General features: G+C 61.8%; 110 protein-coding genes, 2 tRNA genes and 1 riboswitch. Of the genes, 103 read left to right on the top strand and 9 right to left on the bottom strand.

All coding sequences use genetic code 11. The features are described from left to right. The 46 genes from tuf (NCS58_RS13550) to dsbD form a co-directional block, all read left to right on the top strand. Positions 1-1,185: elongation factor Tu (gene tuf / locus NCS58_RS13550; protein WP_250477167.1), on the top strand; the 1,185-nt coding region annotated here is incomplete at its 5' end. Between the two features lie 67 nt (positions 1,186-1,252). Continuing rightward, positions 1,253-1,328, top strand: a tRNA-Trp gene (locus NCS58_RS13545). Positions 1,329-1,362: 34 nt separating this feature from the next. Next, positions 1,363-1,743: a preprotein translocase subunit SecE gene (gene secE / locus NCS58_RS13540; RefSeq protein WP_008343790.1), complete on the top strand. Its 381-nt coding sequence runs from the start codon at positions 1,363-1,365 to the stop codon at positions 1,741-1,743. A gap of 1 nt (position 1,744) precedes the next feature. Next, positions 1,745-2,302, top strand: a complete 558-nt coding sequence (gene nusG, locus NCS58_RS13535) for a transcription termination/antitermination protein NusG (RefSeq protein WP_061120232.1) — start codon at positions 1,745-1,747, stop codon at positions 2,300-2,302. 146 nt (positions 2,303-2,448) lie between these two features. Further along, positions 2,449-2,880, top strand: a complete 432-nt coding sequence (rplK, locus tag NCS58_RS13530) for a 50S ribosomal protein L11 (protein ID WP_008343796.1) — start codon at positions 2,449-2,451, stop codon at positions 2,878-2,880. After that, positions 2,881-3,579: a 50S ribosomal protein L1 gene (gene rplA, locus NCS58_RS13525; RefSeq protein WP_061120231.1), complete on the top strand. Its 699-nt coding sequence runs from the start codon at positions 2,881-2,883 to the stop codon at positions 3,577-3,579. Positions 3,580-3,881: 302 nt separating this feature from the next. Next, on the top strand, positions 3,882-4,379 hold the full coding sequence (gene rplJ, locus NCS58_RS13520) for a 50S ribosomal protein L10 (RefSeq protein ID WP_061120230.1): 498 nt from the start codon (positions 3,882-3,884) through the stop codon (positions 4,377-4,379). Between the two features lie 83 nt (positions 4,380-4,462). Continuing rightward, positions 4,463-4,837, top strand: coding sequence for a 50S ribosomal protein L7/L12 (gene rplL, locus NCS58_RS13515; protein WP_014192486.1), 375 nt, complete (start codon positions 4,463-4,465; stop codon positions 4,835-4,837). A 367-nt stretch (positions 4,838-5,204) separates the two neighbouring features. After that, positions 5,205-9,311 (top strand): DNA-directed RNA polymerase subunit beta, encoded by a 4,107-nt coding sequence (gene rpoB, locus NCS58_RS13510; protein WP_061120229.1) that lies wholly within the window; start codon positions 5,205-5,207, stop codon positions 9,309-9,311. Between the two features lie 21 nt (positions 9,312-9,332). Continuing rightward, complete coding sequence (gene rpoC / locus NCS58_RS13505; RefSeq protein WP_061120228.1) at positions 9,333-13,574, top strand: DNA-directed RNA polymerase subunit beta'; 4,242 nt, start codon at positions 9,333-9,335, stop codon at positions 13,572-13,574. 159 nt (positions 13,575-13,733) lie between these two features. Next, positions 13,734-15,581 carry a DNA helicase RecQ gene (recQ, locus tag NCS58_RS13500; protein WP_250538575.1) on the top strand — a complete coding sequence of 616 codons (1,848 nt, stop codon included), beginning with the start codon at positions 13,734-13,736 and terminating at the stop codon, positions 15,579-15,581. 218 nt (positions 15,582-15,799) lie between these two features. Beyond that, positions 15,800-16,180: a 30S ribosomal protein S12 gene (gene rpsL, locus NCS58_RS13495; RefSeq protein WP_006998493.1), complete on the top strand. Its 381-nt coding sequence runs from the start codon at positions 15,800-15,802 to the stop codon at positions 16,178-16,180. A gap of 188 nt (positions 16,181-16,368) precedes the next feature. Beyond that, on the top strand, positions 16,369-16,839 hold the full coding sequence (gene rpsG / locus NCS58_RS13490) for a 30S ribosomal protein S7 (protein ID WP_006053291.1): 471 nt from the start codon (positions 16,369-16,371) through the stop codon (positions 16,837-16,839). Positions 16,840-16,957: 118 nt separating this feature from the next. Further along, complete coding sequence (fusA, locus tag NCS58_RS13485) at positions 16,958-19,060, top strand: elongation factor G (RefSeq protein ID WP_250538574.1); 2,103 nt, start codon at positions 16,958-16,960, stop codon at positions 19,058-19,060. 67 nt (positions 19,061-19,127) lie between these two features. Continuing rightward, positions 19,128-20,318, top strand: coding sequence for an elongation factor Tu (tuf, locus tag NCS58_RS13480; RefSeq protein WP_061120225.1), 1,191 nt, complete (start codon positions 19,128-19,130; stop codon positions 20,316-20,318). Positions 20,319-20,459: 141 nt separating this feature from the next. After that, positions 20,460-20,771, top strand: coding sequence for a 30S ribosomal protein S10 (gene rpsJ, locus NCS58_RS13475; RefSeq protein ID WP_006998489.1), 312 nt, complete (start codon positions 20,460-20,462; stop codon positions 20,769-20,771). Positions 20,772-20,981: 210 nt separating this feature from the next. After that, the gene (rplC, locus tag NCS58_RS13470; RefSeq protein WP_061120237.1) at positions 20,982-21,641 is read left to right on the top strand and encodes a 50S ribosomal protein L3; all 660 of its coding nucleotides are present in this window, start codon (positions 20,982-20,984) and stop codon (positions 21,639-21,641) included. Beyond that, positions 21,641-22,261, top strand: coding sequence for a 50S ribosomal protein L4 (gene rplD, locus NCS58_RS13465; protein WP_061120224.1), 621 nt, complete (start codon positions 21,641-21,643; stop codon positions 22,259-22,261). Before rplC ends, rplD begins: the two co-directional genes overlap by 1 nt. Further along, positions 22,258-22,572: a 50S ribosomal protein L23 gene (gene rplW, locus NCS58_RS13460; protein ID WP_035967599.1), complete on the top strand. Its 315-nt coding sequence runs from the start codon at positions 22,258-22,260 to the stop codon at positions 22,570-22,572. Before rplD ends, rplW begins: the two co-directional genes overlap by 4 nt. Positions 22,573-22,574: 2 nt before the next feature. Next, entirely contained in the window at positions 22,575-23,402 is an 828-nt protein-coding gene (gene rplB / locus NCS58_RS13455; RefSeq protein WP_061120223.1) for a 50S ribosomal protein L2, read from the top strand. 10 nt (positions 23,403-23,412) lie between these two features. Next, positions 23,413-23,688, top strand: coding sequence for a 30S ribosomal protein S19 (gene rpsS / locus NCS58_RS13450; RefSeq protein ID WP_008343850.1), 276 nt, complete (start codon positions 23,413-23,415; stop codon positions 23,686-23,688). 12 nt (positions 23,689-23,700) lie between these two features. After that, positions 23,701-24,030: a 50S ribosomal protein L22 gene (rplV, locus tag NCS58_RS13445; protein WP_007730533.1), complete on the top strand. Its 330-nt coding sequence runs from the start codon at positions 23,701-23,703 to the stop codon at positions 24,028-24,030. A gap of 11 nt (positions 24,031-24,041) precedes the next feature. After that, positions 24,042-24,836 carry a 30S ribosomal protein S3 gene (gene rpsC / locus NCS58_RS13440; protein ID WP_035506762.1) on the top strand — a complete coding sequence of 265 codons (795 nt, stop codon included), beginning with the start codon at positions 24,042-24,044 and terminating at the stop codon, positions 24,834-24,836. A gap of 2 nt (positions 24,837-24,838) precedes the next feature. Further along, positions 24,839-25,255 carry a 50S ribosomal protein L16 gene (gene rplP / locus NCS58_RS13435; protein WP_008343852.1) on the top strand — a complete coding sequence of 139 codons (417 nt, stop codon included), beginning with the start codon at positions 24,839-24,841 and terminating at the stop codon, positions 25,253-25,255. 10 nt (positions 25,256-25,265) lie between these two features. Further along, a complete protein-coding gene (rpmC, locus tag NCS58_RS13430) occupies positions 25,266-25,460 on the top strand; it encodes a 50S ribosomal protein L29 (RefSeq protein ID WP_007180130.1) in 195 nt (64 codons plus the stop codon). Continuing rightward, a complete protein-coding gene (gene rpsQ / locus NCS58_RS13425; protein WP_008343854.1) occupies positions 25,457-25,729 on the top strand; it encodes a 30S ribosomal protein S17 in 273 nt (90 codons plus the stop codon). Before rpmC ends, rpsQ begins: the two co-directional genes overlap by 4 nt. A 302-nt stretch (positions 25,730-26,031) precedes the next feature. Further along, positions 26,032-26,400 carry a 50S ribosomal protein L14 gene (gene rplN, locus NCS58_RS13420; protein WP_006998478.1) on the top strand — a complete coding sequence of 123 codons (369 nt, stop codon included), beginning with the start codon at positions 26,032-26,034 and terminating at the stop codon, positions 26,398-26,400. A gap of 9 nt (positions 26,401-26,409) precedes the next feature. Continuing rightward, positions 26,410-26,718 carry a 50S ribosomal protein L24 gene (rplX, locus tag NCS58_RS13415; RefSeq protein WP_061120222.1) on the top strand — a complete coding sequence of 103 codons (309 nt, stop codon included), beginning with the start codon at positions 26,410-26,412 and terminating at the stop codon, positions 26,716-26,718. Positions 26,719-26,732: 14 nt separating this feature from the next. Then, positions 26,733-27,272 (top strand): 50S ribosomal protein L5, encoded by a 540-nt coding sequence (rplE, locus tag NCS58_RS13410; RefSeq protein WP_016346472.1) that lies wholly within the window; start codon positions 26,733-26,735, stop codon positions 27,270-27,272. Between the two features lie 7 nt (positions 27,273-27,279). Continuing rightward, on the top strand, positions 27,280-27,585 hold the full coding sequence (gene rpsN / locus NCS58_RS13405; RefSeq protein WP_016346471.1) for a 30S ribosomal protein S14: 306 nt from the start codon (positions 27,280-27,282) through the stop codon (positions 27,583-27,585). Positions 27,586-27,599: 14 nt separating this feature from the next. Further along, a complete protein-coding gene (rpsH, locus tag NCS58_RS13400) occupies positions 27,600-27,995 on the top strand; it encodes a 30S ribosomal protein S8 (protein WP_035506756.1) in 396 nt (131 codons plus the stop codon). An 18-nt stretch (positions 27,996-28,013) separates the two neighbouring features. Then, a complete protein-coding gene (gene rplF, locus NCS58_RS13395) occupies positions 28,014-28,547 on the top strand; it encodes a 50S ribosomal protein L6 (RefSeq protein WP_061120221.1) in 534 nt (177 codons plus the stop codon). A gap of 12 nt (positions 28,548-28,559) precedes the next feature. Continuing rightward, the gene (rplR, locus tag NCS58_RS13390; protein WP_008343872.1) at positions 28,560-28,925 is read left to right on the top strand and encodes a 50S ribosomal protein L18; all 366 of its coding nucleotides are present in this window, start codon (positions 28,560-28,562) and stop codon (positions 28,923-28,925) included. A gap of 14 nt (positions 28,926-28,939) precedes the next feature. Then, positions 28,940-29,458, top strand: a complete 519-nt coding sequence (gene rpsE / locus NCS58_RS13385) for a 30S ribosomal protein S5 (RefSeq protein WP_008343875.1) — start codon at positions 28,940-28,942, stop codon at positions 29,456-29,458. 10 nt (positions 29,459-29,468) lie between these two features. Beyond that, entirely contained in the window at positions 29,469-29,651 is a 183-nt protein-coding gene (gene rpmD, locus NCS58_RS13380) for a 50S ribosomal protein L30 (protein WP_006052220.1), read from the top strand. Positions 29,652-29,682: 31 nt separating this feature from the next. Beyond that, positions 29,683-30,117, top strand: a complete 435-nt coding sequence (gene rplO / locus NCS58_RS13375; RefSeq protein ID WP_035506750.1) for a 50S ribosomal protein L15 — start codon at positions 29,683-29,685, stop codon at positions 30,115-30,117. A 41-nt stretch (positions 30,118-30,158) separates the two neighbouring features. Further along, positions 30,159-31,505: a preprotein translocase subunit SecY gene (gene secY, locus NCS58_RS13370; protein ID WP_008343935.1), complete on the top strand. Its 1,347-nt coding sequence runs from the start codon at positions 30,159-30,161 to the stop codon at positions 31,503-31,505. Between the two features lie 8 nt (positions 31,506-31,513). Then, on the top strand, positions 31,514-31,732 hold the full coding sequence (gene infA, locus NCS58_RS13365; protein WP_004521905.1) for a translation initiation factor IF-1: 219 nt from the start codon (positions 31,514-31,516) through the stop codon (positions 31,730-31,732). Between the two features lie 20 nt (positions 31,733-31,752). After that, the gene (gene rpmJ, locus NCS58_RS13360) at positions 31,753-31,869 is read left to right on the top strand and encodes a 50S ribosomal protein L36 (RefSeq protein WP_004199844.1); all 117 of its coding nucleotides are present in this window, start codon (positions 31,753-31,755) and stop codon (positions 31,867-31,869) included. Positions 31,870-31,910: 41 nt separating this feature from the next. Continuing rightward, positions 31,911-32,276, top strand: coding sequence for a 30S ribosomal protein S13 (rpsM, locus tag NCS58_RS13355; RefSeq protein WP_008344037.1), 366 nt, complete (start codon positions 31,911-31,913; stop codon positions 32,274-32,276). Positions 32,277-32,304: 28 nt separating this feature from the next. Continuing rightward, positions 32,305-32,709, top strand: a complete 405-nt coding sequence (gene rpsK / locus NCS58_RS13350; RefSeq protein WP_035506748.1) for a 30S ribosomal protein S11 — start codon at positions 32,305-32,307, stop codon at positions 32,707-32,709. Positions 32,710-32,861: 152 nt separating this feature from the next. Continuing rightward, positions 32,862-33,485 (top strand): 30S ribosomal protein S4, encoded by a 624-nt coding sequence (gene rpsD / locus NCS58_RS13345; protein WP_061120219.1) that lies wholly within the window; start codon positions 32,862-32,864, stop codon positions 33,483-33,485. Between the two features lie 134 nt (positions 33,486-33,619). Continuing rightward, positions 33,620-34,597, top strand: a complete 978-nt coding sequence (locus tag NCS58_RS13340; protein ID WP_014192467.1) for a DNA-directed RNA polymerase subunit alpha — start codon at positions 33,620-33,622, stop codon at positions 34,595-34,597. 139 nt (positions 34,598-34,736) lie between these two features. Continuing rightward, complete coding sequence (gene rplQ, locus NCS58_RS13335; RefSeq protein WP_008344047.1) at positions 34,737-35,132, top strand: 50S ribosomal protein L17; 396 nt, start codon at positions 34,737-34,739, stop codon at positions 35,130-35,132. A 152-nt stretch (positions 35,133-35,284) separates the two neighbouring features. Continuing rightward, positions 35,285-35,617 (top strand): divalent-cation tolerance protein CutA, encoded by a 333-nt coding sequence (gene cutA, locus NCS58_RS13330; RefSeq protein WP_061120236.1) that lies wholly within the window; start codon positions 35,285-35,287, stop codon positions 35,615-35,617. Then, positions 35,610-37,442: a protein-disulfide reductase DsbD gene (gene dsbD, locus NCS58_RS13325; protein ID WP_250538573.1), complete on the top strand. Its 1,833-nt coding sequence runs from the start codon at positions 35,610-35,612 to the stop codon at positions 37,440-37,442. The genes cutA and dsbD overlap by 8 nt, the downstream gene beginning before the upstream one ends. 53 nt (positions 37,443-37,495) lie before the next feature. On the opposite strand, the gene hemB is transcribed toward dsbD, so the two are convergent. Then, positions 37,496-38,494, bottom strand: a complete 999-nt coding sequence (gene hemB / locus NCS58_RS13320; protein WP_061120216.1) for a porphobilinogen synthase — start codon at positions 38,492-38,494, stop codon at positions 37,496-37,498. Between the two features lie 256 nt (positions 38,495-38,750). Beyond that, positions 38,751-39,413 (bottom strand): ribosome biogenesis GTP-binding protein YihA/YsxC, encoded by a 663-nt coding sequence (gene yihA, locus NCS58_RS13315; RefSeq protein WP_061120215.1) that lies wholly within the window; start codon positions 39,411-39,413, stop codon positions 38,751-38,753. A 302-nt stretch (positions 39,414-39,715) separates the two neighbouring features. On the opposite strand from yihA, the gene NCS58_RS13310 reads away from it, so the two are divergent. The 5 genes from NCS58_RS13310 (at position 39,716) to msrQ (ending at position 45,790) form a co-directional block, all read left to right on the top strand. Beyond that, positions 39,716-40,384, top strand: coding sequence for a cytochrome c (locus NCS58_RS13310; RefSeq protein ID WP_250538572.1), 669 nt, complete (start codon positions 39,716-39,718; stop codon positions 40,382-40,384). Positions 40,385-40,560: 176 nt separating this feature from the next. Then, positions 40,561-42,792, top strand: coding sequence for a cytochrome c biogenesis protein ResB (locus tag NCS58_RS13305; protein ID WP_250538571.1), 2,232 nt, complete (start codon positions 40,561-40,563; stop codon positions 42,790-42,792). 4 nt (positions 42,793-42,796) lie between these two features. Beyond that, positions 42,797-43,999 (top strand): c-type cytochrome biogenesis protein CcsB, encoded by a 1,203-nt coding sequence (gene ccsB, locus NCS58_RS13300; protein ID WP_061120212.1) that lies wholly within the window; start codon positions 42,797-42,799, stop codon positions 43,997-43,999. A gap of 147 nt (positions 44,000-44,146) precedes the next feature. Beyond that, positions 44,147-45,136 carry a protein-methionine-sulfoxide reductase catalytic subunit MsrP gene (gene msrP, locus NCS58_RS13295; protein ID WP_250538570.1) on the top strand — a complete coding sequence of 330 codons (990 nt, stop codon included), beginning with the start codon at positions 44,147-44,149 and terminating at the stop codon, positions 45,134-45,136. A gap of 3 nt (positions 45,137-45,139) precedes the next feature. Continuing rightward, entirely contained in the window at positions 45,140-45,790 is a 651-nt protein-coding gene (msrQ, locus tag NCS58_RS13290; protein ID WP_250538569.1) for a protein-methionine-sulfoxide reductase heme-binding subunit MsrQ, read from the top strand. Between the two features lie 45 nt (positions 45,791-45,835). On the opposite strand, the gene lysA is transcribed toward msrQ, so the two are convergent. Next, on the bottom strand, positions 45,836-47,098 hold the full coding sequence (gene lysA / locus NCS58_RS13285; protein WP_250538568.1) for a diaminopimelate decarboxylase: 1,263 nt from the start codon (positions 47,096-47,098) through the stop codon (positions 45,836-45,838). A 45-nt stretch (positions 47,099-47,143) separates the two neighbouring features. Continuing rightward, a complete protein-coding gene (lptM, locus tag NCS58_RS13280) occupies positions 47,144-47,428 on the bottom strand; it encodes an LPS translocon maturation chaperone LptM (RefSeq protein ID WP_061120208.1) in 285 nt (94 codons plus the stop codon). Between the two features lie 35 nt (positions 47,429-47,463). Between lptM and cyaY the strand changes: the two genes are divergently transcribed. Beyond that, positions 47,464-47,781: an iron donor protein CyaY gene (gene cyaY, locus NCS58_RS13275; RefSeq protein ID WP_061120207.1), complete on the top strand. Its 318-nt coding sequence runs from the start codon at positions 47,464-47,466 to the stop codon at positions 47,779-47,781. Positions 47,782-47,835: 54 nt separating this feature from the next. Here the strand turns inward: cyaY and NCS58_RS13270 are convergent, their stop codons facing one another. Then, complete coding sequence (locus NCS58_RS13270; protein ID WP_250538567.1) at positions 47,836-50,250, bottom strand: penicillin-binding protein 1A; 2,415 nt, start codon at positions 50,248-50,250, stop codon at positions 47,836-47,838. Positions 50,251-50,496: 246 nt separating this feature from the next. On the opposite strand from NCS58_RS13270, the gene pilM reads away from it, so the two are divergent. The 12 genes from pilM (at position 50,497) to ugpQ (ending at position 62,574) form a co-directional block, all read left to right on the top strand. Beyond that, a complete protein-coding gene (gene pilM / locus NCS58_RS13265; RefSeq protein ID WP_250538566.1) occupies positions 50,497-51,498 on the top strand; it encodes a type IV pilus biogenesis protein PilM in 1,002 nt (333 codons plus the stop codon). Beyond that, entirely contained in the window at positions 51,495-52,178 is a 684-nt protein-coding gene (locus NCS58_RS13260; RefSeq protein WP_061120204.1) for a PilN domain-containing protein, read from the top strand. Before pilM ends, NCS58_RS13260 begins: the two co-directional genes overlap by 4 nt. Beyond that, positions 52,175-53,044, top strand: a complete 870-nt coding sequence (gene pilO / locus NCS58_RS13255; protein WP_250538565.1) for a type 4a pilus biogenesis protein PilO — start codon at positions 52,175-52,177, stop codon at positions 53,042-53,044. Before NCS58_RS13260 ends, pilO begins: the two co-directional genes overlap by 4 nt. Before the next feature lie 50 nt (positions 53,045-53,094). Continuing rightward, positions 53,095-54,549, top strand: a complete 1,455-nt coding sequence (locus NCS58_RS13250; RefSeq protein WP_250490385.1) for a type IV pilus secretin PilQ — start codon at positions 53,095-53,097, stop codon at positions 54,547-54,549. A 92-nt stretch (positions 54,550-54,641) separates the two neighbouring features. Further along, on the top strand, positions 54,642-55,193 hold the full coding sequence (locus NCS58_RS13245) for a shikimate kinase (RefSeq protein WP_061120203.1): 552 nt from the start codon (positions 54,642-54,644) through the stop codon (positions 55,191-55,193). Continuing rightward, complete coding sequence (gene aroB, locus NCS58_RS13240; RefSeq protein WP_250477158.1) at positions 55,193-56,290, top strand: 3-dehydroquinate synthase; 1,098 nt, start codon at positions 55,193-55,195, stop codon at positions 56,288-56,290. The genes NCS58_RS13245 and aroB overlap by 1 nt, the downstream gene beginning before the upstream one ends. 44 nt (positions 56,291-56,334) lie before the next feature. Then, positions 56,335-57,555 carry a deoxyguanosinetriphosphate triphosphohydrolase gene (locus NCS58_RS13235; RefSeq protein ID WP_061120201.1) on the top strand — a complete coding sequence of 407 codons (1,221 nt, stop codon included), beginning with the start codon at positions 56,335-56,337 and terminating at the stop codon, positions 57,553-57,555. Positions 57,556-57,598: 43 nt separating this feature from the next. Further along, positions 57,599-58,924, top strand: a complete 1,326-nt coding sequence (ugpB, locus tag NCS58_RS13230; protein WP_061120200.1) for a sn-glycerol-3-phosphate ABC transporter substrate-binding protein UgpB — start codon at positions 57,599-57,601, stop codon at positions 58,922-58,924. A 51-nt stretch (positions 58,925-58,975) separates the two neighbouring features. Further along, positions 58,976-59,860: a sn-glycerol-3-phosphate ABC transporter permease UgpA gene (gene ugpA / locus NCS58_RS13225; RefSeq protein WP_061120199.1), complete on the top strand. Its 885-nt coding sequence runs from the start codon at positions 58,976-58,978 to the stop codon at positions 59,858-59,860. Beyond that, the gene (gene ugpE / locus NCS58_RS13220) at positions 59,857-60,702 is read left to right on the top strand and encodes a sn-glycerol-3-phosphate ABC transporter permease UgpE (protein ID WP_250538564.1); all 846 of its coding nucleotides are present in this window, start codon (positions 59,857-59,859) and stop codon (positions 60,700-60,702) included. Before ugpA ends, ugpE begins: the two co-directional genes overlap by 4 nt. A gap of 16 nt (positions 60,703-60,718) precedes the next feature. Continuing rightward, positions 60,719-61,804, top strand: a complete 1,086-nt coding sequence (locus tag NCS58_RS13215; RefSeq protein ID WP_061120197.1) for a sn-glycerol-3-phosphate import ATP-binding protein UgpC — start codon at positions 60,719-60,721, stop codon at positions 61,802-61,804. A gap of 14 nt (positions 61,805-61,818) precedes the next feature. Beyond that, on the top strand, positions 61,819-62,574 hold the full coding sequence (gene ugpQ, locus NCS58_RS13210; protein WP_250538563.1) for a glycerophosphodiester phosphodiesterase: 756 nt from the start codon (positions 61,819-61,821) through the stop codon (positions 62,572-62,574). Positions 62,575-62,578: 4 nt separating this feature from the next. Here the strand turns inward: ugpQ and NCS58_RS13205 are convergent, their stop codons facing one another. Both NCS58_RS13205 and NCS58_RS13200 read right to left on the bottom strand, forming a co-directional pair. Further along, entirely contained in the window at positions 62,579-62,956 is a 378-nt protein-coding gene (locus NCS58_RS13205) for a YqjD family protein (RefSeq protein WP_061120195.1), read from the bottom strand. Between the two features lie 294 nt (positions 62,957-63,250). Next, positions 63,251-63,976: an OmpW family protein gene (locus NCS58_RS13200; RefSeq protein ID WP_061120194.1), complete on the bottom strand. Its 726-nt coding sequence runs from the start codon at positions 63,974-63,976 to the stop codon at positions 63,251-63,253. Positions 63,977-64,181: 205 nt separating this feature from the next. Here NCS58_RS13200 and NCS58_RS13195 point away from each other — a divergent pair, with 205 nt between their 5' ends. The 3 genes from NCS58_RS13195 to NCS58_RS13185 all read left to right on the top strand — a co-directional run bounded on the left by NCS58_RS13195 (position 64,182) and on the right by NCS58_RS13185 (position 71,461). Further along, positions 64,182-64,889, top strand: coding sequence for a transposase (locus NCS58_RS13195; RefSeq protein ID WP_061120193.1), 708 nt, complete (start codon positions 64,182-64,184; stop codon positions 64,887-64,889). A 324-nt stretch (positions 64,890-65,213) separates the two neighbouring features. After that, positions 65,214-69,917, top strand: a complete 4,704-nt coding sequence (locus tag NCS58_RS13190) for a glutamate synthase-related protein (RefSeq protein ID WP_250477156.1) — start codon at positions 65,214-65,216, stop codon at positions 69,915-69,917. Positions 69,918-69,994: 77 nt separating this feature from the next. After that, positions 69,995-71,461: a glutamate synthase subunit beta gene (locus tag NCS58_RS13185; protein WP_250538562.1), complete on the top strand. Its 1,467-nt coding sequence runs from the start codon at positions 69,995-69,997 to the stop codon at positions 71,459-71,461. A gap of 65 nt (positions 71,462-71,526) precedes the next feature. Here NCS58_RS13185 and NCS58_RS13180 read toward each other — a convergent pair whose 3' ends face one another. Then, on the bottom strand, positions 71,527-73,269 hold the full coding sequence (locus NCS58_RS13180) for an ABC transporter ATP-binding protein/permease (protein ID WP_250538561.1): 1,743 nt from the start codon (positions 73,267-73,269) through the stop codon (positions 71,527-71,529). Between the two features lie 230 nt (positions 73,270-73,499). Beyond that, positions 73,500-73,624, top strand: a riboswitch (TPP riboswitch). Positions 73,625-73,806: 182 nt separating this feature from the next. Here NCS58_RS13180 and NCS58_RS13175 point away from each other — a divergent pair. From NCS58_RS13175 to tatC, 29 genes are all read left to right on the top strand, one after another. Next, positions 73,807-74,955 (top strand): FAD-dependent oxidoreductase, encoded by a 1,149-nt coding sequence (locus tag NCS58_RS13175; protein WP_250538560.1) that lies wholly within the window; start codon positions 73,807-73,809, stop codon positions 74,953-74,955. 16 nt (positions 74,956-74,971) lie between these two features. Next, the gene (thiS, locus tag NCS58_RS13170; protein WP_061120188.1) at positions 74,972-75,169 is read left to right on the top strand and encodes a sulfur carrier protein ThiS; all 198 of its coding nucleotides are present in this window, start codon (positions 74,972-74,974) and stop codon (positions 75,167-75,169) included. A 23-nt stretch (positions 75,170-75,192) separates the two neighbouring features. Continuing rightward, the gene (locus tag NCS58_RS13165) at positions 75,193-75,999 is read left to right on the top strand and encodes a thiazole synthase (protein ID WP_250477153.1); all 807 of its coding nucleotides are present in this window, start codon (positions 75,193-75,195) and stop codon (positions 75,997-75,999) included. After that, positions 75,996-77,078 carry a thiamine phosphate synthase gene (thiE, locus tag NCS58_RS13160; RefSeq protein WP_250538559.1) on the top strand — a complete coding sequence of 361 codons (1,083 nt, stop codon included), beginning with the start codon at positions 75,996-75,998 and terminating at the stop codon, positions 77,076-77,078. Before NCS58_RS13165 ends, thiE begins: the two co-directional genes overlap by 4 nt. 97 nt (positions 77,079-77,175) lie before the next feature. Then, on the top strand, positions 77,176-77,991 hold the full coding sequence (locus NCS58_RS13155; RefSeq protein ID WP_061120186.1) for an ABC transporter ATP-binding protein: 816 nt from the start codon (positions 77,176-77,178) through the stop codon (positions 77,989-77,991). Further along, on the top strand, positions 77,988-78,755 hold the full coding sequence (gene mlaE, locus NCS58_RS13150) for a lipid asymmetry maintenance ABC transporter permease subunit MlaE (RefSeq protein WP_061120185.1): 768 nt from the start codon (positions 77,988-77,990) through the stop codon (positions 78,753-78,755). The genes NCS58_RS13155 and mlaE overlap by 4 nt, the downstream gene beginning before the upstream one ends. 93 nt (positions 78,756-78,848) lie before the next feature. After that, entirely contained in the window at positions 78,849-79,430 is a 582-nt protein-coding gene (gene mlaD / locus NCS58_RS13145; protein ID WP_061120184.1) for an outer membrane lipid asymmetry maintenance protein MlaD, read from the top strand. A 10-nt stretch (positions 79,431-79,440) separates the two neighbouring features. After that, complete coding sequence (locus NCS58_RS13140) at positions 79,441-80,340, top strand: VacJ family lipoprotein (protein ID WP_250477151.1); 900 nt, start codon at positions 79,441-79,443, stop codon at positions 80,338-80,340. A 124-nt stretch (positions 80,341-80,464) separates the two neighbouring features. Beyond that, positions 80,465-81,094, top strand: coding sequence for a phospholipid-binding protein MlaC (locus NCS58_RS13135; RefSeq protein ID WP_061120182.1), 630 nt, complete (start codon positions 80,465-80,467; stop codon positions 81,092-81,094). Further along, positions 81,091-81,378, top strand: coding sequence for an STAS domain-containing protein (locus tag NCS58_RS13130; protein ID WP_250538558.1), 288 nt, complete (start codon positions 81,091-81,093; stop codon positions 81,376-81,378). The genes NCS58_RS13135 and NCS58_RS13130 overlap by 4 nt, the downstream gene beginning before the upstream one ends. Before the next feature lie 205 nt (positions 81,379-81,583). Then, positions 81,584-82,510, top strand: coding sequence for an ABC transporter ATP-binding protein (locus tag NCS58_RS13125; RefSeq protein ID WP_061120180.1), 927 nt, complete (start codon positions 81,584-81,586; stop codon positions 82,508-82,510). Next, the gene (locus NCS58_RS13120; protein WP_035506654.1) at positions 82,507-83,262 is read left to right on the top strand and encodes an ABC transporter permease; all 756 of its coding nucleotides are present in this window, start codon (positions 82,507-82,509) and stop codon (positions 83,260-83,262) included. The genes NCS58_RS13125 and NCS58_RS13120 overlap by 4 nt, the downstream gene beginning before the upstream one ends. A gap of 15 nt (positions 83,263-83,277) precedes the next feature. Next, positions 83,278-83,517, top strand: coding sequence for a BolA family protein (locus tag NCS58_RS13115; RefSeq protein WP_035506651.1), 240 nt, complete (start codon positions 83,278-83,280; stop codon positions 83,515-83,517). A 152-nt stretch (positions 83,518-83,669) separates the two neighbouring features. Beyond that, the gene (gene murA / locus NCS58_RS13110; protein ID WP_061120233.1) at positions 83,670-84,941 is read left to right on the top strand and encodes a UDP-N-acetylglucosamine 1-carboxyvinyltransferase; all 1,272 of its coding nucleotides are present in this window, start codon (positions 83,670-83,672) and stop codon (positions 84,939-84,941) included. Beyond that, on the top strand, positions 84,938-85,630 hold the full coding sequence (gene hisG / locus NCS58_RS13105) for an ATP phosphoribosyltransferase (protein ID WP_061120179.1): 693 nt from the start codon (positions 84,938-84,940) through the stop codon (positions 85,628-85,630). The genes murA and hisG overlap by 4 nt, the downstream gene beginning before the upstream one ends. Before the next feature lie 46 nt (positions 85,631-85,676). Next, complete coding sequence (hisD, locus tag NCS58_RS13100; protein WP_250477148.1) at positions 85,677-86,999, top strand: histidinol dehydrogenase; 1,323 nt, start codon at positions 85,677-85,679, stop codon at positions 86,997-86,999. Between the two features lie 74 nt (positions 87,000-87,073). Beyond that, entirely contained in the window at positions 87,074-88,147 is a 1,074-nt protein-coding gene (gene hisC / locus NCS58_RS13095) for a histidinol-phosphate transaminase (protein WP_250538557.1), read from the top strand. A 32-nt stretch (positions 88,148-88,179) separates the two neighbouring features. Next, on the top strand, positions 88,180-88,767 hold the full coding sequence (gene hisB, locus NCS58_RS13090; RefSeq protein ID WP_035506636.1) for an imidazoleglycerol-phosphate dehydratase HisB: 588 nt from the start codon (positions 88,180-88,182) through the stop codon (positions 88,765-88,767). Between the two features lie 38 nt (positions 88,768-88,805). Continuing rightward, positions 88,806-89,426: a MarC family protein gene (locus NCS58_RS13085; RefSeq protein ID WP_250477146.1), complete on the top strand. Its 621-nt coding sequence runs from the start codon at positions 88,806-88,808 to the stop codon at positions 89,424-89,426. Next, complete coding sequence (gene hisH / locus NCS58_RS13080; protein WP_086961391.1) at positions 89,423-90,064, top strand: imidazole glycerol phosphate synthase subunit HisH; 642 nt, start codon at positions 89,423-89,425, stop codon at positions 90,062-90,064. Before NCS58_RS13085 ends, hisH begins: the two co-directional genes overlap by 4 nt. 152 nt (positions 90,065-90,216) lie before the next feature. Continuing rightward, complete coding sequence (gene hisA / locus NCS58_RS13075) at positions 90,217-90,969, top strand: 1-(5-phosphoribosyl)-5-[(5-phosphoribosylamino)methylideneamino]imidazole-4-carboxamide isomerase (protein ID WP_061120174.1); 753 nt, start codon at positions 90,217-90,219, stop codon at positions 90,967-90,969. 78 nt (positions 90,970-91,047) lie between these two features. Beyond that, entirely contained in the window at positions 91,048-91,821 is a 774-nt protein-coding gene (hisF, locus tag NCS58_RS13070; RefSeq protein WP_061120173.1) for an imidazole glycerol phosphate synthase subunit HisF, read from the top strand. 15 nt (positions 91,822-91,836) lie between these two features. After that, complete coding sequence (hisI, locus tag NCS58_RS13065) at positions 91,837-92,229, top strand: phosphoribosyl-AMP cyclohydrolase (protein WP_238217247.1); 393 nt, start codon at positions 91,837-91,839, stop codon at positions 92,227-92,229. After that, on the top strand, positions 92,226-92,594 hold the full coding sequence (locus tag NCS58_RS13060; protein WP_061120172.1) for a phosphoribosyl-ATP diphosphatase: 369 nt from the start codon (positions 92,226-92,228) through the stop codon (positions 92,592-92,594). The genes hisI and NCS58_RS13060 overlap by 4 nt, the downstream gene beginning before the upstream one ends. Before the next feature lie 32 nt (positions 92,595-92,626). Then, on the top strand, positions 92,627-93,019 hold the full coding sequence (locus tag NCS58_RS13055; RefSeq protein WP_061120171.1) for a hypothetical protein: 393 nt from the start codon (positions 92,627-92,629) through the stop codon (positions 93,017-93,019). A 49-nt stretch (positions 93,020-93,068) separates the two neighbouring features. Further along, positions 93,069-93,431 (top strand): histidine triad nucleotide-binding protein, encoded by a 363-nt coding sequence (locus NCS58_RS13050; protein ID WP_061120170.1) that lies wholly within the window; start codon positions 93,069-93,071, stop codon positions 93,429-93,431. 156 nt (positions 93,432-93,587) lie between these two features. After that, positions 93,588-93,824, top strand: coding sequence for a Sec-independent protein translocase subunit TatA (gene tatA / locus NCS58_RS13045; protein WP_061120169.1), 237 nt, complete (start codon positions 93,588-93,590; stop codon positions 93,822-93,824). A gap of 36 nt (positions 93,825-93,860) precedes the next feature. After that, positions 93,861-94,391, top strand: a complete 531-nt coding sequence (gene tatB / locus NCS58_RS13040; RefSeq protein ID WP_061120168.1) for a Sec-independent protein translocase protein TatB — start codon at positions 93,861-93,863, stop codon at positions 94,389-94,391. 44 nt (positions 94,392-94,435) lie between these two features. Further along, the gene (gene tatC, locus NCS58_RS13035) at positions 94,436-95,212 is read left to right on the top strand and encodes a twin-arginine translocase subunit TatC (RefSeq protein WP_061120167.1); all 777 of its coding nucleotides are present in this window, start codon (positions 94,436-94,438) and stop codon (positions 95,210-95,212) included. Between the two features lie 96 nt (positions 95,213-95,308). Here tatC and NCS58_RS13030 read toward each other — a convergent pair whose 3' ends face one another. Beyond that, positions 95,309-96,535 (bottom strand): S1C family serine protease, encoded by a 1,227-nt coding sequence (locus NCS58_RS13030; protein ID WP_061120166.1) that lies wholly within the window; start codon positions 96,533-96,535, stop codon positions 95,309-95,311. A 20-nt stretch (positions 96,536-96,555) separates the two neighbouring features. Between NCS58_RS13030 and NCS58_RS13025 the strand changes: the two genes are divergently transcribed. The 7 genes from NCS58_RS13025 to NCS58_RS12995 all read left to right on the top strand — a co-directional run bounded on the left by NCS58_RS13025 (position 96,556) and on the right by NCS58_RS12995 (position 101,662). Beyond that, complete coding sequence (locus NCS58_RS13025; protein WP_061120165.1) at positions 96,556-97,302, top strand: Nif3-like dinuclear metal center hexameric protein; 747 nt, start codon at positions 96,556-96,558, stop codon at positions 97,300-97,302. A 217-nt stretch (positions 97,303-97,519) separates the two neighbouring features. Further along, positions 97,520-98,140, top strand: a complete 621-nt coding sequence (gene petA / locus NCS58_RS13020; protein WP_061120164.1) for a ubiquinol-cytochrome c reductase iron-sulfur subunit — start codon at positions 97,520-97,522, stop codon at positions 98,138-98,140. Beyond that, the gene (locus NCS58_RS13015) at positions 98,141-99,523 is read left to right on the top strand and encodes a cytochrome bc complex cytochrome b subunit (protein ID WP_061120163.1); all 1,383 of its coding nucleotides are present in this window, start codon (positions 98,141-98,143) and stop codon (positions 99,521-99,523) included. 23 nt (positions 99,524-99,546) lie between these two features. Further along, the gene (locus NCS58_RS13010) at positions 99,547-100,302 is read left to right on the top strand and encodes a cytochrome c1 (RefSeq protein WP_250538556.1); all 756 of its coding nucleotides are present in this window, start codon (positions 99,547-99,549) and stop codon (positions 100,300-100,302) included. 93 nt (positions 100,303-100,395) lie between these two features. Next, positions 100,396-101,007: a glutathione S-transferase N-terminal domain-containing protein gene (locus tag NCS58_RS13005; RefSeq protein WP_008344155.1), complete on the top strand. Its 612-nt coding sequence runs from the start codon at positions 100,396-100,398 to the stop codon at positions 101,005-101,007. A 63-nt stretch (positions 101,008-101,070) separates the two neighbouring features. Further along, positions 101,071-101,568: a ClpXP protease specificity-enhancing factor gene (locus NCS58_RS13000; RefSeq protein ID WP_061120161.1), complete on the top strand. Its 498-nt coding sequence runs from the start codon at positions 101,071-101,073 to the stop codon at positions 101,566-101,568. Between the two features lie 18 nt (positions 101,569-101,586). Next, positions 101,587-101,662: transfer RNA gene (locus NCS58_RS12995), tRNA-Thr, on the top strand. Positions 101,663-102,001: the final 339 nt, after the last annotated feature.

Below are 102,001 nucleotides of genomic sequence, written 5' to 3'. Positions count from 1 at the left end.
AAAGGTAAATTCGAGCGGACCAAGCCGCACGTGAACGTGGGCACGATCGGTCACGTTGACCACGGCAAGACCACGCTGACGGCAGCGATCACGACGGTTCTCACGCAGAAGTTCGGCGGCGAGGCGAAGGCGTACGACCAGATCGACGCGGCGCCGGAAGAAAAGGCGCGTGGTATCACGATCAACACCGCGCACGTCGAGTACGAAACGGCTAACCGCCACTACGCACACGTCGACTGCCCGGGCCACGCTGACTATGTGAAGAACATGATCACGGGCGCGGCGCAGATGGACGGCGCCATCCTGGTGTGCTCGGCCGCTGACGGCCCGATGCCGCAAACGCGTGAGCACATCCTGCTGGCCCGTCAGGTTGGCGTGCCGTACATCATCGTGTTCCTGAACAAGTGCGACATGGTGGACGACGCCGAGCTGCTCGAACTCGTCGAAATGGAAGTGCGTGAGCTTCTGTCGAAGTACGACTTCCCGGGCGACGACACCCCGATCATCAAGGGTTCGGCCAAGCTGGCGCTGGAAGGCGACAAGGGCGAGCTGGGCGAAGTGGCGATCATGAACCTGGCCGACGCGCTGGATTCGTACATCCCGACGCCGGAGCGCGCAGTTGACGGTTCGTTCCTGATGCCGGTGGAAGACGTGTTCTCGATCTCGGGTCGCGGCACGGTGGTGACGGGCCGCGTCGAGCGCGGTGTGGTCAAGGTCGGCGAGGAAATCGAAATCGTCGGTATCAAGCCGACGGTGAAGACGACCTGCACGGGCGTGGAAATGTTCCGCAAGCTGCTCGACCAAGGTCAGGCGGGCGACAACGTCGGTATCCTGCTGCGCGGCACGAAGCGTGAAGACGTGGAGCGTGGTCAGGTTCTGGCCAAGCCGGGTTCGATCACGCCGCACACGCACTTCACGGCTGAAGTGTACGTGCTGAGCAAGGACGAAGGCGGCCGTCACACGCCGTTCTTCAACAACTACCGTCCGCAGTTCTACTTCCGTACGACGGACGTGACGGGCTCGATCGAGCTGCCGAAGGACAAGGAAATGGTGATGCCGGGCGACAACGTGTCGATCACGGTCAAGCTGATCGCCCCGATCGCCATGGAAGAAGGTCTGCGCTTCGCCATCCGCGAAGGTGGCCGTACCGTCGGCGCCGGTGTCGTTGCAAAGATTATCGAGTAAGAGCCAGAGATCTTCTCGGTAATTAGCGGTTTCGGGGTCGGCGAAGTCCGCCGGCCCCAAATGGTTTAGGGGTATAGCTCAACTGGCAGAGCGTCGGTCTCCAAAACCGAAGGTTGGGGGTTCGATTCCCTCTGCCCCTGCCAAATTCTTGCGCCAAGTGGCGCTGCTTAAGGTGTTATGGCGAATCCTTCCGTCGAAACTGTAAATACTTCCGGCGACAAGTTGATGTTGGTGGCGGGCGTATTGTTGGTCTTGGCCGGGTTCGTCGGGTTCTTCTGGCTCTCAGGCCAAGAATGGTACGTCCGCGGCGCAGCGCTTGCTGTTGGTGTCATCGCGGGTGTCGCAGTCGGTCTTCTCTCTGCGCCGGGCAAAGGGTTCATTGCGTTCGCCAAAGACTCGTACAAGGAAGTCCGCAAGGTTGTCTGGCCGACTCGCAAGGAGGCTACCCAGACAACTCTAGTGGTCTTCGCGTTTGTTCTGATCATGGCCATTTTCCTTTGGCTTAGTGATAAGTCGATTGAGTGGGTGATTTTCTCGGCGATTCTGGGTTGGAAATGATATGAGCGATACTCCGGCATCCCCGAGTGGAAAGCGTTGGTATGTGGTGCACGCCTACTCCGGCATGGAGAAGAGCGTGCAACGCGCGCTTCAAGAGCGCATTGAGCGTGCAGGCATGCAAGATCAGTTCGGTCAGATTCTTGTGCCGACCGAAGAAGTCGTAGAGGTAAAAGGTGGTCATAAGTCGGTCACCGAGCGTCGTTTTTTCCCGGGCTACGTCCTGGTTGAAATGGAAATGACGGACGAAACGTGGCACCTGGTAAAGAACACGGCCAAGGTCACTGGTTTTGTCGGCGGTGCGCGCAACCGCCCAAGTCCTATCTCGCCACGTGAAGTCGAAAAGATCATGTCGCAGATGCAGGAAGGCGTCGAGAAGCCGCGGCCGAAGACGCTGTTCGAGGTAGGCGAGATGGTCCGCGTGAAGGAAGGTCCATTCACCGACTTCAATGGCAACGTCGAAGAAGTGAACTACGAAAAGTCCCGAGTCCGTGTTTCCGTCACGATTTTCGGGCGATCGACACCGGTCGAACTCGAGTTTGGCCAGGTCGAAAAGCTTTAATCGAATACATCGCGCGTGGCTTTCGGGTCATCGCGCGATTCGCGCTTACGGTCCGCGGTATGGCCGTTGAGGAGCGTCAGTAGGCGGCACCGTCGAACACGCGCTATCACTCACCGAACGCTCACGCGTTCAGCAGAGGTTTCAACATGGCAAAGAAAATTATCGGCTTTATTAAACTGCAGATTCCTGCAGGTAAAGCCAACCCGTCGCCGCCGGTCGGTCCGGCACTGGGCCAGCGCGGCCTGAACATCATGGAGTTCTGCAAGGCGTTCAACGCGCAGACTCAAGGTATGGAGCCGGGTCTGCCGGTGCCGGTCGTCATCACGGCATTCGCGGACAAGAGCTTCACCTTCATCATGAAGACGCCGCCGGCAACCGTTCTGATCAAGAAGGCAGCCGCCGTGCAAAAGGGTTCGAGCAAGCCGCACACCGACAAGGTGGGCAACATTACCCGCGCTCAAGCGGAAGAAATCGCGAAGACCAAGATGCCGGATCTTACGGCAGCTGATCTGGATGCAGCCGTGCGCACGATCGCCGGCAGCGCGCGTTCGATGGGCATCACTGTGGAGGGCGTGTAAATGGCTAAGCTTTCTAAGCGCCTTCAGGCATTCGCGACCAAGGTAGATCGTCAGAAACTGTACGCAATCGACGACGCACTGGCTCTCGTGAAAGAGTGCGCGAGCGCGAAGTTCGATGAATCGATCGACGTCGCCGTTCAGCTCGGCATCGACGCGAAGAAGTCGGACCAGGTCGTTCGTGGCTCCGTCGTTCTTCCGGCTGGTACCGGCAAGTCGGTTCGCGTGGCGGTGTTCGCTCAAGGCGACAAGGCCGAACAGGCTCGCGCAGCTGGCGCGGACGTGGTCGGCATGGAAGACCTCGCCGAGCAAGTCAAGGCTGGCAATCTGAACTTCGACGTCGTGATCGCTTCGCCGGACACGATGCGTGTCGTCGGCACGCTGGGTCAGATCCTCGGTCCGCGTGGCCTGATGCCGAACCCGAAGGTTGGCACGGTTACGCCGGATGTCGCTCAAGCGGTCAAGAACGCAAAGGCCGGTCAGGTGCAGTTCCGCGTCGACAAGGCCGGTATCATCCATGGCACGATCGGTCGCGCATCGTTCGAGCCGGCATCGCTGCGTCAGAACCTGTCGGCGCTGATCGAAGCGCTGCAAAAGGCAAAGCCGGCGACGAGCAAAGGCGTGTACCTGCGCAAGATCGCCGTGTCGAGCACGATGGGCGTTGGCGTTCGCGTGGATCAAGCAACGCTGGCACAACAGTAACAATTTCGGGCGCGATCGGCTGATCGCGCTTCAAAAAGGGCTTTGGGCGGTTGCGAGACTGCAATATCGAGTCGAGCAACCGGTTGTCAAAGACCGTTGGTGGTGGTGCAGCAGGCAGGCATTGCCTTAATTCAAGCCAACGCAGATGGCGAACCCGAAACAGTTTTGCAGTGGTTGAAGTCGGTTGTCGATCATCCTGAATGATCACCAATCGATCGAAATACTCCTAACAGTCGGACGCCGTTGTCGAACGTGGTGCATGAGGGTTGTGGCCCGAGTGCATCGAATCTGGAGGTTTAACCGTGCCACTGAACAAAGAAGATAAGCAGGCAGTCGTCGCTGAAGTCGCCGCGCAAGTCGCGAAGGCTCAGACGATGGTGCTCGCTGAGTATCGTGGGATCACGGTTGGCGATCTGACCAAGCTGCGCGCGAAAGCGCGTGAGCAACAGGTGTATCTGCGCGTGTTGAAAAACACGCTGGCGCGTCGCGCCGTGGAAGGTACGCCGTTCGCTCCGCTGGCTGAGCAGATGACCGGTCCTCTGATCTACGGCATCTCGGAAGATGCCATTGCCGCTGCCAAGGTCGTCAACGACTTCGGTAAGGGCAATGACAAGTTGATCATCAAGGCTGGTTCCTACGAAGGCAAGGTAATGGACAAGGCAGGCGTGCAAGCGCTGGCCAACATTCCGAGCCGCGAAGAACTGCTCTCCAAGCTGCTGTTCGTCATGCAAGCGCCTGTTTCCGGCTTTGCGCGCGCCCTGGCCGCGCTCGCTGAGAAGAAGCAAGGCGAAGCTGCGTAACGCACACGCTTGGGCACCAGTTGCTCAGTTAGGTATTAGCTAGATCGCTAGCTCGATCCGAATTCAATTTAGGAGTATTTCAAATGGCAATCGCAAAAGAAGACATCCTGGAAGCCGTTGGCTCGATGTCGGTTCTCGAACTGAACGAACTGGTCAAGGCGTTCGAAGAGAAGTTTGGCGTGTCGGCTGCTGCTGTCGCAGTTGCTGGCCCGGCAGGTGGCGGCGCAGCTGCTGCAGTCGAAGAGCAAACCGAGTTCACGGTCAACCTGCTCGAAGCAGGCGCGAACAAGGTTTCCGTGATCAAGGCAGTTCGTGAACTGACGGGTCTCGGCCTGAAGGAAGCGAAGGATCTGGTCGACGGCGCACCGAAGCCCATCAAGGAAGCGGTGCCCAAGGCTGCTGCTGAAGAAGCCAAGAAGAAGCTGGAAGACGCAGGCGCGAAGGCTGAAATCAAGTAAGTTTCATTGCGCTATGCGAAGGCTGGCGGTTTTCCACCGCCGGCCTTTTTGTGCTTTGTGGGGACGCAGTTTTTGTGCTTGTCGGCAAGCATGAAAGTCTCCACAGAAGCCAAAGAAAACGTTCGGAGCGGCAGATTTTTCCGATTGTTCTCTTTGTCTTCTGAAGCGACTGCAGAAGGCAAGTTTGGTCGGGTAGCGGGAAACACAGGCATCCGCTGCCGTCAGCCAGCGGTTGGTAGCGGCCAACCACCAAGCTTCTAGGCTCGCGCGTCCTCCCGGGCACGTGCGCGGGTCTCAGTCGGTGAACACCGGGCTGTGACATCGAGGTATCCCGCCTCGGTAACGCCCGCCGTGATTCGGAGATCGTATGCAATATTCCTTCACCGAGAAGAAGCGTATTCGCAAGAGTTTCGCGAAGCGCCCCATCGTTCACCAAGTTCCCTTTTTGCTGGCGACCCAGCTTGAATCATTCCAGACGTTTCTGCAAGCAGACACGTCGTCCTCGCAGCGCAAGTCGGAAGGCTTGCAGGCTGCGTTCACCTCTGTTTTCCCGATTGTCTCGCACAACGGTTTCGCGCGGCTCGAGTTCGTCAGCTACATGCTGTCGTCGCCCGCATTCAACATCAAGGAATGCCAGCAGCGCGGCCTGACGTACTGCTCGGCTCTGCGCGCGAAAGTGCGTCTGGTTCTGCTCGACAAGGAGTCGCCGAGCAAGCCGGTCGTCAAGGAAGTGAAGGAACAGGAAGTGTACATGGGCGAAATTCCGCTCATGACGCCGACGGGTTCGTTCGTCATCAACGGAACGGAGCGCGTGATCGTGTCGCAGCTCCACCGTTCGCCTGGCGTGTTTTTCGAGCACGACAAGGGCAAGACGCACAGCTCCGGCAAGCTGTTGTTCTCGGCGCGCATCATTCCTTACCGCGGTTCGTGGCTCGACTTCGAATTCGACCCGAAGGACGTGCTTTACTTCCGCGTCGACCGTCGTCGCAAGATGCCGGTGACGATTCTGCTGAAAGCGATCGGCATGACGCCGGAGCAGATCCTCGCGAACTTCTTCGTGTTCGACAACTTCGGCCTGATGAGCGAAGGCGCGCAAATGGAATTTGTTCCCGAGCGCCTGCGCGGTGAAGTCGCGCGTTTCGACATCCAGGACCGCGACGGCAACGTCATTGTCACGAAGGACAAGCGGATCAACGCGAAGCATATTCGCGACCTCGAAAACGCCAAGACGAAGTTCATCTCGGTGCCGGAAGAGTACCTGCTCGGCCGCGTGCTGGCGAAGAACGTGATCGATCCGGAAACGGGCGAAGTGATCGCGAACGCCAACGAGGAAATCACCGAAACGGTTCTCGAGAAGCTGCGCGAGGCGAAGGTCAAGGACATCCAGACGCTCTACACGAACGACCTGGACCAGGGGCCGTATATCTCGTCGACGCTGCGTATCGACGAAACCGCCGACAAGATGGCCGCCCGCATCGCGATCTATCGCATGATGCGCCCGGGCGAGCCGCCGACCGAAGAAGCGGTCGAGGCGCTGTTCAACCGTCTGTTCTACAGCGAAGATGCGTACGATCTGTCGAAGGTCGGCCGTATGAAGTTCAACCGCCGTGTCGGCCGTGACGAAATCGTTGGCCCGATGACGCTGCAGGACGACGACATCCTCGCGACGATCAAGATCCTCGTCGAGTTGCGTAACGGCAAGGGTGAAGTGGACGACATCGACCACTTGGGCAATCGTCGTGTGCGTTGCGTCGGCGAGCTCGCGGAGAACCAGTTCCGTGCAGGTCTCGTGCGCGTGGAGCGCGCCGTGAAGGAACGCCTCGGCCAGGCCGAGAGCGAAAACCTGATGCCCCACGATCTGATCAACTCGAAGCCGATTTCCTCGGCGATCCGCGAGTTTTTCGGTTCGTCGCAGCTCTCGCAGTTCATGGACCAAACTAACCCGCTGTCGGAAATCACGCACAAGCGTCGTGTATCCGCACTGGGCCCGGGCGGTCTGACGCGCGAGCGCGCGGGCTTCGAAGTCCGCGACGTGCACCCGACGCACTACGGCCGGGTGTGCCCGATCGAAACGCCGGAAGGTCCGAACATCGGTCTGATCAACTCGCTCGCGCTGTATGCGCACCTGAACGAATACGGCTTCCTCGAAACGCCGTACCGCAAGGTCGTGGACAGCAAGGTGACCGACCAGATCGACTATCTGTCGGCAATCGAAGAAGGCCGTTACGTGATCGCTCAGGCGAACGCGGCAGTGGCCGACGACGGAACGCTGACCGACGAACTCGTGTCGTCGCGTGAAGCGGGCGAAACGCTGATGGTCACGCCGGATCGCATCCAGTACATGGACGTGGCGCCGTCGCAGATCGTGTCGGTGGCTGCATCGCTGATTCCGTTCCTCGAGCACGACGACGCGAACCGCGCGTTGATGGGCTCGAACATGCAGCGTCAGGCCGTGCCGTGTCTGCGTCCGGAAAAGCCGGTCGTCGGTACGGGCATCGAACGCACGGTGGCGGTCGACTCGGGTACGACCGTGCAGGCGCTGCGCGGTGGCGTGGTGGATTACGTCGACGCGGGCCGTATCGTGATTCGCGTGAACGACGATGAAGCCGTTGCCGGCGACGTCGGCGTGGACATCTACAACCTGATCAAGTACACGCGTTCGAACCAGAACACGAACATCAACCAGCGTCCGATCGCAAAGGTGGGCGACAAGGTCTCGCGCGGCGACGTGCTGGCCGACGGCGCCTCGACGGATCTGGGCGAGCTCGCGCTCGGCCAGAACATGCTGGTCGCGTTCATGCCGTGGAACGGCTACAACTTCGAAGACTCGATCCTGATCTCGGAAAAGGTCGTTGCGGACGATCGCTACACGTCGATCCACATCGAAGAACTGAACGTCGTTGCTCGCGACACGAAGCTCGGACCGGAAGAAATCACGCGCGACATTTCGAACCTCGCGGAAGTGCAGCTTGGCCGTCTCGACGAGTCGGGCATCGTGTATATCGGCGCGGAAGTCGAAGCGGGCGACGTGCTGGTCGGCAAGGTCACGCCGAAGGGCGAAACCCAGCTGACGCCGGAAGAAAAGCTGCTGCGCGCGATCTTCGGTGAGAAGGCATCGGACGTGAAGGACACGTCGCTGCGCGTGCCGTCGGGCATGAGCGGCACGGTCATCGACGTGCAGGTGTTCACGCGCGAAGGCATCACGCGGGACAAGCGCGCGCAACAGATCATCGACGATGAACTGAAGCGCTATCGCCTCGACCTGAACGACCAGCTTCGTATCGTGGAAGGCGACGCGTTCCAGCGTCTCGCGCGCATGCTGAACGGCAAGGTCGCGAACGGCGGTCCGAAGAAGCTCGCGAAGGGCACGAAGATCGACCTCGCTTACCTCGAAGATCTCGACCACTACCACTGGTTCGACATCCGTCTCGCGGACGAAGAAGCAGCGGCACAACTGGAAGCGATCAAGGACTCGATCGAGCAAAAGCGTCACCAGTTCGACCTCGCGTTCGAAGAGAAGCGCAAGAAGCTCACGCAAGGCGACGAACTGCCGCCGGGCGTGCTGAAGATGGTCAAGGTGTATCTCGCCGTTAAGCGTCGCCTGCAGCCTGGCGACAAGATGGCGGGTCGTCACGGTAACAAGGGTGTCGTGTCGAAGATCGTGCCGATCGAAGACATGCCGTACATGGCCGATGGCCGTCCGGCCGACGTCGTGCTGAATCCGCTCGGCGTGCCGTCGCGGATGAATGTGGGTCAGATTCTCGAAGTGCATCTGGGCTGGGCCGCGAAGGGTCTCGGCTGGCGTATCGGCGAAATGATGCAGCGTCAGGCGAAGGTCGAAGAACTGCGTCAGTTCCTAACGCAGATCTACAACGAGTCGGGCCGCAAGGAAGAGCTGGAAAGCTTCTCCGACGACGAGATCGTCGAACTGGCGAAGAACCTGCGCGAGGGCGTGCCGTTCGCGACGCCGGTGTTCGACGGTGCGACGGAAGACGAAATGTCGCGCGCGCTGGATCTGGCCTACCCGGACGAGATCGCAACGAACCTCGGCATGACGCCGTCGAAGAACCAGGTCACGCTGTACGACGGCCGCACCGGCGAGGCATTCGAGCGCACGGTCACGGTCGGCTACATGCACTACCTGAAGCTGCACCACCTGGTCGATGACAAGATGCACGCACGTTCGACCGGTCCGTACTCGCTCGTCACGCAGCAGCCGCTGGGTGGTAAGGCACAGTTCGGTGGTCAGCGCTTCGGTGAGATGGAAGTGTGGGCGCTCGAGGCGTATGGCGCGTCGTACGTGCTACAGGAAATGCTGACGGTCAAGTCGGACGACGTGACGGGCCGGACGAAGGTTTATGAGAACCTCGTCAAGGGCGATCACGTGATCGACGCGGGCATGCCGGAATCCTTCAATGTGCTGGTGAAGGAAATCCGCTCGCTCGGTATTGATATCGATCTGGACCGCAATTAATCGGACTACGGAGAGAAAGCAATGAAAGCTCTGCTCGATCTATTCAAGCAAGTCCAACAAGAAGAAGTTTTTGATGCGATCAAGATCGGCCTCGCGTCGCCCGACAAGATTCGTTCTTGGTCGTTCGGCGAAGTGAAGAAGCCTGAGACCATCAACTACCGCACGTTCAAGCCGGAGCGGGATGGTCTGTTCTGCGCGAAGATTTTTGGTCCGATCAAGGACTACGAATGCCTTTGCGGCAAGTACAAGCGCCTGAAGCACCGCGGCGTGATCTGCGAGAAGTGCGGCGTCGAAGTGACGCTGGCGAAGGTGCGTCGTGAGCGGATGGGCCACATCGAACTGGCCTCGCCGGTTGCGCACATCTGGTTCCTGAAGTCGTTGCCGTCGCGTCTGGGCATGGTGCTCGACATGACGCTGCGCGACATCGAGCGCGTGCTGTACTTCGAAGCCTATGTGGTGATCGATCCGGGCATGACGCCGCTGAAAGCGCGGCAGATCATGACGGAAGAGGATTACTACAACAAGGTCGAAGAGTACGGTGACGAATTCCGTGCCGAAATGGGTGCGGAAGGCGTTCGCGAGCTGCTGCGCGCGATCAACATCGACGAACAGGTCGAAATGCTGCGCACCGAACTCAAGAACACGGGTTCGGAAGCGAAGATCAAGAAGTACGCGAAGCGCCTGAAGGTGCTCGAGGCTTTCCAACGCTCGGGCATCAAGCCTGACTGGATGGTGCTCGAAGTGCTGCCGGTGCTGCCGCCGGAACTGCGTCCGCTGGTGCCGCTGGATGGCGGCCGTTTCGCGACGTCGGATCTGAACGACCTGTATCGCCGCGTGATCAACCGTAACAACCGGTTGAAGCGTCTGCTCGAACTGAAGGCGCCTGAAATCATCGTCCGCAACGAAAAGCGGATGCTGCAGGAAGCCGTCGATTCGCTGCTCGACAACGGCCGTCGCGGCAAGGCGATGACCGGCGCGAACAAGCGTCCGCTGAAGTCGCTCGCCGACATGATCAAGGGTAAGGGCGGTCGTTTCCGTCAGAACCTGCTCGGTAAGCGCGTCGACTACTCCGGCCGTTCGGTGATCGTGGTGGGTCCGACGCTCAAGCTGCATCAGTGCGGTCTGCCGAAGCTGATGGCGCTCGAACTGTTCAAGCCTTTCATCTTCAACAAGCTGGAAGTGATGGGCGTCGCGACGACCATCAAGGCCGCGAAGAAGGAAGTCGAGAACCAGACGCCGGTGGTGTGGGACATCCTCGAAGAGGTGATCCGCGAGCATCCGGTGATGCTGAACCGTGCGCCTACGCTTCACCGTCTCGGTATTCAGGCGTTCGAGCCCGTGCTGATCGAAGGCAAGGCGATTCAGCTGCACCCGCTCGTCTGCGCGGCGTTCAACGCCGACTTCGACGGTGACCAGATGGCCGTTCACGTGCCGCTGTCGCTCGAAGCGCAGATGGAAGCGCGCACGCTGATGCTGGCGTCGAACAACGTCCTGTTCCCGGCGAACGGCGATCCGTCGATCGTGCCGTCGCAGGATATCGTGCTGGGCCTTTACTACGCGTCGCGTGAAGCGATCAACGGCAAGGGCGAAGGCATGACGTTCACGGGCGTGTCGGAGGTGATCCGCGCGTACGAAAACAAGGAAGTCGAGCTGGCTTCGCGCGTCAACGTGCGTATCACCGAAATGGTGGCGAACGAGGACACGAGCGAAGGCGCGCCGGCGTTCGTGCCGAAGATCTCGCTGTACGCGACCACGGTCGGCCGTTCGATCCTGTCGGAGATTCTGCCGCCGGGTCTGCCGTTCTCGGTGCTGAACAAGCCGCTGAAGAAGAAGGAAATCTCGCGCCTGATCAACACGGCGTTCCGCAAGTGCGGTCTGCGCGAGACGGTGATCTTCGCCGACCAGCTGATGCAGATGGGCTTCCGCCTCGCAACGCGCGCCGGTATCTCGATCTGCGTGGACGACATGCTCGTGCCGCCGCAGAAAGAGACGATCGTCGGCGACGCTGCGAAGAAGGTGAAGGAGTACGACCGTCAGTACATGTCGGGTCTCGTCACCGCGCAGGAACGCTATAACAACGTGGTCGACATCTGGTCGGCGACGTCGGAAAGCGTCGGCAAGGCGATGATGGAGCAGCTCGCGACGGAACCCGTCACCGACCGTGACGGCAACGAAACGAAGCAGGAGTCGTTCAACTCCATCTACATGATGGCCGACTCGGGCGCTCGTGGTTCCGCGGTGCAGATTCGTCAGCTCGCGGGTATGCGCGGCCTGATGGCGAAGCCGGACGGCTCGATTATCGAGACGCCGATCACCGCGAACTTCCGCGAAGGTCTGAACGTGTTGCAGTACTTCATCTCGACGCACGGCGCTCGAAAGGGTCTGGCGGATACGGCACTGAAGACTGCGAACTCGGGCTACCTGACGCGTCGTCTCGTCGATGTGACGCAGGACTTGGTCGTCGTCGAAGACGATTGCGGCACCTCGAACGGCGTGGCGATGAAGGCGTTGGTCGAAGGCGGTGAAGTCGTCGAAGCGCTGCGTGACCGTATTCTCGGTCGTGTCGCGGTGGCGGACGTCGTCAATCCGGAAACGCAGGAAACGCTGTACGCGTCGGGCGATCTGCTCGACGAAGACGCGGTCGAGGAAATCGAACGCCTCGGCATCGACGAAGTGCGCGTGCGCACGCCGCTGACCTGCGAAACGCGCTATGGCCTGTGCGCCGCGTGCTACGGCCGTGACCTCGGCCGCGGTTCGCGCGTGAACGTCGGTGAGGCAGTGGGCGTGATCGCTGCGCAGTCGATCGGTGAGCCGGGCACGCAGCTGACGATGCGTACGTTCCACATCGGTGGTGCGGCATCGCGTGCGGCGGTTGCTTCGACGGTCGAAGCGAAGTCGAACGGTACGGTGCGCTTCACGGCGACGATGCGTTACGTCACCAACGCGAAGGGCGAGCAGGTCGTCATCTCGCGTTCGGGCGAGGCGATCATCGCGGACGACTTCGGTCGCGAGCGTGAGCGTCACAAGGTTCCGTACGGCGCGACGCTGCTGCAACTCGACGGCGCGCAGATCAAGGCCGGTGCGCAACTGGCTCAATGGGATCCGCTGACGCGTCCGATCATCACCGAGTGGGGCGGTACGGTGAAGTTCGAAAACGTCGAGGAAGGCGTGACCGTTGCGAAGCAGATCGACGACGTGACTGGTCTTTCGACCCTGGTCGTAATCGACGTGAAGCGTCGCGGCTCGCAGGCGTCGAAGAGCGTGCGTCCGCAGGTGAAACTGCTCGACGCGAACGGCGAGGAAGTGAAGATCCCGAACACCGAGCATTCGGTGCAGATCGGCTTCCAGGTCGGCGCACTGATCACCGTGAAGGATGGTCAGCAAGTGCAGGTCGGTGAAGTGCTGGCGCGTATCCCGGTTGAAGCGCAGAAGACGCGTGACATTACCGGTGGTCTGCCGCGCGTGGCCGAACTGTTCGAAGCGCGCTCGCCGAAGGACGCGGGTATTCTCGCGGAAGTCACGGGCACGACGTCGTTCGGTAAGGACACGAAGGGCAAGCAGCGTCTCGTCATCACGGATCTCGAGGGCAATCAGCACGAGTTCCTGATCGCGAAGGAAAAGCAGGTGCTGGTGCACGATGGTCAGGTCGTCAACAAGGGCGAAATGATCGTCGACGGTCCTGCCGATCCGCACGACATCCTGCGTCTGCAGGGTATCGAGGCGTTGTCACGCTACATCGTGGACGAAGTGCAGGACGTGTACCGTCTGCAGGGCGTGAAGATCAACGACAAGCACATCGAAGTGATCGTGCGTCAGATGCTGCGTCGTGTGCAGATCGTCGACAACGGCGATACGCGCTTCATTCCGGGCGAGCAGGTCGAACGTTCGGACATGCTGGACGAGAACGACAAGATGATCGCGGAAGACAAGCGTCCGGCGACGTACGACAACGTGCTGCTCGGTATCACGAAGGCATCGCTGTCGACCGACTCGTTCATCTCGGCGGCATCGTTCCAGGAAACGACCCGCGTGCTGACCGAAGCGGCGATCATGGGCAAGCGCGATGATCTGCGTGGCCTGAAGGAAAACGTGATCGTCGGCCGTCTGATTCCGGCTGGTACGGGTCTCGCGTTCCACAAGGCACGCAAGGCGAAGGAGTCGTCGGATCGCGAGCGTTTCGATCAGATCGCGGCCGAAGAGGCATTCGACTTTGGTACGCCGGAAACCCCGGCAGCGGAGCAGCAGCCGCATACCAACGAGTAAGCGTCTTTCGCTCGTAGTAGCCACGAACCGCTCAGCTTCGGCTGAGCGGTTTTTTTTTGCCTCTGCCATTCGGCTAACAACATATTCCTGCGCCTCGGCGCGCGCGGATGCGTTGGTAGAATTCGTTATCTCTCACGTTGCAGTGCACATCCCTCTTCCATGGCTCGGTCGCTCGAAATACTCAACGAAATCTTCGGCTATCCCGCATTTCGCGGACAACAGGCGGAGATCGTCGAGCATGTCGCGAACGGCGGCGATTCGCTCGTGCTGATGCCGACGGGCGGCGGCAAGTCGCTGTGCTACCAGATTCCCTCGCTCGTGCGCAGCGAGGCCGGGCTCGGCGCGGGTATCGTGGTGTCGCCATTGATCGCGCTGATGCAGGACCAGGTCGCGGCTCTGACGGAAGTCGGCGTGCGCGCCGCATATCTGAATTCGACCTTGTCGGGCGCGGAGGCCGCGGCCACCGAGCGGGCGCTGCGCGAAGGCGACATCGATCTCCTTTACGTCGCACCCGAACGCCTGATGACGCCGCGCTTTCTCGAACTGCTCGAGCGCGCGCGCGTCGGACTTTTCGCCATCGACGAAGCGCATTGCGTGTCGCAATGGGGGCACGATTTCCGTCCTGAGTACATCCAGCTTTCCGTGCTGCACGAGCGGTTTCCGGATGTGCCGCGGATCGCGCTCACCGCGACTGCCGATGCGATCACGCGCGATGAGATCGTCCATCGGCTCGCGCTGGACGATGCGCGCATATTCGTTTCCAGCTTCGACCGGCCGAACATTCGCTATCGGATCGTCGAGAAGGACAACGCGCGTTCGCAACTGCTCGATTTCATCCGCGCCGAGCATACGAACAAGGACGGCACGACCGATGCGGGCGTCGTGTATTGCCTGTCGCGGCGGAAAGTCGAGGAAACCGCGGACTGGCTGAAAGGCCAGGGCATCCGCGCGCTGCCTTACCACGCGGGCATGGAGTTCGAGACGCGCCAGAAGCATCAGGAGATGTTTCAGCGCGAGGAAGGCATCGTCATGTGCGCGACGATCGCGTTCGGCATGGGCATCGATAAACCGGATGTCCGCTTCGTCGCGCATCTGGATTTGCCCAAGAGCGTCGAAGGCTATTACCAGGAGACGGGCCGCGCCGGCCGCGACGGTCTGCCGGCGAACGCATGGATGGCGTACGGGCTGGGCGACGTCGTGCAACAGCGCAAGATGATCGACGAATCCGAGGCTGACGACGCGCACAAGCGCGTGCAGAGCGGCAAGCTCGATGCCTTGCTGGGTCTGTGTGAGGCGGCGTCCTGTCGTCGCGTGCGCCTCCTCGCGTATTTTGGCGAGACGAGCAAGCCGTGCGGCAACTGCGATACATGTCTCGAGCCGCCCGCGTCATTCGATGCCACCCGCGAAGCGCAAATGGCGCTGTCGTGCGTGTATCGTGCGCAGAAAGCGAGCGGCTTCCATTTCGGCGCGGGCCATCTCATCGACATCCTTCGTGGTACCCGCAGTGAGAAAGTCCTGCAGCGCGGACACGAGAAGATATCGACCTTCGGCGTCGGCGCCGCGCTCTCCGAACCCGAATGGCGCGCCGTGTTCCGGCAACTCGTCGCGTTCGGCTATCTCGCTGTCGATCACGACGGTTTCGGCGCGCTCGTGCTGACCGACGCCAGCAAGCCCGTGCTGAAGGGCGAAGAGCAAGTCACGCTGCGCAAGTATGTGAAGCCGACTCGGGCGCGCCAGTCCTCCAGCCGTACTGGTGAACGCGCGGATCCGACCGCCGGCATGTCGGCACGCGAAAAGGCGCGTTGGGAGCGCCTGCGCGCCTGGCGCGCAGAGACCGCGAAGAGCGACGGCGTGCCGGCCTACGTCATCTTCCACGATGCCACGCTCGCCGAGATCGTCCGCAGCGATCCCGACACGATCGACGATCTGCGCCACATTCCCGGGATCGGCGTGCGCAAGTTGGAGCGCTTCGGCGACGAAGTGCTCGCCGTTGTCGGCTCCGACTGATGTCTGGCTTGCGAAAAGCCGTCGAAATCATCGCAACCTATTGACCCGATTGCGATTTTCGGAATATCATGCTTGGTTCTCGTTCTCGGTCCGACTTTGGGCCTGGCTCAGCGCCGGGTGTGAATGGCGGAATTCATCGGCGAGATAGTCAAACGCGTAGCTCTTTTCGCTTTGCCCGAAAGAGTTTCGCGGATTTTGTTCATTTTTAGGATTAAACAATGCCAACCATCAATCAACTGGTTCGCAAAGGCCGCGCGTCGGAAACGACGAAAAGCAAGTCGCCGGCCCTGCAGGACTGCCCTCAGCGTCGTGGCGTGTGCACTCGCGTGTACACCACGACGCCGAAGAAGCCGAACTCGGCACTCCGTAAAGTCGCCAAGGTTCGTCTGACGAACGGCTTCGAAGTCATTTCGTACATCGGCGGTGAAGGCCACAACCTGCAAGAGCACTCGGTTGTGCTGATCCGCGGCGGCCGTGTGAAGGACTTGCCGGGTGTGCGTTACCACATGGTTCGCGGCTCGCTGGATACCCAGGGCGTCAAGGATCGTAAGCAAGCTCGCTCGAAGTACGGTGCGAAGCGCGCGAAGGCCGGCAAGTAAGTCGCGGTCGGAAGTAAGAATCAGGAATCAGGTCGCCGCAAGGCGGTTAAGGCGGTGGTGCCGGAAGTGCCGGTGCTGTCGAGTAAGTGGTCACCCGGCCAAGCTGGTTTAGTCGAATAGATGGATCGGGTTTGTTGGTGGCCGCGGAGTTGAGAATCAGCTCCAACTGAAAAAGTAAAGGAAGAATCATGCCGCGTCGTCGCGAAGTCCCCAAGCGGGAAGTGTTGCCGGATCCGAAGTTCGGTAACGTAGATGTAGCCAAGTTCATGAACGTGCTGATGCTCTCCGGCAAGAAGTCGGTTGCCGAGCGTATCGTGTACGGCGCTTTTGAACAGATCCAGACCAAGGGTGGCAAGGACCCGCTGGAAGTGTTCACGGTTGCGCTCAACAACGTGAAGCCGGTGGTCGAAGTGAAGAGCCGTCGCGTTGGTGGTGCCAACTATCAGGTTCCGGTCGAAGTGCGTCCCTCGCGTCGTATGGCATTGGCGATGCGTTGGTTGCGTGAAGCCGCGAAGAAGCGCAGCGAAAAGTCGATGGCCCTGCGCCTGGCAGGTGAACTCTCCGAAGCGGCTGAAGGCCGTGGCGGCGCGATGAAGAAGCGCGATGAAGTTCACCGCATGGCAGAGGCCAACAAGGCATTCTCGCACTTCCGTTTCTAAGCTCCCGCTCGTAGAGCAAACGGAAAAATCAGGGCGGGTGCGCTACTCCAGGCGCCTCGCCCGTTTGTGTTAGGGCGCGCTCGCATTCGCAGGCGCGTCGACCGAAAAAGGATCGAAAGTGGCTCGCAAGACACCTATCGAGCGCTACCGCAATATCGGTATCAGCGCTCACATCGACGCCGGCAAAACGACGACGACCGAGCGCATCCTGTTCTACACGGGCGTGAATCACAAGATCGGTGAAGTTCACGACGGCGCAGCAACGATGGACTGGATGGAGCAGGAGCAGGAGCGCGGCATCACCATCACGTCGGCTGCTACCACGGCCTTCTGGAAGGGCATGGGCGGCAACTATCCCGAGCACCGCATCAACATCATCGACACCCCGGGGCACGTCGACTTCACGATCGAAGTGGAGCGCTCGATGCGCGTTCTCGACGGCGCGTGCATGGTCTACTGTGCAGTGGGCGGCGTGCAGCCGCAGTCGGAAACCGTGTGGCGTCAGGCTAATAAGTACAAGGTTCCCCGTCTCGCGTTCGTCAACAAGATGGACCGTACCGGCGCGAACTTCTTCAAGGTCTACGACCAGTTGAAGAACCGCCTGAAGGCGAACCCGGTTCCCGTCGTGGTGCCGATCGGCTCGGAAGAAAACTTCAAGGGCGTGGTTGATCTCCTGAAGATGAAGGCGATCATTTGGGACGAAGCGTCCCAGGGCACGAAGTTCGACTACGTCGAGATTCCCGCTGAACTCGTCGATACGTGCAACGAGTGGCGCGAGAAGATGATCGAGTCGGCTGCCGAAGCCAGCGAAGAGCTGATGGAAAAGTATCTCGGCGGCGAAGAGCTGACCGAAGCGGAAATCGTCAAAGCGATCCGCGACCGGACCATCGCGTGCGAAATCCAGCCGATGCTCTGCGGCACTGCGTTCAAGAACAAGGGCGTGCAGCGCATGCTCGACGCTGTGATCGACTTCCTGCCGTCGCCGGTCGACATTCCGCCGGTTACGGGCGAACTCGAAAGCGGCGAGAAGGCCGAGCGCCGTGCTGCCGACGACGAGAAGTTCTCCGCGCTGGCGTTCAAGATCATGACGGACCCGTTTGTCGGTCAGCTGATCTTCTTCCGCGTGTACTCTGGCGTCGTGAATTCCGGTGACACCGTGCTGAACGCGACCAAGGACAAGAAGGAACGTCTGGGCCGTATTCTGCAGATGCACGCGAACCAGCGCGAAGAAATCAAGGAAGTGCGCGCGGGCGACATCGCGGCGGCCGTCGGCCTGAAGGAAGCGACCACCGGCGACACGCTGTGCGATCCGCAGCACCCGATCGTGCTCGAACGCATGATTTTCCCGGAGCCGGTGATTTCGCAGGCTGTGGAGCCGAAGACCAAGGCTGACCAGGAGAAGATGGGCCTGGCGCTGAACCGTCTCGCGCAGGAAGACCCGTCTTTCCGCGTTCAAACGGACGAGGAATCGGGCCAGACGATCATCTCGGGCATGGGCGAGCTCCACCTCGAAATTCTCGTCGACCGCATGAAGCGCGAATTCAACGTGGAAGCAACGGTCGGCAAGCCGCAGGTTGCGTACCGCGAAACCATTCGCACGACGGCTGCAGATGTTGACGGCAAGTTCGTCAAGCAGTCGGGTGGTCGCGGCCAGTACGGTCACGCGGTCATCACGCTCGAGCCGAACGAGCAGGGCAAGGGCTACGAGTTCCTGGACGAGATCAAGGGCGGCGTGATTCCGCGCGAATACATCCCGGCCGTGGACAAGGGTATCCAGGAAACGCTGAAGTCGGGCGTGCTGGCGGGCTTCCCGGTGGTCGACGTGAAGGTTCACCTGACGTTCGGTTCGTATCACGACGTGGACTCGAACGAAAACGCGTTCCGCATGGCCGGCTCGATGGCCTTCAAGGAAGCAATGCGCAAGGCGAGCCCGGTCATCCTCGAACCGATGATGGCTGTGGAAGTCGAAACGCCGGAAGACTACATGGGTAACGTGATGGGCGACCTGTCGGGCCGTCGCGGTATCGTGCAGGGCATGGAAGACATGGTCGGCGGCGGCAAGATCGTCCGCGCTGAAGTGCCGCTGTCGGAAATGTTCGGCTACTCGACGTCGCTGCGTTCGCTGACACAAGGCCGCGCCACGTACACGATGGAGTTCAAGCACTACGCCGAAGCTCCGCGTAACGTCGCCGACGCGATCATCAACGCCAAGGGTAAGTAAAACCCGCAAGTAATTCGGCGCAAGCCACAAGCTTTAACCGATAACCAAACTTTGAAAGAAGGTAATCATGGCAAAAGGTAAATTCGAGCGGACCAAGCCGCACGTGAACGTGGGCACGATCGGTCACGTTGACCACGGCAAGACCACGCTGACGGCAGCGATCACGACGGTTCTCACGCAGAAGTTCGGCGGCGAGGCGAAGGCGTACGACCAGATCGACGCGGCGCCGGAAGAAAAGGCGCGTGGTATCACGATCAACACCGCGCACGTCGAGTACGAAACGGCTAACCGCCACTACGCACACGTCGACTGCCCGGGCCACGCTGACTATGTGAAGAACATGATCACGGGCGCGGCGCAGATGGACGGCGCCATCCTGGTGTGCTCGGCCGCTGACGGCCCGATGCCGCAAACGCGTGAGCACATCCTGCTGGCCCGTCAGGTTGGCGTGCCGTACATCATCGTGTTCCTGAACAAGTGCGACATGGTGGACGACGCCGAGCTGCTCGAACTCGTCGAAATGGAAGTGCGTGAGCTTCTGTCGAAGTACGACTTCCCGGGCGACGACACCCCGATCATCAAGGGTTCGGCCAAGCTGGCGCTGGAAGGCGACAAGGGCGAGCTGGGCGAAGTGGCGATCATGAACCTGGCCGACGCGCTGGATTCGTACATCCCGACGCCGGAGCGCGCAGTTGACGGTTCGTTCCTGATGCCGGTGGAAGACGTGTTCTCGATCTCGGGTCGCGGCACGGTGGTGACGGGCCGCGTCGAGCGCGGTGTGGTCAAGGTCGGCGAGGAAATCGAAATCGTCGGTATCAAGCCGACGGTGAAGACGACCTGCACGGGCGTGGAAATGTTCCGCAAGCTGCTCGACCAAGGTCAGGCGGGCGACAACGTCGGTATCCTGCTGCGCGGCACGAAGCGTGAAGACGTGGAGCGTGGTCAGGTTCTGGCCAAGCCGGGTTCGATCACGCCGCACACGCACTTCACGGCTGAAGTGTACGTGCTGAGCAAGGACGAAGGCGGCCGTCACACGCCGTTCTTCAACAACTACCGTCCGCAGTTCTACTTCCGTACGACGGACGTGACGGGCTCGATCGAGCTGCCGAAGGACAAGGAAATGGTGATGCCGGGCGACAACGTGTCGATCACGGTCAAGCTGATCGCCCCGATCGCCATGGAAGAAGGTCTGCGCTTCGCCATCCGCGAAGGTGGCCGTACCGTCGGCGCCGGTGTCGTTGCAAAGATTATCGAGTAAAATCTCCGATTCGCTCGATTTGAAGTTGCAGTACTGAAGTACAGATTGGAGCCGGGTGCTCGCCCTCAGCGAGTGTCCGGTTCCACGCTCTTTTGCCTAATGTGCGGTGCAACACCGCCTCGCTCTTTTCAAGGAATCGTCATGCAAAACCAGAAAATCCGCATTCGTCTGAAGGCTTTCGACTATCGTCTGATCGACCAATCGGCAGCCGAAATCGTCGATACGGCGAAGCGGACTGGCGCGATCGTCCGCGGCCCGGTGCCGCTGCCCACGCGTATTCAGCGTTTTGACATCCTGCGTTCGCCGCACGTCAACAAGACCTCGCGCGACCAGCTCGAAATCCGTACCCACCAGCGCCTGATGGACATCGTCGATCCGACGGACAAGACCGTCGACGCGTTGATGAAGCTCGATCTGCCGGCTGGCGTCGACGTCGAGATCAAGCTGCAGTAAATCCCAAAAGCATGTCCGGCGCGCTTCCTGGCGCGTCGGAAGGTGCTAAGTCTTTGATTGCTTGCGGGATTCGAAAAGCCTTGTTATACTCCAAGGCTTTTCGCGCCTATGCGCACGAAAAAGACGCAAGAAAGCCGCCCCAGTTTCTCGTAACGAAGCCGGCATTTGTAAATCAGCCCCGACCAATCGCAGTTGGGAATGGAGAAAACGATGAGCCTTGGACTCGTAGGTCGCAAGGTTGGCATGACCCGTATCTTCACGCCTGAAGGGGATTCGATCCCCGTCACCGTGCTGGACGTGTCGGACAACCGCGTGACGCAGATCAAGACCGTTGAAACGGATGGTTATACCGCCGTTCAGGTTGCATTCGGTGCTCGCCGCGCGTCTCGCGTGACGAAGCCTCTGGCGGGTCATCTCGCCAAAGCCGGCGTTCAAGCCGGTGAAATCCTCAAGGAATTCCATATCGAAACGGCCAAGGCAGGCGAACTGTCGAACGGCGCCGTTATCGGTACGGACATCTTCGAAGTCGGCCAGAAGGTTGACGTGCAAGGCACGTCGATCGGTAAGGGTTATGCCGGCACGATCAAGCGCTACAACTTCGCCTCGGGCCGCGCAACGCACGGTAACTCGCGTTCGCACAACGTCCCGGGTTCGATCGGTATGGCGCAGGATCCGGGTCGCGTGTTTCCGGGTAAGCGCATGACGGGTCACCTCGGTGACGTCACCGTCACGGTTCAAAATCTCGAAATCGCCCGCATCGACGCTGAGCGTAATCTTCTGCTCGTCCGCGGTGCTGTTCCGGGTGCGAAGGGCGGCAAGGTCTTCGTGACCCCGGCCGTCAAGACGCGTGCTGTGAAAGGAGCGAAATAATGGAACTTAAGCTCCTGAATGCCAATGGTCAGGAAGGCGCTGGCGTGAACGCATCGGACGTCGTGTTCGGTCGCGATTACAACGAAGCCCTGATTCACCAGGTCGTCGTCGCTTATCAGGCGAACGCACGTAGCGGTAACCGCGCGCAGAAGGACCGCGAGCAGGTCAAGCACACCACCAAGAAGCCGTGGCGTCAGAAGGGTACGGGCCGCGCTCGTGCCGGTATGTCGTCGAGCCCGTTGTGGCGTGGCGGTGGTCGCATTTTCCCGAACTCGCCGGAAGAAAACTTCTCGCACAAGGTCAACAAGAAGATGCATCGTGCAGGCCTCTGCTCGATCTTCTCGCAACTGGCTCGCGAAGGCCGCATCGCCGTGGTCGAAGACCTCGCGCTCGAAGCCCCGAAGACCAAGCTGTTGGCCGAAAAATTCAAGGCGATGGGTCTCGAATCCGTGTTGGTGATTACCGATACGGTCGACGAGAACCTGTACCTCGCGTCGCGCAACCTGGCCCACGTGGCGGTTGTCGAGCCGCGTTACGCCGACCCGCTCTCGCTGATCTACTTCAAGAAGATTCTGATCACGAAGGCTGCGGTCGCTCAGATCGAGGAGTTGCTGTCATGAGCGAAGTTCGCAAAAACGATCATCGTTTGATGCAAGTTCTGCTCGCGCCGGTGATCTCCGAAAAGGCGACGCTGGTTGCCGACAAGAACGAACAAGTCGTGTTCGAAGTCGCGCCGGACGCCACGAAGCAGGAAGTAAAGGCTGCTGTCGAGCTGCTGTTCAAGGTCGAAGTCAATTCCGTCAACGTGCTCGTCACGAAGGGCAAGGCAAAGCGCTTTGGCCGCTTCAACGGCAAGCGCAAGGACGTGAAGAAGGCGTACGTCTGCCTGAAGCCCGGCCAGGAAATCAACTTTGAAGCGGAGGCCAAGTAATCATGGCAATCGTGAAAGTTAAGCCGACCTCGCCGGGTCGCCGCGCGATGGTCAAGATCGTCAACAAGGATCTGCACAAGGGCAAGCCGCACGCGGCGCTGCTCGACTCGCAATCCAAGTCGGCGGGCCGTAACAACAACGGCCGTATCACCACGCGTCACCAGGGTGGTGGTCACAAGCAGCACTATCGTATCGTCGATTTCCGTCGCAACAAGGACGGCATTCCGGCGAAGGTCGAGCGTCTCGAGTACGACCCGAACCGTAGCGCGAACATCGCGCTGGTTCTGTACGCAGACGGCGAGCGTCGCTACATCATCGCGCCGAAGGGCGTGGCCGTTGGCGCGCAGCTGATGTCCGGTTCGGAAGCGCCGATCCGCGCAGGCAACACCCTGCCGATCCGCAACATCCCGGTCGGTACAACGATCCACTGCATCGAAATGCTTCCGGGCAAGGGTGCGCAAATCGCGCGTTCGGCCGGTACGTCGGCGATGCTGCTGGCTCGCGAAGGCGTCTACGCTCAAGTGCGTCTGCGTTCGGGCGAAATCCGCCGCGTGCACGTCGAGTGCCGCGCGACGATCGGCGAAGTGGGTAACGAAGAGCACAGCCTCCGTCAAATCGGTAAGGCTGGTGCAAACCGCTGGCGCGGTATCCGTCCGACGGTGCGCGGTGTTGCAATGAACCCGATCGATCACCCGCACGGTGGTGGTGAAGGCCGCACGGCAGCAGGTCGCGATCCGGTGAGCCCGTGGGGCACGCCGACGAAGGGCTATCGCACCCGCAGCAACAAGCGCACGACGACGATGATCGTCCAGCGCCGTCACAAGCGTTAAGGAGTAGGCAATGACACGTTCTGCTAAAAAAGGTCCGTTCTGCGACGCTCATTTGCTGAAGAAGGTTGAGGCGGCTGCATCGACGCGCGACAAGAAGCCGATCAAGACCTGGTCGCGTCGTTCGACGATTCTGCCGGACTTCATCGGTCTGACGATCGCTGTTCACAACGGCCGTCAACACGTTCCGGTGTACGTCACGGAAAACATGGTCGGCCACAAGCTTGGCGAGTTCGCACTGACCCGTACGTTCAAGGGTCACGCGGCCGACAAGAAGGCCAAGAAATAAGGGGCTATCAAGATGGAAGTGAAAGCAATTCATCGCGGTGCCCGCATCTCGGCGCAGAAAACGCGCCTTGTGGCTGACCAGATTCGTGGTTTGCCGGTCGACAAGGCGCTGAACGTTCTGACGTTCTCGCCGAAGAAGGCGGCGGGTATCGTCAAGAAGGTCGTGCTGTCTGCGATCGCGAATGCGGAACACAACGAAGGCGCCGATATCGACGAGCTCAAGATCACGAGCATCTACGTCGACAAGGCTGCTTCGCTGAAGCGTTTCACCGCACGCGCAAAGGGTCGCGGTAACCGCATCGAGAAGCAATCCTGTCACATCACTGTGACGGTCGGGAATTAAGGAGCCATACGATGGGACAGAAAATTCATCCGACTGGCTTCCGTTTGGCCGTCAGCCGTAATTGGGCTTCGCGCTGGTATGCGAACAACAACAATTTCGCGGCGATGTTGCAGGAAGACATCGGTGTTCGTGAATACCTGAAGAAGAAGCTGAAGAACGCTTCGGTCGGTCGCGTCGTCATCGAGCGTCCGGCGAAGAACGCGCGCATCACGATTTACAGCTCGCGTCCGGGCGTTGTCATCGGCAAGAAGGGCGAGGACATCGAATCGCTGAAGGCTGAACTGCAGAAGCGCATGGGCGTTCCGGTTCACGTCAACATCGAAGAGATCCGCAAGCCGGAAACCGATGCTCAGCTGATCGCTGACTCCATCACGCAACAGCTCGAGCGCCGGATCATGTTCCGCCGCGCGATGAAGCGCGCGATGCAGAACGCGATGCGTCTTGGCGCCCAGGGCATCAAGATCATGAGCGCGGGCCGCCTGAACGGTATCGAAATCGCTCGTACCGAGTGGTATCGCGAAGGTCGCGTGCCCCTCCATACGCTGCGTGCGGATATCGACTACGCGACGTCGGAAGCGAAGACCACGTACGGCATCATCGGCGTGAAGGTGTGGGTCTACAAGGGCGACACGCTGGGCCGTAACGAAGCGCCGGTGGTGGAAGAAGTGGCGGAAGAAAAGCGTCCGCGCCGCAACGCACGTCCGGGTGGCGATCGCCGTCCGCGCCGTGACGGTGAAGGCGCTCCGGCTGGTGCGCGTCGTGGTGCACCCCGTCGCGCTGGCGGTGACGCGAAGACTGGAGAATAACGATGCTGCAACCGAAACGCAGAAAGTATCGCAAAGAGCAGAAAGGTCGTAACACCGGCAAGGCGACGCGCGGCAACGCAGTGTCGTTCGGTGAATACGGTCTGAAGGCTATCGGTCGCGGCCGTTTGACCGCGCGTCAAATCGAAGCGGCGCGTCGTGCAATGACGCGTCACATCAAGCGTGGCGGCCGGATCTGGATCCGTATTTTCCCGGACAAGCCGATTTCGCAGAAGCCGGCCGAAGTGCGTATGGGTAACGGTAAGGGTAACCCGGAGTACTACGTCGCTGAAATTCAACCGGGCAAGATGCTGTACGAAATGGACGGTGTCTCCGAAGAACTGGCGCGCGAAGCGTTCCGTCTGGCTGCAGCCAAGCTGCCGCTCAAGACGAACTTCGTCGTTCGTCAGCTCGGCGCCTAAGGAGTAAATGATGAAGGCATCTGAACTTCACCAGAAAGACCAGGCCGCGCTCAACAAAGAGCTGTCGGACCTGCTGAAGGCGCAATTTGGCTTGCGTATGCAACTCGCGACCCAGCAGCTCACGAACACGAGCCAGCTGAAGAAGGTCCGTCGCGACATCGCACGTGTGCGCACCGTCCTGACTGAGAAGGCGAACCAGAAATGAACGATAGCGTAAAAACCTCGCTCAAGCGGACGCTGGTCGGCAAGGTCGTCAGCAACAAGATGGACAAGACGGTCACCGTTCTGGTCGAGCACCGCGTGAAGCATCCGATCTACGGCAAGTACGTCGTGCGCTCCAAGAAGTACCACGCGCATGACGACGCGAACACGTACAACGAAGGCGATCTCGTCGAAATCCAGGAAACCCGTCCGATTTCGAAGACGAAGGCCTGGGTTGTGTCGAAGCTTGTTGAAGCGGCTCGCGTAATCTAAAGCCGAAGTAGCAGTACCACGATGCAGTAGCAAATCGTGTCGCAGTAAGTTTCGCTTGCAAGACCGAGATTATTTGTTATAATCTCGGTCTTCCCTCTTTGTGGGAGCCCCGTCGCGGGCGAAACTGGTGGGGGAAGCCGGTTCGGGCGCCAGCCTGAGTCGACAGATTCACCGGATTGCGATGGCGGGTTTCGTCTGCCCTCGCTGCCTGTTCTAACCCAAGCAGCCAGTTGGCTGACGGGACCAAGACTGACCGGCTGTGCCATGGTGGTGCGACCGGATTAAGTTGGGAAAGATAAACCATGATCCAGACCGAAACTCGGCTTGAAGTGGCCGACAACACGGGTGCGCGTGAAGTCATGTGCATCAAGGTGCTCGGCGGTTCGAAGCGTCGTTACGCTAGCATTGGCGACATCATCAAGGTGACCGTCAAGGAAGCGACGCCGCGCGGACGCGTGAAGAAGGGCGAAATTTACAACGCCGTGGTCGTTCGTACGGCCAAGGGCGTGCGTCGCCAGGATGGCTCGCTCATCAAGTTCGACGGCAATGCCGCCGTTCTGTTGAATACGAAGCTCGAGCCGATCGGCACGCGTATTTTCGGGCCGGTTACGCGTGAACTGCGTAGCGAACGATTCATGAAGATCGTTTCGCTCGCGCCGGAAGTGCTGTAAGGAGTCGCGATGAACAAGATTCGCAAGGGTGACGAAGTCATCGTCATCACCGGCAAGGACAAGGGCAAGCGCGGTACCGTGCTGGCCGTTGCGGAAGACCGTGTCACGGTCGAGGGCATCAACCTCGTCAAGAAGCACGTGAAGCCGAACCCGATGAAGGGTACGACGGGCGGTGTGGAAGCCAAAACGATGCCGCTGCATATTTCGAACGTCGCATTGGTCGACGCGAATGGCAAGGCATCGCGTGTGGGCATCAAGGTCGAAGACGGAAAGAAGGTTCGCTTCTTGAAGTCGACCGGCGCCACGCTTAACGCCTGACGCGGAGTTAAAAAATGGCTCGTCTGCAAGAGATTTATAAAGAAAAGGTTGTGCCGCAACTCGTCGAAAAGTTCGGCTACAAGTCTGTCATGGAAGTGCCGCGCATCACCAAGATCACCCTGAACATGGGTCTTGGCGAAGCCGTCGCCGACAAGAAGATCATCGAAAACGCCGTGGGCGACCTGACGAAGATCGCTGGCCAGAAGCCGGTCATCACGAAGGCGCGCAAGGCAATCGCAGGCTTCAAGATTCGTCAGGGCTACCCGATCGGCGCGATGGTCACGCTGCGCGGCCAAGCGATGTACGAATTCCTCGACCGTTTCGTGACCGTTGCGCTCCCCCGTGTGCGCGACTTCCGTGGCGTGTCGGGCCGTGCATTCGACGGTCGTGGCAACTACAACATCGGTGTGAAAGAGCAGATCATTTTCCCCGAAATCGACTACGACAAGATCGACGCGCTGCGTGGGCTGAACATCAGCATCACGACCACCGCGAAGACTGACGACGAAGCAAAGGCGCTGCTCGCCGGCTTCAAGTTCCCGTTCAGAAACTGAGGTTACCGTGGCTAAACTGGCACTGATCGAACGTGAAAAGAAGCGCGCGCGCCTGGCAGCCAAGTACGCTCCGAAGCGTGCTGAGCTGAAGGCTGTGATCGATGACGCAAGCAAGTCGGACGAAGAGCGTTACTTCGCGCGTCTGGCGCTGCAACAACTGCCGCGTAACTCGAACCCCACTCGCAAGCGTAACCGCTGCGCGATCACGGGTCGCCCGCGTGGCACGTTCCGTAAGTTCGGACTCGCACGCGGCAAGATTCGTGAAATCGCTTTCCGCGGCGAAATCCCTGGCCTGACCAAGGCGAGCTGGTAATAGGAGAAACATAAATGAGCATGAGTGATCCTATCGCCGATATGCTGACTCGCATCCGCAATGCGCAGATGGTCGAGAAGGTTTCGGTGACTATGCCCTCGTCGAAAGTCAAGGTTGCGATTGCGCAGGTTTTGAAGGACGAAGGTTATATCGACGACTTCGCAGTGAAAGCTGAAGGCGCGAAGATCGAATTGAACATCGCGTTGAAGTACTACGCTGGCCGTCCGGTGATCGAGCGCCTCGAGCGCGTCTCGAAGCCTGGTCTGCGCGTGTACCGCGGTCGCAACGACATTCCGCAGGTCATGAATGGCCTCGGCGTTGCAATCGTGTCGACGCCGAAGGGTGTGATGACCGACCGCAAGGCGCGCCAGAATGGCGTCGGCGGTGAAGTCATCTGCTACGTCGCTTAACGCCTAAGGAGAAGAAACATGTCTCGAGTAGGTAAAAGCCCGATCGCGCTGCCGCAAGGCGCCGAAGTGGCCATCAAGGGCGACGTCATCACCGTTAAGGGCCCGCTCGGCACGATCTCGCAACCGGCCAACAAGCTGGTGACCGTGACGAACGACAACGGCACGTTGAAACTCGCTCCGGCCGACGAAAGTCGTGAAGCGAACGCGATGTCCGGCACGATGCGCGCCCTGGTGGCGAACATGGTGCAGGGCGTCACCAAGGGTTTCGAGCGCAAGCTGACGCTGGTTGGCGTTGGTTATCGTGCGCAAGCGCAAGGCGACAAGCTGAACCTGTCGCTGGGTTTCTCGCACCCCGTGGTGCACCAGATGCCGGAAGGCGTCAAGGCTGAAACCCCGTCGCAGACCGAAATCGTGATCAAGGGGATCGACAAGCAGAAAGTCGGACAGACCGCAGCAGAAGTGCGCGGCTATCGTCCGCCTGAGCCGTACAAGGGCAAAGGCGTGCGCTATTCCGACGAGGTCGTGATCCTCAAAGAAACGAAGAAGAAGTAAGGGTGCGCAATCATGGATAAGACTCAATCTCGCCTGCGCCGCGCTCGTCAGACGCGTATCAAGATCGCTGAGCTGCAGGTTCCGCGTCTGGCCGTGCATCGCACGAATACGCATATCTACGCGCAAGTGTTCTCGGCATGCGGTACGAAAGTCGTGGCTAGCGCCTCGACGCTCGAAGCTGAAGTGCGCGCTGAACTCGCCGACAAGTCGGGCAAGGGCGGCAACGTCAATGCTGCGACCCTGATCGGCAAGCGTATCGCCGAAAAGGCCAAGGCTGCCGGCATCGAATCCGTCGCCTTTGACCGCTCGGGTTTCCGCTACCACGGCCGCGTGAAGGCGCTGGCTGATGCGGCGCGTGAAGCCGGGCTCAAGTTCTAAGGGAAGAATTCGTCATGGCAAAGATGCAAGCGAAAGTTCAGGCTGACGAACGCGACGACGGCCTGCGCGAAAAGATGATTTCGGTCAACCGCGTGACCAAGGTCGTGAAGGGTGGCCGGATTCTCGGCTTCGCCGCACTGACCGTGGTTGGCGACGGTGACGGCCGGATCGGCATGGGCAAGGGCAAGGCCAAGGAAGTTCCGGTCGCCGTTCAAAAGGCAATGGAACAGGCCCGCCGCAACATGTTCAAGGTGCCCCTGAAGAACGGCACGCTGCAACACGAAGTGCACGGCAAGCACGGCGCATCGGCGGTCCTCCTCGCTCCGGCGAAGGACGGTACCGGCGTGATCGCTGGCGGCCCGATGCGCGCAGTGTTCGACGTGATGGGCGTGCAAAACGTTGTGGCCAAGAGCCACGGTTCGACGAACCCGTACAACCTCGTTCGCGCAACGCTGGACGGTCTGCGCAAGCAGTCGACCCCGGCCGACATCGCGGCGAAGCGTGGTAAGTCCGTCGAAGACATTCTGGGCTAAGGTGGTCACCATGTCTGAAAAAACTGTCAAGGTTCAGCTCGTCAAGAGTCTGATCGGGACCCGCGAAACGCACCGGGCGACGGTGCGTGGCCTCGGCCTGCGCCGCCTCAACTCGGTCTCCGAGTTGCAGGACACGCCGGCAGTGCGCGGGATGATCAACAAGGTTTCGTACCTCGTTAAGGTCATCAGCTAAGCGGCTGACCCTAGGATCCAAGGAGTTGAACATGGAATTGAATAACCTGAAGCCGGCAGAAGGCGCGAAGCACGCTAAGCGTCGCGTCGGTCGCGGTATTGGTTCGGGCCTCGGCAAGACCGCCGGCCGCGGCCATAAGGGTCAGAAATCGCGTTCGGGCGGCTTTCACAAGGTCGGCTTCGAAGGCGGTCAGATGCCTCTGCAGCGTCGTCTGCCGAAGCGTGGCTTTACCTCGCTGACGAAGGAATTCGTCGGTGAAGTGCGCCTCTCTGATCTGGAAAAGCTGCCGGTCGACGAAATCGATCTGTTGGCGCTGAAGCAAGCGGGTCTGGTCGGCGAACTCATCAAGAGCGCAAAGATCATCAAGACCGGCGAGATTACGCGCAAGGTCACGGTGAAGGGCCTGACGGCAACGAAGGGCGCCCGTGAGGCAATCGAAGCCGCTGGCGGCTCGTTCGCCGAGTAACGCGCTTTCGCCGTTACTAGCACTAGCATCGGAGAAGGTACTTGGCTAACAGCCCGAGTCTCGCAAAAACCGGTCGAAGCGCGGCGAAATTCGGCGATCTGCGTCGGCGTGCAGTGTTCCTGCTGCTGGCGCTGATCGTCTACCGCATTGGTGCGCATATTCCGGTACCCGGCATCGATCCGGATCAACTGGCCAAGCTGTTCCAAAGCCAGTCAGGCGGCATCCTGGGCATGTTCAACATGTTCTCGGGTGGCGCGCTGTCGCGATTCACGATCTTTGCACTGGGCATCATGCCCTACATTTCGGCGTCGATCATCATGCAGTTGCTGTCGATCGTGTCGCCGCAGATGGAGGCGTTGAAGAAGGAAGGGCAAGCGGGACAACGGAAGATCACGCAGTACACGCGTATCTTTACGGTGGTTCTGGCGACCTTCCAGGCGTTCGGTATCGCGGTTGCGCTGGAAAATCAGCCGGCTTTGGTGCTGGACCCCGGCATGGTGTTCCGGCTGACGACGGTCGTCACGCTGGTGACGGGCACGATGTTCCTGATGTGGCTCGGTGAGCAGATCACGGAGCGCGGTCTCGGCAACGGCATCTCGATCATCATCTTCGGTGGTATCGCGGCGGGCTTCCCGAACGCAATCGGTGGCCTGTTCGAGCTGGTTCGCACCGGTTCGATGAGCATCATCTCGGCGATCATCATCGTCGTGTTGATCGCGGCGGTCACGTATCTGGTCGTGTTCATCGAACGCGGTCAACGCAAGATCCTCGTGAACTACGCTAAGCGCCAGGTCGGTAACAAGATTTACGGCGGACAGTCATCTCATCTGCCGCTGAAGCTGAACATGTCGGGTGTGATTCCGCCGATCTTCGCATCGTCGATCATTCTCTTCCCGGCAACCATCCTGAACTGGTTCAGTTCGGGTACGCGCACCAACTGGTTCGCGAACACGCTGCACAACGTGGCCGAGGCGCTGAAGCCCGGTCAGCCCGTGTACGTGCTGCTGTATGCGTTGGCGATCGTTTTCTTCTGCTTCTTCTACACCGCACTGGTGTTCAACAGCCGAGAGACCGCCGACAACTTGAAGAAGAGCGGTGCTTTCGTTCCGGGTATCCGTCCGGGCGATCAGACTGCACGATATATCGACCGCATCCTGACGCGTCTCACGCTGGCTGGTGCGATCTACATCGTATTCGTGTGCCTGCTGCCTGAGTTTCTGGTGTTGCGCTGGAACGTGCCGTTTTATTTTGGTGGAACGTCGCTGCTGATCATTGTCGTCGTCACGATGGACTTCATGGCTCAGGTGCAGTCGTACGTTATGTCGCAACAATATGAATCGCTGCTCAAGAAGGCAAACTTCAAGGGTGGCAACGTCCCGATGCGTTAATAAGGACTATGGCCAAAGACGATGTTATCCAGATGCAGGGTGAGGTCATCGAAAACCTTCCCAACGCTACTTTCCGGGTGAAATTGGAAAATGGCCATGTCGTCCTGGGACATATCTCCGGAAAGATGCGGATGCACTACATCCGCATCCTGCCGGGCGACAAGGTTACGGTTGAATTGACGCCTTACGATCTGTCTCGTGCACGGATCGTGTTCCGGGCGAAGTGATTTGAAAAAAGGGTAATATCATGAAAGTGATGGCATCGGTTAAGCGCATTTGCCGCAATTGCAAGATCATCAAGCGCAAGGGCGTTGTGCGCGTGATTTGCAGCTCTGATCCGCGCCACAAACAGCGTCAAGGCTGAACGCCGCGCTTTTGCTTGCGCTTTTTGTTTGAGGAAAAACAATGGCTCGTATCGCAGGGGTTAACATCCCGAATCACCAGCATACCGAGATCGGCCTGACGGCAATCTTCGGCATCGGTCGCACGCGTTCCCGCGGCATTTGCACGGCAGCTGGTGTGGAATTTTCGAAGAAGGTCAAGGACCTCACTGACGCAGACCTCGAAAAGCTGCGTGACGAAGTGGGCAAGTTCATCGTCGAAGGCGACCTGCGTCGTGAAGTGACGATGAATATCAAGCGCCTGATGGACTTGGGTTGCTACCGCGGCATGCGCCATCGCAAGGGTCTGCCCCTGCGTGGCCAGCGTACGCGCACGAATGCCCGTACCCGTAAGGGTCCGCGTCGTGCAGCGCAATCGCTGAAGAAGTAAGCGGAACTGACAGTTACAGGAAAACGTAATGGCTAAGGCTTCGAACAACTCCGCGGCGCAACGCGTTCGCAAGAAGGTCAAGAAGAACGTCGCCGAGGGCGTGGTTCACGTTCACGCGTCGTTCAACAACACCATTATCACGATCACTGACCGTCAAGGTAACGCGCTGGCATGGGCGACCTCGGGTGGTCAGGGCTTCAAGGGCTCGCGTAAGTCGACGCCGTTTGCAGCTCAGGTCGCAGCCGAATCGGCTGGCCGCGTGGCATTGGAATACGGCGTGAAGAACCTCGAAGTGCGGATCAAGGGCCCCGGTCCTGGCCGCGAATCGGCGGTGCGCGCGCTGCATGGTCTTGGCATCAAGATCACCGCGATCTCCGACGTGACGCCGGTCCCGCACAACGGCTGCCGTCCGCCGAAGCGCCGTCGTATCTAAAGTCCGACGACGCGACCGCACGTTTTCCTGTCGATGCGAAAGTATCGGCGGGTTTCGTGCGTTATGAAGTTTTGACTAAGCCCACCGTTCGGCCCAAGGGGTTCGGACTAGCGCAGACGAAAGTGTGCGTGATCAATATTTAAGGATGCAAAGTGGCACGCTATACCGGTCCCAAAGCAAAACTGTCCCGCCGTGAAGGCACCGATCTGTTCCTGAAGAGCGCACGCCGCTCCCTCGCTGACAAGTGCAAGCTCGACAGCAAGCCCGGCCAGCACGGCCGCACCTCGGGCGCGCGTACGTCCGACTACGGCACCCAGTTGCGCGAGAAGCAGAAAGTGAAGCGTATCTACGGCGTGCTGGAGCGTCAGTTCCGCCGCTACTTCGCTGAAGCCGACCGCCGCAAGGGTCCGACGGGCGAAAACCTGCTGCAATTGCTCGAATCGCGTCTCGACAACGTCGTCTATCGCATGGGCTTCGGCTCGACGCGCGCCGAAGCGCGTCAGCTCGTGAGCCACAAGTCGATCATGGTGAACGGCCAAGTCGTGAACATTCCGTCGATGCAAGTGAAGTCGGGCGACGTCGTGTCCGTGCGCGAGCAGTCGCGCAAGCAGGCTCGTATCGTCGAAGCCCTGTCGCTGGCCGAGCAAGGCGGAATGCCGAGCTGGGTGTCGGTCGACGCGAAGAAGTTCGAAGGCACGTTCAAGTCGATGCCGGAGCGTAGCGACATCGCTGGCGACATCAACGAAAGCCTGATCGTCGAATTGTATTCGCGTTAATCGCGGCGGTAATGGATTAACAGCCGGGGAGCCTGATTGCTCGTGGCAAGGGGTGGCCTCGGCTGTTTATTTTCAGGTTGTTACCGGTCAGCCTTATCGGTGTAACGAGCCGAGGGTATTGAAAAGGAAAACCTATGCAAACCAGTTTGTTGAAGCCCAAGATCATTGCAGTTGAATCGCTTGGTGAAAACCATGCGAAGGTGGTTATGGAGCCGTTCGAACGCGGCTATGGCCACACCTTGGGTAACGCGCTTCGGCGCGTGCTGCTGTCGTCGATGATCGGCTACGCGCCGACCGAAGTGACGATCGCAGGCGTCGTGCATGAATACTCGACGCTCGATGGTGTGCAAGAGGATGTGGTCAACCTGCTGTTGAACCTGAAGGGCGTCGTCTTCAAGCTGCACAACCGCGATGAAGTCACGGTGACGCTGCGCAAGGAAGGCGAAGGGCTCGTGACGGCCGGCGATATCGAACTCGCGCACGACTGCGAGGTGATCAACCCGGAGCACGTAGTCGCACACCTGTCGAAGGGCGGCAAGCTCGACGTTCAGATCAAGATCGAAAAGGGCCGCGGCTATGTGCCGGGCAACGTGCGTCGTTACGGTGAAGAGTCGGCGAAGATCATCGGCCGCATCGTGCTGGACGCGTCGTTCTCGCCGGTTCGCCGCGTGAGTTATGCGGTGGAAAGCGCGCGCGTCGAACAGCGTACCGACCTCGACAAGCTCGTGATGAACATCGAGACCAACGGCGTGATTTCGCCGGAAGAAGCGATTCGCCAGTCGGCTCGTATTCTGGTCGACCAGTTGTCGGTGTTCGCCGCGCTCGAAGGCACCGAAGCGGCAGCGGAAGCGCCGTCGCGCGCGCCGCAGATCGATCCGATCCTCCTGCGTCCGGTGGATGACCTCGAACTCACGGTTCGTTCCGCGAACTGCCTGAAGGCCGAGAACATCTATTACATCGGCGATCTGATCCAGCGCACGGAAAACGAGCTGCTGAAGACGCCGAACCTGGGCCGCAAGTCGCTGAACGAAATCAAGGAAGTGCTCGCTTCGCGCGGTCTGACGCTGGGTATGAAGCTCGAAAACTGGCCGCCGGCTGGTCTCGACAAGTAATAGACGAAGTCGCTGCGTAACTTTGCAAAGACGCGGATTCTGCTTTAAAATCCGCGTCTTGCTTTATTTTCGACCGGCCCGTGCGCTGATGTAGGGCGCAATAGAAGAGCTGGATCAAAACTCGTTAAAGGAACTGAAAATGCGTCATAAGCATGGTCTGCGGAAACTGAACCGCACGAGCAGCCATCGTCTGGCAATGCTCCGCAATATGTCCAATTCGCTCATCGAGCACGAAGTCATCAAGACGACGCTGCCGAAGGCCAAGGAACTGCGCAAGGTCGTCGAGCCCCTCATCACGCTCGGCAAGAAGCCGTCGCTCGCGAACCGCCGTCTGGCGTTCAACCGCCTGCGCGATCGTGATTCCGTCGCGAAGCTGTTCGACGTCCTCGGCCCGCGCTACGCGAACCGTCCGGGCGGCTACCTCAGCATCCTGAAGTTCGGTTTCCGCGTCGGCGACAACGCCCCGATGGCGCTGGTCCAGTTGATGGATCGCCCGGAAGTCGAAGAAACGGAAGAAGTGCAAGAAGCGGAATAAATTCCGTTTCCAGCTGTTAGCAGAAAGGCCAGGCTCGATGCTTGGCCTTTTTTGCTTTCTGCCTGCGACGTTGCGGCGCGCCGATGCGTAAAAGTGTGTGTCAGCCGCCGATGCTACGATAGATGGCTAGTCTGCCGTTTTGGGAGTACCGCGTGAACGTTCCTGTCGTTTTGATTCTTTCCACGCTGCCTGACGCCGCCGCGGCCGATGCGCTCGCGCAGGCTGCGCTGGACGCGCGGCTCGCCGCGTGCGTGACGAGCCTCGGCGCGGTGTCCTCGCAGTATCACTGGAAGGGCGCGCTGGAGTCGTCGCAGGAAGTGCAGTTGTTGTTCAAGACGAGCATCGCGCGCAGCGAAGAGTTGCAGCGCTTCGTCGAGGCTCGGCATCCGTACGAAACACCCGAAATCCTCGTCTGGCAGGTGAACGCATCGCCCGGCTACGGTCAGTGGGTCAACGCAGAAACGCAGCGCCCTCTTCATGTGTGAGTTTTCCCGTCTTTTCGCGCGGCGATTCTTCGGCGCGTTCCTGTTTCTGGCAGCGTTCGCATTGCTGTCGGGCGCCGCGCGCGCAGCGGACGATTTCCTCGATCCCGATGTCGCGTTCAGGTTCAGCGCATCGGAGAAGCCCGGCGAAGTGGACGTGCGCTACAAGATCGCCGACGGCTACTACATGTACCGTGAGCGCTTCGCGTTCGCCGTGAAGAGCGGCGATGCGACCATCGGCGCTGCGCAACTGCCGGCGGGCAAAGTCCACTTCGATCAGACGTTCAACAAGGACGTCGAGACCTATCGCGGAGAGTTGCACATCCGCATTCCCGTCATGCAGGCAAAGGGTCCTTTCGAACTCGCGGTGACGTCGCAAGGATGCGCGGATCAGGGCATCTGCTATCCGCCGATGGAGAAGACCTACCGTGTCAGAGGCGACGCGCTGCAACCGGCAGGCGTCGCGCCGACTGGCCCCAAGGCAGACACGGACAGTTCGTGGTTCGAGCGCGCAACGAGCGCGGACTACGCGCAGTCCATGCTCGAAGGCGGCGGATTCCTCACGGTCGTCGGCATGTATTTTCTGGCCGGCATGGTGCTGAGCCTCTTGCCGTGCTCGTATCCGATGATTCCGATTCTGTCCGCGATCATCGTCGGAGAGGGCGCGCGCGTAACGCGTTCGCGCGGGTTCGCGCTGTCGGTTTCGTATGTGATCGGCATGGCGCTCGTCTACACGGTGCTCGGTATCGTTGCCGCGCTGATCGGACAAAGCCTCGGCGCGTGGTTGCAGAATCCCTGGGTGCTCGGCGCGTTCGGCCTGCTGCTCGCGGCGTTTGCAGTCGCGCTGATTTCAGGCGTCGATATCGCGTTGCCCGAACGCTGGCAAAGCGGTGTGAACGAGGCGTCGCAGAAGCGCAGCGGCGGCAAGTTTGCGGCGGTGGCGGTGATGGGCGCGTTATCCGCGCTCGTCGTCGGCGCGTGCATGACAGCGCCGCTTTTCGCGGTGCTCGCATTCATCGCGCATACCGGCAACGCCGTGCTCGGCGGCGCGGCGCTTTTCGCGATGGGTATCGGGCTAGGCGTGCCGCTTTTGATCATCGGCTTGGGCGCGGGATCGGTCCTGCCTCGCGCGGGCGCCTGGATGGACGGCGTGAAGGTGTTCTTCGGCGTGGTCCTGCTCGCGGCCGCGCTGTGGATCGTGTGGCCGGTTATCGGCGGTGTCGCGCAGATGCTGCTCGTGGCGTTGTGGCTTTTGATCGCGGCTGCATCGCTCGGATTGTTCTCGTCGGGCACGTCGACGCCTGTCGGCGTCTGGAAACGACTCGGACGCGGGCTCGCCGCGGCGTTCGCGGTCTGGGCCGCGACGCTGCTCGTCGGCCTTGCTGCGGGTTCGACGGATCCGCTGCGCCCGCTCGCGGTCCTCGCTTCCCGAGGCGCGTCGTCCGCGTCTGCGAATGCGCAAGCGGAAGGACCCACGTTCGCGCTGGTGCGTTCGTCGGCGGAGCTGGATTCCGCCGTGAAGGCCGCCGCGCGACCTGCGATGCTCGACTTCTACGCCGATTGGTGCGTCTCCTGCAAGGAGATGGAGAAGCTGACTTTCTCCGATGCCCGCGTGCAAGCGCGGCTCGCGCAGTTGAATCTTCTGCGCGCCGACGTGACCGCCAACAACGCGGACGACCAGGCGCTTCTCAAGCGCTTCAAGCTTTTCGGGCCGCCGGGCATCATCTTCTTCGATGCGCAAGGCAACGAAGTCGCCCGCGTGGTCGGGTACGAATCGGCCGATACTTTCCTGAAGAGTCTCGACCGGGTCGGGACGTCGAACGGATAAAAAAAAAGGGCGATGCATCGAGCATCGCCCTCTTCATATCGCCACTCAGAGACTCACTTCGACGCCCGCAGAATTCGCGCCGCATCCAGCGCGAAATACGTCAGCACGCCATCCGCGCCCGCGCGTTTGAACGCGAGCAGCGCTTCCATCATCACCTTGTCGTGGTCGATCCAGCCGTTTTGCGACGCGGCCTTGATCATCGCGTACTCGCCGCTGACCTGATACGCGTACGTCGGGAAGCGGAATTCGTCCTTCACGCGGCGCACGATGTCGAGATACGGCATGCCCGGCTTGACCATCACCATGTCCGCGCCTTCCTCGATGTCCATGCGCACTTCGCGCATCGCTTCATCGGAGTTGGCCGGGTCCATCTGATACGTCATTTTGTTGCCCTTGCCGAGATTCGCGGCCGAGCCGACTGCGTCGCGGAACGGGCCGTAGAAGGCCGACGCGTACTTCGCCGCGTACGCCATGATGCGCGTGTGGATGTGGTTCTCACTTTCGAGCATCTCGCGGATCGCACCGATGCGACCGTCCATCATGTCCGACGGCGCCACGATATCGACACCCGCTTCCGCCTGCGTGCGCGCCTGCTCGACGAGAATTTCGCTCGTTTCGTCGTTCTTCACGTAGCCTTCCTCGTCGAGCACGCCGTCCTGGCCATGGCTCGTGTACGGATCGAGCGCGACGTCCGTCAGCACGCCGAGCATCGGGAAGTTTTTTTTCAGCTCGCGCACGGCGCGCGGAATAAGACCTTCCGGATTCGTGGCTTCGCGGCCATCCGGCGTTTTGATCGACGGCTCGATCGCCGGAAAGAGCGACAGCACCGGCACACCCAGTTCGACGCACTGCTCGGCGACCTTCATGAGGAGATCGACGGATGTGCGCTCGACGCCCGGCATCGACGGCACCGCTTGGCGCACATTCGTGCCTTCGACGATGAACACCGGATAAATGAGGTCGTTCGTCGTGAGGAGGTTCTCGCGCATCAGACGGCGTGAGAAGTCATCCCGGCGCATCCGGCGCGGGCGATGGTGGGGGTAGAAGCTCATGTCTTGACTCGAATTGGAATGGTCTTCGGGAGATCGCAAAAACGGCTTTCTGAAATGCGTAAATCCTTGCCGAACAAGCACTTGGACGCGTCTGAAACCGTTTTGAGACAATGGTATATCATACCGATCGAGCGAGGCGCTTGCCGCCGGACTCCCCGCTTCTCCTCCCTGAGCGGGTGCCTGTCGATGTTCGATTAGGCTGTTAACCCGCCGTCATGCGGCGGGTTTTTTTATGCCGCCGCGTGCTCGCGACGTTTCATCCGGCTGCGTCTTGTGACGCGTTCTCGCCGGCTTCCCCGGGCATCAGCCAGCTTTCGATCTGTTCGTGCGCTTCTTCGAGTCCAGTGCGCTTGAGCGCGGAGAAGAGTTGCACCGTGAGTTCGCCGCGATAGCCCGCATCCTTGTATTCGGCCAGCGACTTCTTCGTCGCGCGCAGGGCGTTGGTCATCTCCTGTCGCGTCAATTTGTCGCATTTTGTGAGCAGCGCGTGAATCGGCTTTCCGGTCGGCGCGAACCAGTCGATCATGATGCGATCGAGGTCGGTAAGCGGCCGGCGCGAATCCATCATCAGGATCATGCCGCGTAGTTGAGCTCGGCTCTGGAGGTAAGTCGACAACAGACGCTGCCAGTGCTCCTTCGCGGCGCCCGGCACTTCGGCGTAACCGTAGCCGGGAAGATCGACGAGATAGCCGGTCGGCGCGGCTTCCGGCCCTACGGAGAAGTAGTTGATGTGCTGCGTGCGTCCCGGCGTCTTACTGGCGAACGCGAGCCGCTTCTGGTTGCACAGAATGTTGATGGCCGTCGATTTTCCAGCGTTCGAGCGTCCCCCGAACGCGATTTCGGGCTGCGGCGTCGGCGGCAGATCGCGCAAATGATTGACGGTCGTGAAGAAGCGGGATTGGTGAAGCAGAAATGACATGGCGGGCCCAATCGAAAGAGCTGCGAAAACTTCAAGCCTTGAGAACCCGGCACATACTGGGCATGCCCCGACTGGCGTCTTTGCGTGGAGCGGGTTATTGTACAATACGACGGATTTTTAAAGACCAGCACGGGCACGCAAGACCCAGGCCGCAGGCGGCACCCACAGAGGAGCGAGACAGTTTTCGGGGCACTTTTTGAGCCTCTTCGTTCAGCGAGTTCGGGTATCTTGCGGTGATAATCGGTCGCCGTCGTTTTTTGCAGAACCTCACATTCTCACAAGACGAAAAACAGGGTACGCGAATGAACCGACTGTACAGGTCTCTGGTGGTGATTCGAGCAGCGGCGGCTTTCGGTGCGGGTTTGAGTGGACTAGCGGTGTCGGTGAATGCGGCGGAGCCTGCCCAAGCGGCGAAGCCGGATGTGGCGCGAGGCCAGGCCATCGCGACCCAGGTGTGCGCGGCGTGTCACGCAGCGGACGGCAACAGCGCCGGCGCCGCGTTTCCGAAACTCGCGGGGCAGCACGCCGAATACATCGTCAAGCAGTTGAAGGATTACAAGACGCAGCCGGGCGCGAAGGCGCCGGCGCGCAACAATCCGATCATGGCGGGCATTGCGGGCGCGCTGTCGGATCAGGACATGGTGAACGTCGCGGCGTATTTCGCGTCGCAGAAGGCCAAGCCCAACTACGCGCGTGACAAGAACGACGTCGCGCTGGGTCAGAAAATTTACCGCGGCGGCATCGCGGACAAGGGCGTGCCAGCGTGCGCGGCTTGCCACGGTGCGACCGGCATGGGCATTCCGGTGCAGTATCCGCGGCTGTCGTGGCAGTGGGGCGACTACACGGTGGCACAGTTGAACGCCTTCGCATCGGGACAACGCGCCAACAGTGAGCCGATGCACCAGATTTCCTCGCGCCTGAACGAAGCGGAGATGAAGGCGGTTGCCGACTACATCGCCGGCTTGCATTAAGCGCGCAGCAGTCAGCGTCCAGCGGTTCCCGGCGGCAATCGCGGGAATCGCCCATACTACGAAGCCGGTCCCGGGAAGATCCGAGAAGGCCGGCGCGAGAACAAGAAAAGGGTGGGACGTCGGTCGATGAGACCGCCAGCGTCTCCACCCTTTTTTGCTGTCCAGCCGGAGTTTGAATGAGCGTCACCACATCGAGTTTGCAGTCGAAGTCGGCCCGTCGGGCCATCCGACATTTCGTCGAACTCGTCAGTTCGATGCGCTTCGCCATCGCGTTGCTCGTCATTCTGGCGATCGCGAGCATCATCGGTACGGTGCTCACGCAAGAAGACCCGTATCCCAACTACGTGAATCAGTTCGGTCCGTTCTGGGCCGACATCTTCCGCGGCCTGAGCCTCTACAACGTGTACAGCGCGTGGTGGTTCATGCTCATCCTGATCTTCCTCGTGATTTCGGTGTCGCTGTGCGTCGTGCGCAATAGCCCGAAGATGATCGCGGACCTCAAGAGCTGGAAGGATCGCGTGCATGAAGGCGGCCTGCGCGCATTCCATCACAAGGGCGAATTCACGGTTTCGACGAACCGCGCGCAGACAGCCGCGACGCTCGAGCGGCTCGCCGCGAAGATGGGCTACCGCACCGTCACGCGCCAGACCGACAACGGCGCGACGCTCATCGCCGGCAAGCGCGGCGCGATGACGAAGATCGGCTATATCTCGGCGCACGTCGCGATCGTCGTGATCTGTATCGGAGGGCTGCTCGACAGCAATCTGCCCATCAAATTGCAGATGTGGATGTTCAACAAGACGCCGATCAACAGCAACGCCGTCATCAACGACATTCCGCGCGAGCATCGTCTTTCGACGTCGAACCCGACTTTCCGCGGCTACGCGTGGGTGCCGGAAGGGCAAAACGTCGGCACGGCGATCCTGAATCAGCAGGACGGCTCGATCATTCAGGATCTGCCCTTCTCGATTCAGTTGAACAAGTTCATCGTCGATTATTACTCGACCGGCATGCCGAAGCTCTTCGCGAGCGACATCGTCGTGATCGATCACAAGACGGGCAAGCGCATTCCGGCGCGCGTCGAGGTGAACAAGCCGTTCACGTACGACGGCATCTCGATCTATCAGTCGAGCTTTCAGGACGGCGGCTCGAAGCTCGAAATGACCGCGTGGCCGATGGCCGGCGGCAGCGCGAAGACCGAGCCTTTCAACGGCACGATCGGCGGCACGTCGCCCATCGGCACGCAGTTCACCGGCGCGCAGGGTGAAACCGTCGAGTTCACGGATTTCCGCGCGATCAACGTCGAGAACATGACAGACGGCAGCGGCGCGCCGGACGCGCGCGGCGTCGGCAAGCAGGAAACGCTGCGCGACGCGTTCGACGAGCGTCTCGGCTCCGGCGCGAAGACCTCGAAGCCGACGGATCTACGCAACATCGGCCCTTCGGTGCAATACAAGGTGCGCGGTACGGACGGTCAGGCGCGCGAGTACAGCAATTACATGCTGCCGGTCGACGTGAGCGGGCAGCGCATGTTCCTCGCGGGCATGCGCGTGAGCCCGAACGATCCATTCCGCTACTTGCGCATTCCCGCCGACGAACAGGGCACGATCAAACAGTGGATGGACCTGCGCGCCGCGCTTGCCACGCCCGCGACGCGCGCCGCAGCCGCGCATCGTTTCGCGTTGCGCTCGGTACCGCAGGAAAACCGCGAATTGCAGGAACATCTGGAAGAAAGCGCGGTTCGCGTGCTGAATCTCTTCGCCGGCGTCGACGAAACAGGCAAGGCGACGACGAATCCCCAGATGATTGGCGGCTTTCAGAGCATCGCGACGTTCATCGACCGCTCGGTGCCGAAGGGTGAGCAGGAAAAAGCCGCGGGCCTTTTGATGCGCATGCTCGAAGGCGCGATGTGGGACGTATGGCAGATTTCCCGAGAGCAAAACGGCCAGCCCGACGCTAAAGTGGATGACAAGAACTCCGCGTTCGTTCAGGCGTCCATCAACGCGCTTTCCGACAGCTTTCTGTACGGTTCGCCCGTCTTTCTGCAACTGGACAACTTCAGGCAGGTGCAAGCTTCGGTATTCCAGTTGACGCGCGCGCCGGGTAAAAATCTGGTGTATCTTGGCAGCCTTCTGCTGGTGGTCGGGATTTTCTCGATGTTCTACGTCCGCGAACGCCGGCTCTGGTTCTGGCTCAAAGATGCAGGACAGGGCGGCGCCAGCGTGCTGATGGCAATGTCCACGGCGCGCCGGACGTTCGATTTCGAGAAGGAGTTCGTACGCACGCGCGCGCGAATCGCGACGGCGCTCGACGCGAAGCCGGCAGAACCGGCCGAACCGTCCCCGGCATCCAGTGCGCCCCCGCACTCGCAATCCGAGACTCCGAGCTCGGAAGTTTCGACACGGTAAGATCATGGACCTCACACAGACTTCCTCGCACGCCTCCGCCAAAACGGAACGTCCGGCATCGGGCCTTCCCGATGTCGCCGTGTTCGACGATCGTCCGTTCCTGCGCCGGCTGACGCCGATCGACTGGCTCTTCGCCCTCGCGATGGTCGCAGGCGCGGGTTTCGCGCTGAACCGCTATCACGCATACATGGACGTGTACGACACGGCGGTGCTGGTCGGCGCGGTGCCTACGTTCGTCGTGCTGGGATGGCGCTGGAAACCGGTTCGCCTGCTGATCGCGATGATCGCAGTGCTCGCGCTGTCGTCGATCCAGCTTTACCAGCACGATCTGGCGCGCGCCGACACCAACTTCTTCCTCAAATACTTCCTGTCCAGCCAATCCGCGATTCTATGGATGAGCGCGCTTTTCATCCTCGCGACGCTCTTTTACTGGATCGGTCTGGTGACGCGCTCGCAGACCGGCGGCGCGATCGGCTCGCGCATGACGTGGGTCGCGGTGCTGATGGGCTTCACCGGTCTGATGGTGCGCTGGTACGAGTCGTACATGATCGGCTCGGACGTCGGCCATATTCCGATCTCGAATCTGTATGAAGTGTTCGTGCTGTTCTGCCTGATCACGGCGCTCTTCTATCTCTACTACGAACAGCACTATTCGACGCGGCAGATGGGCGCGTTCGTGCTGCTCGTGATCAGCGCGGCTGTCGGATTCCTGATGTGGTATTCGATCGCTCGCGACGCGCAGCAGATTCAACCGCTCGTGCCCGCGCTGCAAAGCTGGTGGATGAAGATCCACGTGCCGGCGAACTTCATCGGTTATGGCAGCTTTGCGCTCTCGGCGATGGTTTCCGTCGCGTATCTCGCGAAACAGCGCGGCTTCATGGCGGACCGCCTCCCCTCGCTCGAAGTCCTCGACGACGTGATGTACAAGTCGATCGCCGTCGGTTTCGCGTTCTTCACCATCGCGACGATTCTCGGCGCGCTGTGGGCGGCGGAAGCCTGGGGCGGTTACTGGAGCTGGGACCCGAAGGAAACGTGGGCGCTGATCGTATGGCTGAATTACGCGGCGTGGCTGCATATGCGCCTCATGAAGGGGCTGCGTGGCGCGGCGGCGGCATGGTGGGCGCTGACTGGCCTGATCGTCACGACGTTCGCGTTCCTCGGCGTGAACATGTTCCTGTCGGGCTTGCATAGCTACGGCAAGCTCTGATCGGTTGAGCCGACTGTGAAAAACCGCCATGCATCGCGCTGGCGGTTTTTTTTCGTTTTGCGGTGGAATACTGGCATCCAGACTGCTGTTTTCCACCTATGAGCATTCAGCAGCGATGCCTTACGCGTCGCAATAGAAGGAGCGCACATGTTTATCAGAAGAAATCGTCAGCTATACGGTGACGACATCGCGGGTCATGAAATCACGCCGCGCGAGGTGTTCGAGAATCGTCGACGCGCGCTGCGCTCGATCGGCGCGTTCGCCGCGACGGGACTCGCCGGCGCGAGCGGTCTCGCCCACGCGACGCTCACGTCGCCGGATGCCAACGGCCAGAAGCTCGCGGCGAAAACCAATCCGAAGTTCGTCGCGCTGGACAAGGCGACGTCGTTCAAGGACATCACGACCTATAACAACTTCTACGAGTTCGGCACCGATAAGGGCGATCCCGTCGAGCACGCGGGCACGCTGCGTCCGCGTCCGTGGAAGGTGTCAGTCGAAGGCGCGATCAAGAACCCGAAGGTCTACGACATCGACGACATCCTGAAGCTCGCGCCGCTCGAGGAGCGTGTGTACCGGTTGCGCTGCGTCGAAGGCTGGTCGATGGTGATTCCGTGGATCGGCGTGTCCTTGTCCGAGCTCATCAAGCGGGCTGAGCCGACGGGCAGCGCGAAGTACGTGCAGTTCATCACGCTCGCCGATCCGTCGCAGATGCCGGGACTCTCGACGCCGATTCTCGAATGGCCCTACTCGGAAGGTCTGCGCATGGACGAGGCGATGAATCCGCTCACGCTCCTGACCGTCGGGTTGTACGGCCAGGTGCTGCCGAACCAGAACGGCGCGCCGGTGCGAGTGGTCGTGCCGTGGAAGTACGGCTTCAAGAGCGCGAAGTCGCTCGTGAAGATCCGCTTCGTCGAGAAGCAGCCGCCTACAAGCTGGAACCTCTACGCGCCCAGCGAATACGGCTTCTATTCGAACGTGAATCCGAACGTCGATCATCCGCGCTGGAGTCAGGCGACCGAGCGGCGCATCGGCGAGGACGGCTTCTTTTCGCCGAAGCGCAAGACCCTCATGTTCAACGGCTACGGCGACCAGGTCGCGTCGCTGTATCAGGGCATGGATCTCAAGAAGAACTTCTGAACGATGCCGACCGTTTCCGAGATCAAAGGCGCGCGGGCAAACGCGGGCATTCGCTGGCTTGTTCCCGCGAAGGTCGCCGTGTTCATCGCGATGCTGTTTCCGCTCGCGCGTCTCGTGGTGCTGGGCATGACGGGCGGCCTGGGCGCAAATCCGATCGAATTCATCACGCGTTCGACCGGCCTCTGGACGCTCGTCTATCTGTGCATCACGCTGGCGATCACACCGGTGCGCCGCATGACCGGCATCACGGCACTCGCGCGCTTTCGCCGGATGATCGGGCTGTACGCCTTCTTTTTCGCCGTGCTGCACTTCACGACATATATCTGGTTCGACAAATGGTTCGATGTCGCCGCGATGCTGAAGGACATCGGCAAGCGGCCGTTCATCACGGTCGGCTTCGCGGCGTTCGTGCTGCTGATTACGCTTGCGGTCACGTCGCCCAAAGCCATCGCGAGAAAGCTCGGCCGCCGCTGGCAGACCTTGCATCGGGCGATCTATCTGATCGCCGCGCTCGCGATCCTGCATTTCTGGTGGATGAAGGCGGGCAAGCACGATTTCGAACTGCCGAAGATCTACGGTTCGATCGTGATCGTGTTGCTCGGCTGGCGCGTGATCGCGTGGCTTCGAACGCGAGCGACACGGCGGCGCGCATAAAAAAGCGATGCCGAGGCATCGCTTTTTGTTGAAGCCCGCGAAGCTTCAGTCCGGCAGAACCGATTCCCCGGCGAACAACTGCTTCACTTCTTCACGTTCGCGCACGAGACGCGCGCGTTCGCCGTCGACCATGATTTCGGCCGCGCGCGGACGCGTGTTGTAGTTCGAGCTCATCACGAAGCCGTACGCGCCCGCGGAGCAGATCGCGAGCAGGTCGCCCGGTTCGATGGCCAGTTCACGGTCGCGACCGAGCCAGTCGCCGCTCTCGCACACCGGACCGACGACATCGTACTTGTGCGCCTGTGCGTCGCGCTTCACGACCGGCACGATGCGATGAAACGCCTCGTACATCGCGGGACGTGCGAGATCGTTCATCGCCGCATCGACGATGGCAAAGTTCTTTTCCTCGCCCGGCTTCAGAAACTCGATGCGCGTCAACAGCACGCCGGCATTGCCGACGAGTGAACGTCCCGGCTCGAAATACACTTCACGCTGACCGTGGCCGCGCTTCTCGATGTGATCGAGCACCGTCTTCACGAACTCGCCGATATCGGGCGGCGTTTCGTCGTCATAGGTGATGCCGAGACCGCCGCCCACATCGACGTGGCGAATGTTGATGCCGTCCGCTTCGATCTGCTCGACGAGTTCGAGCAGCTTGTCGACGGCATCGAGATACGGACTGATCTCGGTGATCTGCGAGCCGATGTGGCAATCGATGCCGACGACATCGAGGTTCGGCATCGCATGCGCTTGCGCGTAGGTCGCGCGGGCATCGCTGAACGCGACGCCGAACTTGTTCGATTTGAGGCCCGTTGAGATGTACGGATGCGTCTTCGCATCGACATCGGGATTCACGCGCAATGAAACCGGCGCTTTCTTGCCGAGCGATGTCGCGACTTCGTTCAACGCGTGCAACTCGGGAATCGACTCGACGTTGAAGCACTTCACGCCCGCTTCGAGCGCCTCGCGCATTTCCGCCGCCGATTTGCCGACGCCCGAAAACACCGTGTTTTCCGCCTTGCCGCCCGCCGCGAGCACCCGCGCGAGTTCGCCCGACGACACGATGTCGAAGCCCGCGCCCATGCGCGCGAACACGTTGAGCACCGCGAGATTGCTGTTCGCCTTCACCGCGACGTGGACCGTCGCGCGACGGCCCGCGCATGCATCGGCGTAGGCGTGATAGGCGCGCGTCAGCGCATCGCGGGAATAGACATAGAGCGGCGTGCCGAACTGCTCCGCGAGCGACGCGGCTGAGACGCCTTCAGCGTGCAGCACGCCGTCGACGTAGTGGAATGCGGAATCACTCATGCGTGGAATCGAAAATGCGCCCGTGAAGGCATCAAGGATCGAGGATCAGTAAGCGGACGACGCGGCTTTGGGCGCCGATGTGGCGTCGGGGCTGGTCTTGAGGTCGGTCTCGGGCGAGAGCGACAGGGGCTGTCCCGACGTATCCGGAACGTTGCCCGGAGCGACATTCGAAGGCGGCGTATTCTGGAGATCGTTGGGACGTTGCGGTAGCGGAGGCACCTGCGGCAGATAAAGCGGACCACGTTGCCCACAACCGCCGAGCGTGATCGTTGCTGCGGCGCCGATGCTCAAAGCCGCTACAATCGCGCTCATCCTGAAAACGACTCGCATGACCGTCCCTATACGTTTAATCGATGGAGTTTAGCATGACAGACCAGGAATACCTGACGCTGGCGGAGGCCGCGCTGAGCGCCATCGAGCGCTCGGTGGACGCCGCCGAGGCCGATATTGAATTCGAGCGCAGCGGCAATGTTTTGACGCTGGAGTTCGAGAATCGCACCAAGGTGATCGTGAACCTGCAACCGCCGAAACATGAGATCTGGCTGGCGGCCAAGGCGGGTGGTTTCCATTACAAGTACGTAGACGGCGCCTGGCGCGACACGCGCGACAACAGCGAATTCTTTGCCACGCTGAGCAAATATTCGAGCGAACAGGCCGGCGAGCCGATCCGGTTCAAGGCATAAAAAAAAGCGGGCGGACCGCGTGGTCCGCTCGCTTCACACGTTGCAGGGGCGTGGTTACTGCCCCTTGAACAGATTCATGATGTCCTGCTTTTCCTGTTCGCCGACTTCGGGCGTCGGCGCCGTCGTCGTCACACCGGACACACCTTCCTGCGGCGGCGCCTGACTCACGCCGATGGTCGCGACGAAGCCGTGCCCTGGCGTCATGTCGTCGAAGTACAGCTCGTTGCCGAGCGACGTGATATCGGGCGGCATCATCGGCTTGTACTCGGGCACGCCCTTCAGGGCCTTGCCCATGTAATCCATCCATACCGGCAACGCGAGCCCGCCGCCGGTTTCCTTGTCGCCGAGGCTGCGCGGATTGTCATAGCCGATCCACGCAATCGCGACGAGCGTGCGCTGATAGCCGGCGAACCACGCATCGCGCGAATCGTTCGTCGTGCCCGTTTTGCCGGCGAGATCGCCGCGCTTCAACTGATTCGTTTTCGCGCCCGTGCCGTGCTGCGCGACGCTCTGCAGAAGGCTGTTCATCACGAACGCGTTGCGCGGCGTGATCGCGAGCGGCGCGGTTTGCTGCGCGACGAGCGGTTGCGGGTGCGATACGACGCGGCCGTACGGATCGGTGATATCGGCGATCAGGTACGGATTCACGCGATAACCGCCGTTCGCGAACACCGCATAGCCGGCCGCCATCTGCAACGGCGTGACGAGGCCCGCGCCCAGCGCCATCGGCAGATAGGCGGGATGACGGTCCGCATCGAAACCGAAGTGCGTGATGTACTGCTGCGCGTATTTCGTGCCGATATGACTCAGGATGCGGATCGACACCATGTTCTTCGAGCGTTGCAGCGCGGAGCGCATCGACATCGGGCCGTCGAAGCCGCCGCCGTAGTTCTTCGGCTCCCACGCCTGGCCGCCGGTCTCGGCGGCGCTGAAGAACAGCGGGCCATCGTTGATGATCGTCGCGGGGGAAAGACCTTTCTCGAGCGATGCCGAATAGATGAACGGCTTGAAGCTCGAACCCGGCTGACGCCATGCCTGCGTGACGTGATTGAACTTGTTCTTGTTGAAGTCGAAGCCGCCGACGAGTGCCCGGATCGCGCCGTCCTGCGGCACCATCGACACGAGCGCGCCTTCGACTTGCGGCAGTTGCGTGATGACCCAATTGCTGTCGTCGTCCTTCACGAGACGCACGATCGCGCCCGGGCGGATGCGCGAATTCGGCTGCGCGCGCGAGCTCAGCGCGTACTGGACGAAGCGCAGATCGCTGCCGGTGATGGTCGCCGTATTGCCGTCGATGAAGCTCGCCTTCACTTCCTTCGGATTCGCCGACGTCACCACGGCCGCGACGATCTCGCCGTTGTCGGGATGCTCGGCGAGCGCATCGTCGATGGCCTGCTCGCGGTCATCCGCGTTCGAGGGCAGGTCGATATAGCCTTCCGGCCCGCGATAACCATGCCGATGCTCGTAGTCCATCAGGCCCTTGCGCACCGCGCGATAGGCGGCGTCCTGATCGGCGGAATCGATCGTCGTCACGACGTTCAGGCCGCGCGTGTACGCTTCCTCGCGATATTGCGCGTACATCATCTGACGCACCATTTCCGCGACGTACTCGGCGTGCACGCTGAACTCGCGGTCCTGGCCCTTCACGACGAGCGGCTGCTTCACGGCCTGCTCGAAATCGGCCTGAGTGATGAAATTCAGCTCGCGCATGCGTTGCAGGATGTACTCCTGCCGCACTTTCGCGCGCTTCGGATTGACGACCGGGTTATACGCCGACGGCGCCTTCGGCAGGCCCGCGAGCATCGCGGCCTCGGCGAGCGTGACGTCCTTCAGATCCTTGCCGAAGTAGACTCGCGCCGCGCTCGCGAAACCGTAGGCGCGTTGGCCGAGATAGATCTGATTCATATAGACCTCGAGAATCTGATCCTTCGTCAGCGCGCGCTCTATCTTGTACGCGAGCAGCATTTCGTAAATCTTGCGCGTGTAGGTCTTCTCGCTCGACAGGAAGAAGTTGCGCGCGACCTGCATCGTGATCGTGCTCGCGCCTTGCGACGCGTGGCCGTTGGTCAGCGCGACCGATCCCGCACGCAGAATGCCGGTGAGATCGACGCCGCCGTGATCGTAGAAACGCGAGTCCTCGATGGCGAGCACGGCTTTTTTCAGATGATCGGGCACGTCCTGGATGCGCACGACGCTGCGTCGCTCCACGCCGAATTCACCGATCAGGACGTGATCCGCCGTATAGATGCGCAGCGGCACCTTCGGCTTGTAATCTGTGAGCGCTTCGAGGGAAGGCAGGTTCGGCATCGCGACGACGAGCGCGTAGCCGAGCACGAGACCCGCGCAGACGACGAGCGCGAACAGGCTGACGAAAAATCCGAGCATGAGCCGCGCCCACCACGGGCGCCTGGATTTGTTGGGCCTCTCGGGCGGCGTGGACGACGGGTTGGACGGGGAAGAGGATTGCATTGGCACCACCAAAAACGGTCACGCGATTATAGCTGTCCCGATTTGAGACTTTTCCGAAGCCTTTCAGCACCTCGCTTACGTGCGCCTGCCGCTGTCTTCAAGATACGCGCGATCGTGCACGTAAGCATCCTTCTATCGTGAGCGTTGGCCGTTTGGCCGAGTGTTCGCCGCCGATCACGCTCGCGACAATCCTTCCACGTCGAGCGCCGAACGGTTCGGTGCGCGAGTGAATGGAAGGAGTGGCTGATGAGTAAGGAAAACACGCTGCGCGGCACGATGCTGACGATCACGCGGCGCTATGCGGCGGGGATCGACGTCGGCGAGGACGCGGTGCGGCTCGCGGTCGTGAGCAGGCGATTGCGAGCGAACGCGGCGGTGTGCGTCGAACATCTGGATTCGGTGGCGCTGCCGTCCGGCGCGGTGATCGACGGCGACTTCATCGACCGCGCGGCTATCGTCGCGGCGTTGCGCGAGGCGATCGGGCGCCTGCCGGAAAGCGGCGCGTGGCGGGCGCTGCGCTGCGCGATGGGCTTGCCCGCGTCGGCGACGCTCACGATGCAGATTCCGCTCGCGCGTCTGATCGACACCCATGAGCAGCACGCGGACGCTATCGGCGGCGATCCGCGCGGCATGCTCGAACCGGCCGTGCTCGTGGAAGCCGAGCGCGCGGCGGGAATCGAACGCGGCGCGCTGGCCGTGGACTGGTCCGTGCAGGCCAGGGAGGACGGCGAGGCGCAGGTCGCGATCGCAGCCACGGCGCGGCGGCACGTGGAGGCGCGCGTCGAAACGGCGGCGCAAGCGGGCATCGCGCTATCCGCCATCGACGGCGAAGCGGCGGCCGCGTTGCGCGCGATGCGCCACGCCGGTTCGGTCGAACTGGACGCCGACGCGCGCTATCTCGTTTGCTGGCTGGAAAGCACCGGGTTGCACGGCTGGCTCGTCGGCAGGCGCGGAGTCGAAAACGAAATCCGATATCCGGCGCCGGAGCATCGGAGCATCGCCGACGCGCTGCACGAACTCGCCGGTCAGGAGGCGCCGCTCGACTGTATCTATGTGGGCGGACAGATCGAGTTGATGACGCACGCGAGCCTTCCGCTCCCCGTTCTGGGCAAGACCTTCGGCTGTCCCGCGCTGCCCTTCGAGGCCGCGCCGTACTGCAACGGCGCCTCCGACATCCCGGCTGCGCACAGGCATTCGCCGCGCTTCGCGGCCGCGTTCGGGCTGGCCTTGCGCGAGGTGATGCAATGAGCGCCGCCATGCTCGATGGATTCAATCTTCTGCCGTATCGCGCACGAAAGCGCCGCGAAGTGAGGCGTCAGCGGCTTGCGCTGCTCGGCGCGATGAGTCTGGCCGGCTGCGCGGCTGTCGGCGCCGTGGCCGGCTGGGATACGTTCGAGCGCGCCCGTCTGGATGAGCGACGCATGGCGCTGGAGGCGTCGCTGCGCACATCGGGCGCGCAGATCGACGAACATGCGCGGCTCGTTCGCGCGGAATCGGACCGCCGGCGCGCGCGTGAGGCTGCGCAGCCGTTGGCCTTGCCGCGCGAGCGCTTCCTCGCACTGCTCGAAGCCCTCGCCGACGCGCCCTTGCAACGCGGTGTCGCGCTTCAACGCGTGTCGCAGCGAACGAACGAGGTCGAGCTTGCCGCGCTCGCTCCCGATTCGCAGTCGGCCGCGCAATGGCTCAAGCGGCTGGAACGCGTGCGCGGCGTGCAGGCGGTGGAAGTGATCGAAATGAAGCGGCGCGCGGAGCCGGCGGCTCCGGCCAGGCGTGGCGCATCGACTCCCGGGGGAGAGCGTTCCGCGCATTTCGAGTTCGTCGCGCTCGTGCGTTACGCGCCGGATCATTCGCGCGATGAAGCCGCGTTGCATCAGGCGCATCCGATATTGACCGCCACGCGTCCCGTCGCGCAGGAGAACCGTCCATGAGCACGATTCCGATGAACTTCGCTATGAAGACGCGTGCGCGCGGTGCGCCCTCTATCCTGCAGCCGCTCGCCGAGTGGTCGTGGCGCCGGACCATGTGCGTCGCGATTGCATTGAGTGTGCTCGTCTTCGTGCTCGGTCTGCGCGCCTGGCGGACAGTGGACGCGAACCCGCTCGAAGCGAGCCGCGTCGCGTGGGCGGCGACGTCGGCGAAAGTGCAGGACGCCGGGCGCATCGCTGCGGATCTGCCGGATTTACGGGCGCGGGCGGCGTCGGGTCGTATGGAGCCGGAGCACTGGAGCGCCGCCGACGCGTTGCGCGCCATCGCGGATCTGGCCACACAGAGCGGCTTGCGCGTCGCCGATATCGAGCCTGTAGCGGTCAAGGGCGGCGAACCGAAGCGGAGTGAGCCGATTCCGGAGCGCGCACTCAAACTGCGCGCGGACGGCACCTTCCCGGAGATGCGACGCTTCCTTGACGCGCTCGCCGGCCTGCCTCGGCTCGTCGTGCCCGAAAGCGTGCAGATCAGGCGACAGCAGGGCACGCTCGCCCTCGAAGCGACGCTGCGCGTGTTCGAGACGCTGCCGGCGATATCGCGCGCCGCGGCCTCACGCGCCAACGCGTTCGTCGTCGATCCGTTCAGCAATGCGGACGCGGCGGTGCAGGGCGGCGACATGCTGCTCGTGGGCACGTTCGTCGGGCGCCGTCGTGCGATGGCGCTTTTGCAGAGCGGACGCGACGTCGTCGGCTTCACGCCGGGGCAGAAGATCGGCGACGAATGGATCGGGCGCGTCATACCGGGTGCAATCGAACTCGCTCGTACCGACGGCAACGCGCGCAAGCTGACGTTCGCGGAGGATCGCAAGTGAGCCAATTCGCGAAGCTTTCACGCAGGTTCGCGGGAACGGGCGCGGCCTTCATGCTGTTCGCGCACATGACGCTTGCAGCCGAAAGCGCCGATTCGATCGTCGCGCCCTTGCCGCCGTTGCCTGCATCGTTCGAAGCACAGCCTGTCGATCAGCCCGTACCGGATGCGCCCGTCGTCCAGAACGCCGACGCTGCCGCGCCCGCGAAGCCCGCGGCCGAAGCGGGGGACGCGCTGGAAGGCCCGCCGGTGCCCTTGCCGGCACTCGAACGATTGAGCCGCGCAAAGCACGACGGAAACGACGACGGCAAGCCGATCACGCTCGATCTGAAAAACGCCGACCTCAGCGCCGCGCTGCACGCTTTTGCGCGCTTCACGGGCCTGAACATCGTCGCGAGCGAAAAGGTACGCGGACAGGTGTCGATGAATCTCGTCGCTGTTCCGTGGCGCCGTGCGTTCGACACGCTCCTCGAAGTCCACGGTCTCGCGATGGAGCAGCACGGCAACGTGATCTGGGTCGCGCCGCTCGCCGAACTCGCCGCGCGCGAGAAGCTGCGCTTCGAGGCGCACGCGCGCGCCGCGGATCTCGAACCGCTCGCGAGCCGTACGTTCGTGCTGCGCTATTCGCGTGCGGAAGACCTTCGCAAGATGCTGACCGGCTCGGGCAGTCAGCGCGTGCTGTCCAAGCGCGGCTCCGCCATCGCCGATGCGCGCACGAACCTGCTCTTCGTCACCGACCTCGACGCGCGCGTGCAGCAGATCGCCGAGCTGATCGCCCTGATCGACAAGCCGACGCCGCAGGTGATGATCGAAGCGAAGATCGTGGAGGGCGAGGCGGGGCTGTCGCGCAATCTCGGCGTCAAGCTGGGCGTCGCGGCGCAGAACGATCCCGCGACCGGGTTGGCGGGCGGCAAGGAGGGTGTGGTATACGATCTGTCGGCGGGGCCGATCAACGGTTTCGACGCGGCGACCGCCGGGCTCACGTTGTTCGTCGCGCAGGCGACCCGGCTGCTCAATCTCGAACTGAGCGCGCTGGAGGCGGAAGGGCGCGGACAAATCGTCTCGCGTCCGCGTGTCGTGACGGCGGACCGGATGAAATCCGTCGTCGAGCAGGGCGTGGACGTGCCGTATCAGGCGAAGGTCGGCAACGGCATGTCGGGCGTGCAGTTTCGGCGCGCAACGCTCAAACTGGAGGTTGAGCCGCAGATCACGCCGCACGGCCACGTCATTCTCGATCTCGACATCACGAAAGACAGTCTCGGCGAGCAGACGGCGAACGGGCCGGCCATCCACACCAAGCATGTTCAGACGCGCGTGGAGGTGGAAAACGGCGGCACGGTGGCGATCGGCGGCATTTATTCCGATGACGAGCGAGACGACACGACCGGCGTGCCGGGACTCTCGAAACTGCCGGTGATCGGCTGGCTGTTCCGTCACGACGCGCGGCGCAGGTCGAAAAGCGAGCTCGTCATATTGATTACGCCGCGTGTGATCGCGTCGAGCAGCTGAACGCCAGCTCCCAGGCGGCGCGACTCGACAAAGCGGGCGGTTTGCCCTTAAGCTGCCGCACGAAGAAATTCGACACTGTAAAAGGATCCAGGTTGCAGGAAGGGCACGCGAACGCGAACATTTTTTTCGTCGGACTCATGGGGGCGGGTAAAACCACCGTGGGCCGCGCGGTTGCGCGCCGTCTGCAGCGCTCGTTCATCGATTCGGATCTGGAGATCGAGGCGCGTACGGGCGCTCGCATCCCGGTGATCTGGGAACTCGAGGGCGAGGCGGGTTTTCGTCAGCGCGAGGCGAACATCATCGATGAGCTTTCGCAGCGCAGCGGCATCGTACTCGCGACCGGCGGCGGCGCGGTGCTTCGGCCCGAGAATCGGGAACATCTGAAGAATCGCGGCATCGTCATTTATCTGCGCGCCAATCCGCACGATCTCTGGCAACGCACGCGGCGCGACAAGAATCGCCCGCTCCTGCAGACGGAAGATCCGCGCGGCAAGCTCGAAGCGCTTTTTCAGGTGCGCGATCCGCTGTATCAGCAGTGCGCGCATTTCGTCGTGGAAACGGGGCGGCCGACCGTGAACGCGCTCGTCAATATGGTCCTGATGCAACTGGAGGTCGCCGGCGTCGTCAAGTCGGCTGAGTCATAATGTCCGCCATGATTACCCCAACGATCACCGTCAGCGTCGAACTGGGCGAGCGCGCCTATCCCATTCATATCGGTGCGGGCCTGATCGGCCGCACGGAACTCTTCGCGCCGCACATCAAGGGTTCGTCCGTGGCGATCGTCACGAATTCCACCATCGATCCGCTTTACGGCGAACGGTTGCGCGCCGCGCTCGAACCGCTCGGCAAGAAGGTGACTACCGTAGTCCTGCCGGACGGCGAAGCGCACAAGAACTGGGAAACGCTCAACACGATCTTCGATGCGCTCCTCACCGAACGCGCCGATCGCAAGACCACGCTGATCGCGCTCGGCGGCGGTGTCGTCGGCGACATGACCGGGTTCGCGGCGGCGTCCTACATGCGCGGCGTACCGTTCATCCAGGTGCCGACCACGCTGCTTTCACAAGTCGATTCATCGGTTGGCGGCAAGACGGGCATCAATCATCCGCTCGGCAAGAACATGATCGGCGCGTTCTATCAGCCGCAGGCGGTCATCGCGGATATCGGCGCGCTGCACACCTTGCCGGAGCGCGAACTGGCGGCGGGCATCGCGGAAGTCATCAAGACCGCGGCCATCAAGGACGCCGAGTTTTTCGAATGGATCGAAGCCAACATCGACGCGCTCAATCGCCGCGACGACGACGCGCTCGCGCACGCGGTCAAGCGTTCGTGCGAGATCAAGGCGTCGGTCGTCGCGTCCGACGAGCGCGAAGGCGGCCAGCGCGCCATTCTCAATTTCGGCCACACCTTCGGCCATGCGATCGAAGCCGGGCTCGGCTACGGCGAATGGCTGCATGGCGAGGCGGTCGGTTGTGGCATGGTGATGGCGGCGGATCTGTCGGTGCGCCTCGGCAAGCTCGACGAAGCCGCGCGTCAGCGTCTCGTGCGTGTGATCGAAGCGGCGAAGCTGCCGGTCACGGCGCCGCGGCTCGGCGACGACCGCTACGTCGATCTGATGAAGGTCGACAAGAAGGCCGAAGCTGGCGAGATCAAATTCATTCTGCTGACCCGCTTCGGCGCGACAGAGATCACGAGCGCGCCCGATCAGGCCGTGCGCGCGACGCTCGCAGCCAGCGTCTGATCCGCGCGAGCGGCGGCTAGAACCACGACGATGCGGAGCAGCCGGTGAGCGACATAGAAGATCAAGTTCCGCAGGGCACGCCGCCGACGCTCGCGTTCGAAGCGCATCTCGCGCCGTATGCCGCGCACGCGTCGCAATCGCGCGGGCGGCGCTTCGCCGAAACGCCGCCTGCGGCGCGCACCGAGTTCCAGCGCGATCGCGACCGCATCGTGCACTCGACCGCATTTCGCAGACTCGAATACAAGACGCAGGTCTTCGTCAATCACGAAGGCGATCTGTTCCGTACACGCCTCACGCACAGTCTCGAAGTCGCGCAGATCGCGCGTTCGGTCGCGCGCAACCTGAGGCTGAACGAAGATCTGGTCGAAGCCATCTCGCTCGCGCACGATCTCGGCCACACGCCATTCGGTCATGCCGGGCAAGACGCGCTGCACGAATGCATGCGCGATCACGGTGGCTTCGAGCACAATCTGCAGAGCCTCGCAGTGGTCGATCAGCTCGAAGAGCATTACGGCGCGTTCAACGGCCTGAACCTCTGCTTCGAGACGCGAGAAGGCATCCTCAAGCATTGCTCGCGCGAAAACGCGCGCAAGCTCGGCGAACTCGGCGAGCGCTTTCTCACGGGAAAGCAGCCGTCGCTCGAAGCGCAGATCGCGAATGTCGCCGATGAAATCGCCTACAACAATCACGATGTGGACGATGGCCTGCGCTCCGGCCTCATCACGCTCGATCAGCTTTCCGAAGTGAGTCTGTGGCACACGCATTACGATGCGGCGCGGGCCGATTATCCAGACATCGAAGGGCGCAGGCTCATCCACGAAACGATCCGCCGCATCATCAACACGTTGATCGTCGATCTGATCGAGGCGACGGGCCGCAACCTCGAACGCGTCGCGCCGCAATCGCTCGACGCCGTGCGCAATGCGCCGCCGCTCGTCGCACACAGCGATGAAGTCGCGGCGCAGGCGGCGCAACTCAAGCGCTTTCTCTTCAAGAACCTGTACCGCCACTATCGCGTGATGCGCATGGCCAACAAGGCGAAGCGCGTCGTGACGGGCCTTTTCGAAGCCTTCACCGACGATCCGCGTCTCTTGCCGCCCGCCTATCAGGCGCGCGGGCCGGTGACGGAGGAATCCGCGAACGACGCGCCTTCATCGAGCCATGACAGCTCGCAGGCGCGGCTCATCGCGCATTACATCGCGGGCATGACCGATCGCTATGCATTGAAAGAGTATCAACGCCTGTTTGTCATCGACAACAACTAATATCGCGCGTTTCAAGCGCGAATCCTCAAAAGGAGACTCATCGATGAGCTGCAAGCCCTTGTTCCGCACGATCTCGGCCGCGGCCGTTCTGGCCTTCGGCGCCAGCACCGCAGCGCACGCCGCGACGGAAATCCAGTTCTGGCACGCGATGGAAGCCGCGCTCGGCGAGCGCGTGAACGACATCGCCAACGACTTCAACAAGTCGCAGAGCGATTACAAGATCGTTCCCGTGTTCAAGGGCACATATGACCAGGCGCTCGCGGCGGGCATCGCGGCGTATCGCAGCGGCAACGCGCCCGCGATCCTGCAGGTCTACGAAGTCGGCACCGCGACGATGATGCAGGCGAAGAAGGCAGTCATCCCGGTCTACGACGTCTTCAAGCAGGCCGGCGTGCCGCTCGACGAAAAGGCGTTCGTGCCGACCATCGCCGGTTACTACAGCGACGCGAAGACCGGCCATCTGATCTCGATGCCGTTCAACAGCTCGACGCCTGTTCTCTATTACAACAAGGACGCATTCAAGAAAGCCGGTCTCGATCCGAACCAGCCGCCGAAGACCTGGGCCGATGTCGAAGCCGACGCGAAGAAGCTGAAGGCCGCCGGCTATTCGTGCGGTTACTCGTCGGGCTGGCAAAGCTGGATTCAGCTCGAGAATTACAGCGCGTGGCATGCCGCGCCGTTCGCGACGAAGAACAACGGTTTCGACGGCCTCGACGCCAAGCTCGAATTCAACAAGCCGCTGCAGGTCGCGCATATCCAGTTCCTGCAGAACATGGCGAAGGAAGGCACGTTCACGTATGTCGGCCGCAAGGACGAGCCGGTGTCGAAGTTCTATAGCGGCGACTGCGGCATCATCACGAACTCGTCGGGCTCGCGCGCGACCATCGCGAAATTCGCGAAGTTCGACTACGGCGTGGGCATGATGCCCTACGACGCGAACGTAAAGGGTGCGCCCCAGAACGCGATCATCGGCGGCGCGAGCCTGTGGGTGTTGTCGGGCAAGGACCCGGCCGTCTACAAGGGCGTCGCGAAGTTCCTCGCGTATCTTTCGACGCCGGAAGTCGCCGGGAAGTGGCATCAGGACACGGGCTATCTGCCGGTCACGCAGGCCGCATACGAGCTCACGCAGAAGCAGGGCTTCTACGACAAGAACCCCGGCGCGGACATCGCGATCAAGCAGATGCTGAACAAGCCGCCGCTCCCTTACACGAAGGGGCTGCGTCTGGGCAACATGCCGCAGATCCGCACGATCGTCGACGAAGAGCTGGAACAGGTCTGGGCTGAGAAGAAGACGCCGCAACAAGCGCTCGACGCGTCAGTGCAGCGCGGCGACGAGCTGCTGCGCCGCTTCGAGAAGACCGGCAACTAAAGCGCATGCGCCCGCGATCATCGCGGGCGCTTCCGTTCGGGATTTCAACGCATGGAAAAACGGTCTCGTTTCGATACGAGCGTCCTGCCGTATCTGCTCGTCGCGCCGCAACTCGCGATCACCGCGCTGTTCTTTCTCTGGCCGGCAGGCGAAGCGCTCTGGCAGGCCACGCAGAGTCAGGACGCGTTCGGCACGTCTAGCGAATTCGTCGGGCTGGCGAACTTCAGGCAGTTGTTCGCCGATCCGCTCTATCTCTCGTCGTTCAGCACGACGATGATCTTTTGCTCGCTCGTCACCGTGTCGGGCCTCGTGATCTCGCTCCTGCTCGCCGCATGCGCCGATCGCGTGACGCGCGGTGCGAAGGCGTATCAGACGCTGCTCATCTGGCCATACGCGGTCGCGCCCGCGATCGCCGCCGTGCTGTGGTCGTTCCTGTTCAACCCGAGCATCGGGCTCGTGACGTATGCGCTCGCCAAGCAGGGCATCATCTGGAACCACGCGCTCAATGGCACGCAGGCGATGTTTCTCGTCGTGCTCGCGTCGGTGTGGAAGCAGGTCAGCTACAACTTCCTGTTCTTCTATGCGGGCCTTCAGGCGATTCCGCAATCGCTGATCGAAGCCGCCGCCATCGATGGCGCCGGGCCCGTGCGGCGCTTCTTCGGCATTGCGCTGCCGCTCCTGTCGCCGACGTCTTTCTTCCTGCTCGTCGTGAACCTGGTCTACGCGTTCTTCGATACCTTCCCGGTCATCGATGCCGCTACCGGCGGCGGTCCCGCGCAATCGACCAAGACGCTCATCTACAAGATTTTCGCGGAAGGCTTTCAGGGACTCGACATCGGCAGCTCGGGCGCGCAATCGGTCGTGCTGATGGTGATCGTCGTCGCGTTGACCGTCATCCAGTTCCGCTTCGTCGAACGCAGGGTGCAATATTCATGATCGAAAACCGTCGCGGCTTCGATATCTTCTGTCACGCCGTGCTGTTGCTCGGCGTCGCGCTGATCGTGTTTCCGGTGTACGTCGCGTTCTGCGCGGCCACGATGAACTCGAACGAAGTGTTCAGCGTGCCGCTTTCGCTCGTTCCGAGCACGCATCTCTTCGAGAACGTCGCGCACATCTGGACGCACGGCAGCGGCAATGCGGCGGCGCCGTTCGGTCTCATGTTGATGAACAGCCTCGTGATGGCGCTCGTGATTTCGATCGGCAAGATCGCGGTGTCGATCGTCTCCGCGTACGCGATCGTCTTCTTCCGCTTTCCGATGAAGAACCTCGCCTTCTGGCTCATCTTCATCACGCTGATGCTGCCGGTCGAAGTGCGCATCTTTCCGACGGTGCAAGTCGTCTCGTCGATGCATCTGTCGAACACGTATGCGGGCTTGACGCTGCCGCTGATCGCATCCGCGACGGCGACGTTTCTCTTCCGCCAGTTCTTCATGACGCTGCCCGACGAACTGATGGAAGCGGCGCGCATCGACGGCGCGGGTCCGCTGCGCTTCTTCTGGGACGTCGTGCTGCCGCTGTCGAAGACCAACATCGCGGCGCTCTTCGTCATCACGTTCATCTACGGCTGGAATCAGTATCTCTGGCCGATTCTCATCACCAACGAGGTGTCGCTGCAGACGGCGGTGGTCGGCATCAAGAGCATGATCGCGTCGGGCGATACCGCGACCGAATGGCACCTCGTGATGGCAGCGACGCTGCTCGCGATGCTGCCGCCGCTCGCGGTCGTCCTGACGATGCAGCGCTGGTTCGTGCGCGGACTCGTGGACTCAGAGAAATAACGGAGAAGGCTGATCGATGGCCGCATTGAATCTCAAAGGCGTAAAGAAAACGTACGACGGCTCCAACTACGTGCTGCACGGCATCGACGTAGCCGTGGACGATGGCGAGTTCGTCGTGATGGTCGGCCCGTCCGGCTGCGGAAAATCGACGCTGCTGCGCATGGTCGCGGGACTCGAAAGCGTGTCGCACGGCACGATCGAGATCGGCGGCAAAGTCGTGAACAAGCTGGAGCCGAAGGATCGCGATATTGCGATGGTCTTTCAGAATTACGCGCTTTATCCGCACATGAGCGTCGCGCAGAATATGGCGTATGCGCTGAAGATCGGCGGCGCGGACAGAAAGACCATCGAATCGCGCGTGGCCAATGCGGCGCGCATCCTGGAGCTCGAACATTTGCTCGCGCGCAAGCCGCGTGAACTGTCGGGCGGTCAGCGGCAACGCGTCGCGATGGGTCGTGCGATCGTGCGCGAACCGGCGGTGTTTCTCTTCGACGAACCGCTTTCGAATCTCGACGCGAAACTGCGCGTGCAGATGCGTCTCGAGATTCAACGGCTGCACGCGCGCCTCGCGACCACGAGCCTGTACGTCACGCACGATCAGATCGAAGCCATGACGCTCGCGCAGCGCGTCATCGTCATGAACAAGGGGCACGCTGAACAGATCGGCGCCCCGACCGACGTGTACGAGCGTCCGGCAACGGTATTCGTCGCGAGCTTCATCGGCTCGCCGGCGATGAATCTGCTCGAAGGCCGTCTGTCCGAAGACGGATCGACCTTCGATGTTGCGGGCGACGGGCCGAAGCTGCCGGTCGCGGGCGCGAGCAGCGTGACAAGCGCAATGTATGGGCGCGAGTGGATCGTCGGCATTCGTCCGGAGCACATGACGCCCGGCAACCACGACGCGCCGGGCGCGACGCTCGACGTCGATTCGGCCGAACTGCTCGGCGCGGACAATCTCGCGCACGGCAAGTGGGGCAAGCACGACGTGGCGGCGCGCTTGCCGCATGAACATCGTCCGCAGCGCGGCGAGCGGCTCAGGGTGTCGTTGCCCGCGCGGCATCTGCATTTTTTCGATCCGGCGGCGGGACTGCGCGCCAATTGAATGGAGCATATGCGATGAGAACCTGGCCCTATCCCGCGATCGTCGCGCATCGGGGCGGCGGCAAGCTCGCGCCGGAGAACACGCTCGAAGCGATCGACGTGGGCGCGCGCTTCGGTCACAAGATGATCGAATTCGACGCGAAGCTCTCCGCTGACGATGTCGTCTTCCTGCTGCACGACGACGCGGTAGACCGCACGTCGAACGGGCGCGGCGCGGCGAAAGCGATGTCTTACGCAGAACTGCGCGCGCTCGATGCGGGCACCTGGTTCAGTGCGGAGTTCGCCAACGCGCGCATGCCGACGCTTGCGCAAGTGCACGAACGATGCGCGAAAAATGGGCTTGCGGTGAACATCGAGATCAAGCCGAGTCAGGGGCGGGACGTGGAAACAGGCGTGCTCGTCGCACGCGAGGCAGCGCGGTTATGGGCGGATGCCGAACCCGCGCCGCTGTTGTCATCGTTTTCATATGCGGCGCTCGAAGCCGCGCGCGATGTCGCGCCGAATCTTCCTCGGGGCATGCTGTACGAACATGTTCCGGAGAACTGGCGCGCGCAGACGGCGGCGCTGTCGTGCGTGTCGCTGCATGTGAATCATCGCGCACTCGACGAGACGCTCGTCACAGAAATCAAGGATGCAGGCTTGCGCATCCTCGCCTATACGGTGAACGAGCCGGCGCGCGCGCGCCTGCTTGCGCAGTGGGGAGTCGATGCGATCTGCACGGACCGCATCGACATCATTGGCGCGGATTTTCTGGAAACGTCGGCCGATTGAAGCGTCAGCGCGCCCGCGCGAGCAACACGCCCGCGACCAGCGCCAGTCCGCCGACGAGCGCGATCGTCTGCCAGGGCTTTTCGTGAAGGTAGGCGTCCGCGTCTCCGAGCGCCGCGCCGGCGCGCTCGCGTAGTGCCGCGTGGGTATCGTTGAGGCGTGCGCGGGCGCTGTCGAGGCGCTCGCCAATCTGCGCGCGCAGCGCAGCCGCATCGGCCGATGTGCCTTGGGCCAAAGTGCTTTCAAGCTCGCTGAGCAGCGCGCGGAGTTCGGAGCCGATGTCCTCGGCCGCTTCACGGCCGTGTCGCGCCATGCGGCGTGCGCGGCGGCTCGTGGTGCTCCATGAATCTCCGATGGCGTCTCGCGTGTTAGGCAGTGCGTTCATAGATCGCTCCGATGGATGAATCGTGGACGGCCCGCCGAGGTGGCGGGGAAAATCCATGATGCAGCAAATTCGATGCCGGTGCTTCGACATTGCGCAACGCCTCGGTAAGCGCGACCGCGACATATTCGATGTGCGTGCGGACGCGTAAGAACTGCGAGCGCTTCCTTCTTGCGGAGGTCACATTTACAAGTGCGTGCAAAAAGAAAATGCCGGCACGAGTTAATCATGCCGGCATTTTCTTTGTTTTCGCAGTCGCGCTTTTACGGTCGTTACATGCCCGTGCGCAGTTTGACTTTAGAAGCGATAGCCAACGCGCAAATATGTGACGATCGGGTTGAGCGTGATTTTTGCCTGCGACTGCACGTTGAGCGTGCCGACAGGCGTTTGAGCCTGTGTGTTCAGCTTCGCCGTGGCCTTCAAAGGGATGAACGACACGGAAAATCCGGCGAACCAGTGTTCTGTGAAATTGTAAGTCGCACCGACGTTAAACACGGGCGCCCAAGAACTATCCGTGTCGACCGTGGTCGGACCATGCAGTACCGAGCCTTCGAATTGCTGGTTCGTGATCTGAGCGTCGGTGAACCAGGTCCGCGTTACACCAAGGCCCACGAACGGACGGAACTTCGCCGTAGGTGCGTTGAAGAAGTATTTGAACAGCAGCGTCGGGCTCCACTGCTTCGCGCTGCCGAGCTTGCCGTACTGCGAGAAGGTGCCTGTGCCTTCAAGATCGAACGTGGGCGGCACGCCCATTTCGAGTTCGGCCGCGATGTGATCGGTGGCGAAGTAGCCCAATGTGAAGCCGGCCGTGTCAGCGCTCGAGATGCCGGCGCCGGTGCCGGGAACATCGATATTGACCGGAGATCCGCCTACACTTGTTTCTTTGAGCGGACCACTGCTGTCTTGCGGGGCAAAGTGAAACCAGCCTGCTGTTGCATAGAAGGATCCAGCAGATTGCGCATGTGCCGCGGTGGACACACATGCTAATGCCGCAATCCCCGTGATGACTTGTTTTATTTTCAATTTGTGCTCCTCCGAAAAAGCACGCTCATTATGAACACAACATTTCACATAAACCATAGCGATGCCGTAGAGCATTTTCCCTAGGGCAAAGAGCGGCTTTGGGGCCTCGTTGCACGGCACTTGCATGCGTTTGTCCGCGCCACCGTAACGGCTCCGAAAGGCCCCCGATCGGGGTATCACAAATGCGACCAACGGAATATCCAGAATGGCACGGCTTGCACGACTCTACGTTCCCGAACAGCCGCAGCATGTCATCCTGCGTGGTCTCGACCAGCAACCCGCCTTCGTCGACGACCAGGACTACGAGCTCTTCATCGACTGCTTGAGGACTGCTTCACGTGATCATCACCTCTCCATCCATGCCTATGCGCTGATGCCGCAAGCGGTGCATCTGCTTGTCACGCCACGCGACGAGTCCAGCTTGCCCAAAGCGATGCAAGCAGTCGGACGTCGTTACGTCGCGCACTTCAATCGCCGTTACACGCGACGCGGCACGCTTTGGGAAGGGCGCTATCGTGCCACGGTCATCGAGGGCGAACGTTACTTTTTGCTCGCCACGCGCGTCGTCGAAATGGCGCCCGTGCGCGCGCAACTGGTCGCGGCCCCGCAGGACTACAAGTGGTCCAGCTTCCGTCATCATGTCGGGCTTACACTAGACGGCCTGATTACCGACCATCCGCTCTTCTGGTCGCTCGGCAACACGCCGTTCGAACGCCAGCACGCCTACAAGGAACTGTGCGAACAATCGCTCGACGAGCGCGAAGCCAATCGTCTTCTGCAAGCGACACTCAAAGGCTGGGTACTGGGCAGCGATGCCTATCGCGAATGGGCGTCGCATGCAGCCAACCGTCGGGTGTCGCCGCTGCCGCGCGGACGTCCGCGAAAGATCCGCGAAACCCCACAGCCCCAATAACGGCCTTGGGCGGCACACGTGAAGCTGAAAAATGAAACGGCGTCTCGATTTTTCGAGCTTCGCCGTTTCTTTTTGATGCCGGATGATGCGTCCCTAATATGTTAGGGCGTCTTTGCACCATAACGATAATTGGTGTCACATCATCACGTTTTATTTGCCATCTTTTTGATTCGTCGCGTATATTTCGATTTCCGGCAATTGCCGCGGTGCAGCGTGCCGCGCATGACCGTGCTTCGTGACACATCCAGTTGAAAAAACGGTCGCGAGCGACAAGAAAATGGTTCAACGGCCGAGTCGGCCCCTCACAGTAGAGACGGTGTCCCCATGAACGATCATCAGCAACCGGCAGCCGGTTCGCTTCCCGCCGCGCAGGGCATGTACGACCCTGCGAACGAGCATGACGCCTGTGGCGTCGGCTTCGTCGCCCATATCAAGGGGAAAAAGAGCCACGAGATCATTCAGCAGGGTCTCAAGATTCTCGAAAATCTCGACCACCGCGGCGCGGTCGGCGCCGATCCGCTGATGGGCGACGGCGCCGGTATCCTGATCCAGGTGCCGGACGGTTTCTATCGCGAAGAAATGGCCAAGCAGGGCGTAACGTTGCCGCCGGCTGGCGAATACGGCGTCGGCATGATTTTTCTGCCGAAGGAGCATGCGTCGCGTCTCGCGTGCGAGCAGGAGCTCGAGCGCACGGTGAAGGCCGAAGGCCAAGTGGTGCTGGGCTGGCGTGACGTGCCCGTCGATTCCAACATGCCGATTTCGCCGACCGTGAAGGCGAGCGAGCCGCTGATCCGCCAGATTTTCATCGGCCGCGGCAAGGACATCGTCGTGACGGACGCGCTCGAGCGCAAGCTGTACATCATCCGCAAGACGGCGAGCCATCGCATTCAGGCGCTCAAGCTCAAGCACGGCAAGGAATATTTCGTGCCGTCGATGTCGTCGCGCACCGTCGTCTACAAAGGTCTTCTGCTGGCGGGTCAGGTCGGCGTGTACTACCGCGACCTGCAGGACGAGCGTGTCGTGTCGGCGCTCGCACTCGTGCACCAGCGCTTCTCGACCAACACGTTCCCTGCGTGGGAACTGGCGCACCCCTACCGGATGATCGCGCACAACGGTGAAATCAACACCGTGAAGGGCAACGTCAACTGGCTGAACGCGCGCACCGGCGCGATCGCGTCCTACGTGCTCGGCGACGACTTGCCGAAGCTCTGGCCGCTGATCTATCCGGGCCAGTCGGACACGGCGTCGTTCGACAACTGTCTCGAACTGCTCGTGATGGCCGGCTACCCGCTCGTCCACGCAATGATGATGATGATCCCGGAAGCCTGGGAACAGCACACGCTGATGGACGACAACCGTCGCGCGTTCTACGAATATCACGCCGCGATGATGGAGCCGTGGGACGGCCCGGCCGCGATCGCGTTCACGGACGGCCGCCAGATCGGCGCTACGCTCGACCGTAACGGCCTGCGTCCGGCGCGCTATCTCGTCACCGACGACGACCTCGTGATCCTGGCGTCGGAATCCGGCGTGCTGCCCATTCCCGAATCGAAGATCGTCAAGAAGTGGCGTCTGCAGCCGGGCAAGATGTTCCTGATCGATATGGAGCAGGGCCGCATCATCGAGGACAAGGAACTGAAGGACAACCTGTCTAATGCGAAGCCGTACAAGAGCTGGATCGACGCCGTGCGCATCAAGCTCGATGAAATCGAGCCGAAGGCCGAAGACGTCGAAACGCAACGCCGCGAAGCCGCCGCGCTGCTCGATCGTCAGCAGGCGTTCGGCTACACGCAGGAAGACCTCAAGTTCCTGATGGCGCCGATGGCGCAGTCGGGCGAAGAGGCCGTGGGCTCGATGGGCAACGACTCGCCGCTCGCGGTCATGTCCAACAAGAACAAGACGCTCTACAACTATTTCAAGCAGTTGTTCGCGCAAGTGACGAACCCGCCGATCGATCCGATCCGCGAGAACCTCGTCATGTCGCTCAACTCGTTCATCGGTCCGAAGCCGAACCTGCTCGACACGACCAACATCAATCCGACGATGCGTCTCGAAGTGTCGCAGCCCGTGCTCGACTTCAAGGACATCGCGAAGATCCGCGCGATCGACAAATACACCGGCGGCAAGTTCAGCTCGTACGAACTGAACATCTGCTATCCGGTGGCGTGGGGCAAGGAAGGTATCGAGGCACGCATCGCGTCGCTGTGCGCGGAAGCGGTCGATGCCGTGAAGTCCGGCTACAACATTCTGATCGTGTCCGATCGCAAGATGGACCGTGACAACGTCGCCATCCCGGCGCTGCTCGCCACCTCGGCGATTCACTCGCATCTCGTCGCGCACGGTCTGCGCACGAGCACGGGTCTCGTCGTGGAAACGGGCTCGGCGCGCGAGACGCATCACTTCGCGCTGCTCGCGGGCTACGGCGCGGAAGCCGTTCACCCGTACCTCGCGCTCGAAACGCTCGCCAACATGGCCGAAGGCCTGAAGGGCGATCTTTCGGCGGACAAGGTCATCTACAACTTCACGAAGGCGGTCGGCAAGGGCCTGTTGAAGGTCATGTCGAAGATGGGCATTTCGACGTACATGTCCTACACCGGCGCGCAGATCTTCGAAGGCGTCGGCCTGTCGACGGAGCTGGTCGAGAAGTACTTCAAGGGCACGGCGACGAAGGTCGGCGGCATCGGCCTGTTCGAAGTGGCGGAAGAGGCGATCCACCTGCATCGCGACGCATTCGGCGACAACCCGGTCCTCGCGACCATGCTCGACGCGGGCGGCGAGTATGCGTACCGCGTGCGCGGCGAAGAGCACATGTGGACGCCGGACGCGATCGCCAAGCTGCAGCATTCGGCCCGCAGCAACTCGTATCAGACGTACAAGGAATACGCGCACATCATCAACGACCAGACGAAGCGTCACATGACGTTCCGTGGCCTGTTCGAGTTCAAGGTCGAGCCGTCGAAGGCGATTCCGCTCGACGAAGTCGAATCGGCGAAGGACATCGTCAAGCGCTTCGCAACGGGCGCGATGTCGCTCGGCTCGATCAGCACGGAAGCGCACGCCACGCTCGCTGTCGCGATGAACCGCATCGGCGGCAAGTCGAACACGGGCGAAGGCGGCGAGGACGAAACGCGTTATCGCAACGAACTGCGCGGCATTCCGATCAAGAACGGCGACACGCTGCAATCGATCATCGGCAAGGAAGTCATCACCGACATCCCGCTGAAGGACGGCGATTCGCTGCGCTCGAAGATCAAGCAGGTCGCGTCGGGCCGGTTTGGCGTGACGGCGGAATATCTGTCGTCGGCGGACCAGATCCAGATCAAGATGGCGCAGGGCGCGAAGCCGGGCGAAGGCGGTCAGCTTCCGGGCCACAAGGTGTCCGATTACATCGGCAAGCTGCGGTATTCGGTGCCGGGCGTCGGCCTGATTTCGCCGCCGCCGCACCACGACATCTATTCGATCGAAGACCTCGCGCAACTGATTCACGATCTGAAGAACGTGAACTCGTCGTCGAGCATTTCGGTGAAACTCGTGTCGGAGGTCGGTGTCGGCACGGTTGCCGCCGGTGTGGCGAAAGCGAAGGCGGATCACGTCGTGATCGCGGGTCACGACGGCGGCACGGGCGCATCGCCGTTGTCGTCGCTGAAGCACGCGGGCACGCCGTGGGAACTCGGCCTCGCCGAAACGCAGCAGACGCTCGTGCTGAACCGGCTGCGCGGACGCATCCGCGTGCAGGCCGACGGCCAGATGAAGACCGGCCGCGACGTCGTGATCGGCGCGCTGCTCGGCGCGGACGAGTTCGGCTTCGCGACGGCGCCGCTCGTCGTCGAAGGCTGCATCATGATGCGCAAGTGCCATCTGAACACGTGCCCGGTCGGCGTCGCGACGCAGGATCCGGTGCTGCGCGCAAAGTTCTCAGGGCAGCCGGAGCACGTCGTCAACTTCTTCTTCTTCGTTGCGGAAGAAGTGCGCGAGATCATGGCGCAGTTCGGTATCCGCAAGTTCGACGACCTGATCGGCCGCGTCGATCTGCTCGATATGAAGAAGGGCATCGAACACTGGAAGGCGAAGGGTCTCGACTTCTCGCGCATCTTCTATCAGGTGCCGGTCGGTGAGGACGTCGCGCGAAAGCATGTCGACGTGCAGGATCATGGGCTCGACAAGGCGCTCGATCACGTGCTGATCGAGAAATCGAAGGCGGCGATCGAGAAGGGCGAGCATGTCTCGTTCATCCAGCCGGTGCGCAACGTGAACCGCACGGTCGGCGCGATGCTGTCCGGACTCATCGCGAAGAAGCACGGTCACGACGGCCTGCCCGACGACTCGATCCACATCCAGTTGAAGGGCACGGCCGGCCAGAGCTTCGGCGCATTCCTTGCGAAGGGCGTCACGCTGGATCTCGTCGGCGACGGCAACGACTATGTCGGCAAGGGCCTGTCGGGCGGGCGCATCATCATTCGCCCGACCAACGACTTCCGCGGCAAGTCCGAGGAAAACATCATCTGCGGCAACACGGTGATGTACGGCGCGATCGAAGGCGAATCGTATTTCCGCGGCGTGGCGGGCGAGCGCTTCTGCGTGCGCAACTCGGGCGCGACGGCGGTCGTCGAAGGCACGGGCGATCACGGCTGCGAATACATGACGGGCGGCACGGTGGTCGTGCTCGGCGAGACGGGCCGCAACTTCGCGGCGGGCATGTCGGGCGGCATCGCATTCGTGTACGACCCGGACGGCATGTTCGCGGGCAAGTGCAACAAGTCGATGGTCGCGCTCGATCCGGTGCTGCAGCAGGCCGAACAGGAGCGCACGGTGGATCGCGCGCTGTGGCACGGCGGCAAGACGGACGAAGCACTGCTCAAGGGCCTGATCGAGCGTCACTTCCAGTTCACCGGCTCGCCGCGTGCGAAGTCGCTGCTCGAGAACTGGGATTCGGCTCGCCGCCAGTTCGTCAAGGTGTTCCCGACCGAGTACAAGCGCGCGCTCACCGAGCTCGGCGCGAAAAAGTCGAAAGACGCCATCGCGGCTTGAAGCGGTTTTATATATAGAAGGCCTTCCCGATGCGAGCGCGTCGGGAAGCAGGTCCCTCACTGTACACAGAGAAAGAAATGGGCAAGGCAACCGGTTTTCTCGAATTCGAACGCCGCCACGAGGCATACGAACCACCGCTGACCCGCGTCAAGCATTACAAGGAATTCGTCGCCGCACTGACGGATGAAGACGCCAAGATTCAAGGCGCGCGCTGCATGGATTGCGGCATCCCGTTCTGCAACAACGGCTGTCCGGTCAACAACATCATTCCGGATTTCAACGATCTCGTGTTCCAGCAGGACTGGAAGAGCGCGATCAACGTGCTGCACTCGACCAACAACTTCCCGGAGTTCACGGGCCGCATTTGTCCGGCGCCGTGCGAAGCGGCTTGCACGCTCGGCATCAATGACGATCCGGTCGGCATCAAGTCGATCGAGCACGCGATCATCGACAAGGCATTCGCCGAGGGCTGGGTCGTGCCGCAGCCGCCGAAGCACAAGACGGGCAAGAAGGTCGCGGTCGTCGGTTCGGGCCCCGCGGGCCTCGCGGCCGCGCAACAGCTCGGGCGCGCGGGGCACGAAGTGGTCGTGTTCGAGAAGAACGATCGCATCGGCGGTCTGTTGCGTTACGGCATCCCCGACTTCAAGCTGGAGAAGTGGCTGATCGACCGCCGCATGCGTCAGATGGAGGCGGAGGGCGTGTCGTTCCGCACGAACGTGTTCATCGGTCGTGATCCGTTGCCGGCGTACATCGGCAACACGGCGAAGGAAACGATCACGCCGGACGAACTGAAGGAACAGTTCGACGCGGTCGTGATCGCGGGCGGCTCGGAAACGCCGCGCGATTTGCCGGTGCCGGGTCGCGAGCTGGAAGGCATCTACTATGCGATGGAATTCCTGCCGCAGCAGAACAAGGTCAACGCCGGCGACAAGCTGACGGATCAACTGCTGGCGAAGGGCAAGCATGTGGTCGTGATCGGCGGCGGCGATACGGGTTCTGACTGTGTGGGCACGTCGAATCGTCACGGCGCAAAGAGCGTGGCGCAGTTCGAACTGCTCGCGCAGCCGCCCGAGGAAGAGAACAAGCCGCTCGTCTGGCCGTATTGGCCGATCAAGCTGCGCACGTCGTCGTCCCATGAGGAAGGTTGCGATCGCGACTGGTCCGTGGCGACGAAGCGCTTCGAAGGCAAGAACGGCAAGGTCGAGAAGCTGATCGCGGTGCGCGTCGAGTGGAAGGGCGGCAAGATGCAGGAAGTGCCGAATTCCGAATTCGAACTGAAGGCCGATCTCGTGCTGCTCGCGATGGGCTTTACGCAGCCGGTTTCGCCGGTGCTGGAGGCGTTCGGCGTCGAGAAGGATGCGCGCGGGAATGTGCGTGCCGCAACCGAAGGCGACAAGGCGTATTACACATCGGCGGACAAGGTGTTCACGGCGGGTGACATGCGCCGTGGTCAGTCACTGGTCGTCTGGGCGATTCGCGAAGGACGTCAGTGCGCGCGATCGGTCGATGCGTATCTGATGGGGTCGAGCGAGTTGCCGCGATAAGGCGCCGGGCATCGATGCGAAGGCCACGCGGTTGCGTGGCCTTTTTGTTTTGGCTGCGGCGCGGATCAAACCTCCGCCATCGCCCGCTCGATCTCGATCTTGTAGTCATGGAACATCGCCACCGACTCGCGATGCGCCACGCTCAGAATCGCCGCCTTCGGCAGCCGCTCGACGAGCGTGTTGTAGATATGCAGTTCGTTCTCGGCGTCGAGCGCGCTGGTCGCTTCATCGAGGAACACGAAGTCGGGCTTGTGGAGCAGTACGCGCGCCGCGGCGAGACGCTGCTGCTCGCCCGGCGACAGGCTCCGCGCCCAGTGCGCGCTTTCGTCCAGCCGATCCGCATAAGCTTCGAGATTGCACATGCGCAGCACTTCGCGCGATTCGTCGTCGCCGAAGGTGCCGCCGGGCGACGGATACGAAAGCGCCGCACGCAGCGTCCCGATCGGCAGATAGCTCATCTGCGGGATGAACATCATCTTTGCGTCGACGGGCGCGTCGATCGTGCCGTCGCCGAACGGCCACAAGCCCGCCAGCGCGCGCATCAACGTGCTCTTGCCCGATCCCGACGGCCCGACGACGAGCCAGCGCGAGCCCGGCTCGATCGACACGTTCGCCACGCGCGAGAGCGGCGTACCGTTGGGAAGCGCGAGCATGAGGCCGTTCGTCGTGAGCGACGGCGTGCTCGTGTAGTGCAGGTTGATGCCCCCGTGCTCCGTCGCCGGCGACGTTTCCTCGCGGATATGCGTCGAGCGCATCACGCGCTTGAATTCGCGCAGACGGTTGACGGTGGCGCGCCATTCGACCAACGTCGAATAACTGTTGATGAACCATGAAAACGAATCGCTGACCGTGCCGAACGCCGATGAAATCTGCATCAGCACGCCGAACGAAAACGCGCCCGCGAAGTAGCGCGGCGCGGCGACCATGATCGGAAAGATGATCGCGATCTGTCCGTAGAAGCTCAACACGAAAGTCATGCGCTTCGTGTACTTCATGATGAGCCACCAGTTGTCGCGGATGCGCTGGAAGATGGTCTTTGCGTTGGCGGTTTCGGTGGAGATGCCATCGTAGAACGCGATCTGCTCGGCGTTTTCGCGCACGCGAATCAGCCCGAAGCGAAAATCCGCTTCGACTTTCTGCTGCTGATAGTTGATCGACACGAGCGGATGCCCGACCTTCTGGATGATCAGCGAACCGAGAATCGCGTAGAGCGCGGCGGCCCACACCATGTAGCCGGGAATCGTGACCGGTGTGGCGCCGAGCGAGAAGGTGAGCGCGCCCGCGATGGTCCAGAGAATCGTGATGAAGGTAACGAGTGTGACGAGCGTCGAAAGCAGGTCGAGGGACAGCGAAAGCGTGGTGGTGGCGAAGGACTGCAGGTCGTCGGAAATACGCTGGTCGGGGTTGTCGGCGAGGCGATCGCGCTCGATGCGGTAGAACGCCTTGTCGCCGAGCCATTGCTCCAGAAACCTGTTGGTGAGCCACTGCCGCCAGCGAAACGCGAGCATCTGCCGCAGATAACGCCCGTACACCGCGAGCAGGATGTACGCGAACGCGAGGCCCGTGAAGATCAGCAGCAGATGAGGAAAGTCCCTGACGTTCTTGTTCTGCAGCGCGTTATAGAAGTCGGCGTTCCAGCTATTGAGCCGGACATTGATCCACACGACCGTCATGTTGATCGCGATGATCGCGACGAGCAGACCCCACGCGACACCGCGCTCCTCGGAAACCCAGTACGGCTTGATGAGGCTCCACGCCGAGACTTCGTCGGCCTTCTGCTGTGTGCTTTCGGTACGAATGTTGGTCATGAGCTTCCTGCTGATGCGCCCCGGGGCGCCCGATTGTTACGTCCGCGGCCAGGTCGCGCGCGCTTTTTCCGGCCCCGCGAATTGTTCCGGGATTGTCTTAACGTCCGCTTAATTTCGCGCGATCGTGCGGCGAACCGTGTTCGCGGCATTGTGCCAGAGTGCCGGCGCGGGCGATAAAAGGCGGGCAATCCCGGTTTGCAGCGCCTTCGCCTTTCATGTTTTAATGATCCTCGACGAAACAGGGGTGCTTCGCGCGCATCGGCGGCCGGAACGGTCGGCAGCGCGGCGAGGCTGAGAGAGACCCTTTGCACCCGATCCGGGTAATACCGGCGAGGGAAGTTTCCGGAGAACGCGCGAGTCACGCGCCATTCCTCCAGTCTCTTCCAGTATTTTCTTTCCGCCCGGCACCTTTCATCCATGCCGAGCCGGTCTCTCCGCTGATTTCGTCCTTGTGATGCGGCGCCGCGCCCGCACGGTCGAGATCGCGTACTTCGTCTCCTCGTCCAGTGCAGCGTCGGGCCCTTTGGAGACAGCGAATTGAACAGGATCGAACAGGGCGCACCGCGCCGGGAGGATTTCGCCGTCGTCGGCGGCGGGCTCGTCGGGCGGCTCGTCGCCTGGCAACTCGCTGGCGCGGGCCATGACGTCGCGCTCTACGAACGCGGCGACGCAGCGGGCACGCAGTCGGCTGCGTGGGTCGCCGCCGCGATGCTAGCGCCGCTCGCCGAGGCGGCGAGCGCGGAGCCGCTCGTCGTCGGGCTAGGGGCGGCGTCGCTCGAACGCTGGCCGCGTCTCATCGCGCAATTGCCCGAGCCGGTCTTCTTTCAGCGCAACGGAACGCTCGTCGTCTGGCACGGCGCGGATCGCGCGGAGGCGCCGCTGTTCGAGCGCCGCTTGCGCGCCAATTCGCCCGCCGACTTGCTCGATGGCGGGTTCGTCAAGCTCGCGGGCGCGCAGGTCGCGCAAGCCGAACCGGCACTGGGAACGCGTTTCGCGCAGGGCTGGCTGCTGCCGAACGAGGGTCAGCTGGATAACCGGCAGGCCTTGAGCGCGCTCGCGGCCGGCCTCACGGCGCGCGGCGTGCGCACGTACTGGAACACGCCGGTCGACGCCATGCCCGACGCCCGCTGGATCATCGATTGCCGCGGCTTGGGCGCAAAACCCGCGTGGCCCGCACTGCGCGGCATCCGGGGCGAAGTCGCGCGCGTGCATGCGCCGGGCATTGGGCTTTCGCGGCCCGTGCGGTTGCTGCATCCGCGCTATCCGCTCTATATCGCGCCCAAGGAGAACGATCTGTACGTGATCGGCGCGACGGAAGTGGAAGGAGAAGACATGTCGCCCGTAAGCGTGCGCTCGGCGCTGGAACTGCTGAGCGCCGCTTTCGCCGTGCATCCGGGCTTCGGCGAGGCGCGCATCCTTGAACTGAATTCGCATTGCCGGCCGACCTTGCCGGATCATCGGCCGGCCATCGTCTGGGACGGGGCGCGGACCGTGCGCGTGAACGGCCTGTACCGCCACGGCTTCATGATCGCGCCCGAAGTCGCAGATGTGGCGAGCTGTCTAGCGGAGGCGCTCGTTTCAGGCGACGTCGCCGATGCCGGGACCTTCGCCGATTTCCGCGGCGCCGCGCGCTGGCCCGAGCTGCTGCACGGCGCGTTCTCGGTCGCGCCCGCGCTGTCGCATTGAGCAAGAGACCAAAGCCATGAACATCCATATCAATCAGCGCGTCTTCGATTTGCCCGACGACGTCACCGTCACTCAAGCGCTCGCCGCGTTCGGCGCGAAGCCGCCATTCGCAGTCGCCTTGAACGGCCAGTTCGTGGCGCGCGGCGAGCACGCCACGAAAACGCTCGCCGCCGGCGACAAGCTCGATGTCGTGTCGCCCGTCGCGGGCGGCTGAACTCCGAACCGAAGGATCGAATCATGACCATCTCCACCGCCGACGTTCTCACGCTCTACGGCGAGACCTTTCCGAGCCGCGTGCTGCTCGGCACCTCGCGTTATCCGTCGCTGCAATCGCTTTCCGACTCCATCGACGCCGCTCGGCCAGGCATGGTCACGGTCGCGTTGCGCCGCCAGTCGGAAACGGGCGAAGCCGGCTTTTTCGATGTTTTGAAGCGCCACGGCGTCGCACTGCTTCCCAACACGGCCGGCTGCCAGAGCGTCGACGAGGTGCTCACGACCGCCCGCATGGCGCGCGAAGTCTTCGAGACGCCCTGGATCAAGCTGGAGCTGATCGGCGACGATTACACGCTGCAGCCCGATCCGATCGGCCTCGTCGAAGCGGCGGCGAAGCTGATTCGAGAGGGCTTCAAGGTGCTGCCGTATTGCACGGAGGACCTGGTGATCGGCCGGCGTCTGCTCGATGCGGGCTGCGAGGCGCTGATGCCGTGGGGCGCGCCGATCGGCACCGGTAAAGGCGTCACCAATCCGTACGGGCTGCGCACGCTGCGCGAGCGGCTGCCGGATGTGCCGCTAATCGTCGATGCCGGTCTCGGTGTGCCGTCGCACGCCTGCCAGGTGATGGAATGGGGCTTCGACGGCGTGCTGCTCAATACGGCCGTATCGCAGGCGACTTTCCCGCCGCAGATGGCGCGAGCCTTCGCGCTCGGCGTCGAAGCGGGACGCACGGCATTCCTCGCCGGGCCGATGGCCGAGCGCGACAGCGCGCAGGCGAGCACGCCGGTCGTCGGTATGCCGTTCTGGCATCAGGACGGAGGCGCGGCATGAGCTTGCTGAATCACGAAGTTTTCTGGCCGCCCGCCGACGAGTTGATCGAAGTCGCCGAGCGGATTCGCGCGCGTCTCGGCGAATGGCCCGCGGCTGAAACGCGCTGGCGCATTTGCCTGACCGCGCCGGAATCGCCGAAGGCCGGCGATCTGATCGTTATCGAGGCGCACGACGCGGACGCCGCCCGGCTCGCAAAAAGCGGCGCGGCCGTGCTCGATGCACGCGAAGGGCGGGTCACGCTGTATCGCGGCGACGAACGCTTCGCGCTGGAAGGCGAATGGGCCGACGATTGGCTGGCCGCTCTGGCCGCTTTCCTCGATTGCAACTTCGAACCGCACGACGCGCTCACGCTCGCGCTCGCCTGGCGCGCGGGCGACGAGAACAAGGCCGACGCCTGGCCCGTCGATTTCGCGACGTTCCCGCGTGTCGCCGATCTGCCGGCGGCGCCCGAAGGCGGCTTTCCGGCTTGTCCTGATCGGCTCGGCCTGTATCCGGTGCTGCCGAGCGCGGACTGGGTCGAACGCGTGCTGGAGTTCGGCGTGCGCACCGCGCAATTGCGCCGAAAATCGACCAATACCGACGACTTGCGGCGCGAAATCGCACGCTCGGTCGAGGCAGGGCGCCGGCATGATGCGCAACTTTTCATCAACGATCATTGGCGCGAAGCGATCGCCGCGGGCGCGTACGGTGTGCATCTCGGCCAGGAAGACGTGCAGTCGGCCGATCTGAACGCGATCGCAAAGGCCGGCGTGCGACTCGGACTGTCGACGCACGGCTATTACGAGATGCTGCGCGCGCTGCATTTCAAGCCGAGCTATCTCGCGCTCGGCGCGGTTTTCCCGACCACGACCAAAGTCATGCCGACCAGGCCGCAAGGGCTCGCGCGGCTCAGACGCTACGTGCAGCTTCTCTCGGGGCGCGTACCGCTCGTTGCGATCGGCGGAATCGACGCCGGCGTGATGCCGGACGTCCTCGCAACGGGCGTCGGCAGCGCGGCGGTCGTGCGCGCGGTCACGGAGGCGTCGGACGCGGCAGGGGCGGTCTCGTCGTTGCAACAAATGTTTGCTGGTCAACGGTAAAGAATCCCAAAAGCGAAGGAGCGAGGACCTAGGCAAAGCACCGATTGCGCGCAGGCCCTATAATTCGGCCTCTTGCGTCAACGGAATCTCTTACCCAGTGCCTGCTTCTTCCGAGACTCTGCTAGAGCTGCGCGACGTCGATTTCGGCTACGGCGACCGGCTCGTACTGTCGAACCTGAACATGCGCTTCACGCGTGGTCAGGTGGTCGCGGTCATGGGCGGCTCAGGCTGCGGCAAAACCACGACCTTGCGTCTGGTCGGCGGCCTCGTGAAGGCGAGCCGCGGCCAGGTCATGTTCGACGGACAGGACGTCGGCGCGCAGACGCGCGATGGCCTGTACGCGCTGCGCCGAAAGATGGGCATGCTGTTCCAGTTCGGCGCGTTGTTCACCGACCAGACCGTGTTCGAGAACGTGGCGTTTCCGCTGCGCGAGCACACCGATCTGCCTGAAGCGCTGGTCCGCGATCTCGTGCTGATGAAGCTGAACGCAGTCGGTTTGCGCGGCGCGCGCGATCTCGCGCCGTCGGAAATTTCGGGCGGCATGGCGCGCCGCGTGGCGCTCGCCCGCGCGATCGCGCTGGACCCCCAGCTCATGATGTACGACGAGCCGTTCGCCGGCCTCGATCCCATTTCGCTCGGCATCACGGCGCAACTCATTCGCACGATCAACGACGCGCTCGGCGCAACGTCCATTCTCGTCACGCACGACGTGCCTGAATCGTTCGCCATCGCCGACTACGTGTATTTCATCGCGAACGGCGGCATTCACGCCGAAGGCACGCCGGCGGAACTGCGCGCTTCGCAGGACCCGACCGTGCGGCAGTTCATCGACGGCACGCCGGACGGCCCGTTCAAGTTTCACTACGCGAGCACGTCGCTCGCCGCGGATTTCGGCATCGGAGGGCAGGCATGATCAGCGCGCTCGGACGCTGGGTGCTCGACGGTTTCGGCACCGCAGGCTACGCGACGCGCATGTTCCTGCGCCTCGTGTTCGAATTTTTTTCGCTGTTGCGGCGCCCGCGCCTCGTTACGAAACAGATCCACTTCGTCGGTAATTATTCGCTCGTCATCATCGCGGTGTCGGGATTGTTCGTCGGCTTCGTGCTCGGCTTGCAGGGCTACTACACGCTGAGCCGCTATGGCTCGGAGCAGGCGCTCGGCCTGCTCGTTGCGCTGTCGCTCGTGCGCGAGCTCGGGCCGGTCGTCACGGCGCTGTTGTTCGCGGGGCGCGCGGGCACGTCGCTCACTGCCGAAATCGGGCTCATGAAGGCAGGCGAGCAACTCACCGCGATGGAAATGATGGCCGTCGACCCGCTCAAGGTGGTCGTCGCGCCGCGCATGTGGGCGGGCATCATCGCCATGCCGGTGCTGGCCGCCATTTTCAGCGCGGTCGGCATTATCGGCGGCTACGTCGTCGGCGTAATGCTGATCGGCGTCGATCCGGGCGCCTTCTGGTCGCAGATGCAAGGCGGCGTGGACGTGTGGCGTGATGTCGGCAATGGCGTCATCAAGAGCATCGTGTTCGGCTTCGCGGTGACGTTCATCGCGCTGTTCCAGGGCTACGAGGCGAAACCGACGCCGGAAGGCGTGTCGCGCGCGACGACGAAAACCGTCGTGTACGCGTCGCTCGCCGTACTCGGGCTCGATTTCCTGCTGACCGCATTGATGTTCAGCTAATGGACCAAGCGCAGGCGCCGGGCACGGCGCGGGCGTTGTGAAGGGCACAGACCGTCACGCGCCATCTGCGAAAAGATTCTCTTTGGGAAGACGATGAAAAAGACTGCTCTCGACTTTTGGGTCGGCCTCTTCGTGGTGCTCGGTTTCGTGGCGCTGCTCTTTCTCGCGCTGAAGGCGGGCAACATGAGCTCCCTGTCGTTCCAGCCAACCTACGCGGTGAAACTCAAGTTCGACAACATCGGCGGGCTCAAGGCGCGCGCGCCCGTCAAAAGCGCGGGCGTGACGGTCGGGCGCGTCGGCGGCATCGGCTTCGACTCGAACACCTATCAGGCCGTCGTCACGATCGATATCGACAAGCAGTACCAGTTTCCGAAGGACTCGTCCGCGAAGATCCTGACCTCGGGTCTGCTCGGTGAGCAGTACATCGGCCTCGAGCCGGGCGGCGACGATCAAATGCTGAAGAACGGCGACACCATCACGATGACGCAATCGGCCGTGGTCCTCGAAAATTTGATCGGCCAGTTCCTCTACAACAAGGCGGCGGATTCCGGCGCCTCGAAATCGTCGGCGGCGCCGGCAGCGCCCGCGCCCGCACCGGCTTTCCCGGGCGCGGCGAGCGCGATGGGCGCATCGGGTGCCACTGGGGCGAACGCCGCTTCGGCACCGGCTCAATAAGGAGAACAGCATGCAGGCGATGGGGATGCGGCGCGCAATCATCGTGGCGGGCGCAATCGCGCTCGCCGGCTGCGCGACGGTGACGACGCCGACCAAAGGGGACCCGCTCGAGAGCTACAACCGGACAATGTTCAAGATCAACGATACCGTCGATCAATATGCGTTGAAGCCGGTGGCGAAGGGTTACGTCTGGGCGGTGCCGGAGCCGGTGCGCAACAGCGTGACCAACTTCTTCTCGAATATCGGTGACGTCTACATCGCCGCAAACAATCTGCTGCAGTTGAAAGTTGCGGATGGCGTGTCGGACATCATGCGCGTCGCGATCAATACGGTGTTCGGCGTCGGCGGCCTGTTCGACGTGGCGACCATCGCGAAGCTGCCGAAGCACGCGGGGGATTTCGGCCTCACGCTCGGCCACTATGGCGTGCCGGCCGGCCCGTATGTCGTGCTGCCGCTGCTCGGGCCGAGCACGGTGCGGGATTCCGCCGGTCTCGTCGTCGACTACTTCGGCAATCCGCTCACCTATGTGAGCCCGGATTCGGTGAGCTGGGCGCTCTATGGCGTGAACCTCATCAATGTGCGCGCGAATCTGCTGGGCGCGACCGACGTGCTCGCCGATGCCGCGCTCGACAAGTACTCGTTCGTGCGTAACGCTTATCTGCAACGTCGTCAGTATCTGATCTCAGGCGGCGAAAGCAATATGCCGGATTACGGTGAAGCGCCGCTGCCGAACTACAGCGATGAGGGCGCGGCCCCCGCGCAAGGCGCATCGGCCACAGCGGTTCCGGGCGCCGCCGCCCCTGCTTCGGGCACGGCCGCAGCGCCCACGCCCGCGAGCGGTACCAGCAACACGGTGCCGGGCAACCAGTATGTGCCACCATCCGGTTTCCCTTCATTCCGCTTGCGTTGAGCGGGGTTTTGCTAACGCGCGGTAACATATCTAACGACGTTTCTTACGCTTTCGATACCGCGCCGCCTGAACTCGGATCAGGCGGCGCGCTCAAACCGAAGCCTCAACTTTTGCAGGATCTGTGATGAAAAAACTTCTACTTCTTCCCCTCTTCGCGATGTTCCTAGCGGTCTGCGGCGTGGCCTCGGCACAGAGCGTCGATTCGAGCGCGCCCGACACGATGATCAAGACGGTGACGCAGCAGGTCCTCGACGAGATCAAGTCGGACCCGAAGATCCAATCGGGCGATATCAACAAGATCACCGAGCTCGTCAACCAGAAGATCCTGCCGTACACGGATTTCACGCGCACGACGCGCCTCGTGATGGGCCGCAACTGGAATTCGGCGACGCCGGAGCAGCAAAAGCAGATCGTCGAGCAGTTCAAGATGCTGCTGATCCGCACGTACTCGGGCGCGCTCGCGCAGGTGCGCAACCAGACGGTGCAGTACAAGCCGTTCCGCGCGAATCCGGACGACACCGACGTCGTGGTCCGCTCGGTCGTGATGAACAACGGCTCGCCGGTCGAGCTCGACTATCGCCTGTACAAGACGGCGCAAGGCTGGCGCGTGTACGACATCAATGTGCTCGGCGCGTGGCTGATCCAGGCGTATCAACAGCAGTTCAACGAGCAGATCTCGCAGAACGGCGTGGGCGGTCTGCTGCAGTTCCTGACGCAGCGTAACCAGCAGCTCGCGAGCGGCAAGGCATCGTGAGCACGGCAGCTACAGGCGGCCGTTTCCAGACGGCCGCAACCCTGACCCACGAGAGCGCGAAGGCGGCGCTCGACTCGGGTCTGTCGCGCATCGCAGCAGGCGCGACCGAAGTCGATTGCGCGCCGCTCACGCAGTTCGACTCTTCCGCGCTCGCCGTGCTGCTTGCATGGCAGCGCGCCGCGACCGCGCTCGGCGCCGCGTTGGGCGTCGTCAATCTTCCTTCCGGGCTCGTGAGTCTCGCGCGAGCCTACGGCGTTGATACGCTCCTCTCGTTCCGACATTGATCCTGTTCTGACTTTCATGCAGAACGCGGCAGCGCGCTTCGCTGCCGCAATCAGGATCGCTCCGAAGTCGGCCCCAGCCGCTTTGCCCTATAATCAAACGTTTTTTTCGGGCCCCAACCCGGCCCTTTTTGGTCCAAGCCCGGGTCCGTGAAGCGAAAATCCGCACACTCGAGGCGCGGCCGCGCGCGGCGCGCGCACTGTCTACATGTCAGCCATAGAAATCCGAAACGTCAGGAAGCGCTACAAGGATCTCCAGGCGCTCAAAGGCGTGAGCCTCACGGTGGAAGAGGGCGAGTTCTTCGGCTTGCTCGGCCCCAACGGCGCGGGCAAAACCACGTTGATCAGCATTCTGGCCGGTCTGGCGCGCGCCGATAGCGGCACGATCTCCGTGCGCGGCCACGATGTCGTCAGCGACTTCCGGGCGGCGCGGCGCGCGCTCGGCGTCGTGCCGCAGGAACTGGTGTTCGATCCGTTCTTCACCGTGCGCGAGTCGCTCCGGATTCAGTCGGGCTATTTCGGCTTGCGCAACAACGACGACTGGATCGACGAGGTCATGGCCAATCTCGATCTCACCGAGAAAGCCGACGTCAATACGCGCGCGCTGTCGGGTGGGATGAAGCGCCGTGTGCTCGTCGCGCAGGCGCTCGTGCATCGTCCGCCCGTGATCGTGCTCGATGAGCCCACCGCCGGCGTCGATGTGGAGTTGCGCCAGACGCTCTGGAAGTTCATTTCGCGCCTGAATCGCGAAGGTCACACCATCGTTCTGACGACGCACTATCTCGAAGAAGCCGAATCGCTGTGCCACCGGCTCGCGATGCTTCGTCGCGGTGAAGTCGTCGCGCTCGAACGCACGAGCACGCTGTTACAGCGTTTCTCGGGCCTGCAGTTGTATCTGCGGCTCTCGAACGGAGCGTTGCCCGCCGACTTGCGCGCGCTCGAAGTCGATCCGCACGCGGTGTCTGGCGCGCAGCACTTGCTGCGCCTCGCGAGCTACGACGACGTCGAGCCGATTCTCGCGAAATGCCGCGCGGCAGGCTGCACGTTCGATGAAATCGAAGTGCGCAAGGCCGATCTGGAAGACGTGTTCGTGCAGGTGATGAACGAGCCGGAAGTGATCGAGGGGCTTTCATGAGCGGTTTCCAGACGTTGTTCTACAAGGAGCTGCTGCGCTTCTGGAAGGTTTCGTTTCAGACCGTCCTCGCGCCGGTCGTTACGGCGCTGCTGTATCTGACCATCTTCGGCCACGCGCTGTCGGGGCACGTTCAGGTGTATCCCGGCGTCGGCTACACGAGCTTTCTCGTGCCCGGCCTCGTCATGATGAGCGTGCTTCAGAACGCGTTCGCGAACAGTTCTTCGTCGCTGATCCAGTCGAAGATCACCGGCAATCTCGTGTTCGTGCTGCTGCCGCCGATCGCGCATTGGGAGATGTTCTTCGCGTATGTACTGGCATCGGTCGTGCGCGGACTGTGCGTGGGCTTCGGCGTGTTCATCGTGACGATATGGTTCATCCCGATGTCTTTTTCCGCGCCGTTCTACATCATTGCGTTCGCGATCCTCGGTTCGGGCATTCTCGGCACGCTGGGTTTGATCGCGGGCATCTGGGCCGACAAGTTCGATCAGTTGGCCGCGTTTCAGAACTTCCTGATCATGCCGCTCACGTTTCTTTCCGGCGTGTTCTACTCGACACATACGCTGCCGCCGCTGTGGCGCGCGGTGTCGCATCTGAATCCGTTTTTCTACATGATCGACGGCTTTCGCTACGGCTTCTTCGGCCTCTCCGACGTGAATCCGCTGGTGAGTCTCGGCATCGTCGGCGGATTCCTGGCCGTGCTGGCGCTGATCGCCGTGCGATTGCTCGCGAGCGGCTACAAGCTGCGTCACTAATTCAAGGAGACTTCCATGTTGCCGACTCCGGAGCAGGTGAAGGACTACATCGCTGGCGGCTTGTCCTGCCAGCATCTCGAAGTGGAAGGCGACGGCCAGCACTTTTTCGCGACCATCGTGAGCGATGCGTTCGTCGGCAAGCGGCTGATCGCGCGTCATCAACTGGTTTATGCGGCGCTCGGCGAGCGCATGCGCGAGGAGATTCATGCGCTGAGCATGAAGACCCTTACCCCCGACGAGTGGAAATCGGCCTGAGTCCACCCGGCGAAGCCAATCAGGTCACACGACTCAACTTACGTAACACCGGCATCACCGGCAGACAAAGGCAGTAAAGAGTGCGATTCATTCAAGATAACCGCGGCGCCGAAAACGGCTCCGCAGCAGGAAGCTCGGTCGAAGGACAAGCAATGGATAAATTGGTCATCACGGGGGGCGCGAAGCTCTCTGGCGAAATCACCGTATCGGGCGCGAAGAACGCGGCTTTGCCCATTCTTTGCGCAAGCCTTCTCACCGCCGATGACGTCCATCTGTCGAACGTGCCGAATCTCCAGGACGTGCGAACGATGATCAAGCTGCTGCGCCAGATGGGCGTGCAGTCGGAAGTCTCGGGCGACGGTCGCGTGAGCCTCAATGCATCGACAGTCGACAAGCTGATCGCGCCGTACGAAATGGTCAAGACGATGCGCGCGTCGATTCTCGTGCTCGGGCCGCTCGTCGCGCGCTTCGGCGAGGCGAAGGTGTCGCTGCCCGGCGGCTGCGCGATCGGCGCGCGTCCGGTCGATCAGCACATCAAGGGCCTGCAGGCGATGGGCGCCGAGATCAACATCGAGCACGGTTTCATCGAAGCGCGCGCGAAGCGTCTGAAGGGCGCGCGCATCATTACCGACATGATTACCGTCACCGGCACCGAAAATCTGCTGATGGCGGCGGTGCTGGCCGAAGGCGAGACGGTGATCGAAAACGCGGCGCGCGAGCCGGAAGTGAGCGACCTCGCGCATCTGCTCGTGAAGATGGGCGCAAAGATCGACGGCATCGGCACTGATCGTCTGGTGATTCAGGGCGTCGACAGGCTGCATGGCGCAAAGCATGACGTCGTGCCGGATCGCATCGAGGCTGGCACGTTCCTGTGCGCGGTCGCGGCTGCGGGCGGCGATGTCACCTTGCGCCGCGTGAGCCCGCACCTGCTGGACGCCGTGACGGCCAAGCTGCGCGAAGCGGGCGTCAGCATCGAGGAAGGCGACGACTGGATGCGCGTGCGCATGGACAAGCGCGCCGGCGCGGTGAATATCCGCACGTCGGAATATCCCGCGTTCCCGACCGACATGCAGGCTCAGTTCATGGCGCTCAACACGATCGCGAACGGCACGTCGCAAGTGGTCGAGACGATCTTCGAGAACCGGTTCATGCACGTGCAGGAACTGAACCGCCTGGGCGCGAACATCACGATCGACGGCAATACGGCGCTCGTCAGCGGCGTCGAGCAACTCTCCGGCGCGAAAGTGATGGCAACCGATCTGCGCGCGTCCGCGAGTCTCGTGATCGCTGCGTTGTGCGCGGACGGCGAAACGCTGATCGACCGCATCTACCATCTGGATCGCGGCTACGACCGCATGGAATCGAAACTGACGGCGGTCGGCGCGAACGTGCGCCGCATCAAGGGCAGCGGGAGCGAGCAATGAGCTCGCTGCCGCAGACGTCGTCGTCGGTGGAGCCGAGCGCGCCCCTCACGCTCGCGCTGTCGAAAGGGCGTATCTTCGAGGAAACGCTGCCGCTGCTCGCCGCCGCCGGCGTGCAGGTGGCCGAAGATCCGGAGAGTTCGCGCAAGCTGATCCTGCCGACCACGAACCCGAATCTGCGCGTGATCATCGTGCGCGCGACAGATGTGCCGACCTATGTGGAATACGGGGCGGCCGATTTCGGCGTCGCGGGCAAGGATGTGCTGATCGAGCACGGCGGCAGCGGCCTGTATCAGCCGATCGATCTGGACATAGCGCGTTGCCGGATGTCGGTGGCCGTGAAGGCGGGCTTCGATTACGCGAGCGCGGTGCGCCAGGGCGCGCGTTTGCGCGTCGCGACGAAGTACACCGAGACCGCGCGTCAGCATTTCGCGGCGAAGGGCGTCCACGTCGATCTGATCAAGCTGTACGGCTCGATGGAGCTCGCGCCGCTCGTCGGGCTCGCGGATGCGATCGTCGATCTGGTCAGTTCGGGCGGCACGCTGCGGGCGAACAATCTCGTCGAGGTCGAAGAGATCATGCAGATTTCATCGCGCCTCGTCGTGAACCAGGCGGCGCTCAAGCTGAAGCGCGCGGCGCTCAAGCCGTTCCTCGACGCCTTCGAGCGCGCCACCGTCGCAACAGGAAATTAGGCGAGCCGCAGGCCGCGGCGCGCCACCAGCAAAACGGAAAACCAGCATGTCTATCAAGATTCGCAAACTCGATTCCAGCACCGATGGTTTTCACAAGGCGCTGCGTGCCGTGCTCGCGTTCGAAGCGAGCGAGGACGAGGCAATCGAGCGTTCGGTCGCGCAAATTCTCGCGGATGTGAAGGCGCGCGGCGACGCGGCCGTGCTCGAATACACCAACAAGTTCGATCGTCTGAAGGCGGAGAGCGTCGCGGCGCTCGAATTGCCGCTGTCCGAAATGGAAGCCGCGCTCGAAGGGCTCGAGCCGAAGCGCCGCGCGGCGCTCGAAGCGGCGGCGGCGCGCGTGCGCGGCTATCACGAGAAGCAGCGCATCGAGTGCGGCAGCCATAGCTGGCAATACACCGAAGCCGACGGCACCGTGCTCGGCCAGAAAGTCATGCCGCTCGATCGCGCGGGCATCTACGTGCCGGGCGGCAAGGCGGCGTATCCGTCGTCGGTTTTGATGAACGCGATTCCGGCGCGCGTTGCGGGCGTCAAGGAGATCGTGATGGTCGTGCCGACGCCGGACGGCGTGAAAAATCCGCTCGTGCTCGCAGCGGCGCTGCTCGGCGGCGTGGACCGTGTGTTCACGATCGGCGGGGCGCAGGCGGTCGGCGCGCTCGCGTACGGCACGCAAAGCGTGCCCGCGGTTGACAAGATCTGCGGTCCGGGCAACGCGTATGTCGCGTCGGCGAAGCGCCGTGTGTTCGGCACGGTCGGCATCGACATGATCGCGGGGCCGTCCGAGATTCTGGTCATCTGCGATGCCACCACCGATCCCCGCTGGGTCGCGATGGACCTCTTCTCGCAAGCCGAGCACGACGAGCTCGCGCAATCCATCCTGCTGTGCCCGGACGACAACTTCATCCAGCGTGTCGAGGATGCGATCGTCGAACTGCTTCCGTCGATGCCGCGCCGCGATGTCATTCAGCGTTCGCTCGAAGATCGCGGCGCGCTCATCAAGGTGAAGGACATGGCCGAAGCGTGCTTGATCGCCAACGACATCGCGCCGGAGCACCTCGAAATTTCCGCGCTCGATCCGCATCAGTGGGCCGCGCAGATTCACAATGCCGGCGCGATGTTCCTCGGCCGCTACACGAGCGAAAGTCTCGGCGACTACTGCGCCGGCCCGAACCACGTGCTGCCGACGTCGCGCACCGCGCGCTTTTCGTCGCCGCTCGGCGTGTACGATTTCATGAAGCGTTCGAGCGTGATCGAAGTGAGCGCGGACGGCGCGCAGACGCTCGGCGAAATCGCGGCGGAACTGGCATACGGCGAAGGCTTGCAGGCGCATGCGCGCAGTGCGGAATACCGGATGAAAAACGTCGGCTGAAAAAATAGCCGGCCCGAATGAACAAGGCGGCCTGAGAGCCGCCGCCCCACCGGCGAGAGAGACGCCGGGAAATCATGACCACACCACAAGACATCATTCGTCCCGACGTCCTCGCGATGACGAGCTATCCCGTGGCCGACTCCACGGGCCTCATCAAGCTCGACGCGATGGAAAATCCCTACAGCTTGCCCGCCGATCTCGCCAAACGTCTGGGCGCGCATCTCGCGGGCGTCACGCTGAATCGCTATCCGGCGCCACGCCCGGCGGATTTGCTCTCGAAGATCAAGCGCAAGATGCAGTTGCCCGACGCGTGCGACGTGCTGCTCGGCAACGGCTCGGACGAACTGATCAGCATGATGTCGGTCGCGTGTTCGAAGCCGGGCGCGAAGGTCGTCGCGCCGGTGCCGGGCTTCGTGATGTACGAAATGTCGGCGAAGTTCGCGCATCTCGACTTCATCGGCGTGCCGCTGAAGGCGGACTTCACGCTCGACGCCGACGCGCTGATCGCCGCCGTCGAAGAACACGAGCCGGCGCTCGTGTACCTCGCGTATCCGAACAACCCGACCGGCACGCTCTACGACGACACTGACATGGCCCGCATGATCGACGCGGCGCGCAAGAGTCTCGTGGTGATCGACGAGGCGTATCAGCCGTTCGCCGGCAAGAGCTGGATGCCGCGCGCGGCGGAGTTCGATAACGTCGTCGTGATGCGGACCGTCTCGAAGCTCGGGCTTGCGGGCATCCGCCTGGGTTACATGGCGGGCCGTCCTTCGTGGATCATGCAGTTCGACAAGGTGCGCCCGCCGTACAACATCAATGTGCTGACGCAGGCGACCGCCGATTTCCTGCTCGATCACCTCGACGTGCTCGACGCACAGGCCGCCGATCTGCGCGCGCAACGCGCCGCGCTCGCGCGAGAAGTCGCCGCGCTTCCGGGCATGACGGTTTTTCCGAGCGCGGGCAATTTTCTGCTCGTGCGCGTGCCGGACGCCGCCGTTGCTTTCGAAACCCTTCTGACTTCGCGGGTTCTGATCAAAAACGTGAGTAAAATGCATCCATTGCTGGTTAACTGCGTGCGTTTGACGGTCGGAACGGCTGAAGAAAACGCACATATGGTCGCGGCGCTGAAAAAGCTCGCACCGAACTGAATCCCTACTTTCGAAAGCCTCAAGGAATCACCATGCGCATTGCGGAAGTCGTTCGCAACACCAGCGAAACGCAGATCCGTGTGAAGCTCGACCTGGACGGCACCGGCAAGCAGAAGCTCGCCACCGGCGTCCCGTTCCTCGATCACATGCTCGACCAGATCGCCCGTCACGGGCTCATCGATCTCGACATCGAAGCGCATGGCGACCTCCATATCGACGATCACCATACCGTCGAAGACACCGGCATCACGTTGGGGCAGGCGGTGGCGAAGGCCATCGGCGATCGCAAGGGCATTCGCCGTTACGGACATTCGTACGTGCCGCTCGACGAAGCCCTGTCGCGCGTCGTGATCGATTTTTCCGGCCGGCCGGGTCTCGAGTTTCACGTGCCATTCACGCGCGCGCGCATCGGAACATTCGACGTCGACCTCACCATCGAATTCTTTCGCGGCTTCGTGAATCATGCCGGCGTGACGCTGCATATCGACAACCTGCGCGGCATCAACGCGCATCATCAGGTCGAGACCGTGTTCAAGGCGTTCGGCCGCGCGTTGCGCATGGCCGTCGAAATGGACGAGCGCGCGGCAGGACAGATTCCGTCGACCAAGGGCAGTCTCTGATCGACTCACGCTGATTCGGCGGGCGCGTCGACAACACGATGGATCTGTTCAAGTCGTTCATATCGTTGCTCGCGCTGATCAACCCGATCGGCGCGATACCGTTTTTTCTGAGCCTGACCTCGCAGCAGTCCGAGATCGAGAGACGCAACACGATTCGCGTCGCGTCCATTTCGGTGTTTTGCGTGATCGCGGTGACGGCGCTGCTCGGGCAGCAGATCATTGCGTTCTTCGGCATTTCGGTCGGATCGTTCGAAGTGGGCGGCGGCATCATCATGCTGCTCATGGCAATCAGCATGTTGAACGCGCAGGTCGGCAACGCGCGCTCGACGGTGGAAGAACGCATGGAAGCCGAGGAACGCAACAGCATCGCGGTCGTGCCGCTCGCGATTCCGCTGCTCACCGGGCCGGGTTCCATCAGCACGGTGATCGTCTATGCTGCCAATGCGCAGCACTGGTACGACCGTTTCGGGCTCGTCGTGCTGGGCGCGATCATCGCGGGGCTGTGCTTCGGCGCACTGAGTCTCGCCGAGCCGATCGCCCGCTGGGTCGGGCGCACGGGAATCAACATCGGCACGCGTCTCATGGGTTTGATGTTGTCCGCATTGGCGGTGGAGTTCATCGTCGACGGGTTGAAGGCCTTGATGCCATCTTTGAAATGAATACTTCGATTGCGATTGTTGATTACGGAATGGGCAACCTGCGCTCGGTCTATCAGGCGCTGAAAAAGGCTGCACCCGAAGCGAACGTGGCGATCGTCGATCAGCCGCAAGGCATCCATGCGGCGGATCGGGTCGTGTTGCCGGGACAGGGCGCGATGCGCGACTGCATGGCGCATCTGGCCGAATCCGGGCTTCAGGAAGCGGTGATGCAGGCGGCGCGCGAAAAACCGATGCTCGGCGTGTGCGTCGGCGAGCAAATGCTTTTCGACTGGAGCGAGGAAGGCGATACCAAGGGCCTGGGCCTCTTGCCCGGCAAAGTCGTCCGCTTCCAGCTCGACGGCCTGCTGCAGGACGACGGCTCGCGCTTCAAGGTGCCGCAAATGGGCTGGAACCGCGTTCGTCAGACGCAAGCGCATCCGATCTGGGACGGCGTCGCGGACGGCGCATTCTTCTATTTCGTGCATAGCTACTACGTGGTGCCGGACAATCCGGCGCACACGTCCGGCGAAACCGTGTACGGCAGCGCATTTACGTCGGCAGTTGCGCGCGACAATATCTTCGCGACCCAATTTCATCCGGAAAAGAGCGCGGATGCAGGCCTGCGTCTGTACCGGAATTTCGTGCACTGGAACCCGTGAAACGGCGCGTGCGCTAGCGTTTTCGCCTACTACTACGGGCGCATGACCGTTGCAAGACTTGTACTACACTAGCGAGACGGCTCGCGGCAGAGGCACGAAAGACCGCACGTGCGCCGTTTTGATCAACTTCACCCCGAAAATACGCGATACCTATGCTGCTCATTCCGGCCATCGATCTTAAGGACGGTCAGTGCGTGCGCCTCAAGCAAGGCGATATGGACCAGGCGACCATTTTTTCAGAAGATCCGGCAGCGATGGCCCGACATTGGGTCGATCGCGGCGCACGACGGCTGCATCTGGTCGATCTGAACGGCGCGTTTGCCGGCAAGCCGAGGAACGGCGACGCGATCCGCGCGATCCTCGACGAGGTGGGCAGCGAGATTCCCGTGCAACTGGGCGGCGGCATCCGTCACCTGGAAACCATCGAGCGCTATCTGGACGACGGCCTGTCGTACGTCATCATCGGCACTGCGGCGGTGAAGAATCCAGGCTTCCTGCAGGACGCGTGCAGCGCGTTCGGAGGCCACATCATCGTCGGGCTGGACGCGAAGGACGGCAAGGTCGCCACGGACGGCTGGAGCAAGCTGACGGGCCACGAAGTCGTCGATCTCGGCCGCAAGTTCGAGGACTACGGCTGCGAATCGATCATTTACACGGATATCGGCCGGGACGGGATGCTTCAGGGCATCAACATCGACGCGACCGTGCGCCTCGCGCAGGCGGTGAAGATTCCGGTGATCGCGAGCGGCGGGCTGTCGAGCATCGCGGATATCGAGTCGCTCTGCGAGGTCGAGGACGAAGGCATCGAAGGGGTGATCTGCGGCCGCGCGATCTATTCCGGCGACCTCGATTTCAAGGCCGCCCAGACACGCGCCGACGCGCTGCGCGAAGCCGACGGCGCTTGAAGACGCCTGAGCGCGAGCACATCTGAGCAGCACTCCGGGCGGCCGCGACGCCGCCCTTACTTTGTAAGTGGCAAGAACATGGCTCTCGCAAAACGCATCATTCCCTGCCTGGACGTGACCGCCGGTCGCGTCGTGAAGGGCGTCAACTTCGTCGAGCTGCGCGATGCGGGCGATCCCGTCGAAATCGCGCGTCGTTACGACGACCAGGGCGCCGACGAACTCACGTTCCTCGATATCACCGCGACTTCCGATCAACGCGATCTGATTCTGCCGATCATCGAGTCGGTGGCGTCGCAGGTGTTCATTCCGCTGACCGTCGGCGGCGGTGTGCGCGCTGTCGAGGATGTGCGGCGTTTGCTCAACGCGGGCGCGGACAAGATCAGCATGAATTCCTCGGCGGTCGCGAATCCGCAGCTCGTGCGCGACGCGTCGGACAAGCACGGCTCGCAGTGCATCGTCGTCGCGATCGACGCCAAGCGTGTGTCGGCCGAGGGCGAGACGCCGCGCTGGGAAGTGTTCACGCACGGTGGCCGCAAGGCGACGGGCATCGACGCGATCGAATGGGCGCGCAAGATGGCCGAGTACGGCGCGGGCGAAATTCTTCTGACCAGCATGGACCGCGACGGCACCAAGGCCGGGTTCGATCTCGCCCTGACGCGCGCCGTATCGGACGCGGTGCCGGTGCCGGTGATCGCATCGGGCGGCGTGGGATCGTTGCAGCATCTCGCGGACGGCGTCGTCGAAGGCCACGCGGACGCGGTGCTTGCCGCGAGCATCTTTCACTACGGCGAACATACGGTCGGCGAGGCGAAGCGCTTCATGGCCGATCACGGCATTTCGGTAAGGACGTAAGCGGTGAGCGATCAAATGACCTGGCTCGACAAGGTGAAGTGGGACGCGAACGGCCTCGTGCCGGTGATCGCGCAGGAAGCGTCGACCAACGACGTGCTGATGTTCGCATGGATGAATCGCGAGGCGCTCGCGAAGACCATCGAACTGAAGCGCGCGGTGTACTTCTCGCGCTCGCGTCAGCGCCTGTGGTTCAAGGGCGAGGAATCGGGTCACGTGCAGCATGTCCACGACGTGCGCCTCGACTGCGACGAAGACGTCGTGCTGCTCAAGGTCGAGCAGGTATCGGGCATCGCGTGCCACACCGGCCGCCATTCCTGTTTTTTCCAGAAATTCGAAGGCACGGCGGAGAGCGGCGAGTGGGTCGCTGTCGAGCCGGTCCTGAAAGACCCAGAAAGCATTTACAAATGACGCAAGCCAATACGCTCGACACGCTGCTGCGCCTCGCCTCCGTTATCGACAGTCGCAAGGGCGGCGATCCGGAACAATCCTATGTTTCCCGACTCTTTCATAAAGGCGACGATGCGGTCCTGAAGAAGATCGGCGAGGAAGCGACGGAAGTCGTGCTCGCCGCGAAGGACGCGCGTCATGGCGGCGCGCCGAAAGCGCTCGTCAGTGAAGTCGCTGATTTGTGGTTTCATTGTCTCGTGATGCTGTCGCATTTCGACCTGAGCCCCGCCGACGTGGTCGCGGAACTGGAACGTCGCGAAGGCCTGTCGGGGATCGAGGAGAAGGCGCTGCGCAAGTCGCGCCAGCGCGAGCAAAGCGGCAGCTGACGAGCGTCTCGCCTCGAGCGAAGGAGGGCAGCATGAACCGGCAGTACGAACCTTATCCGCCACCCGTCGTTCAGAACTCGGATGACCCGGAGCGTCTGCGCAACATGCGCACGTTCACCCACGTTCTGTACGCGTTGTATGCCGTCTACTGGCTGACCGGGGGGCTGACCGGCCTGGTCGCCATCATCCTCAACTACGTCAAGCGAAGCGACGCCGCCGGCACCCCTTATGAGGATCACTTCACCTGGCAGATCCGCACGTTCTGGTGGGCGGTGCTGGGTCATGTGATCGGCTTTGCGACGATCTGGATCGGCATCGGCTTCCTGATTCTCGCCGCGGTCAGCATCTGGACGCTCTATCGCATCATCAAGGGCTGGTTGTATCTCTACGAGGACAAGGCGATCGAACCGCGCGCCTGGTTCTGAATACGCTTCGATCAATCTGGCCCGGGAACGGGAGACACACGGGACATACATGAGTCAAGACAACTGCATTTTCTGCAAGATCGCCACGGGCCAGCTGCCGAGCACGAAGGTTTATGAGGACGACGAGTTCGTCGCCTTCAACGACATCAACCCGGCAGCGCCGGTGCATGTGCTGGTGATTCCGCGCAAGCATATTGAAACACTTTCCCACTGCACAGAAAGTGACAGTCCGCTGCTTGGTAGAATGGTGAGTCTCGTCGGACGTTTGGCGAAAGATCTGGGTGTCTCCTACACGGGAGGGAACACCGGTTTTCGCACGGTAATTAATACCGGACCGGGCGGCGGGCAGGAGGTGTATCACATCCACGCGCATTTGTTGGCCGGCGAGCGCCCGTGGCGCCGAATGGGGTAATGCTGCAATCTGCGTCTGCATTCTCCTTTCCAATGAAATATTGGGCGAGCAAAATCGATAGTTGAAGTCGAGGCGGTCAGCCTTGGCTCAGGCCGCGAGGCCAGTCTTCCGCTTTAGATACCCAAATCGGGGCGGAATCACGGAGAGTTTTCATTCATGGGTTCGTTAAGCATTTGGCATTGGTTGATCGTTCTGTTGATCGTGGCGCTCGTGTTCGGCACCAAGAAACTGCGCAATATCGGCGGCGATCTGGGCGGCGCAGTGAAGGGTTTCAAGGAAGGCATGCGCGAAGGCGAGACGCCGGCAAATACGACCGATCAGCGCGAGCTGCCGCGTAACGGCGCCGTTGACGTCGAAGCGAAGGACAAGTCCCGCCCGGGCGACTACCGCTAATCCGTCCGCCGACGGTAACCCTCCACTCTTCGTTCAATGCTCGATCTCGGTCTGACCAAAATGGCGGTCATCGGCGTCGTCGCGCTGGTGGTCCTCGGGCCGGAGCGCCTGCCGGGCGTCGCTCGCACGGCGGGGGCGCTCTTCGGGCGCGCGCAGCGTTATATCAACGACGTCAAATCGGAAGTGGCACGCGAGATGGAACTCGATGAGCTGAAGAAAATGCGCACCGAGTTCGAAACCGCGGCGTCCAACGTCGAATCGACGATTCACGACACGCTGCGTCGCCACGAGTCCGAACTGAACGATGCGTGGAAAGAGGGCACGTCGGTCGCGCCGAGCATCGCGGGTAGCGCGGGCGAACAGGCGGACAGCGCCGCGTCGGACAAGCCCTGGGCGAGCACGTCGTCATCGACGTCGACCAGGCGCAAGAACTGGCGCGTGAAGCAGGCAGCGATTCCGAACTGGTACAAGCGCACGACTTCTCGTCGCACGCGGGTCCAGTCGGGCGCGGCGCGCGTCGCTCGTCATACGCCAGCCACCCTGCGCCGGCAGACGAAGTTCTTCTGAGCGAGCCGCGATTCCTTCATCGATGATTTCTACCGAGGGCCGGCGTGAGCGACCCGCAACACAATAAAGAAGAGCCCGTCGAAGAGACGTTCATTTCGCATCTCGTCGAATTGCGCGACCGCATCATTCGCGCGGGCGCTTCAGTCATCGTCGTATTCATCGGGCTGGTGTACTGGGCGCCGGACATCTTCAAGCTGCTGGCCCGTCCGCTGATGCAGAACCTGCCAGCCGACGGCAAGATGATCGTCACCGACGTCACCGGCTCGTTCTTCGTGCCGATGAAGGTGACAATGCTCGTCGCCTTCGTGATCGCGCTGCCGATCGTGCTGTATCAGGTCTGGGCCTTCGTCGCGCCGGGGCTGTATCAGCACGAGAAGAAGCTCGTCGGGCCGCTCGTCTTCAGCAGCTACACGCTTTTCCTGTGCGGCATGGCGTTCGCCTACTTCGTCGTGTTCCCCACTATTTTCCGCGTGATGGCGCATTACAACGCGCCGCTGGGCGCGGAGATGACAACGGACATCGACAACTACCTGAGCTTCGTGCTGACGATGTTCATCGCGTTCGGGGTGACGTTCGAGGTTCCGATCGTCGTCGTGCTGCTGGCGCGCATGGGCGTCGTGTCGATCCAGAAGCTCAAGCAGATCCGCCCATACGTGATCGTCGGCGCGTTCGTCATCTCGGCTGTCGTGACGCCGCCCGACGTTTTCTCGCAACTGATTCTCGCGATTCCGCTCGTCATTCTTTATGAGGCGGGCATCATTGCGGCACGGCTCGTGGTTGGCAAGGAGCAGATCAAGAACGAGGAGCCGGCGGCGGAGTAGGTGCGGCGTATTGTCGCGGTGAGCGTCGGCTTGCCGGATACAAAAAAGGCAGCTTCGAGTGATCGAAGCTGCCTTTTTGTTTTGTGAATGCGGCGTTTATTCGTCGCCCTGGTCACCCTGATCGCCTTGATCTTCGTCCGGCATCTGCGGTGCGCGCGGCGGCGCGGGACGCTTGCCGATCATCACGTTGACGTCGAGTTCCTTGTTCTTGCGCATCAGATGAACCTTGACCGACGTGCCCGGCTTGATCTGCGCGACGACGTTGAGCAGGCGCGTCGTGTCGGTGATGGTGTCTTCGTTGATGGACACGAGGATGTCGCCCGGCCTGATACCCGCCTTGTCCGCCGGACCGCCTTGCAGCACGCCGGCGACGATCGCGCCGGATTTCTGATCCAGCCCGAACGATTCGGCGATCTCCGGGGTCACGTCCTGCGGCTCCACGCCAATCCAGCCACGCGTGACGGTGCCCGTCGTGATGATGCTTTCCAGTACGCTGCGCGCGGTCGACACGGGAATCGCGAAGCCGATGCCGAGCGAGCCGCCGCTGCGCGAATAGATTGCCGTGTTGATGCCGAGCAGATTGCCGTTCACGTCCACCAGCGCACCGCCCGAGTTGCCGGGATTGATGGCTGCATCCGTCTGGATGAAGTTCTCGAAGGTGTTGATGCCGAGGTGATTGCGTCCGAGCGCGCTGACGATACCCATCGTGACCGTCTGGCCGACGCCGAACGGATTGCCGATCGCGAGTACGACATCGCCAACGCGCGTCTGGTCCATGCGCCCGAGGGTGATGCTCGGCAGATTGGTCATGTTGATCTTGAGCACGGCGAGGTCGGTTTCCGGATCGACGCCGATCACTTTTGCGCTGGCCGTGCGACCATCGGCGAGCGCGACTTCGATTTGATCCGCACCGTCGACGACATGCTGGTTCGTTAGAATGTAACCTTCCGAGCTGACGATGACGCCGGAGCCGAGGTTCGACGCCGGCGGCTCGTCGCTCTTGCGTTTGTTCTTGTCACCGAAGAAATAGCGGAACAGCGGGTCTTTCGCACGCGGATCGGGCGGCAGATTGCCGTCCTTGCTGGAGAACACGTTCACGACGGCCGGCATCGCCTTTTGCGCGCCTTCCGAGTAGGACGATTGAACCGGGCGCGAGCCGATGCTCGGCGCCACTTCCTGCAACGCGACGATCGGCTCGGCAAGCTGCTTGCCGAATTGACCCTGACGTTGAAGCCACTGCGGTTTCAAGGTCGCGATGATGAACATCAGGGCCAAAAGCACGGTGACCGCTTGGGCAAAAAATAGCCAGAAGCGTCTAAGCATTTGAAGGGATAGAGGATTTCATGGATCGGATCGAACTCGAATTGTATCTGAACAATCTGCTGGAAATCGGCCGCTTCAAGGACTATTGCCCGAACGGTCTGCAGGTCGAAGGCGCGCGCCGCGTGCAGAAGATCGCAACCGGTGTGACGGCCTCGCAGGCTTTCCTGGAGGCCGCGCTGGAATGGGGCGCGGACACCGTCCTCGTGCATCACGGCTACTTCTGGCGCAACGAGGCGCCGCAGATCACGGGGCGCAAGTATCGTCGGTTGCGCACGCTGATCGCCAACGACATCAATCTCTTCGCCTACCATCTTCCGCTCGATTCGCACCCGGAGTTCGGCAACAACGCGCAGATCGGTGCGCGCCTCGGGCTGATCGCGGACGGCCGTTTCGCCGATCAGGATCTCGGCTGGGTCGCGACGCTCGCGATGCCGCTTTCGCTCGAGCACTTCGGCGCGATGGTCGAGAACGCGCTTGGCAGGAAGCCTCTCGTGTTCGGCGATACGAACAGGGAATTGCGACGCGTGGCGTGGTGCACGGGCGGCGCGCAGGGCTATTTCGAAGACGCGATAGCGGCGCGCGCCGACGTCTATCTGAGCGGCGAGGTCTCGGAGCAGACCATGCATATCGCGGCGGAGTCGGGCGTGGCGTATATCGCGGCCGGGCATCACGCGACGGAGCGTTACGGCGTGCAGGCCGTCGGCGCGCATCTGTCGGAGCAGTTCGATATCGAACATCTTTTTATCGATATCGATAATCCGGTTTAATACGCTGTTAAGCCGGCGCGCCCATTATTTGGCGCTTGCAGTTGACTTAACGAACGCTTCACGATATTGCGCGAAAAACGTGGGGAAAACCCTGAAGCATCAATCACTTCGAGTGATTTTTGCTAGGCGGCCCTTGTAAATGCTAACTCCATTCGCGCACACTAACGGCGAACAACTGATGTGACGGTATAAATCCAACTCAGAAGTGGGGCGTGTGATGCGAGACAAGGATGAAAAACGCGTCGACGGCGGCCGCCGTACCTGGCTGATTGCGACGACCGCAGCAGGTGGTTTCGGAGCTGTGGCAACCGTGGTTCCTTTTGTAGGTTCGTTTGCTCCATCGGAGAAGGCCAAGGCGGCGGGCGCGCCCGTCGAGGTCGATATCAGCGGACTCAAGCCGGGCGAAATGATGACCGTTGCCTGGCGCGGCAAGCCGGTGTGGATCGTCAACCGCACCGACGAAATGCTGGCCGACGTCAAGAAGGCCGACAACGAAGTCGCTGACCCGAAGTCCAAGATGGAGTTTTCGATGCCGTTGCCGGAGTACTGCAACAACGAGTATCGCTCGCGCGCCGATCACAAGAACATTCTCGTGGCGGTCGCGGTGTGCACCCATCTGGGCTGCACGCCGACGCCGCGTTTCCAGGAGGGTGCGCAACCCAATCTCCCCGATAACTGGCCGGGCGGCTTCCTTTGCCCGTGCCACGGCTCGACCTATGACATGGCCGGCCGCGTCTTCAAGAACAAGCCCGCGCCGCAGAACCTGGACATTCCACCGTTCATGTTCACCTCCGCGACGCAACTCGTGATCGGCAAGGACGAAAAGGGAGAGGCATAAATGGCGACCGCAGACAAGGAAGTGGAGACAACGGGCTTGACCGGTTGGATCGACCGCCGGTTTCCGATGACCTCGACCTGGAAGAAGCACGTTTCCGAGTACTACGCGCCGAAGAACTTCAACTTCTGGTACTTCTTCGGCTCGCTGGCGCTGCTGGTGCTGGTGAATCAGATTGTCACCGGAATTTTCCTGACGATGAATTACAAGCCCGATGCGACGCTTGCGTTCGCATCGGTCGAGTACATCATGCGCGAGGTGCCGTGGGGCTGGCTCATCCGCTACATGCACTCGACGGGCGCGTCGATGTTCTTCGTCGTCGTGTATCTGCATATGTTCCGCGGGCTGATGTACGGGTCGTATCGCAAGCCGCGCGAACTCGTATGGATCTTCGGGTGCGCGATCTTCCTGTGCCTCATGGCCGAAGCGTTCTTCGGTTATCTGCTGCCGTGGGGGCAGATGTCGTTCTGGGGCGCGCAGGTTATCGTGAACCTGTTCTCGGCGATTCCGTTCATCGGCCCGGATCTGTCCTTGTGGATTCGCGGCGATTACGTCGTGTCGGATGTCACGCTGAACCGCTTCTTCGCGTTCCACGTGATTGCGATTCCGCTCGTGCTGATCGGACTCGTCGTCGCGCATCTGGTCGCGCTCCATGAAGTCGGCTCGAACAATCCGGACGGCATCGAGATCAAGGCGAAGAAGGGGCCGGACGGCATTCCGCTCGACGGCATTCCGTTTCATCCGTACTACTCGGTGCACGACTTCATGGGCGTGTGCGTGTTCCTGCTGATCTTTGCGGCGATCATCTTCTTCGCGCCGGAAATGGGCGGCTACTTCCTCGAAGCCAACAATTTCGTGCCGGCCAACCCGCTGCAGACGCCGCCCGAGATCGCGCCCGTGTGGTACTTCACCGCGTTCTACGCGATGCTTCGCGCCACCACCGATCCGTTCAAGATCGTGCTGATGATCGTCATCGCACTGCTCGGACTGCTTGCGCTGGTGAAGGGGCGCGGCAAGTGGCGCCTTGGCCTGCCGGTGCTCGCGGTTCTCGTGCTGATTTTCATGGCGCTGACGGAATCGAAATTCTGGGGCGTGGTCGTGATGGGCACGGCGGTCGTGTCGCTGTTCTTCCTGCCGTGGCTCGATCGCAGTCCGGTGAAATCGATCCGCTACCGACCGCTCTTCCACAAGGTCTTCTACGCGATCTTCATCTTCGCGTTTCTAATGCTCGGCTTCCTGGGCACGCGACCGCCATCGCCGGCCGCGACGCTGATTGCGCAGATCTGCGCGTTGATCTATTTCGCGTTCTTCCTCGGCATGCCTTTCTGGACGCCGCGCGGCAGATTCAGGACGCCGCCTGAGCGAGTGCACTACAAACCTCACTGAGCGCACGTCCGGAGACGAATACGATGAAAAAATGGCTCTCTACAATAGCGATGATCGGTGCGGCGCTGCTCTCGTTCGGTGCGGCGCCGGCTTCTGCGCAGGAAGAGGCGGTGCTCGACCGGGCGCCCGCTAGTTCGGACAATCTCGCGTCCTTGCAGCATGGCGCCCAGGTTTTTGTAAACTACTGTCTGAACTGCCACAGCGCGAATCTGATGCGGTACAACCGGCTGACCGACATCGGCATCAGCGAAAAGCAGATTCAGGAGAACCTGCTTTTCTCGACCGACAAGGTCGGCAACACGATGTCCATCGCGATGCGCCCCGAGGATGCGAAAGCCTGGTTCGGCGCGTCGCCGCCGGATTTATCGGTCGAGGCGCGGGCGCGCGGCAACGACTGGCTCTATACGTACTTGCGGAGTTTTTATCGCGATCCGACGCGGCCGACCGGCTGGAACAACCGCGTGTATGAGAATGTCGGCATGCCGCACGTGCTCTGGACTCTGCAAGGCATTCGGGATGCGAAATTCGAGACCGATACGGACGAAAAGACCGGCGAAAAGGTAAGAAGATTCGTCGGTTACACTCAGGTTGCGCCTGGTGCCATGTCATCCGTGGATTATGATTCAACTGTGGCCGATCTCGTTTCGTACATGTCGTGGATGGCGGAGCCTGCGCAGCAGACGCGCAAGCGGCTCGGTGTCTGGGTTCTGCTGTTCCTGGCGCTGCTGAGTTTCCTCGCGTGGCGCCTGAACGCGGCATACTGGAAAGATATCAAATAGCGCGCCTTCGAAGGCGTGGGTCGGCGCGACGACGTTTTCGGCGAGAAAACGCCGCGGCCGACCCTTCGAGTTTACTGAAGGAACTTTAAAAACATGATGGTTCTGTATTCCGGCACTACTTGCCCCTTCTCCCAGCGCTGCCGGCTGGTGTTGTTCGAAAAGGGCATGGATTTCGAGATTCGCGACGTTGACCTGTTCAACAAGCCGGAAGACATCGCGGTGATGAACCCATACGGACAGGTACCGATTCTCGTTGAGCGCGACCTGATCCTGTACGAGTCGAATATCATCAACGAGTATATCGACGAGCGTTTCCCGCACCCGCAACTCATGCCGGCAGACCCGGTGCAGCGCGCCCGCGCGCGCCTGTTCCTGCTGAACTTCGAGAAGGAGCTGTTCGTTCACGTCGGCACGCTCGAGAACGAGAAGGGCAAGGCCGCCGAGAAGAATCACGAGAAGGCGCGTAGCGCGATCCGCGATCGCCTCACGCAGCTCGCTCCGATCTTCCTGAAGAACAAGTACATGCTGGGCGAGGAGTTCTCGATGCTCGACGTCGCGATCGCGCCGCTGCTGTGGCGTCTGGATCACTACGGCATCGAGCTGTCGAAGAACGCCGCACCGTTGATGAAGTACGCCGAGCGGATTTTCAGCCGCCCGGCTTATATTGAAGCGCTGACGCCTTCCGAAAAGGTGATGCGTCGATAGTTTGAGTGCGTTGGGACGCGGCGGCGCGGTTTCGTGCCGCCGCATTCCGGCAGAGGAAAGTTGATGCAAGAGATTTCCACCAAGCCGTATTTGTTGCGCGCGCTGTACGAGTGGTGCACGGACAACGGTTTTACGCCCCATATCGCCGTGCGAGTCGATGCGGCGACGCGCGTTCCGCGTCAGTTCGTGCGCAACGACGAGATCGTGTTGAACATCAGTTTCGAGGCGACGAGCCAGCTGCAGATGGGCAACGAGTGGATCGAGTTCAGCGCGCGATTCTCCGGCAAGTCGCACAAGATCGAGGTGCAAGTCGCGAACGTTTTGGCTATCTACGCGCGCGAGAACGGACAAGGGATGGCGTTCCCGGTCGAGCAGACGCATTCTGGAGCGGAGTTGGCGAGCGCTCCCGTCGGGGGGCGATCGTCTGAGCGCGACACTCGGCAGATCGAGGAGCCGGCGGATGAACGTGTGGATCCCGTGCCAAAGGATCAATCGCAAACGGACGCCGATGACGATGCTTCAAAATCCCCCGCGAGGTCTCACCTCAAAGTCGTTAAATGAAGTAGAATCTCGTCCTTCGCCGGCTTAGCTCATCTGGTAGAGCAGTTGATTTGTAATCATCAGGTGGCGGGTTCGAGTCCTGCAGCCGGCACCAAGATTTACGTCAACGGGTCGTGCGATGTCCGCACGACCCGTTTGATTTGAGTCGACAGGTCTTAGCAGTTTGAGTCGATAAGAAAATGCGTCGAATTCTTGTTGACACGAACCGAAATGTTGTTCATAATCTCGTTTCTCTGCTGCTGCTGATGCAGCGGCGCAAGACAGAAGGTGAGGTAGGGGTCTTGCGATGTGCTCTTTAAAAACTAACAGCCGATAAGTGTGGGCGCTTGATGTTGGGTGCGGTCTGGTTCTTCGGGGCTGGATATAGCGAAAGTATCAAGAGTCTCACACGAAGTATCAGAGGAAGGTTTTTCCATCTTTGGATGGAGTAAAT

Source organism: Caballeronia sp. INML3B (genome assembly GCF_023631305.1).
Lineage (GTDB): Bacteria > Pseudomonadota > Gammaproteobacteria > Burkholderiales > Burkholderiaceae > Caballeronia > Caballeronia turbans.
The sequence above is the reverse complement of the archived record's forward strand: the minus strand, read 5'-3'. Positions and strand labels throughout refer to the sequence as shown.

Coding starts and splice junctions, on each gene's coding strand:
- rplA (WP_061120231.1), top strand. CDS start 2,881: ATGGCTAAGCTTTCTAAGCGCCTTCAGGCATTCGCGACCAAGGTAGAT.
- secE (WP_008343790.1), top strand. CDS start 1,363: ATGGCGAATCCTTCCGTCGAAACTGTAAATACTTCCGGCGACAAGTTG.
- NCS58_RS13195 (WP_061120193.1), top strand. CDS start 64,182: ATGGCACGGCTTGCACGACTCTACGTTCCCGAACAGCCGCAGCATGTC.
- msrP (WP_250538570.1), top strand. CDS start 44,147: ATGTTTATCAGAAGAAATCGTCAGCTATACGGTGACGACATCGCGGGT.
- rpoB (WP_061120229.1), top strand. CDS start 5,205: ATGCAATATTCCTTCACCGAGAAGAAGCGTATTCGCAAGAGTTTCGCG.
- dsbD (WP_250538573.1), top strand. CDS start 35,610: ATGTGTGAGTTTTCCCGTCTTTTCGCGCGGCGATTCTTCGGCGCGTTC.
- rpsS (WP_008343850.1), top strand. CDS start 23,413: ATGACACGTTCTGCTAAAAAAGGTCCGTTCTGCGACGCTCATTTGCTG.
- NCS58_RS13250 (WP_250490385.1), top strand. CDS start 53,095: ATGCTGTTCGCGCACATGACGCTTGCAGCCGAAAGCGCCGATTCGATC.
- NCS58_RS13085 (WP_250477146.1), top strand. CDS start 88,806: ATGGATCTGTTCAAGTCGTTCATATCGTTGCTCGCGCTGATCAACCCG.
- hisC (WP_250538557.1), top strand. CDS start 87,074: ATGACCACACCACAAGACATCATTCGTCCCGACGTCCTCGCGATGACG.
- yihA (WP_061120215.1), bottom strand. CDS start 39,413: ATGTCATTTCTGCTTCACCAATCCCGCTTCTTCACGACCGTCAATCAT.
- hisF (WP_061120173.1), top strand. CDS start 91,048: ATGGCTCTCGCAAAACGCATCATTCCCTGCCTGGACGTGACCGCCGGT.
- hisH (WP_086961391.1), top strand. CDS start 89,423: ATGAATACTTCGATTGCGATTGTTGATTACGGAATGGGCAACCTGCGC.
- rplO (WP_035506750.1), top strand. CDS start 29,683: ATGGAATTGAATAACCTGAAGCCGGCAGAAGGCGCGAAGCACGCTAAG.
- rplR (WP_008343872.1), top strand. CDS start 28,560: ATGGATAAGACTCAATCTCGCCTGCGCCGCGCTCGTCAGACGCGTATC.
- nusG (WP_061120232.1), top strand. CDS start 1,745: ATGAGCGATACTCCGGCATCCCCGAGTGGAAAGCGTTGGTATGTGGTG.
- rplD (WP_061120224.1), top strand. CDS start 21,641: ATGGAACTTAAGCTCCTGAATGCCAATGGTCAGGAAGGCGCTGGCGTG.
- petA (WP_061120164.1), top strand. CDS start 97,520: ATGCGAGACAAGGATGAAAAACGCGTCGACGGCGGCCGCCGTACCTGG.
- tatB (WP_061120168.1), top strand. CDS start 93,861: ATGCTCGATCTCGGTCTGACCAAAATGGCGGTCATCGGCGTCGTCGCG.
- rplX (WP_061120222.1), top strand. CDS start 26,410: ATGAACAAGATTCGCAAGGGTGACGAAGTCATCGTCATCACCGGCAAG.
- rpoC (WP_061120228.1), top strand. CDS start 9,333: ATGAAAGCTCTGCTCGATCTATTCAAGCAAGTCCAACAAGAAGAAGTT.
- aroB (WP_250477158.1), top strand. CDS start 55,193: ATGTCCGCCATGATTACCCCAACGATCACCGTCAGCGTCGAACTGGGC.
- rpsC (WP_035506762.1), top strand. CDS start 24,042: ATGGGACAGAAAATTCATCCGACTGGCTTCCGTTTGGCCGTCAGCCGT.
- NCS58_RS13310 (WP_250538572.1), top strand. CDS start 39,716: ATGAACCGACTGTACAGGTCTCTGGTGGTGATTCGAGCAGCGGCGGCT.
- hisI (WP_238217247.1), top strand. CDS start 91,837: ATGACCTGGCTCGACAAGGTGAAGTGGGACGCGAACGGCCTCGTGCCG.
- rpmC (WP_007180130.1), top strand. CDS start 25,266: ATGAAGGCATCTGAACTTCACCAGAAAGACCAGGCCGCGCTCAACAAA.
- hisD (WP_250477148.1), top strand. CDS start 85,677: ATGTCTATCAAGATTCGCAAACTCGATTCCAGCACCGATGGTTTTCAC.
- ugpE (WP_250538564.1), top strand. CDS start 59,857: ATGATCGAAAACCGTCGCGGCTTCGATATCTTCTGTCACGCCGTGCTG.
- NCS58_RS13015 (WP_061120163.1), top strand. CDS start 98,141: ATGGCGACCGCAGACAAGGAAGTGGAGACAACGGGCTTGACCGGTTGG.
- rpsQ (WP_008343854.1), top strand. CDS start 25,457: ATGAACGATAGCGTAAAAACCTCGCTCAAGCGGACGCTGGTCGGCAAG.
- rpsL (WP_006998493.1), top strand. CDS start 15,800: ATGCCAACCATCAATCAACTGGTTCGCAAAGGCCGCGCGTCGGAAACG.
- rpsK (WP_035506748.1), top strand. CDS start 32,305: ATGGCTAAGGCTTCGAACAACTCCGCGGCGCAACGCGTTCGCAAGAAG.
- rplB (WP_061120223.1), top strand. CDS start 22,575: ATGGCAATCGTGAAAGTTAAGCCGACCTCGCCGGGTCGCCGCGCGATG.
- NCS58_RS13120 (WP_035506654.1), top strand. CDS start 82,507: ATGAGCGGTTTCCAGACGTTGTTCTACAAGGAGCTGCTGCGCTTCTGG.
- msrQ (WP_250538569.1), top strand. CDS start 45,140: ATGCCGACCGTTTCCGAGATCAAAGGCGCGCGGGCAAACGCGGGCATT.
- NCS58_RS13140 (WP_250477151.1), top strand. CDS start 79,441: ATGCAGGCGATGGGGATGCGGCGCGCAATCATCGTGGCGGGCGCAATC.
- hemB (WP_061120216.1), bottom strand. CDS start 38,494: ATGAGCTTCTACCCCCACCATCGCCCGCGCCGGATGCGCCGGGATGAC.
- NCS58_RS13165 (WP_250477153.1), top strand. CDS start 75,193: ATGACCATCTCCACCGCCGACGTTCTCACGCTCTACGGCGAGACCTTT.
- NCS58_RS13260 (WP_061120204.1), top strand. CDS start 51,495: ATGAGCGCCGCCATGCTCGATGGATTCAATCTTCTGCCGTATCGCGCA.
- ccsB (WP_061120212.1), top strand. CDS start 42,797: ATGGACCTCACACAGACTTCCTCGCACGCCTCCGCCAAAACGGAACGT.
- NCS58_RS13215 (WP_061120197.1), top strand. CDS start 60,719: ATGGCCGCATTGAATCTCAAAGGCGTAAAGAAAACGTACGACGGCTCC.
- tuf (WP_061120225.1), top strand. CDS start 19,128: ATGGCAAAAGGTAAATTCGAGCGGACCAAGCCGCACGTGAACGTGGGC.
- NCS58_RS13050 (WP_061120170.1), top strand. CDS start 93,069: ATGAGTCAAGACAACTGCATTTTCTGCAAGATCGCCACGGGCCAGCTG.
- NCS58_RS13305 (WP_250538571.1), top strand. CDS start 40,561: ATGAGCGTCACCACATCGAGTTTGCAGTCGAAGTCGGCCCGTCGGGCC.
- NCS58_RS13010 (WP_250538556.1), top strand. CDS start 99,547: ATGAAAAAATGGCTCTCTACAATAGCGATGATCGGTGCGGCGCTGCTC.
- pilM (WP_250538566.1), top strand. CDS start 50,497: ATGAGTAAGGAAAACACGCTGCGCGGCACGATGCTGACGATCACGCGG.
- lptM (WP_061120208.1), bottom strand. CDS start 47,428: ATGCGAGTCGTTTTCAGGATGAGCGCGATTGTAGCGGCTTTGAGCATC.
- NCS58_RS13270 (WP_250538567.1), bottom strand. CDS start 50,250: ATGCAATCCTCTTCCCCGTCCAACCCGTCGTCCACGCCGCCCGAGAGG.
- rplL (WP_014192486.1), top strand. CDS start 4,463: ATGGCAATCGCAAAAGAAGACATCCTGGAAGCCGTTGGCTCGATGTCG.
- rplV (WP_007730533.1), top strand. CDS start 23,701: ATGGAAGTGAAAGCAATTCATCGCGGTGCCCGCATCTCGGCGCAGAAA.
- NCS58_RS13055 (WP_061120171.1), top strand. CDS start 92,627: ATGAACCGGCAGTACGAACCTTATCCGCCACCCGTCGTTCAGAACTCG.
- hisA (WP_061120174.1), top strand. CDS start 90,217: ATGCTGCTCATTCCGGCCATCGATCTTAAGGACGGTCAGTGCGTGCGC.
- recQ (WP_250538575.1), top strand. CDS start 13,734: ATGGCTCGGTCGCTCGAAATACTCAACGAAATCTTCGGCTATCCCGCA.
- ugpQ (WP_250538563.1), top strand. CDS start 61,819: ATGAGAACCTGGCCCTATCCCGCGATCGTCGCGCATCGGGGCGGCGGC.
- pilO (WP_250538565.1), top strand. CDS start 52,175: ATGAGCACGATTCCGATGAACTTCGCTATGAAGACGCGTGCGCGCGGT.
- rplN (WP_006998478.1), top strand. CDS start 26,032: ATGATCCAGACCGAAACTCGGCTTGAAGTGGCCGACAACACGGGTGCG.
- NCS58_RS13115 (WP_035506651.1), top strand. CDS start 83,278: ATGTTGCCGACTCCGGAGCAGGTGAAGGACTACATCGCTGGCGGCTTG.
- NCS58_RS13190 (WP_250477156.1), top strand. CDS start 65,214: ATGAACGATCATCAGCAACCGGCAGCCGGTTCGCTTCCCGCCGCGCAG.
- mlaD (WP_061120184.1), top strand. CDS start 78,849: ATGAAAAAGACTGCTCTCGACTTTTGGGTCGGCCTCTTCGTGGTGCTC.
- NCS58_RS13025 (WP_061120165.1), top strand. CDS start 96,556: ATGGATCGGATCGAACTCGAATTGTATCTGAACAATCTGCTGGAAATC.
- NCS58_RS13180 (WP_250538561.1), bottom strand. CDS start 73,269: ATGACCAACATTCGTACCGAAAGCACACAGCAGAAGGCCGACGAAGTC.
- rplC (WP_061120237.1), top strand. CDS start 20,982: ATGAGCCTTGGACTCGTAGGTCGCAAGGTTGGCATGACCCGTATCTTC.
- hisG (WP_061120179.1), top strand. CDS start 84,938: ATGAGCTCGCTGCCGCAGACGTCGTCGTCGGTGGAGCCGAGCGCGCCC.
- NCS58_RS13000 (WP_061120161.1), top strand. CDS start 101,071: ATGCAAGAGATTTCCACCAAGCCGTATTTGTTGCGCGCGCTGTACGAG.
- rpsH (WP_035506756.1), top strand. CDS start 27,600: ATGAGCATGAGTGATCCTATCGCCGATATGCTGACTCGCATCCGCAAT.
- cyaY (WP_061120207.1), top strand. CDS start 47,464: ATGACAGACCAGGAATACCTGACGCTGGCGGAGGCCGCGCTGAGCGCC.
- rplP (WP_008343852.1), top strand. CDS start 24,839: ATGCTGCAACCGAAACGCAGAAAGTATCGCAAAGAGCAGAAAGGTCGT.
- NCS58_RS13005 (WP_008344155.1), top strand. CDS start 100,396: ATGATGGTTCTGTATTCCGGCACTACTTGCCCCTTCTCCCAGCGCTGC.
- ugpB (WP_061120200.1), top strand. CDS start 57,599: ATGAGCTGCAAGCCCTTGTTCCGCACGATCTCGGCCGCGGCCGTTCTG.
- lysA (WP_250538568.1), bottom strand. CDS start 47,098: ATGAGTGATTCCGCATTCCACTACGTCGACGGCGTGCTGCACGCTGAA.
- hisB (WP_035506636.1), top strand. CDS start 88,180: ATGCGCATTGCGGAAGTCGTTCGCAACACCAGCGAAACGCAGATCCGT.
- thiS (WP_061120188.1), top strand. CDS start 74,972: ATGAACATCCATATCAATCAGCGCGTCTTCGATTTGCCCGACGACGTC.
- rpmD (WP_006052220.1), top strand. CDS start 29,469: ATGTCTGAAAAAACTGTCAAGGTTCAGCTCGTCAAGAGTCTGATCGGG.
- rplE (WP_016346472.1), top strand. CDS start 26,733: ATGGCTCGTCTGCAAGAGATTTATAAAGAAAAGGTTGTGCCGCAACTC.
- NCS58_RS13030 (WP_061120166.1), bottom strand. CDS start 96,535: ATGCTTAGACGCTTCTGGCTATTTTTTGCCCAAGCGGTCACCGTGCTT.
- rpsM (WP_008344037.1), top strand. CDS start 31,911: ATGGCTCGTATCGCAGGGGTTAACATCCCGAATCACCAGCATACCGAG.
- mlaE (WP_061120185.1), top strand. CDS start 77,988: ATGATCAGCGCGCTCGGACGCTGGGTGCTCGACGGTTTCGGCACCGCA.
- rpsG (WP_006053291.1), top strand. CDS start 16,369: ATGCCGCGTCGTCGCGAAGTCCCCAAGCGGGAAGTGTTGCCGGATCCG.
- rplQ (WP_008344047.1), top strand. CDS start 34,737: ATGCGTCATAAGCATGGTCTGCGGAAACTGAACCGCACGAGCAGCCAT.
- rplK (WP_008343796.1), top strand. CDS start 2,449: ATGGCAAAGAAAATTATCGGCTTTATTAAACTGCAGATTCCTGCAGGT.
- infA (WP_004521905.1), top strand. CDS start 31,514: ATGGCCAAAGACGATGTTATCCAGATGCAGGGTGAGGTCATCGAAAAC.
- rpsE (WP_008343875.1), top strand. CDS start 28,940: ATGGCAAAGATGCAAGCGAAAGTTCAGGCTGACGAACGCGACGACGGC.
- rplW (WP_035967599.1), top strand. CDS start 22,258: ATGAGCGAAGTTCGCAAAAACGATCATCGTTTGATGCAAGTTCTGCTC.
- NCS58_RS13135 (WP_061120182.1), top strand. CDS start 80,465: ATGAAAAAACTTCTACTTCTTCCCCTCTTCGCGATGTTCCTAGCGGTC.
- murA (WP_061120233.1), top strand. CDS start 83,670: ATGGATAAATTGGTCATCACGGGGGGCGCGAAGCTCTCTGGCGAAATC.
- NCS58_RS13185 (WP_250538562.1), top strand. CDS start 69,995: ATGGGCAAGGCAACCGGTTTTCTCGAATTCGAACGCCGCCACGAGGCA.
- NCS58_RS13205 (WP_061120195.1), bottom strand. CDS start 62,956: ATGAACGCACTGCCTAACACGCGAGACGCCATCGGAGATTCATGGAGC.
- thiE (WP_250538559.1), top strand. CDS start 75,996: ATGAGCTTGCTGAATCACGAAGTTTTCTGGCCGCCCGCCGACGAGTTG.
- rpsJ (WP_006998489.1), top strand. CDS start 20,460: ATGCAAAACCAGAAAATCCGCATTCGTCTGAAGGCTTTCGACTATCGT.
- NCS58_RS13060 (WP_061120172.1), top strand. CDS start 92,226: ATGACGCAAGCCAATACGCTCGACACGCTGCTGCGCCTCGCCTCCGTT.
- rpmJ (WP_004199844.1), top strand. CDS start 31,753: ATGAAAGTGATGGCATCGGTTAAGCGCATTTGCCGCAATTGCAAGATC.
- ugpA (WP_061120199.1), top strand. CDS start 58,976: ATGGAAAAACGGTCTCGTTTCGATACGAGCGTCCTGCCGTATCTGCTC.
- rplF (WP_061120221.1), top strand. CDS start 28,014: ATGTCTCGAGTAGGTAAAAGCCCGATCGCGCTGCCGCAAGGCGCCGAA.
- tatA (WP_061120169.1), top strand. CDS start 93,588: ATGGGTTCGTTAAGCATTTGGCATTGGTTGATCGTTCTGTTGATCGTG.
- NCS58_RS13125 (WP_061120180.1), top strand. CDS start 81,584: ATGTCAGCCATAGAAATCCGAAACGTCAGGAAGCGCTACAAGGATCTC.
- NCS58_RS13340 (WP_014192467.1), top strand. CDS start 33,620: ATGCAAACCAGTTTGTTGAAGCCCAAGATCATTGCAGTTGAATCGCTT.